This is a genomic window from Limosilactobacillus secaliphilus (assembly GCF_001437055.1).
GTDB lineage: Bacteria > Bacillota > Bacilli > Lactobacillales > Lactobacillaceae > Limosilactobacillus > Limosilactobacillus secaliphilus.
In genome coordinates this window covers 1-115,343 of sequence record NZ_JQBW01000005.1, presented here as the reverse complement: position 1 = coordinate 115,343, position 115,343 = coordinate 1, and the positions used below count along the sequence as shown (strand labels likewise).

Sequence of the window (115,343 nt, the reverse complement as noted above, 5' to 3'; positions counted from 1 at the left end):
TAAACCAGCAAAAGAAGAACCACATCACCGCAAGAACAAAAGTGGGATAGTTGAACATACGATTATCAAGCACCCGTTTGTCACTGCGATTGCCAGTGTGCTGGTTCTTATAGCATTTGCCATTCCGTCTGGTCATATGAGATTGGGAATGCCTTATAATGGCGCATTACCAACCAATCAGACTGAGCGAAAGGCTTATGATATTCTGTCCGATAAGTTTGGCGAGGGAATCAATGGTCAATTAATTGTTGTTGCCAAGTTAGACAAGAATGCCAGTCCGCAGGAAAAACAACAGACAGTCATGAAGATCACCGATCATCTGTCCAATATGAAGTACGTCAAGATGGCGACACCGGGGATGATCAGTGGCGGAGGTAAAGTTGGCTCTGGTCAATCCGGAATGCAACAAGGCCAGCAACCTCAACCTGGTCAAATGAATAATTCTCAGAAACCTGGTAGTACCACAAGCGCTGCTCAACAATCCGCTAAACAGCAGGAAATGGCTGGTCAAGGACAGCCCGGTCAGCAAGCAAGTGCCGCTCAGCAACAAATGATGCTTCAGCAGTCAGGTGGTAAGCTGCCCGACGGAAACTACGCTGTCTTCATGGTGATCCCTACCTATGGACCTGAATCAGTTAAGACTGATAAGTTAGCTCACAATATAAAGAAATATTCCAACACAACTGAAGATAAGATGAATACCAAACTTATTCTCACGGGATCCAACGCTATCAATATCGATATCGTTCAAAAGCTAAACCATGCCATTCCAATATTTGCTGGAATTGTTATGGCACTGGCCTTTGTCTTAATGATGTTAGTTTTCCGTTCCTTCATTATCCCGCTAGTTGCTATGGCTGGCTTTGGAATGTCACTCTTGGCATCATTTGGTGCCTTGACCGCTGTTATGCAAGATGCCGTTATGCATACTGTTTTCGGTATTAGTAAGGGAGCACCGATTATTGCTTTCTTACCAGTGATTGCCATTGGAATCTTATTTGGTCTGGCAATGGACTATGAAGTTTTCCTAGTATCACGGATTCGGGAGATTTACCTGTTAACTGGGGATACTACTGAGGCAGTTCGCGTCGGTATGCGCGAAAACGCTAAGGTTATCATTACCGCTGGGTTAATTATGATTTCCGTATTCGGTAGTTTTGCCGTTACTACTAACCCAACTAGCAAGTCAATCGGGTTAGCACTAGCCTTTGGGGTCTTCTTTGATGCCTTTATTGTCCGATTGATCTTTGTGCCAGCAATGATCAAGCTTTGTGGTAAGTGGAACTGGATCTTCCCGGGGATGCGGACAAGCAAGATTGAACAACAAAAACGTGAAAAATAGAAAGGATAAGTTAATATGACTGAAGCATTTATGAAATTTAATAATCATTGGTCGTCACAGAAATTCAGTAAGAATATGTTACAAGACGCCCTCGTCAAACATGTTTTAGGGTTAGTTAATTACCGGATGGCCGATGTCGGTGAAGTCTTAGAGGTAAACGCTAATTTGAAGAACGGTGACGAACAGACCTGGATCAGCGCCTGGGCTACGATGGCAAATCGTTTACAGGAGCGGGCGGTACAATATGAACAAGCTAACAAGCTGGTCAGTGCAGGTAGCGCATACCTTCGTGCATCAACCTATTGGCGAGTTGCTTTGATGTACTTCGGAGATATTGCGGATCCGCGAATCAGACAGTATTGTAGACTTAGCCAGAGTTGCTATGATAAGTCAATGAAACTTTCCGGGTATCCCGGTAAAGCAATTGAAATTCCTTATGAAAATACGACTCTGCCAGGGCACTATTTTCAGTCACCACATGCTAACGGAAAGTCACCACTGCTGATTGTCGTTCCTGGTCGTGATACTTGGGCCGATGATACACGTTGGGTAACAGACGCTGCAATTAAGCGTGGCATTAATGCTTTGACCTTTGATGGCCCAGGTCAGGGAATGACCCTTCGACTTCAGGGTTTACCATTCCGACCTGATTTTGAAAACGTCATGAAACCTGTCTTAGACTTTGCTGAGGGACTATCTGACGTGGATTCATCACGAATTGGCGTGATGGGAATGAGCTTTGGTGGCTTCCAGGTTCCCCGAGCAGCAGCTTTTGATAAACGAATCAAGATATGTATTGCTGATCCTGGTAATATTGCTTGGGGTAAAATGATTGGACAGCGTTTGAATAAGATCCTAGCCTTACCAAAGAGATTACGACCAGCGATGTTGGAATACATGCTTAAAGATTATACTTGGAAGCATGGTTGCTCTGAAAAAGAATTATTACCAGAGTTAGCTAAATATGACAATAGTGATATCATTAATCAAATTCAGTCCAAAGTATTGGTACTGAATGGGGCAGCTGAAATTAATCCAGCAGCTGCCAAGGAATTCTATAATCAGCTAACCTGTCCGAAGGATTACTTGTTTTTTGATGAGGATTCAACAGCTCAACAGCACACACAGATGGGTGGTTATGCTCCGGCGAGTGAAATGATTTTCAACTGGATTGAAGACAACTTATAAGTGGGGCGTGTTAAATGAAACTTTGCATTTTTGGTGCAACCGGACGGACCGGGGAAGAACTGATTCTCCAGTCTTTAGAAAAGAAATATTCAGTTATTGCCTATGTTCGTCATCCAGATAAGTTAACCCATCGTGACCAAATAACGGTGGTAACTGGTGAATTAAACGACATTGACAAAATTGCGTCGGCTATGAAAGGTTGTGATGCGGTTTTAGTGGCGCTTGGTAATCCGGTTTCTAATAGCAGTGGAAAATTGTTTGCTCTTGCTATTCCAAATATTATTGAAGCAATGGATAAAGCAGGAGTTAAACGCCTAATTAGCCTGTCAGCATTAGGTGTTGGTGCTACTTATGAAAATACCCGTTATCCATATCGGATGGGCGCTAAAGGATTCCTAAAGGGAAATTTTGCTGATCATGAGGCTGGTGAAAAGCAGTTACCGTCTTCTGATCTCGATTGGACGACTATTCATCCCGGCCCACTATTTAACGGCGAAAGAAGTGAGAATCCGTTAGTTAGGGATGCAGCGTCTGGTTATAAAATGCCTGGAGCACCGCGTACTAACCGAGCAGACGTGGCTAAGGTGATGTTGCAGATTATTGATGACCCACAGACCTACATGAAGCAACTTATCATGTGTTCTAAGCAAGATGATTAAGATAAGTATTACGTTTAATTATGCTCAACTCGTAAATAAGAGTGGTTAAATTATAAAATAAATAGAGAGCAAAATAGCTTGCTACAACGACTAAACACCGTTGTGGCAGGCTATTTTAATATGTACTGTCGTGGATACTAAAAAGTGATGAAGGTGCAAACTTGACAACAGTCAATTTAATTCCCTGCCGCCAACCCTATACTGGAAAAGTAAAGGAGGATGCAAGCTATGGTTAAGACCCAGCAGTTTTTTACAACCCATCGAAAGGCAATCGTCATTGTGACCACGCTCCTACTAGTGCTGGCCGAAGTGGCCCGGTTTGGTGGTCAGTTTACGTTGACGTACCAAGTCATCATGGCCATCGTCGGGATTATCGGACTCTTGCCGATCCTGTTGACGGCGATCTCGTCGCTTCAGGTTCGCCTCGTCTCGATTGACGTCCTGGTCAGTATCGCAGTGATCGGCGCCTTTATCATTGGCGAATACAATGAGGCAGCGATCGTCACCTGGTTGTTCATGGTTGGGGAGGTCCTGGAAGACGTGACCCTGCATAAGACCCGGTCGGCAGTCCAGCAGCTGGTGGACCTGGCGCCCCAGACAGCCCTGGTGGTACACCAGGACGGGACCACCAGTCAGGAGGACGTTGACTTCCTTGATCCGGGAACCCCCGTCCTGGTCAAGACCGGGGATCGGATGCCGGTCGACGGGAAGATCCGCACCGGAACGGCCCTACTGAACGAGGCCAGCATTACCGGTGAGGCTCGGTTAGTTAGCAAGCAGGTGGGAGATGAAGTGTTTGCCGGGACGATTCTGGAGAACGGGACGGTCACCGTCACTACCACCGCGGCGGGCGACGACACGACCTTTGGCAAGATTATTGAGCTGGTAGAGGAAGCCCAGGATTCCCAAACGCGGACGCAGCGCTTCATTGATCGCTTTGCCCAATACTACACGCCGCTAGTGCTCTTGGTAGCAGTCGTGGTCGGCATCATTGCACGCAACTTCCGGCTAGCGATTACCGTCATGGTCCTGGGCTGTCCGGGCGCCCTGGTCATCGGCGTTCCCGCCTCCACGGTTGCGGGGATTGGCAATGGGGCCCGGCGTGGGATCCTGTTTAAGGGATCGGACGTGATGGACCGGCTCCGCCACGTTGATACGATTGCCTTTGATAAAACTGGGACCCTAACCCTGGGGAAGCCAACGGTGAAGTCATTACTGGTGCTGAAAGGCGACCGGCAGGCGATCATCGACCGGGCCGTGGCCATTGAGAAGCAATCCACCCACCCCCTGGCCCAGGCCATTGTTGGACTCGAGATGAGTCAGTCCCTGACACCGACAAAGGTAACGACCATCAAGGGTCAGGGGATGCGTGCCCAGCTCGGCGGTCAGGAGTACCTGCTGGGAAACCAGCAACTGGTCCATGAGGTGGTAGGGACCGATCAGGCGCTGGCGGCTGAGGTCGACCGGCTGGTTGCGGCGGGCAATTCGATCGTGATTTTTGCCAGTACCGACCGGACCGCCCTGGCGATTTTTGCCATCAAGGACCAGCCACGTCCCCAGGCGGCCCAGGCCCTCGCGCAGCTGAGGGAGCTGGGTGTCAAGCACCTGGTGATGCTAACCGGAGATAATGCAGGGACGGCCCGGGAGATCGCGGCGGCCCTGCCACTCGACGAGGTGCATGCCGCCATGTTGCCTCAGGATAAGGCTCACTTCATTAAAAACGTCCAGAAGACAGGACACCGGGTGGCCTTTGTCGGCGATGGGATCAATGATAGTCCTGCCCTGGCGGCAGCCGACGTGGCGGTCGCGATGGGGTCGGGGACGGACGTGGCGATGGACGTTGCCGACCTGGTCCTGGTGAAGTCGGACCTGACAAGACTGGTGGTCGCCCGGCAGCTAGCCCACCGGACGCTCCAGAACATGAATGAAAATATCGTGATCGCTCTCTTAACGGTCCTGCTGCTGTTCGTCGGTCTCTTTGTCGGCTATATCGAAATGGCGTCGGGGATGCTGATCCATGAGTTGAGCATTCTGGTCGTGATCCTCAATAGCATGCGGCTCATTAAATATTCACCGAAACTTGATCATCGTCAATTTTCTTCCAGGGAAACCCCGGTAGAATAATCACGTAAGGAAGTGGTAAGAATGGAAAAAGTAATGATGAAACTCGGTGGACTGACCTGTCCATCATGCTTAACGAAGATTCAAAAGAGTGTGGAACGGGTTGATGGGACGGCCGACGTAAAGGTTCTTTTCAACGCGGGCAAGGTCAAGTTTACTTTAGATCCGGCCCAAACCTCACCAGCAGTGGTTCAGGAAGGAATCGAGAAGATGGGTTACACGGTTCAGGGAGTCAAGACAAAGGAGCTTGCAGATGACGAGTAAAGAAAAGTATGCACAGGAACTAAAGCAGAGTGACGTTGACCATCACACCCCGACAGCCGGGGCGATGACCGGCCACATCATCGCCAACCTATTGATTCACACACTCAAGATCAGCCAGGCTAAGCTGTTTGCCCAGGGGCCGGTCGCCCTCTTCCTGGCCCAGTACGGGGATGCGTGGATCACTCATGAGCAGGCGACGTTTGCGAAGCTCAATCAGCTGTTGGTCAATAACGGGGAGAGTATCCCAACGACGACTGACCAGTTCAAGCAGTTTACGATGTTGGAAGAGGACGGTGCCGTCAAGTATGATCCCGGCACCGAGCAGCTCTTTAGCCTCGTCAAGGACTTTGATACTCAGACGCTCTTCATCACCAAGGCAATCACCCTGGGGAGAAATGAGGAGTGGCCCGAATTGGTCGCCAGTCTGACCAGTCTTTTGGCGTGGATCAAGGCCCAGATTGCCCTTACCCAGCGCTTCCTAGGTCACGATCTGCGGACCGGGTTGTATACTGAAGAGGACGATGACGACTTTTAGAAAATAGGTGCTGGAGGGACGCAAATGGCAGAGGAACTTTGTGTACGGCTCGTACCGCTCTTCAATCAATTAGATCTAGAAAAGCAGCGGCAAATTGAGCGGCTGGTCCATCACCAACACGCTGCACGGGGAACGATCGTGGTGAGTCCCAGCGATAGCGATCGGCTGGTGATCATTAAGAGCGGGCAGGCCCGGCTATACCAATTGAGTGCGACCGGGGAAGAACAGGTTCAACGTTCCCTGACCACCGGGGACTATGTCGGTGAAACCTGGTTGTTGGGAATTACCAACCAAAATAGCTATGTTGAAATGATGACGGCTGGTGATATCTGTGTCCTAATTCGCACCGATTTTACCAGTCTGATTCAGCAGCACGGCGACTTGGCTATTAGACTGCTGGCCGGACAAGCAGCAACGATTGCAGCCCTTCGGAAACAGACGCAGCTGATGGGGTTACCAAGTATTGAGGAACGGCTAGCTAGTTACTTGAATCAATTGGTTGCTCAGCAGGGAAACTCTTTGATTACGCTGCCGCTGAGGATGAAGGATTTGTCTTCGTACCTAGGAACGACACCCGAAACGTTATCCCGGAAATTGGCTCAGCTACAAAAGCGCGGTCAGATCGAACGTTATCAGCGTCGAGTACGGGTGCTGAAGCCCTTGAGTTAATCAAGAAGGTTACAAAATGTTTCCGCATGAATTAAGTTTATCCGTGCGGAAGCATTTTTTATTCTGGTATCGCGTAGCCGTTCACTTAACTTTATTTATTCGCTATAATTAGGTTCGTTCGCCGATAGCTTAGCGACGTGCGCAATCAAATGGGTGGGGTGTTAATAACCATGATTAAACAAAACTACTATCGTCAAGGGATCATGGTTGAGGTTTTCTCACTTGGCTGGATGATCCTTGAATTTGTGGTTGGTTGCTGGTCAGGCTGGCGGGCCCACTCATTGTTGTTGGTAGCTTTTGGCCTGAATAGTCTCTTTGAGATCATTTCCAGTGGTGCATTGCTTTGGCGATTAAACGTTACAAGTCGAAAATCACCTAATGAGGTGGCCCGCGTAGAACGTCGTGCAGGACGGATTATTGGCTGGTGTCTGTTAGCACTGGCGGTATATATTGGGGTGACGTCCGGCTATAACCTGGTCAACCATCAGGGCGCCGAAAGCAGTTTGGTGGGGATGCTAATGGCTTTGGCATCCCTGATCTGTATGCCACTCTTGATGATGGTTAAACTAAGGGTGGCAAGAAAAATTAACTCTAGTGCCCTACGGGAGGATGCCATGTGTAACCTGACCTGTGCCTATACTGCTGCGGCTGTCTTGGTCGGTAACGTGCTGACGGCTTGGCAAGGCTGGTGGTGGTCCGATAGTGTCTTTTCCTTACTATTGATTATCTTTATTGTCAAAGAAGGCCTTGAGGGAGTACGGGATTAATTATAGATGGGCAATTTTTTATACGACTGAGTTAAACAAATTTATCTTTGCATTTTTACTGATTTCTGTTGTACTAATATTTGTTGGTTAAATGCTGACTTAGCTCAGTTGGCAGAGCACGTCATTAGTAATGATGAGGTCGGAGGTTCGAACCCTCTAGTCAGCACTAGATATGGTTCATAACCATTTAGAAGCCTACAGATTGGGTCATAAAGGCTTGGTGTGTAGGCTTTTTTGTATGCTTCTGAATTAAAATGAATTGTTCTAAATCTATGTGAATTACAGTTTCAAACACACTAATAAATACACTGGCTTGTGAATTATGACCAGTGTGTTTAAGGAAGCCTTCTTTAGTGCTGGACAAGCGAATAGCCGTAATTGTATAGAGTTTTGAGCTTTAATAATATATTGAGCCTGAATTGATCTTGTGTGTTAATTTTCGTATATATGAGAGGTGATGAATATGTGTGCAAGAGTAGGTAGTAGGGTGCCGATTGATGTTAAAGAAAGACCCAGTAAGGAATTAGCTGCTCACGGCTTATCCATTTCTAGTTTTATTCGCATGGCTTTATCATCAGTAGCCAATGATGGACTTCCAAAATATTGGGGAATTCCTAATACTGAAACCATGCAATCAATTAGTGAAGCAATTTGTGATATGAGGAACCCACATTTAAAGGGAGCATCTTCATATGATAAATTGGAGAGGTTGCTAGATGTAAAATAAAACAGCGATGGCCAAAACCACCGCTGAAATAGTCATTGATTACTAAAATTAATTGGATTGGATGTTACTCCAAGAGCCAATTAAGAAGGTAATTAACAACCTTTTTAATTGCAGACTTAAATTCTTTTTTCAAAGAATGAAAAGCTTGCTTAACGAGCCTATTTGGCACGATCAAAATGAAGAACACAAACTTCACAGGGGTACACCCCCCTTTTGCGTGATAGTTTGGGTCGTTACTCCCGACACGCAATCAATATTGTATCATAGTAACCTTGTGCTATAATATAAGTATCAAATGAAGAACACCGGCATGCAAATTGGTTTCAGTTCGTTACTTAAACCGTACCGGTAATTGGGGCGCCTAATAAGCGCTCTTTTTTAGTATGTATGTAAATAGTAAAAAATTTATAGATTGACTTTTTGGGATTAAGAATCCAATAACAACGCTATTTGAACAAAATTTTAAGACGTTTAGAGCCAAATTTTGTCACATTAATGCTTCGGTTACCTCAAAACAGCGCCTCTAGTCAGCATAATCAAAACATACAAAGTTTATTAATCCTTGATATATCAACGTTTTGCGAAGGTGTATCAAGGATTTTTTGTTATTCATGAATCAAAAAACGGCACCGATGGAAATTCCATCAGTGCCGAATAGTGTAGAACTAATAATTTTGCTGGAAAATTTGCTTCTAGTGGAACTGCATACCACCGTCGACTTCCAGAGTCTGACCAGTAATGTAGTCAGAATCGGAGCCGGCCAGGAAGGCAACACCATTAGCAACATCTTCTGGTTCGGAAAGACGCTTCAAGGCGATGTCTTTGGCGAAGGTTTGCATACCCCATTCGTCGCTCTTGCCGGCGTTTTGACCAACCTTGTGGGCGATGTCGTACATCATTGGCGTCTTGACGATCCCTGGAGCGAAGCAGTTAACAGTCGTGCCTTCTTCAGCCAATTCGCGGGCAGTAACCTGGGTAATTCCGCGGATGGCAAACTTAGAGCTGGAGTAGACGGTCAGGTTAGGGTTACCAACAACGCCGGCTTGTGAAGTGGCGTTGATAATCTTGCCTGGGTGGCCGAGTTTCTTGAAGGCGGCGTGGGCAGCTTGGATTCCCCAAACAGTCCCGTAAACGTTGATCTTGTAAACGTAGTCCATATCGTCTTCAGTAACCGTGTCAATTGGGGTGGTTGGGGCCACACCAGCGTTGTTGACCATCACGTTGAAGTCGCCAAGCTTGTCGGCAGCTTCGTTAACGGCAGCAAATACTTCGTCACGCTTGGAAACGTCAGCGACGATCGGCAGGGCAGTACCGCCTGCTTCTTCGATTTCTTTTTGAACCTTCTGCAGCTTGTCCATGTGGCGGGCAACCAGGGCAACAGCAAAACCGTCCTTGGCTAAGCGTTTGGCAATGGCTTCACCGATACCTTGACTAGCACCAGTAACTAAGGCAACTTTTTGGGTCATAACAACTCGCTCCTTTTACTTTGTGAATTATTTATCAAACATCGCTATTATCATACGAGAATTACTGACCACCGTCAAGTGAAAAATTACACAATAACTATTCTTTTTGGAGACATCGAATACATTTTTTTAAAGCGGCAGACTTTGTCATTATGATTTAAATCCTTAAAAAACAATCCTTGATTAATCTACAGTTAACGTAGGTATATCAACACCAGCTAAAAAAGCACCATTAACTCTTGAAGAGATATTTAAGAGTTGGCAAATAGCTAAACCAAAGGGAGGGGAATTATGGTAAATTACCCGCCGAGTGGCAGTTTGTTGAATTGCATCAAAAGCAGGCTAGTCTTTCAAAATAATGTATGCTAAGATTACGTTACGTAAAACACAATAACTAATGACGTCCATTGTGGAGCTATCCGCAATAGCACGGGGAGTATGGGGGCATCTATCTATTCAGTAGGTAGGTGCTCTTTTTGTGTTTTGAGTAAAAAAGGAGCTGAATCCCTTATGGAAAAACAAAACGAAAAGATTCAACCTTGGATAGTTCTGGCAGTTATCGCAACCGGAATTATGTCCTTTGCTGGGGTGATTGTTGAGACGGCGGTTAACATCTCATTTCCAACCCTAATGCGGGAGTTCAACATTTCCACTGATCTGGTGCAATGGATGACGACGATCTGCCTGCTGACGATTTCACTGACGGTGCCGTTGTCCGCTTATTTGAAACGTCGATTTGCGACGAAGCATCTCTTTATTTTCGCCAACTTGACCTTTACCGCTGGCCTTTTGATCGATACCCTTGCGCCGAACTTCTGGTTTCTGTTAGTCGGCCGCTTGGTACAGGGAATTGGAACCGGGGTGGCATTACCGTTAATGTTTAACATCATCCTCGACTGGGTGCCGCAGAGTCGCGTTGGCACGATGATGGGTCTGGGAACGATGATCACCGGGATTGCGCCAGCCCTTGGCCCTACTTATGGTGGGATTTTGGTTAACTCCCTTGGCTGGCGGTGGATCTTCATCCTCCTACTGCCACTGTTGATCATTTCTTTCATTACGGGAACAATCACCATTCGCCAGAAGAATCGTTTGGTTAAAACGAGCTTTGACTGGCTGAGTTTAATCGAGTTGATCTTCATGTTTGCTGGTTTGACGACGGGTTTTGCGAACATGGGCAGCCAACCCTTTGTATCCATGATGGTAATGGGGAGTTTTGTCTTGGGACTGATTGGAGCAGTAACTTTCATTACCCGTTCGCTGAAAATTGCGAGCCCTATTGTCAAGCTCAAACTCTTCTTCAACCATAATTTTGCTAAGCTGGCGCTGGCCTTTCTGTTGTTTCAGTTGTCCGCGCTGGGCCTTTCGTTTCTGATACCTAACTACATTCAGCTAGTTAATCATGATAATGCGATGATGGCAGGGCTGATTGTATTGCCAGGGGCTGGTCTTGGTGCGATTACAGGTCCGTTTGGCGGGCGCCTGCTGGATCAGTTTGGTGCACGGAAACCGGTTCTGACTGGTGTCATCCTGAATTTGATTGCGGTGATTGGCTTTTCCTGTTTGGCAACTAAAGGGATGACGAATCTGGTCATCATTTTCCTCTACCTATCGTTTATGGTGGGTGCCGGTCTCTCGTTTGGCAACATTATGACGAGTGCTTTGGCCAACCTGCCGGATCAGGATAATGGTGATGGCAATGCGATTTTGAATACCCTGCAACAGTTTGCCGGTGCGGTTGTTACGTCGGTTGCTTCAGCGATTGTGGCCGCTAGCCAAATGAATCATTCTCTTTCTTTAGGCCAGACAACAGCAGTCGGTTCACAGCACGCCTTCTTGGTTTTGTTGGTCGTATTGCTAATCGAGTTGTTCATGGTCTACACCACGCTGCCAAAGAAGGATTAATCGTCACACTAACCTTTGATGGACAAGGGTTGATCAACGTTTCTGGTCTTAGTTCATGAAATTTAAAAGCCATTCAGTGTCCAAACTGAATGGCTTTTTGCATATTAATATCTCTTGGCAAACTCACTTTTGAGAATAATCCTTGCCGAAAATGTAACGGTGGAGGGTATGGGGCTAGAATGCATCTAAGTATGAAGATGAAATAGAGACACTAGTGCCTTCGCTGCAGACTCGATTTCATTAATTATTAATCATTAGCATGCACATCAAATGCGTTTAACAGGGCTGCTTCTACGCCTGGCGCGTCTGGGTCATGCATTCCCTTACCTTTATCCATTGCCCGGATTGCGTCCATCTCGTCGGAAGTCAATTCAAAGTCAAAGATTTTCTGGTTTGACTTAATCCGCGCCTCATGAACTGACTTTGGAAAGATGATAACTCCTTCTTGGTGTTCGAAGCGGAGGATGATTTGACCGACGTCCTTGCCATATTTCTTGGCGATGTCATTCAACTGTGGCTCGTTAAATAGGTCTTGGTTGCCCTGACCCAGTGGGGCCCAAGCTTCTAACGTCGTGTGAGACTTAGCCAAAATTTTTCGTAATTTCTTTTGCTGGAAGTAGGGGTTGAATTCGACTTGGTTAACAGCTGGGGTAACGTTGAAGTTTGGTACCCATTTTTCCCACAGCTTCGGCGTCATGTTGGAAACCCCGATTGACCGGATTTTACCCGCTTTTTGGGCTTCTTCAAGGGCCCGCCACGCCTCATCAACGGCCCCATATGGTTGATGAAGCAAGTAAAGATCCAGGTAATCTACCTCGAGTTTTGTTAATGAAGTGTCGATGGCCTTCTTGGCGTCCTCATATTTGTAGTCTTGCAGCCAAAGCTTAGAGGTAATCCAGACTTGATCACGTAGAAGACCACTGTCCTTAATGGCTTTACCGACTTCTTCTTCATTAAAGTATGCAACAGCAGTGTCAATATGACGATAGCCAGCAGCAAGGGCCTGTTTTACGGCCTCATAGGTGGAACCATCGGCTGGAATTTGGAATGTTCCAAAACCGAATGAAGGGATATTGTTGCCATCGTTGAGTTTAAATGTTGGTGTTGTCATGTTTAAATTACTCCTTTATTTTTCGTCGTTTTGAACAGTTTTTAAACTGGAACCAAAGATTTGCTCGATCGTAACGGGATCACGGTGGTCAAAGAATTGACTTTCACCCTTGTCAAGTGTGGCCATAGTCTTCATTTCGTCGGTATTGAGCTCAAAGTCAAAGACGTCAATGTTTTCAGCCATCCGCTGCTGGTGGACAGACTTTGGAATGACGATGATGCCCCGCTGGAGGAGCCAACGGAGAATGACCTGGCCGTTACTCTTGCCATACTTTTCGGCAATAGCAGCAATCGTTTCGTTGCTAAAGATGTTGTGCTTACCCTCGGCAAACGGTGCCCAGGCTTCGACATGGACATCTTCCTCTTGGTTAAACTTAACTTCGCGGGTTTGTTGGTACCATGGGTTGACTTCAATCTGGTTGACGGCTGGCTTGACAGGCATGGTTAACTCTAAGTCTTTCAACTGATCAGAGTAAAAATTTGAAACTCCAATTGCCCGGATTTTACCTTCGCGTTGGGCTTCTTCCAACGCCCGCCAAGAACCCATAGTGTCGCCGTATGGCTGGTGCAGTAAATAAAGATCCATATAGTCTAAACTTAGCTTTTGCAGTGAAGTGTCAATTCCTGCTTTGGCCCGCTGATAGTTAAAATCAGCAACCCAGAGTTTAGAAGTGACAAAGACATCTTCCCGCTTGACACTGCTATTTTTAATGGCGTTACCGACCGCTACTTCATTCTGGTAAGCTGCTGCAGTATCAATTAAGCGGTAGCCGGTGTTAAGGGCGTCGGTCACGGACTGCTCTGCCTGTTTTAGATTGGATATCTGGAAAACACCAAAGCCGAGTGTCGGCATCTCAACACCATTATTTAGCTTAACTGTTGGTATGTTTGTCATGCTTAAGCCCTCCTAAACTAATTTTTGACTATATCCTAGCGGCAGTTTTTCAAAAAGAAAATTACTATATTTCGATGGTAGTATACGATTACTGTATACTGGAGACGGAGGTAATGACATGATTGAAAACTACTTGCTAGCAGAACTAGTGGCCTTCAGTGAAAACAAAACGCTTGCCAAGACAGCAGCCAAACTAAAGATAACTCAGCCGACTGTGACCAGGGGGATGCAAAAGCTGGAAAGTGAACTTAATGTCAAGCTTTTTGATCGCCAACCCAATAAAATCACCTTGACTAAAACCGGTAACTTAGCTGCGCGCAAGGCAAAGCAGCTTTTGAATGCCAACCAGGAGTTTGTTACTCAGGTAAAAAACTTTGCATTGACCCAACAGACTATCATGGTGGGATCTACCGCCCCAGGGCCTTTGGTGGTTGCCAACCGGTTAGCTAAGTATTTTGACCTAAAGATTGACCGCACCTTTGTTCAGCCACGAGACATTGTAAAAGACTTGCAAACCAATCAGCATACCTTTTGCTTCACGAATCACGAGACGCAAACTGACCAAGTTGAATCACTCTATGTCGGAATAGAACACCTTTACGTTAACCTTGATCAGTTCATGTTTCTTGCTAGTAAACGAGCAATCTCTTTTAAAGAACTTCAAGGATTAAGCTTTATCGTCCTGAATGATATTGGCCCCTGGAAGCAAATCATTCAGGATCATATTCCCAACGCTAAGTTTCTTTATCAAGCTGAGCAGGACGCCCTGACCGAAATTACTCGTTACTCTAATTTTCCGTATTTCAGCACCAACATGACGGCACACAAGCCACTTAACGACCGAATCACTATCCCGATCAATGATGCGGCGGCTACGATGCCCTTCTACATTTCCTATTTAAAAACGCAACGCAAACGATTGCAGCCCGTTTTCAAAAAACTAATTACACTGTGGCCCGCTGAAAGTAAACGTTCGTAAGGCTTAGCTGACGTAGCGTCTGAAATTGATATATCAAGCCCTTATATTTTCTACGATTGGAATATAGGGGCTGTTCGTTTATGAATTGTAAAACTTATGCCTGAATTGAATATTTAATAACTATTAATAGGCATTTCACATTACTCCACGAGCAACCCATAATTAACGTGAAGGAGTGATTGGTGATGAAATATAGTCAAATTCCACAAACTGATATCAAGATTTCTAAACTCGCAATCGGCGGGATGAGCTTTGGCAAGCCAGCTCTGAAAACCTACCGTTGGATTTTGGACGAAGATGACACGGATAAGATGGTTCAGCACGCACTCAGCCTGGGCATTAATTTTTTCGATACCGCTAACGTATACGGCATGGGCACCAGCGAAGAATATATTGGCCGTTCGTTGAAGAAAAACCAGGTTCCCCGGGATAAAGTGGTCATCGCCAGCAAAGTGTATTTCAATGATGGTCGACTTTCCAAAGAAGCAATCAACCGCGAAATTGACGGCAGCCTTAAAAGATTGGGCACCGATTATCTAGACTTATACATTATTCACCGTTTTGACTATGATCACCCGATTGAAGAAACAATGGCAGCACTGGATAATTTGATCAAGGAAGGCAAAGTTCGTACGATCGGTGCTTCCGCAATGTACGGCTACCAGTTCCAGAACATGCAGCACGTGGCTGAAAAGAATGGCTGGCATCGTTTTGTGGCAATGGAAAATCATTACAACCTTTTGTACCGTGAGGACGAACGCGAACTGATTCCGATCTGCAAGCAGGATGGGGTCATGCTGATGCCATACAGTCCATTGGCCAGTGGTCACTTAACCCGGCCAACTTGGGAAGGCCATTCCAAGCGTAATGAAACCGACACTTCAGAACGGGCCAAGTATGACCATGCTAAAAAGCAGGACATGCCAATTATTAAACGGGTCGCTGAATTAGCAAGCCAACATCAGGTTAAAATGTCACAGATTGCTTTAGCTTGGCAATGGGCGAAGGGAGTTACCGCCCCGATTGTCGGTGCTACGAAAGAACAGTATTTGGATGACGCGGCCAAGGCAGTTGATGTGCAACTATCAACGGATGAAGTTAAATACTTAGACGAACCATACACGGCCCATGAAATCGTTGGCGCACTCGACCATAATCCTGATGGTATGTTGCCAAAAGATGTTAAATAAACAATTTAAAGTTGATTAAGCAAGCAGGGGATGATAATGGTGGAAACAATCAAACTGGCTAATGGAGTTGAAATGCCCCAATTGGGTTTTGGCGTTTTTCAAATGGATGATTTAGATGAATGCCGGCGTGCTGTATCTCAAGCCATTCAAGTTGGCTATCGTCTATTTGACACGGCGGCCACCTATGGGAATGAGGCGGCTGTGGGGCAGGCAATTAGAGAAAGCGGCATTCCCCGCGATCAATTTTTCATTACTTCAAAAATGTGGATTTCAGATTACCAGGGAGCCGCCCCAGAAAAGGCGATTGACCATTCGCTGTCTGCCCTCGGCCTCGATTATATTGACCTCTATCTGATTCATATGCCATATGGTGATGTTTTCAATGCCTGGCGGGCAATGGAAAAAGCCTACCAAGCTGGCAAACTGCGGGCCATCGGGATCTCCAACTTTTCACCTGACCAAACGACAAATCTAATGTTGTTTAATCAAGTTAAGCCACAAGTCAATCAGCTTGAAGTCAACCCGTGGAACCAGCAGAGGGAAAATGTTACCTTTAATCAATCACAGGGAATTCAGCCGGAAGCCTGGGCACCATTTGCGGAAGGTAAGGACCAAATCTTCACTAATCAGACTTTGCAAACAATTGCCCAAGCGCACCAAAAGACGACTGGACAAGTTATCCTCCGTTGGTTAATGCAGCGTAAGATTGTAACTATCCCTAAGAGTGTGCACCGCAAGCGGATGCAAGAGAACTTCGACATTTTTGATTTCAGCTTATCTTACGACGAAATGCAGATGATTGGCCAGCTTGACCGTCACAAAAGTCAATTCTTTGACCCGCATGATCCAGCTGCTATGAAGGCCATTGTTCAAGGCGGTCGGCCAGGTGCCAATCAATAAAACCTTGATTAACTCGGGTGAAAAAGCATAACTTCAGTTGAAGGGAGTAATGAACGATGAGTCTGGTAGTCAACTTATATTACACGGGCAAGAATGGTAGCGCGCAGGCGTTTGCTCGGGAGATGGAGAAAAGCGGAGTGGCTCAGCGGATTCGTGACGAGAAGGGTAATGAACGCTACGACTACTTCCAACCGTTAAATGATCCTGACACCATTCTGTTGATTGACAGTTGGCACGATCAGGCGGCTTTGGATGCCCACCATGCGTCACCGATGATGGATGAGCTGGCAGCCCTCCGCGAAAAGTATGATCTTCATATGAAAATGGAACGCTATGTGACCGACCAGCAGGGCATGCCCGCCAGCGATCAAAAATTTATTCGTAAATAAAGCCGATAAGATCGTATGAGTTGTTGAACTAGAAGACTAATGGGAGAGACACTCAAGGGAATTTTTCCCTTGAGTGTCTTTTGGTTTAAAATAATGAAACTACACTTTTAGTTGGTAATGTTTAATAATTGTCACTGAACTTTTGTACTGACCAAATTAAAAATTAAGAAGGAGGCCGTACTTACGGAAAAGAATGCATTGAATCAAGCTGATACCGGTGACCTTGAAAAACTATTGGCGGTAACAACGGTCATGACTCAGTCAGTCATTGCCATGTTAATGCAGACCAACTTGCCTGTCGGACAGCAGTTTTTTCTGGGTGGCATCTATGAAACGATCAAGTTCAGCGCATCGGCCTTTATATTTGGCATATTGTTCTCAGTGATGCGTACCCACCCCAACGCTAACTGGCGTGACTATCCGGGCTTTATGGTTAACCGTTGGCATGTTCTTTTCATTCCTTCGATCATTTGGACGCTGGTTTACTTATTGGTAACTCCCCAATTGCAACAACACCTGCATTATCACAATTGGCAGGGATTTTGTTGGCAATTCATTAACGGGAATGCGGCTCCACATCTTTGGTACAACGTCATGATGTTGCAGTTTATTGTGTTAGTGCCCTTTTTCTGGTGGTTAGCCCGTTTAGTCCAGCATCATCCAAAACGAGGAATCATCACATTTTTGCTGGCATTGCTATTTGAGGTTAGCTGGCATCTCGTTTACGAAACGGAAGTATTTCATGGGCCACAGAAACAGGATTGGTATTTAATGGACCGCCTGTTCCCAAGTTTTCTGATCTTTGGTGTGAGTGGGGTCTTACTATGTGTCTTTTACCAACGGTTAGTGCCGTTTTTGATGCGGCATTGGTTGAGTCAGATAGTGATCTGGCTGGGATTGTTGTATATTGTGACCATTAACTTTTTTAGTTATGGGACACCAGTGCGGTTAAGCAACGCGCCTTACTATCTCCCGTCAATGATCTTCTACAACCTCAGTACGATTTGCTTGATTGCAACGCTCATGTCTTATTTACAGCATTTTCGCAATCAATGGCTGCCATTAATTCACTGGGTGGCCATCTACGCCCATCGCTCCTACCTGGGCCATGTCTTTTGGCTTTACTGGAGTTACCGGGCCGTCAATCATTTGGCACCGCAATTGGCCCTTGCGATTAAATTGCCATTACTCGTAATTCTAACAATCGGCTTGTCCTTCGCCTTCTCCTATATTGCTCATCGTGCTTGGGATAGCTTTAAGAACAAACTTGGTTGGCGGCGTGTAAGGAATGGTTGAATCGACTGGCATTTAATTTGAATAGTTTGCTGAATAAGCTTCTTCCTGATAGTAGGAAGAAGCTTTTTGATTTTTTATCTGAAAGCAATTGACTGTCCCGCAACGTCATAGCTTATATTCAAAATGAGCTATGAAAAACGAAAAGGGGTTATCAAAAATGGCAACAATGCAAGCAATTCAATTAACTGGTCCTTGTGCGGCTCACGAAATGAAGCCAACGACAGTGGATGTTCCGGCTCTGAAGCCTGGATATGCGCTGATCAAGGTGAAGGCATTTGGTGTTAACGAATCGGAAGTCACTAGCCGTAAAGGTGAATCTTCGCCCGACTTTAAGTTCCCACGCATTCTAGGAATCGAAGGTGTGGGTGTTGTTGACCAGGTCAATCCAGGTTCAGCATTCAAACCAGGTCAGCAGGTCGCTACGATGATGGGTGGCATGGGCCGTGCCATCGATGGTTCTTACGCCCAGTACATGTTGATCAAGGAAAAGAACTTAATTCCCTTTGAAAGCAATTTGGATTGGTCAATCATCGGCGCCCTGCCTGAAATGCTGCAAACGGCTCATGGTTCAATCAGCCAAGGCCTGCACGTCCAAAAGGGTGATATCCTCTTAGTCCGGGGTGGAAGTTCGACGGTTGGCCTGATGGCATCTGTCTTGGCGCATCATATGGGAGCCGAAGTGATTGCTTCAACTCGGAATGAGGCTAAACTGCCTAAGATGAAGAGCTTGGGGATCGATCATCCGATTCTAGACGATCAAGACTTCACCAAGCGGGTTCAAGCAATTGCCCCTGACAAAGTGGATAAGTCCCTGGAACTGGTTGGCTTCTCAACTTTGTTTGAAGATATGCGGCTGGTTAAAGAAGGCGGGTTCACCTGCTTCACGGGTGCCTTGGGCGGCCAGTGGACACTTAACAACTTTAGTCCATTCATGATTCCAACGGGTGTTTACTTGACCAGTTATGCTGGCGAGGCTAAGGATCTGCCGGCAGAATACTTCAGCCACATCCTGCATTTGATTGAGGAAAAGCAGCTGACTGTGCCAATCGCCAAGGTTTATCACGGTTTGGCAGAAGTTGGCCAAGCACAAGCTAACTTGGAATCTGGCAAGTTTAGTGGCAAGCACGTGGTTGTTCTGTGATCAACATTAACAAGCAGATTGAAAAAAGACCGTGATCAAAGCATGATCGCGGCCTTATTCTTATGCAGTTTTCTTTACCCGGAAATTATGTGACAATCCGTGCCAGACATGTCGATCCGCCCAACCAATGATCGCACCGTTGAAGAGGATACAGAAGAGTGTGCCAATGTTAAATGCGTAGATGTGGTGGGTCAGAATGGCTGTCGTGATGATGATCAGAATGGGCACAACAAAACTTGCTAATTGTGCGATCTCAACGTGACCTTTAAAGTAAAGGAAACGCAAGATGTTTGTCGTGTCATCATTGGGGTGCATGACCAAGTTGGCGCGTTGATAGAAGGAAATCGCGGTACAGAAGATCACGATCCCTAACAGGCACAGGAAAATGCGGACAATAATTGGCAGCTTAGGAATGCCCAGACGGCTAAAGAGTGAAGCTGAGAAGTTAACAAAATAGCCAAAACTGCTGACAAATACCAGTTCACCGAAGAAGCGCCAGCCATCCCACTGACGAATTAAGAGTTGGTTGATCACAGCCGTAATGGCACCGATCGCAAAGATCATGAGGCCGACAGATAGGTGTAAAAAGTGTGCCAAGTTAACGGCGGATGCGGTGACGGGTGCCGATCCCATATTGGTTGCGATGGTTAAGCCGTTTCCAAAGGCGTTGATCACCAGTCCCAAAACCAAGGCAAATATACGGGTGGGCATTGAATTATTTGCATTCATAAATAGTGGTCCTTCTTTGACAATTACTTTATGGACAGATTTTCTAAAACTACCTAAGTCTGAAATGTTAATGCTTTCAGTGTAAACGATCGTGGTGTGTTAAAGTCAAGCATTAAAATTGTGAAACTGGGTTGACTGTAACGTTAGGTCATAGTGGATAATGAAATTGTTATTTTAATGAGTAGTCAAAGCCTTCCGCATGGCAGTTGAAACGATAGGTGGTAAAACAATGACAATTGATGTGAAAACTAACGAACTGGATGAACGGTTCCTAACGATTTCTAAGTTTGCGCAAGCAGTGGGGACCACCCGCCGGACCCTGTTGTTTTACGACGAAAAAGGTGTGTTCAAGCCAGCCAAAACGACGGCCAACGGTTACCGCTACTACAGCTATGGGCAGATTTATAGAATCAACTTCATCTTGGGGCTGCGCAGCCTGGGCCTATCGGTGGATGAAATCAAAAGCTACCTGGCCGATAACAATTCACAAACCTTAAACAAGGAATTGGGAAAGCTGAAGCAGCGCGTGGAAGACCAAATCGCTAAATTACGGCAGGTTTTGGAAGTGTTGGATCAAAAGGAAGCCAACAACATTCAATTGACTGATGTTGATTTTTACACCGTCAAACGTTGCTACCTGCCGCCGCGTGATTTCTGGGTTTCGGACTTTAAGGTTAATTGTTCCGAAAAGGAGATCGCTCAGGCATATAGTGATTTTTATCAACGTTTGGGAGCGGGCACGATGGTCACCAACCGCTTGTCCGGCTTCTTAACCGACTTGCCACAGGCGCAGCCAAATAAGTATGCGGATGCCGGTTTTCGAATCATCAAGGAAAAGAGTCAACTGGCTCAGGTCAAGTTGCCAGTAATGACGCAAGCAGATGGCGACTTCTTGATTACCAAGGTGCAAAACACTGGTGAAGGGATCGAAAAGGGGTTGGCCAAGATTCGTCAATTTGCTCAAACAAACAACCTGCAGATTGGTGACGACCTCTGGCAGTTTAATACCGGGGTTGATATTACACGACTGGGGCTCACTAAAAACAGTATTTTGGCTTATCGCATCAATTAATAATAAGAAAATCCGCTAGCATGAAATTTTGCTGGCGGATTTTTCATTTTAATTTTAGGCAATTCTCAATCCCAATTGAGCACGCGACAGTTCAAGGCGCCGAACTTTGCGGGGGATGAATTGGCGGATATCGACGTCGTTAAAACCGATTTGCAAAAGGCGGCCGTCGGTAATTAACGGTTGCCGCAGGAGGCTGGGATCATGGTTAACCAGCTCAAACAATTCTCGCAGTGAGAGATTGCCGTTTAGGCGACTTTTGAATTTTTTAAAAGCACAAGAGCGGGTGGCAATGATGTCAGCCGTGCCATGTTCTGTTAAGCGGAGGATTTGCTTGAATTCTTGATAGGTCAAGGGTTCGGCATAGAGATCCCGCTCCACAAATGACAAGTTTTGCTCCTTCAGCCACGCTTTTGCCTTGCGTGACGAACTGCTACGGGCGGTCATAAAAATGGTGATCATAAAAATTGATCCTCCTTCCGTAAATATCCCGGTCAATATAGGTCGGGCGTCTTTGTTAATAATTACCAGGTTAAGCTAGTACGTAACGTTACAGTCAAGGCCTTAGCCAGTATTTTTTCAGCTCATTTGATGGGCGTTTAGGAAGTTAAGTTGGATGGGTAGTTGTTGCTTGACATCAAAAAAGGAATCCAATAAACTGACAATGTAGTTGAATTAAGACCTTTCAGGGAGCCATCGGTAATTGCGAAGATGACAAAGTGTCGAAGCCGGACTACGTTTTAAAACCGATAATTTAATATAACTAAAAAGAGTAAAGCACGTCTTTAAAGAGGAATGGTACCGCCGTAACTGGTGTCCTCATAAGGCGTGCTTTTTGTTTTGATAGGAGTGATAGACATGGGGAAGAAAAAGATCAAACGCGTTGTTGTCAAAGTTGGTACGAGTACTTTGGTACAGAAGAATGGGCAAGTTAACCTGCCAGTCATTGATAATTTAGCCTTTACTCTTTCGGCTATTAATAACCTTGGTCTGGAAGTCATCCTCGTGTCATCCGGGGCCATGGGCGTTGGTCTGGAAAGCCTAGGATTGAAGCAACGGCCCGCTGCCATTGAGGAACAGCAGGCCCTGTCATCAGTTGGCCAGCTGGAGTTGATGCGAATCTACTCGCAACGCTTCATGAATTACCAGACCATGATTTCGCAAGTCCTGCTCACCCGGGATGTGCTTCACTACCCGGTCAGTCGACAGCATGTCCTTAACACAATTGAAGTCTTGATGAAGAAACGGATCATTCCAATCATCAACGAAAACGACACTGTCTCGGTTGATGAACTGGACCATCACACCACGTTTAGTGACAACGACGAACTGTCAGCGCTGGTTGCCACCAAGATCGACGCGGACCTGCTGATCATTTTGTCTGACGTGGACGCCCTGTACACGGCCGATCCACACCGTGACCCGAACGCTAAACCAATCCACAACCTGGACCACGTCACCAGCACGATTGAAGCAGGAGCCGCTGGAACCAGCACCCGCTTCGGTACTGGCGGTATGATTACGAAGCTGCGTGCCGCCAAGACCATGATGGAAGCGGACCGGCAGATGGTTTTGTGCAACGGGCGTGATCCACGAATCATTATGGATGTCTTGAAAGGCAAGCAGGTCGGCACTCACTTTGGTGCAGAAGGCATTGCCAACAGTTTGAAGGAGGAATAGCTATGAACCAACAACTTATTGAAATGGGCCAACGAGCTCAAGAAGCAGCCAACGAGTTGGCAATTGTATCAACTGAGCAGAAAAACAATGCCTTAAATCAGATGGCGGATGCTTTGCTCAAGGCTTCCGACCAGATTCTGGCGGCCAACCAAGAGGACATGGACACGGCCACAGAAATGCCTGACAAATTCCGCGATCGCCTGTTGTTGACCAAGGAACGGATCCAGCAGATGGCGGATGAATTGCGGCATGTAGCCATGTTACAAGATCCGACCACCAAGATTGACCGCGGCTGGATCAACAAGGACGGTTTGCAGATCATTCAGCAGCGGGTACCGTTAGGAGTAATCGGGATCATTTACGAAGCCCGGCCGAATGTAACTTCTGGCGCCAGCGCTTTGACCTTCAAGAGTGGGAACGCCGTGATCCTGCGGGGTGGCAAGGAATCTTTGCGGACCAACGAAGCCGTTGTGAAGGTGCTACGTCAATCACTGGCAGCTGCCGGAATGCCGGTGGATGCAATTCAACTGGTGAAAGACACTAGTCACGAAGTTGCCCAAGAATTGATGGAACTGAACCGCTACATTGACGTGATCATCCCGCGGGGCAGTCAGCGCCTGATCCAGGCCGTCGTCAAGCATGCGACCGTTCCGGTGATTGAGACCGGGGCCGGTAACTGCCACCTCTACGTTGATAAGGATGCTGACCTGCAGAAAGCCACACCGATCATCATTAATGCAAAGGTCCAGCGGCCATCTGTCTGCAACGCGGCCGAGAAACTCTTGGTTCACAAGGACGTTGCGGCTGATTACCTGCCTGTAATCATTGCCGCCTTACGTTCACATGGCGTTGAGGTGCGTGGTGATGAACGGGTACGGAAAAATGTGAGTGACGTGAAACCAGCAAGCGCAGTAGATTGGGATACCGAATACAACGACCTGATTATGGCGGTCAAGGTGGTTGATTCAATGGATGAAGCCATCAAGCACATCAACCTGCACGGGACCCACCACTCTGAATCCATCATTACCGAAAATGGTGCCCGGGGACGGGAATTCCAGCAGCGGATCAACTCCGCGGTGGTCTACGTGAATGCGTCAACCCGCTTTACCGATGGTGGTGAATTTGGTTTTGGCGCTGAAATTGGTATCAGCACGCAGAAGTTACATGCCCGTGGCCCAATGGGATTAGACCAGTTAACCACAATTAAATACGAAGTAACGGGGAACGGCCAGGTCCGTAAATAAGCGGCACGCCGTTTTCCCAATCAAAAAAGCTACTAGCGCAAGTCGAGGTGATCGAGATGGTCACCAATGCGTCAGTAGCTTTTTTATTGTTCGGTTTATAGGCCTAAATACTTTTCCTTAATCATTTCAGCTTTCTTGGCATGGTCTTCAGGGTAGATAAAGCTGTAGTCAATGCCCAGCTTAGCCAGTTCATCCAGGATGGGCCGCTTGTACTTGGCCGGAATAATGTACTTTTCCTTCTCATCAGGATTGTCCGGATTATACAAGCTGAGAATATCGATGGCTGACTGGGCCCGGCGCTCGACCTCAGCATAGTCAATGTCGACGGACTGGTCGTATTCGTCGCTGATGAACGGCACAAAGAGGAACAGTCCCTGCTGGTTTTCGATGCGTCGGCTCATCTTCTTGATAGTGACGATCTTTGGCACAATCAACTCCAACGGGTTCAGCTTGTTGGCAAAACTTGGAATGTCTCGTTTGGCTTCTTCAAAGAGGCGGAGGAAGGGTGCCGTTTGCAGGTCGTGCTTGAATTCCGCAAAATATTCGTCGTCTTGGTTGTCGAAGTAACTGAAGTATGCATCGCTCCACAGACGACCGTGCGCGGCAATGTAGTCGTTATCTAATTGGTAGAAGTTTTTGATTGACTGGAAGAAGGCACTCTTGTCCGCCATTGATTGCCGGGCCAGTGACGATTCCAGCTCCATCTCGTTGCTGAAGGCGTTCTTTTTGAAATAGTTGTGGTTGGTCTGACCAATCTTGTACTTGTATTCGGCGGCCAGATTGTGCCAGCCGCGTTGATCCAGCATTTGCGCCAACTTGTCCGGATTCGGCTGGTCCTTGTAAACGTAGACCTCACCGTTGCCTTGCCCACCTTTGACGGCAAAGAAGAGAGCAATCAAGGGGTTGGTGCTGACATCCAGCAGACGGGTCGGTAAGTGATAGTGTTCCATCAGCGCCATCCGCTCAAAGTTGGTTCGGCATTTGTCAAACAAGAGCGGGTCGGCCATCAGGAAGTCATTGAAGAGGTTGTCTTCGTTGTCCAGCAATTTCCGACTGCGGAAGACGGCGGGAAGGGTATTGGAAAACGCATCATCCTGCCCACGGAAATAGTAATTATGTTGCTTATTGTTAATTAACTGTTCGATCTCTTCAATATAGTTGGAAACGGTCTGAATAGTATGAATCACTTTAATCGCCTGCCTTTGAACACCAATAGCTATCTAAGCAGATTTTAGCTTAGGCCCGCTTAGAATACTAGTTTTTCATATAAGCATAACCCTCGAAAATGGATTTTTAAGGGTTTTAGTCGGGAATTTTATAGACAATAACCCTCGAAAATGGATTTTTAAGGGTTTTAGTCAGCAATTTTAGAGATAATAATACCCGAAAAACGATTTTCAAGGGTTTTAGTCGTCAACTTGATCAACAATAATGACGTTTTTTGCTTTTTAGGCAATATCCATTAAAAAGTCCACAAATAAAAGCCCTAATCCCCGTTATGACGGAGGTTAGGACTTATTTGGTGTGTGAACTGTTTAATCTTGAGCAGCGAAGTCAGCCCGTGCGATTAACTCTTCTTGGAGCTTGGCCAGTTTGGCGGTCAGGTAAACTGGGTAGCGATCAGGGTTAACCAGGCGCTTGGTAGCTTCCGGCAGCTGGCCGATGGCTTCCTTGGCGTGCTGTTGAATCTTGAAGACATCACTTTCGATCTTTTGCGGTCCTTCTGGTGTCAAGCAATCCTGCAGCAGCGGCTGGGCGGTAAAGTTGACCAGCACCTTGTTGGCATTGGTTGCCTGTGGATTGGAGTTGACAACCTTAAGAGGAGCCTGCAGGGTTTCGTCGGTCAATGCGATCACGTCAGCAACGGCTTGTTCTGGGTGATCATTGTCATAGATCCGGTAAACCTGCTTGTTGCCAGGGATGGTGATCTTTTCACGACTGTCGCTGACCTTGATGGTTGGAACCCATTGATTGTTGACCTTCTCTTCGGCCAGCTTGTAGACACCGCTGAGCACCGGGCTGGAGGAACTGGTGATTAGCCGTTCACCAATGCCGAAGTTATCGATCGGCGCACCTTCATCCAGCAGTGACTTAACGACGTGGGCATCTAAGGCGTTGGAAGCAGTGATCTTGGCGTCTTTAAAGCCGGCATCGTCCAGCATCTTGCGGGCGGCGATGGCCAGTTGCGAAATGTCACCGGAGTCGATACGGATGCCGACTGGTTCATGGCCTTGAGCCCGGACCTGTTTGAAGACGCGGATGGCATTTGGTACCCCGGATTTCAAAACGTCGTAGGTATCAACCAGGAGGGAAACCTTGTCGGGATAGACCTTTGCCCAGGCTTGGAAGGCACTCAGTTCATCAGGAAAACTTTCGACCCAGGCATGAGCCATCGTCCCAGCTGCGGGAATGTTGAAGCGACTGGCCGCCTGCAGGTTTGAAGTGCTGGTGCAGCCGCCAATGATTGCGGCCCGGGCACCAAACGTAGCAGCATCCGGTCCTTGCGCACGCCGGGCACCGAACTCCATGATCGGCCGACCCTGAGCGGCATGGTTGATCTGCCAAGACTTGGTCGCAATCAGGGACTGGTGATTAACGATGTTCAAGACGAAGGTTTCAAGCAACTGGGCTTCGATCAGCGGACCACAGATTGACAGGATGGGTTCACGCGGGAATACTGGTGTTCCTTCCGGCAATGCCTTAATGAAGCAGCGGTTCTTAGCCTGACTAAGATAGTCCAAAAATTCAGGGCTGAATTGCTTCAACGATTTCAAATATTCAATATTTTCGGGGCTGAAGTGCCAGTTGTTGACCTGTTCAACTACTTGCTGGAGACCGGCCGCAACGACAAAGCTGCCATTATCGGGTACGCGCCGGTAAAAGACGTCGAAGCGGGCCTGCCGTTCGTGAGGGAGGGTGGCAAAGTAGCCGTTAGCCATGGAAAACTCATAAAGATCGGTTAGCATTTGTAAATCCATAACGATGCTTCCTTTTTAAGTAAAAAATACTTTAATCACGGTAAAAATAAAAGTATCTTTGACTTTTATTTAAGGCTAGTATAGTTGCTTTATCGAAGAATGCAACCGTTTGGACTAAAAATTTAGCTGAAAAAGCTTCGGCGGCCGTCCAGAATGCTTCATCGATGCTGTACCCACTTCCCGGAAAAGCCGCTGGTGGGTCTTCTTGAAGTTTGAATTATCAATTTGATCGGCGCTGGTCTGCAAAAAAGCGGCATATACTTCCCGCGCTTGACGGAGAGTGAAAGTCGGCCCGAGGATCCGCAGAATGCTCGGCTGGTAGTCCAATTTATTTTTGATCCGCATGATCGCCGTCTGGATGATTTGCGGGTGGTCGAATGCCAAACCAGATTTATTTGCCGGCAGTGCAAGGTTGAACTCCTGATCGTGACCGTTAATGACAAAATCACCCTTGTCAGCAATCAGGGTGAACCAACGGGCATCGGTTGCGCCATAGCCTGGGTGCAATTCTGGGGTTACGGGCAAATAAGTCATGTAGGCTAAGGCCAAAGCACGTGTCCCGACAGCTCGTTTGGGATCGGTAAAGGTTGCCAGTTGTTCGGTGCAGCTCATGGGCACCTGGAGGCCGATCTTATCATCGATCAGGCGAATGCAGGCCGCATCGGCACTTTCCTCACTCCTGAGCAGTGTTTCCGGCAGGGCCCAGTGATTCTTCATGGGATCGTTGGCCCGTTTAATCAGGAGCAACTGGGGACGATGGCTTTCATTATTAAAACTCCAGATGACATTAGTAATGGTGACTAAGGGACGTGCAATAATTTCACTGGCCATTTTCAGTCCTCCTTTAAAAATGAAGTGACCCATTCAACTGGATGCGTAAATATTATCGGTTCAGTTAATTAAATTAATCGTTTTCTGTTAGACAAATAAATTCGTCAACAACTTGCTTAAGCTTCATGTTAACAGCTTTTTTATAATTAGTCATTTTGCTCCTCTGACGGTCTGACCGCTCGTTGATTAAGTTTACGAAAGCGCTTACCATTAACTTGTATGAGTATTGCGATATTGGTTGATGATTGAGATAAGGGGCAGAAAAATGATTATTAAAAAGGCAGAATCCATTGAAAAAAGCGCCAATGGTTATTTAATCAACGCAGATTGCGGCAAAATGATGCTGGTCTTCATGACACCTTCAATTGTGCGGCTGCGAGTTTCCTTCACTGGCAACTTTCCCGAGGCTTCCTATGCATTGATTAAGACGGCCTGGAAAGATGACCTGGACGAGCTGTTCAAGGATGAACGGGAACGCATCCAGCCATTAAACGTAGATTGCCAAGAAAGCGACACTGAGTATACCTTCAATGCGGGTGCAATCATTGTCCACATCAAGAAGGAACCGTTTCAAGTGATCATTACCGACCTGAACGGCAACTTGTTGATGAAGGACTTGCAGCACCGGTCCTATGAACAAGATCATTTGGGCCGCCTGTACCACTACCTGACCGCTGACAAGGCACATGAACACTATTACGGCTTCGGTGAAGAGACCGGCCCACTGGACAAGAAGGGCAAGCGGATGCGTTTATCCGGCAAGGACGCCATCGGCCACGACCCAGTCAATGGCAACCCAATGTACAAGCACATTCCGTTCTACATTACCTTCAACGACCAAACCAAGCTGGCCAGCGGACTCTTTTACAACAATTCCTATGAATCCCTGTTCGACATGGGCAAAGAAATCAGCGGTTACTGGGATCCTTACAACTACTATGAAACCGATGGCGGTGACATTGACATGTTCTTCCTGGCCGGCCCAGCTATCAAACAGGTGGTCAACGAATACACTTGGCTGACGGGGACACAGATCCTGCCACCAAAGCAGGCGCTGGGCTTCACGATGTCCACCATGTACTATGCCGAACTGCCGAAGGACAACGACAAGGAAATTTACGCCATCCTGAAGAAGTATAAAGAGGAAGATATCAACATCGATAGCTTCTGGCTGGCATCCGGTTATTCCACCAGCGAAGAGAATGGCCTGCGTTACACCTTCAACTGGAACCACGTTAAGTTTCCGCACCCGAAGGAATTCATGGACAACATGAACAAGAAGGGCATTGAAGTGATCTGCAACCTGAAGCCTGGCGTTTTGAACCAACATCCATACATGAAGGACTACGAAGATGCTGGTGCCTTCATTAAAACCGCTGATGGCAAGGAAGACTACATCGGTCGTTGGTGGGGTGGTAAGGGCCGCTTCCCTGACTTCACGAATCCGAAAGCTCGGCAGGTTTGGAAGCGCCTGTTAGAGAACAATATCCTGAAGAAGGGCACCTACACCGTTTGGAACGATAACTGTGAATACGATGGTGTTGAAGACCGGAATGCCAAGTGTGTTAAGGAAGGACTTGGCGGCCGGATGGCGGAATTGAAGCCGATCCAGGCGAACATGATGGCCAAGTTAGGCATCAATGCGGTGAAGGATGTTTATGGCAAGAAGCAGCGGCCTTACATTATTAACCGGGCTGGTTATGCCGGCATTCAGCGTTACGCTCAAACCTGGGCTGGTGACAACCTGACTGATTGGCGGACCCCGCAGTACGAAGTCAATACGATTTTGGGTATGGGCCTGTCCGGTGTGGCTAACCAGGGCTGTGACATTGGTGGTTTTACCGGTGGTGCTCCAGAAGGCGAATTGCTGCTGCGGTGGATTCAAAACGGTATTTTCCAGCCACGCTTTGTCATGAACTCGGCCAACACGGATAATTCAGTGACCCAGCCATGGATGTATGACGAATACAATCAGTATGTCCGCAACGCTTATCACCTGCGTTACCGTTTGTTGCCTTACCTGTATTCCGAAATGTATCACGCCCACGTCACTGGTGAGCCGATCATGCGGCCGTTGATTTATGAATTCCAAGACGACGAGAATTGCGTTGATAATCAATACTTTGAATTCATGTTCGGTCCGTCTTTGCTGGTTGCTAACGTCTTTGACAAGGGCGCTAAGACGCGGAAAGTCTACTTGCCACGTGGTGCTAAGTGGTTTGACGTCAACGATCACCTGAAGGAATATGCTGGTGGCCAAACGATTGAGATCCCAGTTGGCTTGAACTCCATTCCAATGTTCCTGCGGGATAACGGGATTGTGATCTCCACCAAGGATGTCAGCCACATTAGCAGTGACACGATGCACAACGTCGACTTCTTGATCGGTGACAATCCAAAGTGCCAATACACTTACTACGACGATGACGGCAAGACCTTGGATTACCAGAATGGTGAATATAAGAAGGTCCAGATCACTGTCAATGGTAACGAAGTCAAGAAGATCCACTTCCACACTGAGGGCAGCTACCAAGACCAAGTTAAGACTTTCAGCATGAAGGCCATTAACAAGCAGAAGGGTGCTTTGTACGTCGCCATTGACGGCCAGAAGATCAAGCGCTTCTTAGTCAAATCACAGTGGGCCGCTGCCGATCAAGGCTGGTACTACGACTTGTCTGACCGGACCATCCTGGTCAAGGGGCAGTTGCCAGCTAAGGATGACTTTGACGTGATTGTTTCGACCGAACAGTTCGACTTGATTGGTATGAACCAAGATTAAACATGAGCGATTAGAATAAATGAAAGCCATTGCGGGTGGTTTAGCTTGCGATGGCTTTTTGAATTGTTGAGGTTTACTGCCGGTTTTAGTTGACAAGAGATCATCAAAAAAGCCCCTCATTCATGGACTTATCCGCGAACAAGGAGCTTCATTTGGAGATTAATTAATAGAAATGGTGCTAACTAATTACCATTAACACCATGCTTATTTTTCAAAGCCAATCATTAAGCCGTCGTTTTCGGCATAGTAGGAACAGAGGGCGCCACAACGGGAAATTGAGATGATCGCGCTAGGGAAGCGGGCACTGATTGCGGCAGCCATCCGATCGGCCCGGTCACGACATTGGACATGGTCGATCAAGACGCGGCCACCTTGGTAACCCTGCTTCTCCATGATTTTGACGAGCTTGGCATACATCTTTTTACTGTCGTGCATGCGGCCGAGCATCTCAAACTTACCCTCGTCGCTGGCAGTCCCGTAAACGGTCAGGTGCAGGAGGTGGGCTAGCTTGGCAACTGCCGGGCTGATCCGACCGTTGTTCGCTAAATTGTCCAATTCCTGCAGGGCAAAGAGCAGGTCGGTGTGTTGAATCTGTTCATCCATAATGGCGACCACTTCCTTGAAGTCATAGCCGCGGTTGATGAGGACGGCCAGCTGTGAAGCCAAGAGGCGCATTTGGGGACCGGCAGACTTAGTGTCAAAGACATGCACCTTTGCTTGCGGATGATCCTGCAGGTAGATGTCGGCGGCTTGTTGGGCAACGTTGTAACTGCCGGACAGGGTGCTCGTAATCGTTAAGACGTAAATTTCATCCGCACCATCAAAAGCGGCAAGCCACTTACCTAAACTAGGGCAGGCCGAAGACGTCTTAGACTTGGTATTCTTCAATGCCGCCAAGAAGTTGTCCAAGTCCAGTTGCTGGTCATCGTCCCATGATTGGCCGTCGACGGTTAGGGTCAGCGGAACGTTAGCATGTGCAACCCCGCCAATTACATCCGTGTAGCAATTGGCGCCCGAGTCAGTAATAATTTTTGCCGTCATTTTTCATTACCTCACTTTATTTGCAATCATCATATCCGTTTTGCATATTCTTGTCAACGGTTTTACAAAAACTGGTCAATGGTTATTTGACACACGATGATGACAGCCGCTAGAATTAATGCAATTAGGAGGAATCGGCAATGAATCAACCAGCAGATCAATCATTTCGTTTGCCTGCCTATCAAGAGCTGCCGGCGATGGGACTGTATTTAAAGCAAGTGGTCACCTATTTGCAGACCTGCTTGGCTCCCTTTGATAACGTGAAGGTGACTAGCTCGATGGTCAGCAATTACGTCAAACACCACTTGGTTAAACGGCCGGACCACAAACTGTATTCGCGCGAACAGATTGCCCAGCTGTTGTTTATCGTGATTGCCAAAAACGTGCTCGATCAGGATAACCTACGCAAGGCAATTCAGATCCAGGAAGAGACTTACTCGACTGAGGTGGCCTACAACTACTTCGCGGCCGAGTTGGCGAACGTGGTGGCCTATGTGTTTGGCAATCAGAAGGGACTCAAAGAGGTCGGGCATGATCACACCAAACAGAAGACCATGTTAAGAAACGTGATCATGGCCTTTGCCTACCGGGCGTACCTGTATAACTATTTTGCCAGCCTGAATTGAGGCAACGAATAAATACGGAATTGAAATAATTAAGGATCTTGACGTTTAAACAAGCGCCAGGATCCTTTTTTATTAGGGTTGAACGATCCAAAAGCCTGACATTATCAGAAAATTCATTCTTTAAGCGAGTTATTTGAGATAAACAGATCATTCATCCCCTGTCATATTTATAATGATATTGTTGAACAAATTTTGGCTAGTTAGTGCGAAAGCTGACTAGTCCGTAACTATAACGATTGTTTGCAATCTAATGTTTTTGTGCTACTATTACACCTGTTAGTTTCAGAATGCGACACATTTTAAAACTGTCGCATTGCTGAGGAAGGGAGGATACTGATGGGGTTAACGCGAACAGAACGGGATTTTCAACGTGCATTGTTGACTTTACTCGCTGAACAATCTTTTATGTCACTTTCGGTTGAACAGATTTGTAACGAAACGATGATGCATCGCAGCAGTTTTTACCGGTATTTCAATGACAAAGACGATTTGCTGAAACATACGGTGAATACCAAGATTACGTCGTTGATCGATGCCAGTGATAATGACGAAGATGAAATTGAAAACGTCGTGGATTGGCTGGTCAACAACAAGGATATCTTGCGCAACTTGGCTACCGGGCGGACGAACAGTTCCCTGTACGCCACTTTGGTGAACATCTTATCCGACATCATGCTGAATCGTTATGACGATAACGTTGATGACCGTCTGGTACACGCTATTTCCTTATTTGATAACCATGAAACAGGCGCTTACATGCTCAGTTCAGCTGTCATTGGTGCCTTCTACTGGTGGCGTAGTCAGGATTATGTCACTAGCAAGGAAGTTATTTTGACACACGCTCACAATTTTATTGATTGGCTTGATCAGCAACCAGAGATGGGAGGTCATCATCATGAAAAATCTTAAAAACTGGTTGGCCACTCATGGCTTGGCAACGTGGCTAATGGTTGCCGTAGCTGTGGTGGCACCAGTTATGTACAGTCTATCGTTCATCCAATCGGTTTGGGATCCTTACGGTGGCGCCAAGAATTTGCCGGTGGCCGTCGTTAACAAGGACCAAGCAACGGGTTACCAGGGGCACACCCTGAAAGTCGGCGATCAGACTGTGCAACAGCTGAAACAAAATCATCAGCTGAAATGGGAATTCGTTTCCGCCAGTCAGGCAAAAGAAGGTATGCGGGACCACCGCTACTACACGGTCGTAACGATTCCCCGCAACTTCTCACGGAATGCGGCCACTGTGATGTCCAAGCATCCGCAGAAGATGACGCTTCATTATCAAACGAATGATTCCAAGAACTACTTGGCAGAAACGATGAGTGAGATCGGCATGGACAAGCTGAACACCCAGATTCGGGCAGCAGTTACCAAGGCTTACGCTCAGGCAATGTTCAGCCAGTTGAAGGTCTTGGGCAAGGGCATGAACAAAGCCGCTAATGGTGCTCAACAGCTGTCTAACGGTATGGTTACCCTGCAAGATGGGACCAACCGTTACTTCGCCGGTGTTTCCCAGGTAAATCAGGGTACACAAACCTTGAAGATGGGTGTGGCGCCACTAGCTGCTGGTGCCCAGCAATTAGCAGCCGGCAGTCAGACTTTGGCTAACGGCATTGGTGCCTACACTGGCGCCGTGGGTCAGTTAAGCGCAGGCTTGTACCAGCTGATGGCTAACTCAGGTCAGTTGAACGGCGGGGCACAAACCTTGACGAACGGCCTGAGCACGCTCAGCAGTAATTCAGGCCAGCTGCGTGCCGGTGCACAAGCGCTGGATAACGGCACTAAGCAACTAAACGCCGCAGTTAGTCAATCCATGGGTCATTTGAACACCCAAGGAATTATGGCAACGATGGATCAAGCTCAGCAGCTGCAGAACAGTCTGGGTACTTTGCAACAAGGCTTGCAGCAGGCGCAAAGTGCTCTGAGTGGCCTTAACCAGTCTGCTCAGAAGCTGGGCGCTGCCGGCAATGCCTTAAATGGTGCTGCTAGTCAGCTTGGTCAGCTCAGCGGCGTTGCTGAAAAGGATGCCGATATTGCCAGACAAGCCGCACAATTGGCCCAAACCACCAGTGACAACAATGCTAAGGGTGCTTTGCAGTCGATTGCCAGAGAAGCTCAAGGCAATGCCCAAACCATTAGTGGGATGTCCGGCACGTTGCGGCAATTAGGCGCCTTGAAGGACAGTCTGGGCCAGATGCAGTCACAGTTGGGTCAGTTGAGCAGTATGCAAGGCGTATTGAATAACGCTGGAACGACTTTGCACCAGGCTAATCAACTGCTGAACCAGCTGAACGGCTTCCGGGGAACAATCACCGGCCTGACCGGCACTGCTAGTCAACTGCAGGCAGCCACTGGTAAACTGGCTGCTGGTGCGGGCCAATTGAACAACGGCCTGAATGCATACAGCCATGGCGTTGATTCCGCTGCAGCCGGTTCAAAGACCTTAAGCAACGGTGTGGGTGCCTTTACTGCCGGCGTCAACCAAGCCGGTAACGGTGCCGCCCAATTGAACAGTAATTCAGGCAAACTGAACGCCGGTGCCAGTCAACTGGCTGGGGCACTGGGCCAATTAAACGGCAAAGTGCCAGCCTTAGTCGGCGGGGTAAACCAATTAGCCGCTGGGACCCAGCAGCTGGTCGACAATTCACCAGCAATTGAACAAGGAATCGTTAAATTAAACAACGGTGCTGGCCAATTAGCCACTGCCTTGGGTAACGGTGCCACGATGGTGAAGAAGCAGCAACCAGGCAAGCGGACTGCCGGAATGTTCGCCGCCCCAGCTCAACTGAGTCATAGCCATTACAGCCGGGTACCAAACTATGGTCATGCTTTGGCACCATTCATCATGGCAACCGGCCTCTTCATTGGGGTCCTGATCTTCACGCTGGAATTCCCATCCAGCCGGATCTTAGCCGCTGGCCGCAACCGTCTGGACATGACTTTGCATGAACTGAGAACAGCCATCATCACCAGCGTCTTGATGGTCTTGGTTCAGAACCTGGTATTGATGGCAACTGGTCTGCAGGTTGAACATGCTGGAGAACTCTTCGTCATCGGGATTTCATACACCTTAGCGCAGATGGCCATCATGCAGTGCTTCACGATCGCATTTGGCCGGTTTGGCACGATCTTTGGTTTGATCCTCTTCGTAGCACAGCTTGGTGGCGCTGGCGGGATGTTCCCACTCGAAGTTACCAACCGTTTCTTCAACGTCATCAATCCGTTCCTACCGATGACTTATGCCGTTAATGGCTTCCGTGAAGCAGTAACGGGTGGTTTCTCAACCGGCTTTGCCAACAGCAACGTGATGATCTTGTGGCTGTATGTTCTGGTCTTCTACTTGATCATGTTTATGATTGCTAACCCGCTGAAGTTGCGTTGGCAGTCACTGCGCGGTCAACAAAAGACAGCGGCAGTCAAGTAATAACGAAACAATTAATTGAAGGCTTCCAATTACGTGTATCGTAGTTGGAAGCCTTTTTGAATACCAAATTAGTGAGGGAGTTGGGCAAACAAAAGTTAACGTTTAGCAAAGCTGTTGCCATAATTGATCGGATTGGCAAAGCTATAACGGCCAATTCAATCTAAAACGAGCAAATGCGATCATACTATCCGAATATTTTTATTTAAATATTATAATTGCTAGACCTGATTGATCAATTCGACTCAACTGTTCATTAACGTGGCTTTATTCCTATCAATAACGTAATTAAGAAAACGGTTTCATGCCATATTCTGTATTATAAAGAATTTATAAAAAGACGTTTGATCATTGACAATAAAGTGTTTAAACCTTAACGTACGTTATAAATGAACGCCGGACCAGGTGAGCAATTTCCATTGACTGTGTGTTGGTTAGTTGTCCACTATGATTAAGTGTTCATTGATCTCGGCTCAACATCAATCGATTGCCCGTTAAACTGTTGATGAATATTGAACGGTGCTTGACAGGCGTTGAAGATGACAACTGGGATAACTCAATAAATTGAGGTGGAGCAAATTGAAGATTTGGCGTAAATTATCAATTATGGCTGCTGCCTTGCTGCTGAGCTTTGCAACAGTCGTGCCAGCATTGAATGCCCATGCGGCATCGTCAGAGGTCAACTCTGAATTGATCCACAAGGGCGAACTGACTATCGGGACCGAGGGAACCTTTAAACCCTACTCCTATCGTAAAAACGGCAAACTGACCGGCTTTGAGGTTGAATTAGGTAAAGCCGTTGCGAAAAAGATGGGCCTGAAAGCCAAATTTGTTCCTGCCAAATGGGACTCGCTGCTGGCCGGCGTTAACTCTGGCAAGTTTGACGTCATTATGAATGGTGTTTGCATTACCAAAGATCGGCAGAAGCACTATGCCTTTTCAAAGGTTTACGACAATTCACCATTTGTTCTGATTCAAAAGAAGAATGGCAAGTTAACCAGCCTGAAGCAGATCAAGGGTAAGAAGATTGTTGCCGGGGTTGGTACTACTAACGCCGCTGTCATCCACAAGTGGGGCGGCGAGTTAGTTCAAGACGACGGTAACTTTGCCACTCACTTGAGTTTGGTTAGACAGGGACGCGGTGAAGCCACACTGACCGATGAACAAGGTTGGCAAGCATACACCGCCAACCACCAGACGAAGGGGCTCAAGGCCGTGAACGTTTCTAAGGATGAAGATTCTGACCGGATTGCCGCTGCCTTCAACAAGAAGAACCCTGCACTACGCAAGTCCTTCAACAAGGCATTGGATGAATTACGCAAGGATGGAACTTTAGCAAAGATTTCTAAGAAGTACTTCGGACGCGATATGACTAAGTAAGTGTTGTCGAAGCCATGCTAGTTGGTGGGCACCAGTTGGCAGCTATGTTATAGTTTTAGCATGCTGCGATGCTAGGACGGCCCCGACGATGCGTTTAACGTTTAAATTAGGGACTCCTGGAGAGCAGGGGTCCCTTTTTGCTGGAGGTCAACATGTTTAACCACTTAATCAACCTGTGGCGTTACTGGCAGAACCGCTGCCTGTTGCGTCACGCAGATGAGACTCTTTGGCATCAATATCGACAACTGATCACAGAAGGTTGGGATCAGTCTGCTTGTCATGCCTATTTGCTGACGGCGCAAGTGACTGCCGACTTGACTGAACTTTTTCAATCCGTGCATGTGGTGGGCAGTGATCCATACATAAACCTGTTGAAGGTCAGCCGGCAGACTCCTGCAGCCAAGCTCAATCTGATGTTGAACCGTCATTTACAAACAACAATTGACGAGTACGGCTTCCTGCAGTTAAACGAAAGCAATTACCAGTTGGCTGAGATGTTGAGCCCACAGAGCGCGTTTTTTCCGTATCTCAGGGATTTGGTGGTGGCTGCCTATCCGACGCCGATGGGGCTCAAAATCGATGCTCTAGGCCGCCAAATGCACCTATTTCGTTGTTACTTGGACCGGCAGGTGATCAATTTCATCCGCCACTATCGTCATGACGCAATGCCCGCCAATGCCAGCGACTATGATCGGCTGTTGCAATATTGCCAAGACCACGAGATTGACTTGGACTACCAAACCGGCGCCAACTTTCATAACAGGTATCACGATGACTTTGATTATCCGCACAACATGAAGGTCCAGCTCATGCGGGATTCGATGGCTAGTCAACTAAACGATGCGCGGATGATTGAGTTCATCGTTGACATTGATTCAGGCCGTTTTGTCAGCGAATGGAATGTTTATCGTCAGCTGGCGGATGGCAGAATTGATGCCAACCCGGCACATTATTCACTGGCTGAACTCAAAGAGGTGGCCAATACCGAGTCCTTCAACTATGGAATTCCCTATGGGGTTTACCACGTTCCGGCGGGTTACCGTGGCAGCCACCGTCGTTTAGATGTGGAGCAACCGCGTGACAGTGACATTCGACGCCAAAGCAAACAGTACTGGGTTTATCCATATGACTACGATCAGGGCGGCCCGTTCGCCGAAATCGTTGCGGCTGGTGATGACGCGGATGTTACGGCCTGGCGGGGTGTGCCTGCCAAAGAAAGACCACAAGTGTACGGTGACTTTGTCAACTTCTTGAAGGCACACCCGGGAAATAATCCAGGTATGCGCTTGTTCTTAATAAAGCAAGTCAGATCGTTTTAAATGAGTTAGTATAATAGAGTCACTGAAATTGGCTGATCAATGATCAACGAGTTCATAAAGGGGATTAAATCGTGAAATTGAATCGCAAAAACGTTATTTGTTGCCTATCAACCGCGGCAATGGTGGCTGGTTTGGGATTGGCCCCAGTAATCAACCATGGTGTCACTAATAGTATGGTGACGGTCGCTCAGGCCAGCTCCGCCATGCGGAAACCGATTAACTACAAAAAACCTTCCGAAACGAAACCTTACCCGGACTTAAAGCAGGTCAAGAATTTCTGGATGAAGGTCAACATCAGCAAGAACCGAGTTTACTTATATGACGGCAATCATGTGATCTACACCATGTATTGTTCTGCTGGCCAGTATCGGACTGACAAAAAGACCGGTAAAAAGAAGAGCATGACGCCAACGGGGACGTTCCACGTGCAGAGTCAACGTGGGAAACACTTCTTTAGTTCTGATGTAAAGGAGGGTGGTAATTACTACACCTCTTGGAATGGCAATGGGGCTTACCTGTTTCACTCAGTGCCGGTTGACGCACACAACCACTACATCAAGAAGGAAGCCGCTAAGCTGGGCAAGTCTACCGCTTCGCACGGCTGCATTCGTTTGACCATTCCTGATGCTAAGTGGATTTACGAAAATGTTAAGCCTGGGACCAAAGTGGTCGTCGTTGACAAATAAATCATTACTAAACGAAAACAAGCGTCCGCCAGATATGTTGGCGGGCGCTTTTGGGTATAAAAAACCGCAGCCAGTGAAGAAACTAGCTGCGGTTTATTCGTATTAGTTAATCGTGATTACTTAACTGAAACATCCTTGCCGAAGTACTTTTTGGAGAGCTTGGTAATGGTCCCGTCCTGACGTAATTCGTCCAGTGCCTTGTTGAAGGCCTTGCGAGTAGCCTTGTCCTTCTTGGAGAAGGCGGCCCCGACTTCATCAGCCGCCTGGTCAGTTGGGATGGTCGTAGCCTTTAAGCCCTTGGTCTGGTGGTCAGCCGTGTAGGCCTTCCAAGCACCTTCGTCATCGATAGTGGCTTCACCACGACCTTGCTTCAACAGACTCAGGGTCGTCCCAAAGTTACCATCGTCTTGAACCAGCTTGCCGCCGAACTTCTTAATGATCATAGCGTAGTTAGAACCAACTGGGCCGATGATCTTGTGGCCCTTGATGTCATCCAGGCTGTTCAGCTTACCATTCTTCTTTTGAATCAGGACGAATGGCACCTTCAGGTAAATGCTGGAGAAGGCGTAGTGCTTGCGCCGCTTAGCTGTAACGGTAATCCCATCCATGATGACGTCGAACTTATCGGAGTTGACCCCGGCTAACAGTGAGTCCCACTTGGTCGGCACGATCTTGGCCTTTAAGCCCATCTTCTTGGCCACGGCCTTGCCTAAGTCGACTTCAAAACCAGTCAGCTTGCTGTTCTTACGGAATGAATAAGGGCTAAAAGTACCTTCCGTCCCGATGGTTAACTGACCCTTGTGCACCAGTTCAGAGTTGACTGATGAGGAGGCCGCATGGGCGGTGGCAGCAGGAACAACAGTGGCGCCAGCCATCAGCAGGGCGGCAGCCGCAATCGATAACTTCTTCAAAAACTTCATATTCGACACCTCGTAATTATAAGTTCTTCATTGTCATTGATGCGATAAACTTGCGAATCCGTTCATTCGGGTTATCCGGGGAGAAGAACTCTTTAGGATCACCGTCATAAAGGATCTGACCATGCTCAACGAAGATAATCTTGTTGGCTACTCGTTGCGCAAAGATCATGTTGTGAGTTACGACAACCATTGACTGTTTTTCATGAGCTAACTGGAGCAGAACCCGCAATACTTCCTGTTCCAGTTCCGGGTCCAAAGCGGACGTCGGTTCATCGAGCAGGATGTATTTCGGATGCATGGCCAGTGCCCGGGCGATGGCCACCCGTTGCGCCTGTCCACCAGACAACTGGTTCGGATAGTGTTTCTCGTAACCACTCAGGCCCACCTTGTTGAGAAGGTCCTTGGCCGTTGCAATGGCCTGTTCACGCGGCTGTTTCAGCACTTGGGTTGGGCCCTCAATGACGTTGCCCAACACGGTGTGGTTAGGGAAAAGGTTATAGTCTTGGAAGACCATCCCCGTTGACCGGCGAACGGCCAGCTTCTGTTTATTAGTAATTTTTTGTGAAAAGTCCAGATGAAAATCGTCGAAGTCATAATGTCCACTGTCAGGCATTCCCAGCAGGTTCAATGACCGCAAGATGGTTGACTTCCCGGAACCCGATGGACCAACCATGACCGTTGTCTTGTGTTCCGGAAAGTCCAGGCTGATATCCTGCAAGACATGGTTATCGCCGAAACTCTTATTGATATTGGTTAACTTCATGAGTTCACCTTCTTTGCGTTTACTTCGTGGTTAAAGTAGTGTTCCAGCCAACCTTGCAGGTAAGACAGGACACTCGTGAACAACGCGTAGATGACAGCGACCAGCGAGTACATCAGCAGTGGCTGGTAGTTTTCGGCCGCAATTTGCTGGCTGACTTCGAACATTTCCATGATGGTAATGGAAGCGGCCAACGAGGTGTCCTTCACCAGACTGATGAAGGAGTTTGACAGCGGTGGCAGGGCGATCCGAAATGCTTGTGGCAAGATCACCCGCCAGATTGTCTGCAGGCGTGTCATCCCAATCGCACTGGCAGCTTCCCATTGACCAACCGGGACCGCCGAAATGGACGCCCGGATGGTTTCGGAAGCATAGGCACCGGTGTTCAAGGAGAAGGTGATGATCCCGGCGGTAAAGGGATGCATCCGCACACCATGTGGCAAGATTCCTTTAATTTTCAGGTATGGCAGTCCGAAGAAGACGATGAATAACTGAACCAGTAATGGCGTTGACCGGAACAGCCAAACATAGAAACGGACGATTGCTTTAAGGATCAAGAAGGCGCCACTTTTTTGTGACAGCCGCGTTAAAGCACTTAGCAATGCTAATACCAACCCGATCGCAAACGAAATGATTGCTAACGGAATTGTGTACTTAAAACCCGCAGATAGTAACTGCGGTATTGATTCGCGTACAATTTCCCACATTGATTAACAACCCCCATCACAAAGATACGTCACACATTAATAGGAACCTCCTACCACAATGGAGTGATTTGAATTAGGAGTTTTCCCTTCCAGACCCGTTCTCATCATTTAGGGCTCGCTGTACTGAAACAGAAATTAAAAGATTCTCATCAATTTTTAACGAAAAAGATTATAACATACGTTAAACGCCGTCTTACTAAAAGTCAATAACCAAATTGTTTCTTGGGGGTGAATCCATAACGGACAATATTAAAAAATTGAGAGAGAAAATTAAGGAATTGATTATTAGTTCGTTTTAATGGCGGGCGAAAACGACCGTAATCGATGGTAAGGTAAAAAGATTAGTTCCTTTGGACAATCAGCCGGCAAATTTCCGCTAAAATGTGTAATATTTTGTACGCTAATAAACAATAGGGTGGTCATTTGCTGATGACATTCACAAATTATCAACAGAACACGTGAACATTTTATAAAAATTCCTAAAGTTAATCTGCAATTGTGCCCAAAACGGGCAGGAAAAAGGAGGCGGAAAGCGTAAAACGGTATAATAAAAAGTATCAGTATGTGTAAGTAAAGGAAGTGAAAATCATGCTTAAAACCTACCGATTAAGGGACCGTCAACTGATCGAAACCAATGGCGGCACCCGGGGAGCCAACCTGATCTTAATGAGCAACCCGACCACCCAAGAGCGGGAACATGTTTGTGCTCAGCTGAACTTGGAGCCCATTACGTTTGACTATGCCAACTCGGCGGAGGAGGTTTCACGTTTTCACCGCCTTTACAGCGATCGGATGCCGGACGCCTACTTGCTGGTTGTCTATGACTTCATCGCCACCCGTAAGACCATTGAGGACCAGTTGTCGCCGGCAATTATGATTTTTAACCAACACCAGCTGCTGGTCTGCACCGCCGATTGGTCTTCGGCGCGGGAGGTCATCTCCCATCACTTAGATGAAAGCGACCAGCCGTTGCAGTTGGTCAACCATTTAGTCAACTACTGGCAAGACCACTTGATGGACGGGCTGCGGGCCTACAAGCCGGAGATTGACCGTCTGGATCAAGCGGCCAACGCCACGATCGAAAATCAGGAACTGCGTGAGCTTACCGATTTAACCCGCCAACTGGTTTTCTTTGAGCACACGATGGATGATCAGTCCAGTGCGTTGATGGCCTTTACCAATTCTTTGCAGGCCAACCGCTTGGACAGTACGGAAGTCCAAACCATGCAGACCAAACAGCGCCGGTTGAATAAGATGATCCATATCTGCCGGGACCTCTTGGAATCCATCAGCGGCCTGTTCCTTGGGATGATGGACAACAACCTGAACCACTTGATGAAGTTCCTGGATTCAGCCGGGTTGATTATTGCCATTGGCGCATTGGTCACCGGTCTCATGGGAATGAACGTGGGCGGTATTCCTTGGAAGAATGACGTTTATGGTTTTTGGATCATATTTGCGGTCATCATTTTGGCCCTCCTGGTGGCCATCCACTACTTGAAGAACAAGGACTACAGTAAGTAAGGGCCAGCTAATTGGACATGGATCCCGGTTGGCACTGGATTAGGACAGTTAATTCTAGACAGTCCTTGCTGAAACCGTTTGATTAAACTACAATGAAAGCAATTACAGGATTGAATATTTACCCAAGGAGGGTGATTACATGCCATGTACGACTGTATTAGCTGGTAAGAAAGCAACTGCTGATGGGACCACGTTGGTAGCGCGGAACGAAGACTTCTTCCACGCCTTCAACCCAAAGCGTTTCATCGTGGTTAAACCAGAAGACCAGCCAAGTCAATATAAATCAATTAATTCAAAGTGCGAAGTTGAGCTGCCAGGCAATCCGCTGCGTTACACCGCGGTTCCTGAAATCCCGGCTAAGGCCAAGGAAATGGGGATCTGGGGTGAAGCCGGCATCAACGCTGACAACGTAACGATGTCTGCTACCGAAACCAGCACGACCAACTCACGGATCTTAGGCATCGACCCACTGGTTAAGTCCGGGATCGGTGAAGAAGACTTTGTCACCATTGTTCTGCCATACATCCACTCCGCTCGCGAAGGGGTTCAGCTGTTAGGCAGCTACCTGGAAAAGTACGGGACCTATGAATCCAATGGTGTGGCCTTCTCCGACAAGGACGAGGTTTGGTACATGGAAACCATTGGTGGTCACCACTGGGCCGCACAACGGGTTCCTGACGACTGCTATGTGGTTGCCCCGAACTGGTTCAGCATCACCGACTTCGACTTTGCCAGCGACGACACGATGGCCTCAGCCGATCTGGAACAAATGATCACTGAACACCACCTGCAGATCGATGGCGAAGGCGGCTATAACCTGCGTCACATCTTCGGCAGCCACAACGATTCTGACTACTGCTACAACATTCCGCGGCAATGGTACATTCAGAGACTCTTCAACCCAAGCGATGAAGAATCACCGGACAACCCGAACCTGCCATTTGCACGTAAGCCAGAGCACCTGTTGACTATCGAGGACGTTAAGTATGCTTTGAGTTCTCGTTATCAACACACGCCATACGACCCTTATAACCCACAAGGCACGGACGCTCAACGTCACGCCTTCCGGCCAATTGGTCTGCAGCGGAACTCTGAAGTCCACATTCTGCAGATTCGCAACGATGTGCCAAAGGAAATGGCCGGTATCTGCTGGTTGGCATTTGGTCCAAACGCCTTTAACGGCATTGCACCGTTCTACACAAACGTTCTGGACACCCCAGCCGTTTACAGGGACACGACCTTGCACTTCAACATCAAGTACATTTACTGGGTAACCCATGCAATTGCAACGATTGCCGATGAACACCCACAACGTTATCAGTCCACTCTGGAGACGTTGAAGCGGGAAACGATTGCTAAGGGTCGCCACGTTCTGTTGACCACTGACCCAGCCGCTGCCAAGCTGACTGGCGAAGGCTTGCAGAAGAAGCTGCAGGAAGCCAACGAAGAGACGGCGCAAGCAGCTTACCAAGAAGCCATGAAGTGCTTAGGCAGCTTAGTTGAAACTGGTTCACTGCAGATTCGGCTGAACTTCTAATCACTAAATGTAAGCAAAAAGCGGATGTGATCATTCATCACATCCGCTTTTTAGTGTCTAAAAGTTAATTTTCCGGGTGTTTACGGTGCCATTCTTTGATCTGGGCCAGCCGGTTGGCAAAACGAGTTTCCATGCCCTGGTCGGTCGGCTGATAGAACTGTTTACCGACGAGTTCTGGTGGCATCGTCTGCATGGTGGTCAACTTATCCTTGGTGTCATGGGCGTACTGATAATGTTGACCATAGTGCAGGTCCTTCATCAGCTTGGTTGGTGCGTTCCTGATTTGCAGAGGTACCGGTAAATTGCCGGTCTTCTTGATTGCCCGATGAGCCTCCTGCCGGGCAACATACGCAGCGTTGGACTTGGGCGCCAGTGCCAGGTAGATGACACATTCTGTCAGGTGCACGTCACACTCCGGCATGCCCAAAAACTGGCAGGCCTGGAAGGTGCTGGTGGCGATCAGTAAGGCGTTTGGGTCGGCCAAACCGATATCTTCACTAGCGAAGCGGACGAGCCGCCGCGCAATATAGAGCGGGTCTTCGCCGCCATCCAGCATGCGCGAGCACCAGTAGACGGCCGCATCCACGTCACTGTTACGCATCGACTTGTGGAGGGCCGAGATGACATTGTAGTGCTCTTCGCCGTGGGAATCGTAACGCAGAGACTTGGTATTGATGAGCTGACTTAAGTCGTCGGCGGTAATGGTTACTTCACGATCATGGCGCTGCCCATTGAGGACGGCCATTTCCAATGTATTCAACGCAACCCGGGCGTCACCGTTGGCAAATTCGGCCATCAACTTGATACTAGCGTCATCGCAATGGATGGTCAGCCCAGGAAAACCATTGGGGTGGTGTAAGGCTCGCTGCAGCACCTGTTCAAGATCCTTAACCGTTAAGGATTTCATGACGAAGACTTTGCAGCGGCTGAGGAGGGCGGAATTGATCTCAAACGAGGGATTTTCCGTCGTTGCCCCAATCAGGGTGATGCTGCCGCGTTCAACGAAGGGAAGGAAGGCATCCTGCTGCGCCTTGTTGAAGCGGTGGATTTCGTCGATGAAGCAGATGGTCTTTTCACCATACTGCCGGTTCTTCTCGGCCGTTTCCATGATCTTCTTAATGTCCTTGATGCTGCTGGTCACCGCGGAGAACGTAACGAAGTGGGCCTTTGTATGCTGGGCGATGATTTCGGCCAGAGTGGTCTTGCCCACACCCGGTGGTCCCCACAAAATCAAAGAAGAGATCTGATCGTGCTCAATGAATTCGCGCAGGACCTTGCCTTTGCCCAGCAGCTGATCTTGTCCCACAAACTCATCGATTGTGGTGGGCCGGACCCGGTTGGCTAAGGGACTGGTCTGGGAATTCTCTTGGGCGAAAATGGATTCTTGATGCATAGTCGTCATCCCTTTTTAAACATCCTTATTTTTTCGCCGATTCTTCTTCGGGCCAGTGCCGGTGTTCGTTGATCGCCATCTTCTTTTGAATCTCTTTGTAAGGATCCATCTTGAGCTTGTCGCACATGTAGAAGAGGTAAATCAACGTATCGGCAATCTCTTCCTTCAAGTGGGCCGTTTCTTCAGGAGTCAGCTGCTGCTTTTCGTCCTTCCACTGAAAAATCTCCAAAACTTCGCTGGCTTCCAGGTTGACCGACAATGCCAGGTCTTTTAAGTTGTGGTACTTTTCCCAACCGCGCTCATCGGTGAATTTGCGCAGGATTTGTAAAACGTCTTGGTATTCCATGAATGTCACCTTTCATTAATTTGGGTAAAACAAAGGAGCATGGCTTTAGTATAGTCGTGCTCCTATTTCTATATCAATTAATTAGAGTAACGTGCCTAAGTTGAACCAGTAGTCGGTGTAGTTCTCGTTGGCATCGCTTGTCAATGAATAACGGCTGACCAATGAGTACTGGTGACCCTTAACTGGGGTGAAACCAACAAAGGTCGTGGCAAACCCGGCTTGTCCGGCTGTTCGCGTGTCGTTGAAGGCCCGAGCCACATCGGGACGACTGACGGCACTGACATGTTGACGAGCCACTTCACGATTGGTCGTCTTGTCAAACAAAATCAACGTCCGTTGCGGTTCGTAGATGCTGGCATCGTTGGCGTGCCAACCCGTAACCGTCAAGTCGCCATCGCTGTATTGGCAAAGGTCCAGGTGACCACGGTTGATCTTGTTAACTGGGTTGAACCAGTAGTCGGCGGCATTGCCGTTGCCCGCCGGATCGTCTGTCCACCGGCTGAGGTAGGTGATGTCATCGTTGGCCATTGCTGTACTCAAATTAAAGCTGACCTTAAAGCCACTGTCGTCAGCGTTGAAGACCTGCTGGTAGGCGCGTTGCACGTCATCACGCTGCTGAGGTTGATCAACGAGGACCCGACCTAATTCACGGTTGCGGGTCTTATCGAATGCGATGATGTAGTGATATGGCCGGCCGAGTGCTTGGTTAGTTGCATTCCAGCCGCTTACGTAGACTTTGCCATTCTTGGAACTGACGCTGTCCAAGTAGGCGTAGTTGCCCATGTCATTGACCACTTTGCGCGGACTGAACCAGTAATCGACGTAATCGCTGTTGGCATCCGGATTGCTACTCCACCGGCTGACGATCTGCAGGTTATCGTTGGCCATTGCCGGCGTTAAGGAGAAGTCCAAGTTGAAGCCGGAATTCAAAGCGTTAGCCACTGTTGGGTAAGCATTGGCAACGTCTGGGCGTTGGTTTGCGGATGAGTCGACCGTCTGCCGGGCGATTTCGCGGCCCTGACTGGCATCAAATAAGATGATGACGTGGTATGGCCGACCGGCTGCTTGGTTGCTAGCGTGCCAACCAGCAACGTGCAGGTGGCCTCCCTGAATGCCCATGTAATCGAGGTTGGCAAAATTGCCTTGGTCAAAGTGGATTGGTTGGAACCAGTAGTCGGTAGTGGCCCCTTCACCCGTTGCACTGTCGTTGGAATAACGGGCAACCACGGAAAGAGAGTGACCTAATGACGTTACCGGAATGGCAATGCCTTGGTTGAAGCCCGCGTTCTGGCTGTTGTAGATGTAAGGATAAGCCTTGAAAACATCTGGCCGGGCAACTGGGCTAGCCACTCTTTGCCGCCCAACTTCACGGCCCAAAGTGTTGTCGTAAACAATCAGGTAAGGTGTGCTTTGGTAACGGCTCAGATCGGCGGCGTGCCAACCGCTGACCTTCAAGATGGCGTAATTACTGTTTGTTGATGGTAAGAGACGGTAACTGTCCAAATTGGCCTTGTTTTCCAATGCGATCGGCGTATTTGGATTCAGGTAGTTGTCGTTGACGTCGTAAGTATAGTTGTATTCCTGGTTGAACTTGGTGGTGGAGTCCGTTACCAGGTTATATGCGTTTTGATTGGCGTCAGTCAGAACATATTTCCAAATGCCATCCGTTTCGGGTTCACCGTTGTAGTGGAGGTTACCCAGTCCATCTGGAGCCACACCCAGATAGGAAGAGGTGACATCGGACTGCCGGGCACCAACCAGGTCAGTGGTGTGACCCCAAGCTGAATCGGCATCATAGAAGAGCATGTCGACGATGGAGTCATAGGCGGCGTTCTTCAAGTGGTCCATCGTGTTGCCAGACGGTGCGGCGTTGGTGTAACCGCCACTGATGGATTCACTCACCATGACGCCGTAATCATTACCAATGGCCTGCAGGCGATCCATGTCGTGGGCCCGCCGAATCAACAGGCTCCAGTTGTCCTTCACATAGCCCTTGGCGACTTCATTGGCAATGTCGATGGAACCTTGGTTGATCTTGTAAACTGGGTTGCCTAAGGCTTCACGGATCGGGTTCAAAAGACGGCAGACATACTGAGTCAAAATCAGGATTTGCCGCTTGTCGATGCTGCCATCGGCGTTGTAGTAAACCATGTAATTGTCGTTGGGGTTGTGGATGTACTTGCCCGCGTTTAATGCTTCCCCTTCTTGACCGAGTTGGGTTAAACGAGCACTCAGATCGGCATCGTAAATGTCGCCCCAGCCGTGAACGGGTCTTAAGGCGTCCACCCAGCCGGCCGGCAGCTGGATCACATTTTGATAAGGATCCTGTGCATCAGCGAGGGTAGCTGCATACACGTGTGCAGAGGTCGCAACGGCAGGAGTGCTTACAGAATGACGAGCACTTGCGCTTGCTGAGGAAACATTACTAGTAGCGGATTGACTAGCTGTGCTTGCTGACGATGCTTCTGGGGCCGCATGGGTTGGCGTCGTGACAATGGTACGTTCCTGAGAGTTGGCCGGGCTGGCAGCCGCACTGGCTGGGCTTACCGCCGCTGATTGGGGTGCCACGCTATTGGCTGCTTCATTTACTGCCGCATGTGTGACAGGGTTAGCCATCATAATGGTGGTTGCAAAGGCAAAGAGGGTCATTGCTAACCATAATTTACCTGCTTTATAAAGCTTTTTATGTTCCTTCATCAATAAAACTCCTTCAAAAGTTAACTAGCACTATTCTATCACGTTCCAGTAAACAAAAAGGTTCCCGATTTAATCGCTAAGCGACATTTATCGAGAACCCTTTTTTCATGATTGACTTTTATTGCGGAACGCGGGTTAAAAAGGCTGCCTTTTGCAGGTAATGATGGCCGGCAGTCAAGTCGTATTGAACCAGTTGGTAATCATGGAGCAGGTGTTTTTGGGCCTTCGTTAACTTGGTCTGCTTGCCTTCCGCGTTGACAAAGGCAATCCCACCGCGGTGGGCGGCATTGTTGCGCGCCGTTCCATTGATGGGGGTCGACATCGCCGGCATTTCTTGGGCTTCCTGGGTCAACAGGGCCAGGTAAGGGGAAACCTTGACGTTCATGATATTGAATGCCAGGGCAGGAAATTCGTTCGGACTGACGACCTTGTGGGGCATCTGCTCAGCACCACTGTCGGCCTTTTTCGCCGCTGGGTTCTGGTAGATGAAGTAGTTGGTCTCATGCATTTTGACGCCATTTTGGCCCATGGATAGGCCGCTGTAGATGCCGGGCAGGTGGTCGCCGTACCAGACGACGGTGACGGGTTCCTTCATTTGATCCAACTTGGCAATCCAACTCTTCAACGCCGTATCAGTGTAGTGCAGACCTTCCGCGTAGGCCGCGATGGTGTTGGCTTCTTCGGGGCTCTTGATCCAAGGAGCATTCACATGATACTTGACCTGCTTGTAATAGGCGGGTTGGTAGGGCATGTGGTTCTGCATGGTTGAGAGCTGGATAAAGCGACCATGGCAGCCCTTTAAGTGGAGGGTCGTCTCTTTGTAGGCCGAGTCATCGCTGATACGGGGGCTCTGGTCGATGTGCCGCTTATAGGTCAGCCGGCTGCCGCCATCCAGATGGTAGAAGCGCTGGAAGCCGAACTTGCGGAAAACCGTTTTGCGGTCGTAAAGGTTGGCCGAGAACGGATGCACCGCCACCGAAGAGTTGAAGAGCTGGTTGATGGCAAACGGATGCTGCTGGTAAGGGACCAGCTGTGAATACGGTGTGGGCATGGTGGGCGAGAAGTTGGCCATGGAAAAGCCAGTCAATGATTGGTATTCCATATTGGCGGTCCCACCACCGTAACCTGACGAGAGCATTAGGCCGCTCTGTTCGTGTTGCGCCAGCTGGTCATAGAACTCCATGGGGTTGCCACCAGTCATCTTCAGGTTAGGCAACAGACGCGGGTCGGCATAGCTTTCGCTGAGCACGAAGACCAGGTTCTGGGATGACACATCATTGAAACGCCGGTGCTGGTTGATTTGCTGGGCCACTTGCTGATAGTGGCGCTGAATTCTATGCATGGCGGCAGCAGAATAACCGCTTGGCCTCTTCATCGCCACCACGTCGACATTGTTTGCAAACTGCAGGACGGTTCCGTTCATGCGGGCACCCCGGAGCTGGGAGTAGAAGTAGGGGGTATCGCTGATTGATTGCAGGTAACGGAAGGTGAGTGACTGACTGTGGTTGGCCCAGGCAAAGCCACCTAGATAGATGCAGGCACAGGCCGCCAAGACCACCCGGTACAGTGGCCGTAGCCGGGGCGAGTGGACACGACAGTCAATGAAGATGAAGACCAGCAAGATGGCAACGATCACGGCGAGGGCCAGCCCCATTACCCAGGGGTTGACCATGCCCAGCATTTCCTTCGGGGCCGCCATCGCCGAGAGATCGGACGGCAGGATTGGTTCGTTGCGCGCCTGAATCTTCAAAACAGAAGCCACCAGCCAGGCCAGGTAAAGCACGATGACTATGCCAGAGCTGAGCCACCAGCGGTTCAAAATGGCCATCAAAATCACGACCAGCGCGAAAACGATCCAGACGTTGACGAGGATGATCGGGTCCCGCTTGCTGACCATCCACTGCACCATCGTCCAGCGCTTGTTTCCCCACAACAGGGCAAACGAAAAGGCCGTGATGAGCCATAGGATGAGCCAGGTGGTCAGTACTGGCCAATAGGCAACCACTTGTTTAAAGCGTCTTTGCCAGGCAGTCTTATTAAATGACCACGACCAGTCACGGGCATAACGCTGTATTAATACCGGTAAGAGGGCAACGACGGCGAGGGTGACGATTGCAATCACAATGGCAGCGAGCCAGGACCAGGTCGGCAGGAGGAACTTGTTGATCAAACCGGGTAAAGCCAGCAGGTTGAGCAAGAGAATTAACCGAACCAGGTGCTGCTGGTCAACCTTTGAATGATGGATTTGCTTGAACAACAATGCCGTTGCCAGAACTGTCAGCAGCATGATTGGCTGATAGGGCGGAATGGCATACAAGTAATGCAGGTTTTTGGTGAAATCGTTGTGCGGATCGTACTGAATCACGTTCATCTTGAGCCAGGCAGCCAGCGCGGTCGCCAGCCACAGGATTAGACAAATGAAGGCCCAAGCTTTGGTGGACAGTTGCCACCGGCTGAGATCAAGGTTGGCAATCAGGTCACCAAGCATGAAGAGCAACAAAAACCAAGTTCCACTCGTAGCAGCGTTGAAACCGAACAGGTCGTAATGAAAGATCCAGGTACACAGGCAGTGGAGGGCGACAACGGCAGCCAGCACGCGTCCTCGTTGCTTGGATGACCATCGATGCAGGATCTTTTGCAACTGATCATGGCCGAGCAATAGGAGGGTGCTCATGAACCACGCGATGAAGACGTTTTGAATCACGTACTGTTCGGGTGACTTGAGGATGCCAACCATTTTGACGGTCAAAGGCGGGGTGGCAAAACGCGAACACAGCAGGGACAGTCCACCAATCAGCCAGAGACAGATAACGGTCCACTGACTGTGTCGGAAGGGCTTTTGCCGACTTCCAATCATCAATGGAACCGCTAAGGCCAAGCTGGCAACAACCACTTTGATGAACCACAGGGCCAAGAAGGCGGGACTGCCGATTCTTTGGGTCGTCATTAACTGGCCGGCGCTGGCGATGAAAATAAAGATGGTCAGGCCGACCAAGAGCCAGTGGAATATATTTACGTGCTTACTGATAGTAGACATCATTAACCTGCTTTCTAGAATATCTGTGTCTCATTATAGGAAGGTTGTCGATCAACTGGCAATGACCAAAGCCAGAAGAAGTGTCCCAGTGCGGATGAGATCGACGAAAAAGTCTGAGCAAAGACTTGCGTTTATTTTGGGTTGGTTATATAGTTAGTTACACAAGTAATTAACTAACTAGGCTAAAAGGAGGGGGGTCACCTGATGAATTTTCACTTTGATCAGTCGGGCCCGCTGTATCAACAAATAGCCGATCAACTGGAAGAGATGATCTTTACGGGTATCTACCGGGAAGGCGAGCAGGTACCATCGACGACTCAGCTGTCGCAGGAACTGCACATCAACCCGGCAACGGTATTGAAGGGCATGAACCAGTTGGTGAACCGCCAGCTGTTGGAGAAAAGACGCGGGCTGGGCATGTTTGTTGCTGCAGGTGCTCAGGAGAAAATCATGGAAACACGCAAGGAAGACTTCTATCACGATTACGTGCAAAGCCTGGTGGCCGAAGCACGCAAGCTCAATATCAATGAAGCGCATTTGATGAATCTGATTAAACGGGGGTACCAAAATGGAAGCACTGAAGATTAACGGCGTCAGCAAACGTTTTGGCAGGACGCAGATCCTAGATGATATTTCACTGACCATCCAGCCGCAGACGATTTATGCATTGCTGGGCGAGAATGGGGCCGGTAAATCAACCTTGTTGAACATCATCAACGACCGGAATTTCCCCAGCAAGGGCGAAGTGGTCTTAGGCGATCATGAGGTTCACAACCACTACCCATCACTGCAACGGCTGTACTTGATGAGCGATTCAAATATGTATGGCAAACGCACCAGTGTGAGCGGAATGTTCCAGTTGGCAGATGAGGGCTATGGTCACTTTGATTACGAACTTGCCCACCGGCTGACCAAGGCCTTTGGTGTCAACGAACACGCTCGGTTGTCGAACCTATCCACCGGTTTGACGACGGCCGCCAAAATCACCTGTGCCTTATGTGTCAACGCCGACTTCATTTTTCTGGATGAACCAATGCTGGGGCTGGACGCCAACCACCGCAACCGTTTTTACCGGGAATTGATGAAGACCTACGAACAGCGGCCACGGACCTTCGTCATTTCGTCCCACATCATCAACGAAATTCAAAGCTTGGTTGAACACGTCTTTGTGCTCCATGACCACCATTTGATTGCCGACGAGGATGTTGAAAACTTGCTTAATCGGGCATACACGATTAGCGGGCCTGCAGATGCAGTCGATCAGTACACACAAGCAATGAAAGTCCTGGACCAGCAGACAGTGGGGAAGATCAAGACGGCCTACGTGATCGAGAAGCTGGATGACCAGCAGCCCATTCCCGATGACGTGACTGTTACCCACATGAACCTGCAACAGGCCTACTTAGCACTGACCAACGGGGAGGATGAGATCAATGAATAAGCTCACAGTTATTTACCGGCAATCACTCCGGCGTTTCTTCGTCAGCGTCGGGATCGTTGCTTTAACCTTTGCCATTTTGCAGCTGTTGTCCGTTTTGATGACCGGATTTACGGATGGCTGGCGCTTTGTTCGACTAAACGATATCGTTTCCGGCTGGTTTGCCGGTACCTGGTCAGTTGCCGTTTTGATTTACGGCTTCCTTTACTTGGCCTTTTCCTACAGTGATTTCAAGTTAGGCATGCAGAGCGGCCAAACGCGGCAGCGGATCTGGTTGAGCGAAATCGCCTCATTAGCCACCACGACTCTCTTGATGTGGCTAGTATGGGAGTTGACGGCACATGGTAGTTTCAGCTGGGAATCAGCCTTCTCTGCGTTACTGATGATTGTCTGCATGATGACGATGGTTTTTGCGATCGGAAGCGGCTTTGCCCTGTTGCCGCGGAAGTGGAAAATTGTGGTTGCCATCGCTTTGCCAACCATCTTCGTTTTCCTAATGATTCAACTGGCCCAATTAATGATCAAGTACTTCCAGCCAGGCCACAACACATTGGTCACGTTGGTCAACATTGCCAGCTGGCAGGGTACCTGGATTATCTTTGGCCTCTTGTGGTCCGCAGTGATGATCGGCCTCAGCTATGTCTTCACCATGCACATGCAGCTGCGGCGTGATTAATTCATTAACTTTTAATAAGTAGTTGCTTTTTGCCTAAATTGACCTCATAATGACGGTGGTTTACAAAAAGTAAGTGGAGGGCATAATAATGATTCACAATTCAACAATTGACGCGCAGTTAAATCACCGTTCCATCCGGGCGTTCAAGGACCAGACGTTGACCAAAGAGCAGCTGACAACTTTGTATGACGCCGCTCGGCATACGTCCAGTTCTCGTTTCCTGCAGCAGTTCTCAATTCTGCATTTGACTGATGAAAAGAAGCGGGCGGCCGTTCGTGAAATCAGCGGCCAACCATACGTTGGGGCCAATGGTGACCTCTTCATCTTCATTGCCGACTTGTTCAGAAACCAGCAGCTGCGTCATGATCTGGGTCAAGATGATGGTACTTTGCACACCACCGATGAATTTGCTCAAGCGGTTGAAGACACCGTGCTGGCAGTCCAGAACACGGTCGTTGCTGCCGAAAGCATGGGCCTGGGTGCCGTTATCTTGGGCTCCGTTAAGAACGACCCAGCTAAGTTGATCCAGGCATTAGGGCTGCCCAAGATGACCTTCCCAGTTCTTGGCGTTCAGTTTGGGGTGCCTGACCAAAAGCCGCAGCTGAAGCCACGCCTGCCAATTGCTGACATGGCGTTTGAGAATGATTATCCAAAGGGCTTCAAGGCTGCCGATTTGAAGGACTATGACGACGTGGTTACGACTTACTACGATTTGCGTGATGCCAACCGCCGCATTGACTCCTTCACCAAGCAGGTGTCCGGGGCAAAGCTAGCGGCAACTGATCATCGCCGCGATCAGATGGGCCAGGCCATTCATGACCAAGGACTTGCCCTCGATATGAAGTAAAATTACATAGATATTAGAAAGGACCCCTGCAAGAATCTGCTTGCAGGGGTCCTTATTAATTTGGGAATTTTATGCTGTGAGGTGTTGGTGGAAGAAGTCGCTCAGCTTATCGAACGGAATCTTGTCCACCCGGTCATAGAGATCGATGTGTTCACAATCTTTGACGACATACTTTTCCTTAGGTTCGTTAGCCAATTCGTAGGCGTGTTCGGAAAAACTACGGGAGAGAGCCCGGTCGCCAAAGACGAAGAGGATTGGTCGTGGACTGATTTCGTTGATAAATTGAAGAGCCGAGAACTGCATCATCGATAGGTTAGAAGTTGTTGTGAAGTTTCCTCGGGCGTTGTAGTGGAAGCCCCGCTTGAGTGCGTAGAAGCGGTTCCACTCATTGGTCACTGGATCGGTCTTGGGCAGCGCTTCTTCATTGGGATAAGGCTTGGTCTTGAAACTTGGCTGGTAGTCCGGAATGCCATTGGCAAAGTCTTCCCAACGTTGACGAGACAGCTGATCCTTCATTTTGCGAATTTCATCCGGCCCTAATTTCATGAAGTCACGCGTGACACCGGTAATGTCATACATTGAAGTCGTGGCAATGGCTTTGATCCGGGTGTCAACGGAGGCAGCCGAAAGTGCGAAGCCGCCAGAACCACAGATGCCGATCACGCCAATTTCTTCTCGATTGACGAATGGGACCGCAATGCCAAGGTAATCAACGGCCGCACTAAATGATTCGGCAAAGAGGTCTGGTGACGAAGTGTGGCGTGGCTGGCCAGCGGATTCACCCATGAATACCTGGTCGAACGTCAATACGACAAAGCCACGGCTGACGAGTTCGTTAGCATAAACGCACGGTCCTTGCTCTTTGGTTCCCCCATATGGAGCACCAACAATCAATGCCGGTAGTTCATCACCACGCTTCAGTGACTCCGGATAGTATAAATCGGCCGCAATCTGCATGTTAAAGCGATTATTGAAGTGGACGTGGTCACGGTGCACGCCCTTTTTTAAGTCAACGATGTATCCATAGGCCATTTTAATCATCCTTTCCAATTTTCTTGATCATTCGTGCAGGGCAGCCGGCAACGACAGTGTTGTCCGGCACATCATGAATATCGATCCCACCCATATCGGTAAATGTGGCCCCATTGTTGATAAACACACCCTTGCCAAGGCGGATGTTGCGGCCATAGTCGGTATAAAACGGTAGCCGAATCTCTGTCGTTGGATCAATGGCTTGGCCGGTAATGGCAGCAAGCTGTTGCCGAATTTGGTCGGGAAGGGCTGGTTGCGAGTTTAATTTTTGGACTAGCAACTGATTTTTGGCGATCAGATTCGTAACTTTGGATCAGCTGCAGAATTAACGATTTTTCCCATAATCAGACCCCCAAGTAAATGATTGATTATATTTTATGGACTGGGAGTAATGATGTAAAATACTTATGCGTAATCATTAACTATGCAATTAGGTTATGTGGAGGCTAACATGGAAATTCGGGTACTTCGCTACTTTATTACAATTATGCAGGTCGGCAATATTACGCAGGCGGCGCGGCAATTACACATTTCGCAGCCAGCCTTGTCACGGCAGATTATGGATTTAGAAGAGGAAATCGGCAATCCTCTCTTTATTCGTGGCCATCGTCAGCTGCATCCAACGCAGGCAGCGTATTATTTATATCAACAGGCCGAAGAAATCATTGGGTTAACTGACAAGACCCTGGGCCGTCTAAAGTCGCACGATGTGGTTAGTGGTCGCCTGGACATTGGCTCTGGTGAAAGCGAGGCCGTTGCCCCAGTGATGGCGGCGGTCGGTGAGATTGTCCAAGAATATCCCGCCGTTCAGGTCAAACTGCATAGTGGTGACGCTGACAGTATGTTTACCCGACTCGATACGGGGCTCTTAGAATTTGGGATCATCATGGGCCACTACAATTTGCGTAAGTACAATACTTTGTCCCTGCCCGGCAAGAATCGTTGGGGCGTGATCATGAGGGCCACTGATCCATTAGCGCAGAAGAAGGCCATCCAACCCCAAGACCTGGTTGACCGTTTATTATTAACCTCGGTGCAGACCCGCGAGCAAGATGCCTTCCGCTCTTGGGCCGGAGAAATGCTGAACCAGTTTCGCTTTGTGGGCAGCTACAATCTGATTTATAACGCCTATTTGTTGGTTAAGAACAGTTCCTGCGTGGCCTTTACCTATGACCACTTGCTCAATACGACGGCGGTTGACGGTTTGACGTATCGACCCTTAGCGGGAATGCAGCCGGACGAAAACACGCTGATTTGGCGGAAAAACCAACCCCTCCCCAACGTTGGCAACCTGTTCTTGGACAAATTGCAAAAGCAGCTACAGAAGGAGAACAAGCAATGAAACGATGGCTACTGATTAATCAAGAGGCACTCAATTTTGGCTACCTGGCTCTGCCAACTATGCTACTGGTCCTCTTTTTTTCTGACCAGGGACGGACAGTGGCTGGAGCATTACCGGTGATTTTCTTTTATGTTTTTGCTAAAACAATCCCTTTTGTTTGGCGTTCAATTGGACCAATTCAACAAGCTTGGAAACTGCTGCGTCTGGACTCTATGTTAATCATCATTGGCACGTTGCTGATACTTATACCATCCTTTGTTGAGGCCGGAGCTACTATTTTAGGTTGTGGAATTGGTACGCTTCCGGCTGCTTATCAAACGGTGCGTGATCAACTCAAGCTGGAAGGACGCTGGCCAGTTAAAGGAACAGCATTTTCAGCAATTGGTGAGTTACTATTATTGATCATTGGCGGCTTTGCTTTGTCTAAGTGGCATTGGGAAGCCTTTGTATTAGAATTGCTTTTAGTGGAATTAGGAAGCATGGATGTTGTGTGGAAATTGCCGAATCCGTGGCCAAAACAAACGCAAATTGGTTCCGGTAGAATCAGTTGGCGGCAAATGCTGTCAGCTATCTTGGTGTTTTTGATGGCCTTTGCCGCGCGCGGACTCAAGCAGACCGGGTTGATGATGCTAGTCTGGTTATTGTTAGCGATGTGGTTGATCATGTTAGCTGGTTTTAGTCAGTTACAGAAAAAGACACCGACATATCGGATGTGGACGTTCATCGTTGGTGCAATTAACAGTGGTTTTATGATCTATAATGTGTTCGCTCTTGATGCTAGCGGTAAACAGAACCTGTTAATCGCGGCTTTTCTATCGTTCATTCTGGGATTAGTTGGTGGGTTGATTGGGGTCGCAAAGCTTAAATGGCTACGTGATCGGCGTCACCTGAGCAGTTTATTAATTATTAGCGGTATTTGCTTGCTCATCCCGAATGATCTGGTTTATTTGAGTGGCTTTTTTCTGCTGGTAGCAAGTGGCAGTGCGATCAATACTATCGTTTGGCACTTCTATCAGGCCGATCAGCGCATTGCGATTAATAATCAGCGCTTTATCCGTCTGTATTACAACGTGCTGGGAAGCATTAGTGCGCAAGTTTGCTTGTTGGCGATAATTGTGTTTGTCAACTTTACTTATAATCGGCGACCACGGCAAATTTTGCAGATCTATTATCAGCATTTGCACCAAGCTGGCGGTAACTTGGCAACGCCCTTGTGGTGGGTGCGTGTGATCGGTGTAATCATCTTAGCGATCGTAATGATTATTTGTTGGCCACGCCTGGAAAAATTTGTTACTAATGATACACAGTCAAAGGATATTAAACGATGAAGAAGATTACTATGGGGATCGTTGCTCCAGTTGACGCTGGCAAGACGACCCTGTCTGAAGAGATGTTATATCAAACCGGGACCATTCGGCATGCCGGTCGGGTTGACCATGGCGACACCTTTCTGGATCCGGCGGCAATTGAAAAACAGCGAGGCATTACCGTCTTCGCCCACCAAGCTGAATTAACAATGGATGATGTCTCCATGACCTTGCTAGATACACCAGGCCACGTCGACTTTGCGGCGACCACGGAACAGGTTCTGCCGGTGTTGGATTATGCCATCCTGATCGTTGCCGGCAGCGATGGGGTCACTGGATACACCCGGCTCTTATGGCGCTTGTTGACCCGCTATCAGGTACCGACCTTTATCTTCGTGAATAAGGTGGATGCGCCGGGCTTTGATCGTCAACGGGTAATGAAGGAGTTGCAGGCACTCGATGACGGCTGCCTGCCATTTGGTCAGCAACTATCCGAACAGACGCTGGAGGACGTTGCCAGCCAAGACGAAACGGCCCTGGAAGAGTACTTAAAGCAAGGCAGCTTGACTGATGCGCAGGTCCAGCAATTGATCGCCCAACGCAAAGTGTTCCCGGTTTACTTCGGCAGTGCCCTGAAGCAGACAGGGGTAAGTGAGCTGCTGGACGGCCTGGCAAAATGGACATTGGGCCGGCAGTGGCCGAGCGAGTTTGGCGCCCGGGTCTTTAAGATCAGCCACGACAAGGATGGTTCTCAGTTGACCTGGCTACGGGTGACGGGCGGAGCTTTGCAGGCCAAGCAGACTTTGGTGGACGACGAAAAAGCGGATGCTCTGCGTGTCTACAACGGTGAAAAATATGACGTGGTCCAGCAGGTGCCTGCCGGTGGCGTATGTGCGGTGGTGGGCCCGGAAAAGCTCGTTGCCGGTCAAGGTCTCGGTGAAGATTCTGGCAGTCAGACGGCACTGTTGAAACCGGTCCTGGCCTACACAGTGGTGATCGACCATGACCAACACGATTGTTTGCAAAAGCTGCAGGAATTGTCACTGGATGATCCGCAACTGAAGGTGGTGTGGAACAGTGAATTAAAGGCCATCACGGTGCAGGTGATGGGACCGATGCAACTGGAAGTCTTGGCCCAGCTGCTCAAGGACCGCTATCAAATTGACGTCCATTTTGAAAAGGGAACGGTGCTCTACCAAGAGACGGTCACTGAAGCGATTGAAGGAGTCGGCCATTTTGAACCGTTGCGGCACTATTCCGAATGTCACCTCCTGATCGAGCCAGGCAAGCAGGGAAGCGGGCTGCAGTTTGCCATCAACTGTTCGGTTGACGTGTTGGGTCACAACTACCAGCAGCAGATCATGACGGCCCTGAAAAGCAAGTTGCAGCGGGGTGTGTTGATTGGTGCACCCCTCACCGATGCAAAGATTACATTAGTTGGCGGTCGGGCCAGCGTTGTTCATTCGGTTGGCGGCGACTTCCGTGAGGCTGCTAACCGTGCATTGCGGCAAGGCCTGATGGAGTTAAAGCAAAAGGCGGCCTGTCAACTGCTAGAGCCTTGGTACCGGTTCACGCTCCTGGTGCCCAATGACCAAGTTGGCCGGGCATTGAATGACATTCAGCGCGCCAGTGGCGACTTTGATGCACCGGCCCCATTGGCAAACAATCAGACCCAGATCACTGGTCATGCTCCTGTCAGCGAGATTCGCGACTATGCGGCAACAGTCCGTGGCTATACGCATGGCGAAGGACAGCTGGCCTGCGTCCCCGCGGGCAACCGGCCCTGTCACAATGCAGAAGCGGTCATTGCTGACGCCGGCTATGATCCCGTCGCCGATCTGGCCAACACGCCTGATTCGGTCTTCTGTGCGCACGGTGCCGGCTACCCGGTTCACTGGGACCAGGTGCCTAATAAGATGCACTGCGATTACTACACGGACTTTCATTAAAAAGGAGCGTGACAGAAGCTATTAATGGCTTCGTAGTCACGCCCCCGCGAGCAACAATAGGCCCCCAGCGTTCGAAAGCTCAGAACGTTGGGGGCCATTGTTGTACCGCCTGTTAAATTTCGATGTATGCAAAAGGGATTATGTCACAAGGCCTTTGTTGACTAAATTACAAAATACAGAAACCAACGGCGGCTCCTGCCAAAACGGCTGGCAGCATCTGCATTGACCACACTTTTCTGCTGACCGTAAAGCCACCATAGAGGGCGACTACGACAACAAAAATCATTAACAATTGGGTGACGACCAGGTGATAAGTCCGGGGCAAGAGCCAGTAGCTAACCAAGATCAAGAATCCCAGCATACCGTTGTAAATGCCTTGGTTGGCCATGGCAATTCTAGCAGGACGTTGTTTGGTGTAGTCAACACTCAAGTCGAAATACTCAGCTTGTTTCTGGGGACTGGCAAACATCTCAATCAGCATAATTGCCAGGTGTTCACAGCCAACAAATGTGACAAGGAAAGCAGCAATAATTTCCATAATAGCCTCCATATTTAACGCGTAGTGATGGAAAAGGCGGTCGGGATCATTCCGGCCGCCTTTATACGAGACTGGGCAATTAATTCGCCCCACCGATAGAATCGGTACTCGCTCCATGCCAAGGGTGTAAGTTGAGTATAGCATAACCGCCACTTCACTGGGGCTTTTCGCTTCAAAGACTGCAGTGCACAGCAAAAAAAGCCTATAATAATAGTTGAGGTGAGAGTCATGGATAAAAATTTGCAGCCAAGCATCACTCTGAACAATGGGGTCAAGATCCCACAGCTCGGGATGGGTGTTTGGAAGACACCAATTAAAGAGACTGCCACAATGGTCCAAAATGCATTGGCCAACGGTTACGTCCTGATCGACACTGCCAAGCAATATGGCAATGAAGAAGGCGTGGGCCAAGGAATGCAGGCGGCTATTAAGAGTGGCAAAGTAACACGTGATGACATCTTCTTGACAACGAAAATTTTCAATGGCGACCAAGGCGACTACGATCGGGTTCGCAAGGGCGTTGAAGGTCAACTGAAGGCTCTTCAAACCGACCACGTTGACCTGCTTTTGGAACACTGGCCAGTGAATGGTCGCTACGTTGAAACCTGGAAGGCAATGGAGGCCATCTTAGCAGACGGTCAAGCTCGGGCCATTGGGGTTTGCAACTTCGATAACGGCCGGATGATCAACCTAATTGACCATGCCAAGACATTACCAACAGTCAACCAGATTGAATTCAATCCGGGAATCCTACAGCCACACATCGTGAAGTTCGACAAGGCAGCCGGCATTCAATTGGAAGCTTGGTCACCACTGGGCCATGGCAGCCTGCTCAACGAACCAGTCATCAATGAGATCGCTCAGGCACACCACAAGACCGCAGCCCAGGTTATCCTGCGTTGGGGCCTGCAGCACGGCGTAATCGAACTGTGCAAGACTGCCCACGTTGCGCGGATGAAGGAGAACGCGGATATCTTTGACTTTACACTGACGCCGTTTGACATGATGCGCATCGACGCATTGGATAAGGGCCAGCATGCCATTTGGTACGATAAGTTCAAGTGGTCAGGCAATCCTGACGGTGTCGATGACTACATCGGGGCACCTGGCAGATGGTAATCTGTATCGGTAGTTAAGAATCAACAATTAAATGCGCTGGGGCGTTTCACCGAAGCCATGGATAATTCGGTTGCGCTCCAGCTTTTTTGTTGTCAAAGCGGTGGTTTATCCGTATATAATAATAAACAGCTTTTTTCTTTTTAGTTTTATTGGAGGAACATTCATGGAATTCGTTGGCGCTTTAGCGTTAATCCTATTAGGTACTCAGATTGTAGGACAGCTATGCATCCGGGCTGGGATCCCCGACGTGATTGGCCAAATCGTTTTTGGCATCGTGGTGGGACCGGCCGTTTTGGGGTGGATTCAGCCCAACGCCATGATTAACGAGTTCCAGGAGATCGGGGTGATCATTTTGATGTTTATCGCCGGTCTTGAAAGTGATCTAACCCTCCTGAAGAAATACTTGAAGCCCGCCATTGTCGTTGCCTTGCTGGGGATGCTTTTGCCAGTCATTGTGATGGGTGTGGCCGCTGACATCTATGGGATGCAGTGGTTCGAATCCCTCTTCATCGGGGTTATCTTTTCCGCAACGTCAGTCAGCATTTCGGTCGCCGTCCTGCGCGAATACAACCAATTGAGCAGCAAGGAAGGGGCTACCATCCTAGGTGCGGCCGTTGCTGACGACATTGGTGGTGTGATCGCCTTAAGTCTGTTGATCGGGATGATGAACAGCCAGGGTGGTCATTCAACCCAGCAAAACCTCCCCTTAACTCTGATCATGCAGGTCGTCTTCTTTGGTGGCACCTACCTGTTGATCCGCTGGCTGGCCCCTTACATGATGCATACGAGTGAACGCTTGGAGACGGTCGCGGCACCATCAGTCATGGCTATGGTGATCTGCCTGGGTATGGCTGCCTTAGCCGACGGTGTCCACCTAAGCGGGGCAGTTGGCTCCTTCTTTGCTGGGATTGCGGTTGCTAATACCAAGAAGAAAGCCACCGTTAACCGCAGCTTTGAACCCATCGGCTATGCAATCTTCATCCCGATCTTCTTCGTCAACGTGGGCCTGAGCATGCGCTTTGACCACTTTATGAGTTCCTTGGTTTTCATCATCATGATGACGATTTTGGCCTGCCTGACCAAGCTTTGCGGCTGTGGTGGGGGAGCCAAGCTCATGGGCTTCAACCTTGACAGTTCTTACATCATCGGGAGCGGGATGATTGCGCGCGGCGAAATGGCTTTGATCACCGCGCAAGTTGGCTTCCAAGCACATTTATTATCGGAAAAGTACTACTCTGATATCATTACGGTAATCGTTCTAGCCACCTTGCTGGCACCGTTTATCTTGAAACATTCACTGCGGCGGGTCCACGAACGTTAATCCGTTAAGGAGGCAAAGCTGATGAAGAAAAAATGGTTATGGGGCTTGTTAATTGTTATTTTGCTGGTCGTAGGCGGGGTGGCTTACTATAATGGCTCCTTGTTGCGAGCTTCAGTGCGGCAACACCAGGATAAAAATGCCCCAACGGTTGGGACCCCGACCTTCTTCTTCCACGGCTATGGCAGCAGCTACCATGCCGAAGAATACATGGTGAACGGGGCCATCAAAGAAGGAATTTTGAAGAAGAGTGATGTTTTAGTCGCGCATGTACGGCCCAGCGGTCAAGTATCGCTGAGCGGTAAATGGAAGAAGGGCACCACCCATCCGGTAGTCGAGGTTAACTATGACAATCCGCGGGTAACCAACCGTAGAACGGATGCACGCTGGGCCCGGAACGTGATTGTGAGTGTTCAGAACCGTTACCGCTTCAAGAAGGTCAACCTGGTCGGTCATTCGATGGGCAACCAGGATATCAGCTTTTACCTGCTCTACTACTACCGGCATGACCAGAAGCTGCCGCGCTTGAATAAGCAGGTCGCTTTGGCTGGTCCGTTCAACGGCCTGGTGATGGATGATTACAACAAGAACAACGATTCAGTCGACAAGAACGGCAAACCGAATCATATGAGCAAGCAGTACAAGGCGCTGCTGCCTTTGCGCGACTCTTATCCGCGGTCGGCTGAGGTGCTGAATGTCTATGGCAACAAGGGCCATGGTACGGATGGCGATCTGACGGTGCAATCCGCTCAGTCATTACGCTACTTGCTGAACAACCGGCCCAAGTCATACACCGAGAAAGAAATGCATGGTAAATATGCGTCCCACAGTCGCCTCCACCACAACGATGATGTGAACGCCTTGCTGTACAACTTCTTGTGGAACCACGCCGTTTAAACAGTTCATTTTACAGAAAAACCGCCAACGCATGAAAAACGTTGGCGGTTTGTTTTGTTAGGCTTTGTTGAGCTGGTGGGTGATCTGTAATTGCCGACTTGCTTTATCTGTAAAGGCGTCCGCAACCGGTCCCAGACTCAAAATTGTCAGCTGGTGCATCGCCCGGCTGGCCATGGTGTAGAGCAGGCCGGTAGCGTCCGGGCCCAATGCCTGTGCGCTGCTGTTGGCGATGATGACGGAATCAAATTCTAGTCCCTTGGCTAAGTAGGCTGGCAGGACCAGGACACCGGCTGGCATCTGCTTGTCATCGGCACTGAGACAGGTAATGTTGTGGAAGTGCTGGTGGAGCAAGGAGTAGATGGCCTGAGCCTGTCCTTCAGTCCGGGTCAGGATGGCAACGGTCGGGTAAGACTTCAAGCCGCGTCGAACCGCTGCGGTCAGGTCGGCTTGCCATTGATCACGGTGGTAGGACATGGTCAATTGCGGCTTCTCACCATGCCGGCTGAAGGCCCGAATGAGGTGACCGTCTGGCAGTAGTGATTTAGCAAACGACGTAATCTCGTACGTGGAACGGTAACTCTGGCGCAGGGTGATCAAGCGCGGATGCTTGGCATGCAGTTCAACGGAGAGGCGCTGCAGGAGTTGCTCGGGCAGCGCCAATGGATAAAAGAGGGCTTGCTCGCTGTCACCCAGGATCGTGAACTTGGCGTTGGCAAAAACGTGGCGGAAATAGATCAGCATGGCTGGCGAGTAATCCTGCATTTCGTCAATGAAGACGTATTGGAAGTCGTGGTTCTGACCTTCGCCGGTGATGAGATCGCGCAGCATCATGAATGGCGCTGCATGAACCAGCTTCAACCGGTGGTATTCCCAATCATGCTGGAAATCTTTGATCAACGCCTGCACGGTTTCAGGCTCAACTTGGCCGCCCCAGACGTTATTTCCCAGGAAATTTTGGTACTGAGCATTGAAGTTTAAGAAGTAGTTGTTGTAGATGGCGTCGGCAACCACGCGCAGACGTTCGTGAGCCAGGCGCCGGGCCAAATAGCGGTTGGCTGCCTGTTCATCTTTGAAGTCGTCTAAGTGGTGCTTGCCCATCAAGTGGAGGATCTGCAACTTAGTCAGGTCGTTGAGCTCCTTTTGCAGCCAGTCTTGTTGGGCAACTTTGCGAGTTTTGGCCTGCAACTCGCGGATCAGCCGGTTCTTGGTGCGGATGATCCGGTCAGGAATGCTCATGGCACTTGGCTGTTCTGCAAAGATTGCCTTCACGTGGTCAGCGGAGAAGAAGGGGTGCTCACGAAAACTGACGTCGGCAAAGAAGAGCTCGTGCTGCCCGTGTCGTAGTTGGTTGCAGTAATTGGCCACCGCCTGCATGAATTGGGCGGATTCCATCACTTGCTGCACGGGGCTGCCCTGGATACCGACCTTTTCGTAGCGGTCAAAAATCGATTCAACGTCTAAGCCTTCAAAGCGGCGTTTCAAGAAACCATCGAGCGTGACCTGGCGCATGTTCCGTTCACCTAAGCTAGGCAGGACTTGCGAAATGTATTGGCTGAATAGCCGGTTCGGCGAGAAGAGGACAATCTGGTCCGCGTTGAGCGAAGCCTTGGCATGGTAAAGCAGGTAGGCGATCCGCTGCAGGATGGTGGAAGTCTTCCCACTACCAGCAACCCCTTGGACGATCATCAGGTCACTATCGGTGTTGCGGATGATGTCGTTTTGTTCGTGTTGGATCGTGGCGACAATGTTTTGCATGTAGGCGTCGTCCGTGTGTCCCAGTGCGTTTTGCAGCATTTCGTCACCGACCGTTTCGTTGGTGTCAAACATGTTGGTGATCTTGCCGTCCACAATCGTGAATTGACGCTTCTTCAACAACTTGGCTTGACGCAGGCCACTCGGTGTCTGGTAGCTGACATTGCCTAAGGTACCGTTGTAGTAAATACCGGAGATGGGCGCCCGCCAGTCATAAACCAAGAAATCCGTCTTGTCGTCGTTCATTAACGAAGCCACACCGATGTACAGGCTTTCCGGTTCTTTTTCATCAGGATCCTGGATGTCAATCCGTCCAAAGTATGGCGACTTGCGCAGGGTTTGCAAGGTTTGCAGCTGCCGGCGCAGGATGTCTTCGTTCTCGGCAGCCCGGGAAACCAGCTGACGTTGCTGTTCGATGGCCGAACGAGATTCCGCAATGTCATCGACTTCATAACGGTTGATTGAGGCGTTTTCACCGTAATTCTGTTCAACGGCGCGCGTTTCCTTATGGGCGGCGGCTAAAGCGGATTTAGCCCGTTCAATTTGCACGTCAATTTGGTGAATGACCATGTCTACTCGTTTTTGTTCTCGTTTCAGATCAGCCTGGTCTGCCAAGACAATCGCTCCTTTCAAGTGAATATATTTTATCATGCTTGCGTTATGCACCAAAATTTATGAACCAGGGTAGTTTAGTAATGTTTCACCGAACATAAAATGGTAACATTAAAGGGATTGAAAAACGACTAATCCAAAAAACAAAAGAGGTGATGAGCCGTGGAAAACCTTGCGATTGTTGATCTGGGTTCCAATTCAGCACGGATGGCAATTACCAGAATCAACAATAATGGCAGCTTCCATGAGATCAAACGGGTGAAGGAAGACACACGTTTGTCTGAAGGGATGGGGGCCGAAAAGGTATTACAAGAACCAGCGATTGAGCACACGATTCAGGCTTTAAAACGGTTCAAGGAGGTATACCGGACCTATCCCAACTTAAAAGTTGCCGGAATTACGACGGCGGCTGTACGGCAAGCAAAGAACCAGCAAGAATTCTTGCAGCGGGTGAAGCAGGAAGTGGGAATTGACTTGCGCGTATTGTCGGGCCGTCAAGAGGCTTACTACGACTATTTAGGGGTGATTCGCACCCTGAAGATGGATCACTGCCTGATTTTGGATGTTGGCGGGGCCAGCTGTGAACTGGTGCTTGTGCAACACCGTCAGGCACGCGATTTGATTTCAATTCCGTTTGGTGCCGTTAACTTGTCTGAGCAGTTCCGCTTGGGCGGTTATGTGCGGTCGGCAGATTTATTCCGGGCCCAAACACTGGTGACCGGCCGCTTCAATAAGATTCCGTGGCTGCGCTATGCCAACCGGGTGCCAATTGTGTTGCTCGGTGGGGCCAACCGTACCCTGGCTCGGATGACGAAGGCTTATCGTCACCAGCATTCTCGCAGCATTCACGGTTACCGTTTAACGTCCCGCGTGGTTTATGCCACTTACCGTGAGCTCTTGAACCGCAACCTGGCCCAACGCAAGCACATGCCGGGCCTGGAGCCAGACCGGGCGGACATCATTGTCGGCGGGATGCTGCCATTAATCTGCTTATTGCAGCGAAACAGTGATGGCCGGGTGATCTTTTCCGAAAGCGGTGTTCGTGAAGGAATCATTACCGAATACATTCAGCAGCGTGATCGGCAACTGGTGAAGCAATCATGAGCGAGCAGCCCTTATACCGTCTGACACCCGCAGCACGCCGCCAGCGCTTGGCTCAGACTGCCAATCTGAATCAGGAGCAACTGGACTTCTTAAAGCGCCAGGCGAGCCCCATGAATAACGAGCTGGTGGAAAACTATATCAGTGATTACCGCCTGCCTATGGGTGTGGTGACCGATCTGTTGGTTAATGGCCGAACTTATCTGGTGCCCATGGTGACCGAAGAGCCGTCCGTCATTGCCGCAGCCAACAATGGTGCTAAACGGGTACGCTTATCAGGGGGCTTCACTGCTCCCAAGCAGACCCACCAGGTGATTGGCCAGGTAGTCCTCGTCGACCAGCCAGATCATCATGAGCGCACAAAGCAATGGCTGCTGGACCATGCTGACCAACTGCTTCAGGTGGCCAATGCTGCACGGCCGTCGATGAAAGCGCGTGGCGGTGGTGCTCGTCAAGTAAAAGTCCGGGAACTACCGGGTTATCTGAGCGTGGACGTCTATGTCGATGTGCAAGAAGCTATGGGAGCCAATAGCGTCAACACCATGGCCGAAGCGGTCGGCCACTTTCTGAGCGACCAGGGCTTCCACGTCTTGACGGCTATCTTAAGCAACCTTTTTGTGGGCAGTTTGCAAACAGTGACCTGCCATGTGACGAATGAACAACTGGCCACCAAGACTATGGCCGGTTCCCAAGTGGCACAACGGATTGCTCAGCTGAGTGAGTTGGCGCAGGTCGACGAGTTTCGGGCTGCCACCCATAACAAGGGCATCATGAACGGCATTGATGCTGCAGTGATCGCTAGCGGCAATGACTGGCGGTCGGTTGAAGCAGGTGCTCATGCTTATGCAGCCGATGGTCACCCATATCGTGGCCTGGCAACCTGGCAAACAGACAAGCAGGGATTGCGGGGCCAGCTGACTATTCCGTTATCCCTAGGCATCGTTGGCGGTTCAATCAAGCTGAGTCAGCAATCCAAGATCAATTACCAACTGAGTCAGATTCACAGCAGTGCCGAATTGGCTGCAGTCGTGGCTAGTATCGGTTTGGCCCAGAATTTGGCTGCCTTACGCGCACTCGCCACAACGGGCATTCAGGCCGGCCACATGCAGCTGCAATACCGGTCGCTGGCCCTTAGTGTGGGTGCTAAAGATGACGAGGTTGATGCGGTAGTGGCAGCCTTGCAGAAGCTGGACCATGTTGACCGGCAAACTGCTAAGCAAGCATTGGAAAAAATAAGGAGAGAGTAGGAAATGCCAAAAGAGATTCAATTGAATGAGGCCTCTCAGAGTCTGCTGGACCAAGTTAACGACCTGTTTCCACGGGGCAACGTTTTTGTCCAGTTCGATGACAAGAAGAGCGGTTATGTCCGCCACGACCAGGCCAAAACGGATACGTTGCCTGGTGGCCTCTGCATTACGGTAACCGATGCGACCGCGCCCAACTATACGGCATCGCACGAATTGCTGCATTTGTTGATGTTATTGCGCGGTTTTCCGCAGATCTTCTTTAACCTGTCATTAGGGAAGGAAGAGATGGACGAGCAAATGATGATGATTTCCACCGACCTTTATGACACGGCAATGCACCGGGTGGTAGTCAGCGAACAGCGCAAACATGGCCTGATTGATGAACAGGTGGAAAAAGAGTACTTGAAGGGAATCCAGGCCACCATTGATCCCGAAAAGGATGGCAATGATGAAGAGAGTACCCTGCGCTTGTTGACCCTGCTCGATGCGATGGTCTTCTATGGTGACCACCTGGATCAGTACGCTGGAACCTTAAAGCAGGATTACCCAGTTGCTTATGCGGCAGCGGAGAAGATTTATGCGCAGATGATGAAGCACGAAATCAAGTCGCCGTTTGATATGCGCCGGCAGATTGTGCTCCTGTACCGGCTGTTTGACCAGCAGATGCTCGAGTGGGGCTTCCCAGCCTTGCACAACAATGAATTTACGACGCTGAACCCGATTTTGTCCGAACGGCAATTGCACTTGCAGGTTCGCCAGGTGTTCGAGATCTTCCACTCAGATATGAAGGATCGTCACGGCCATGGCGAAATTTACGTTGGCCTGATGCGCAATGACCACCAAAACTCATTTGTGATGAAGGCACCAAAGGGCAAGGACGATGCACGGGCCCAAGCCTTTGTTAAAATTTATGATGAACCGGTAGCTAAACTACTGGCGGATTTGGACATGCCATATGGTGTAAGGAAGTGATTGCATGGTTGAAGAACAAACTTTATTTGATGATGCACAGCACATTGTTTTCTTGACGGGTGCAGGTGTTTCAACCCATTCCGGTATTCCGGATTTCCGGTCGGACAAAGGACTATATACTAAGAACAAGAATGCGGAATACTATCTGAGCCACCGCTATTTTGCGGCCGACCCGGAAGGCTTTTACCAATTCTGTAAGCAAAATCTCTACATCCCTGACGCTAAACCAAATGTAATTCACAAAAAGCAGGCGGCATTTACTAAGTTAGGCAAGGCCACGGTCATTACCCAAAACATCGATAACCTATATGAAGAAGCGGGCACGAAGAACCTGATCGATTTTCATGGCAACCTGTACAACGTTTACTGTACGAAGTGCCATGAAAAAGTGGATGTGAAAGACTATCTGCACAGCCGCTTCCATGAGAAGGACCACGGTGAGTTACGCCCCGACATTGTTCTGTACGATGAGGGAATTAAGCAGTCCAACATCACCCGTTCTTTAAATGCAATGGCCAACGCCGATTTGGTCGTCATTGTGGGGACGAGCATGAAAGTTTACCCATTTGCCGGACTTCTGCAGTATGCCAACCCGAGCGCTAAAGTTCTGGCGATCAATGAGGAGCAGTTGCATCTACCGGTTAAGTTCACCATGATTAAGGACGATGCACTCAAATTCTTTGATGAACTGGAAGTTAGATGATAGACTAGTCTGAGTTAGAAAAAAACGGTGCAGTGAAAGGCTGCACCGCCTTTTTTGTATAATTTTAAAGCGCAGGAGGAGACTATGACCAAACAAGTTAAGCATACAATTCTAATTGTGCTCTTTTGTCAGTTCTTAATTTGTCTGGGGATGAGCCTGATCTTCCCCGTTATGCCCTTTATCCGTAATGAATATCATTTCTCGGCTTTTGACATGGGAATGATGTCGTCCTTGTTTGCTTTGGCCCAGTTCATTGCCTCACCGATTGTTGGCCGGGTATCAGACAAAACCGGCCGGAAACCGATGCTGGTGTGGGGCCTGGTGGTGTTTGCCCTGGCTGAATTTGTGTTTGCGGCAACCAGTAAGCTGTGGCTCTTTGACCTGTCCCGGGTGGTTGACGGCTTATCGGCGGCAATGTTTGTCCCGACTGCGATGGCACTGGCAGCCGACATTACGACCAAAGAACAGCGGGCTAAGGTGATCGGCTGGCTGTCCGCGTCTTTCAGCGGCGGTTTGATGCTCGGCCCTGGTTTAGGCGGGCTGCTTGCTGGAATCTCTTATAAGATGCCATTCTGGGTGGCAGGTGTCTTAGGCTTAATTAGTGCGGTCGTGGCCGTAATTAAGCTGCCAAAGGACGCGGATGAAAAGATCTATGATGATGTACACCCGCAAAGAGAATCGGGCAGCGTGATCGCCGACTTGAAGAAGATGGCCAGCCCGGCGATGACGATTCTGTTCATCATGATTCTGGTATCGGCGTTTGGCCTGGCCGGTTTCGAAAGTATTTACAGCCTGTATGTCAACCAGGTGCACCATTTCAGTTTAGCGGCCATTGCTGGTGTCTTGACCATCAACGGCCTGTTGTCCTTGCTATTGCAGGCCTTTCTCTTTGATCAACTGGTCATTTGGGTCGGCGAAATGCGGATCATCCGCTGGGGATTTTTGCTGAGCGTGATCGGGACCATCTTCGTGATTTACGATCATTCCCACTGGCAGATCTTCGTGGCCACCTTGGTGGTATACGAGGCCTTTGACATGCTGCGCCCCGCAATCACCACTCTGTTGACCAAGATGAGTGAGGAGAACCAGGGCCTTTTGAACGGGATCAACATGTCCCTAACTTCGGTCGGCAACATTGTCGGGCCACTGTTGTCAGGGGCACTGTTGGACATGAACTACCAGTATCCTTACTGGGTGGTTTCGGTCTTCTTAATGGCGGCGTTCTTCATCACCTTGAAGATGCACGACCAGCCCGCTGATTAATCATCATAGCGACAAAAAACGCTCGCCAATGTAAAACACTGGCGAGCATTTTTTCACTCATAATGTAGTCAATTAATGTAGTCAATTAGTCGTTAGGCACCAAAGTTGATAGCCTTGCCCCCAACTTTCCAGATGCGGGGGAAACTATTCTTCTGTTCACGCTGAACTTGGTGACGACTACGACGGTTCAATAAATGCTTAAACATAATCATGTCTCCCTTCCTTTTTCCACTATCCAATCTAACACGCTAAAATAACCAAGAAAAGAGAAATATGGTACTATTAGAAACTAGTAATGACGCGGTTTTGACGGCTTTCCCCCTGCCTGCAAGTTTACCCAGGGAAGGGCGGCTGAGATGAGATTATATGCACCTATGTGGTTAATATTATTTTAAATATTCACTAACACATTTTCTTAGAATTGTCGCAATTATGAGCAAAATCGCGAATTTTTTAATTTTTAAAGAGGCAAGTACGGATGAAAGTAACGCTGGCATTGACAACTTGGACTGAACACCCCGCATTGATCGGTGGGGCCAAGCGGACGGTCACCTTAAACGAATACGCGCAACGGATGCCGGCGGTGGAAATCGACACCTTCTTTTATGCCCTGCCGAATATCAACACCGTACAGAAATGGATTGGTCAGGTGTCACCGGGTTTTCAATTCATTGTGAAGGCCCATCAATCGATGACCAGGCACCCACAGGCAGAACTCCCGGCAGGCCTTAACTTGGCACAGGTCTTTCAACACTTTAAGACGGCGGTGAGTCCGTTGATTGCGACCGGCCAGCTCAAGACCATCTTGTTTCAGTTTCCACCGACCTTTACGCCCACGGTTACCAACATCGATTATTTGATGAAGGTTCGCCAGCTGATGGGCAATTTACCGATTGCGGTCGAATTGCGCAATCAGGCCTGGTATAAGACCGGGGTATTACGGGCCCTGGTTGCCTATTGCCAAGAATTGCATTACACACTCGTGGCGGCGGACGAGGCGCAGTCAACCCAAGCTTCGGTGCCTTTTTATCTGGTCAACACCAACCCACGACTGGCCTTGCTGCGTTTGCATGGCCGCAACCAGGCTGGCTGGCGAAATCCTGGCAAATCCTGGCGCAAGCAGCGGACACTTTACCGTTATTCGGATGAAGAGTTGGCCCAGTTTCAAAAGCAGATTGAAGCATTGAAGCCGGCGCCCCAAGAAGTCTGTGTAATTTTTAATAATAATTCGGGTGGCGATGCGGCGCCCAATGCCTTGCGTCTGCAGGAAATGATGGGGCTGCACTTCGACAATCTGGTGCCACGCGACCCCGAACAATTAAATCTGTTTTAATCGTTACATCGAATTTATCTTATTTCTTTGCTATACTAACTGTAATTATGACTACGAGAGAAGGATCCAGAATGGCAGCAAACAAACCTACTTATTACATCACCACCCCGATTTATTATCCATCGGGCAAATTGCACATTGGTAATTCCTACACCACGATTGCTTGTGATGCCGAATCCCGGTTTAAACGCCTGAATGGTTATGACGTTTTCTTCCTGACTGGGACCGATGAACACGGCTTGAAGATTGAACAAAAAGCCGAAAAATTAGGCATGGAACCACAGGCCTATGTTGACAAGATGGCCGCTGGCATTAAGAAACTCTGGAAGACGTTGGACATCACCAACACCAAGTTTATCCGGACGACTGATGACTATCATGAAAAGGCCGTCCAGAAGATTTTCAAGAAGTTCATGGACCAGGGCGATATTTACAAGGGCAAGTATCGTGGCTGGTACTCCGTTGACGACGAAGAGTACTTCACCGAAAGCCAGTTGGCCGAAGTTTACAGAGACGATCAAGGCAACGTGATCGGTGGTAAAGCCCCATCCGGCCATGAAGTCCAACTGGTTGAGGAAGAGTCTTACTTCTTCAAGATGAGCAAGTACGCCGATTGGTTGCTCCAGTACTACCGTGATCACCCTGACTTCATTGAGCCGTCATCACGGATGAATGAAATGATCAACAATTTCTTGAAGCCGGGCCTGGAAGACCTTGCCGTAACGCGGACCTCCTTCAACTGGGGTGTCAAAGTCCCAGGTGACCCGAAGCACGTCATCTACGTTTGGATTGACGCTTTATCCAACTATATTACGGCTTTGGGTTACGGCTCTGACGATGACAGCCTGTTTAAGAAGTTCTGGCCGGCCGACGTCCACATGGTAGGGAAGGAAATTGTCCGTTTCCACACCATTTACTGGCCAATCATGCTGCACGCCCTGGGTCTGCCATTGCCGAAGCACGTTATCGGCCACGGCTGGTTGACAATGAAAGACGGCAAGATGTCCAAGTCCAAGGGGAACGTTATCTATCCTGAAACCTTGGTTAACCGTTACGGCTTAGACGCCACCCGTTACTACCTGCTGCGGGCAATGCCATTTGGCAACGACGGGGTCTTCAGTCCGGAAGACTTTGTCGACAAGGTGAACTTTGACCTGGCCAACGATCTGGGGAACCTGTTGAACCGGACGATTGCCATGATCAACAAGTACCAAGACGGGGTATTGGAAGCATCAGATGCAAGCACGCCGTATGATGAGGACCTGGAAAACACTGCCCAGGCGGTCTGGGCTGAGTACCAAGGCCTGATGGACAAGACCCACTTTGCGGATGCATTGCGGGCAGTTTGGAAGCTCATTGGTCGGGCCAACAAGTACATCGATGAAACCGAACCATGGACATTAGCAAAGGACGAGAGCAAGAAGGCCGAACTGGCGGATGTGATGATGCACCTGGCCAAGAGCCTGCGCTTCACGGCCGCTCTGTTGCAGCCAGTAATGCCGAACGCCCCAAAGGAAATGCTGACTCAATTGGGTCTGCCGGTTCATGCCATCAGCTTAAACGACCTGAAGTTTGATGACCTGCCGGCTGGCACCAAGGTCGTTGCCAAGGGGACCCCAATCTTCCCTCGTCGTGATGTTGACAAGGAAGTTGCTTTCCTGAAGTCACAGATGACCGCCAACACAAAGGCAAAGGGCCGCAAAGTAATGGAAGAGGCCAAGAAGAAGGTTCAGGAAGCCGATGCGGCCAAGAACGCCAAGAAGGAAATTCGGATTGAAGCCTTCGACAAGGTTGCACTCAAGGTCGGTCAGATTACCGCTGCCGATCACGTAGCCGGGGCCGACAAGCTGCTGAAGTTCCACATTGATGATGGGACCAAGGACGGCCGCCAGATCCTGTCCGGCATTGCTCAATGGTACCCAGAACCTGAAAAATTGGTTGGCCGGAAGGTACTGTTTGTGGCCAACCTGAAGCCACGCAAGATGCGCGGTGAAGTCAGCCAAGGGATGCTTTTGACGGCTGAACACGATGGCAATGTCAGCTTACTGGCCCTGCCAGCTGAACTGGTCAATGGTTCTGAAGTTAAGTAGGAGCATAATAAATGAATAAGTTATTGCAGGTGCAGCTTTATGACTCTCATACCCACCTGAATGACGATGCCTTTTACGATGACGTGCCGGCCTATATCGCCCGGGCACGTCATTTTGGGGTTAATCAGATGAATATGATCGGGTCGAACGCAGTCTTGAATGAACGGGCAATCAAGTTGGCTCACCAATATCCGGACCTGCACGCCGTTGTTGGTTGGCACCCTGAGGATAGCAAGGATTACGATGCTAGCGCTGAAAAAACTCTCTTAGACCAGCTGCAAGATCCTGAAGTGGTAGGCATTGGTGAGATTGGCCTGGATTATCACTGGGACACTTCGCCCAAAGACGTGCAGAAGAAGGTCTTACAAGCCCAATTGGAAATGGCCAAGACCTACCATTTGCCGATTTCTGTCCATTGTCGTGAAGCCTTAGCCGACATCTATCCAATCTTGAAAGAATATCATGTGGGCGACTTTGGCGGGGTCATGCACAGCTTTGCCGGTGATCCAGCCTGGGCGCAGAAGTTCTTGGATTTGGGTATGTACCTGTCATACAGCGGGGTGGTAACCTTTGGCAGTGCCACCAGTGTTCGCGAATCGGCCAAGATGACCCCGGATGACCGGATCATGGTTGAAACGGACGCCCCTTATCTCACGCCCAAACCATACCGGGGCAAGATGAACGAACCCGCCTTCACTTACTTCACCACTTTGGGCCTGGCAGAGTTGCGGCAGCAGGATCCAACCGAGCTGGCCCAATTGACCTTTGCCAATGCCCAGCGTCTATTCGGAAAGAAGTCATCATGAAGAAAATCAAAGAAGTCATTGTCGTCGAAGGCAAGGACGATACCAAACAAATCGCCAAGGCCGTCAATGCCGACACCTATGAGACGAACGGTTCGGCCCTGTCAATGGCGGATATTGAACAACTGAAGAAACTGCAGGCCAGCCGTGGCTTGATCGTTTTCACCGACCCGGACTTCAATGGTGAGCGGGTCCGCAAACTGATCAGCCAGCACATCCCAGGAGTTAAGCATGCCTTTATCCGGCGCGACCAAGGAGTGCCAGATGAGGCGCATGGCTCGCTGGGTGTTGAACATGCGGCGCCGGCAGTGATTAAAGCGGCACTGGCCCACGTTTATACCGAAGAGGAGCAGGCAAGCGACCGGTTCTCTCGTCATGACCTGGCCCAGGCTGGCTTGCTTTCCGGTGCCGGTGCCCGTGCGCGTCGTGAACAGCTGGGACAGATCCTGGGCATTGGTTATGGCAACGGCAAGCAATTGCTGCGGCGTTTGAACCTCTTCCGGATCGACCCGCAGGATTTCCAAGCGGCAGTCAAACAAATCAAGGTGGGAAAAACAGATGAAAAGTTCAGCAATCGGTAGTATCACACGAACCCGCGAGATCATGCATAAGTATGGCCTGCATGCCAAAAAGGGCTTTGGCCAGAACTTCCTGACCGACCAGTCCATTTTGCGGAACATCGTGAAAGCGGCCGAGATTGACCAAAACGACAATGTCATCGAGATCGGCCCCGGCCTGGGTGCTTTGACCGAACAACTGGCCCAAGCCGCTGGTCAAGTGATGGGGCTAGAAATCGATGATGACTTATTGCCCGTCTTAAAGGACGTACTGTCGCCATATGACAACGTTAAGATCCTGCACCAGGATGTCCTGAAAGCCGACCTGGCTGCCTTGATCCAGCAGGAGTTTGACCGGCCACAGGCACCAATCAAGGTCGTCGCCAACCTGCCTTATTACATCACCAGTCCGATATTGATGGGCTTATTGAAGAGCCCGGTGCAATGGGATTGCATCTGCGTCATGATGCAGCGTGAAGTGGCGGACCGGTTAACGGCAAAAGTTGGCACTAAACAGTATGGGGCCCTGACACTGGCCATTGAGATGACGATGGACGCCCACCTGGCCTTTGGTGTTTCACGGCATTCCTTTGTGCCGGAACCCCAGGTTGATTCAGCTATTGTGACCCTGCACCGGCGTAAGCAGCCCTTAGCCGTCCAACCATTCGATAAGGACCGTATTTTGTCGTTGATCAAGATCTGCTTTGCCCACCGGCGGAAGAACCTGGCCAATAATCTGAAGGCTTTGTCGGGTAAGGATGCGGACAAGAAGGCGGCCATCTTGGCGGTTCTTGACAAGCTCAAGATTGATAGCCGTGAGCGGCCCGAACAGCTGACTTTGGAGCAGTTCATCCGCATGGGCAACCTCCTGCATGACGAAAACCTATTCTGATATTTGGAAGCAAACGAGCGCGACATTAGCCAAGTCAAATGTTGCCGCTCGTTTTTTGTAATGCTTGCGCGAGTTTTTTAGACAGGTTACTATTATAGAAAAGTTAATGAACAAGGGAGGGATCGGCGTGATCGTTACGGAAAAGGCACCCGCGAAAATCAATCTGTCATTGGACACCCCAATGCGTTACCTCGATGGTTCACCTCGTTGGGACATGGTCATGACTTCCATCGACCTCGCTGATTACCTGACGATTGAAATTCACCGCCGCCCGCAGACCATCAAGATTTATACGGACAGCGGCTTTCTGCCCAATGACCAACGGAACCTGGCCTACCAGGCGGTCCACATCTTGAAGACCCGTTTTCACCGCGAAGAAGGGGTCACCGTCCGGATTAAGAAAAAGGTTCCCGTAGCGGCCGGCTTGGGCGGTGGTTCGTCCGATGCCGCCGCCGTTTTGCGGGGGTTGAACCGTGGCTGGCAACTGGGCCTGTCGTTGGATGAACTGGCCAAGCTATCGTTAACCATCGATTCGGATGTCCCTTATTGCATCTATAACCATACCGCCCACGTGACCGGTCATGGTGAGCAGGTGACCTTGATCAACGCCATCCCGCACTACTGGGCCGTTGTGGCCAAGCCGAGCGTCAGCGTGTCGACGCCGATCATCCTGCGCCAGATCAATTATGAACAGATCCAGCACCTGGATAATGTGGGGATCATGACCGCGATTGAAGAGGGCGACTGGCGGTCTGCCTTTGACAAGATGGGCAACGTCTTAGAGCCGGTCACAATGCCGCATTACCCGGCCATCAAGTTTTTGAAAGAGCGAATGCAGAAATTGGGTGCTGATTTTGCCCAGATGAGCGGTACCGGGCCGACTGTCTTTGCCTTGTGCCACAACGAGTCGCGGGCCAAGCGCATTTACAACGGTTTGCGGGGCTTTTGCAGCGAGGTATATCAAGTCGTTTTGTTGTAGTCGAGCGATAAGTGCTCGGCTTTTTTGTTCGGAAAAGGTGCGCCGATTTTGGCTGGCTCCTTAAATCGGCGTTGCAATTGAAGACACTCTTTAGTATCATGTTTCTAGTTTAATAGTAATAATTACTATTAAGGACCAATTAATTGATGGGAGGGATTGCATGATTAAGAAAAAATGGGGTTGGTTAGCGCTACTGGCCAGCCTGGTGATCGTTTTGCTATTGATGGTGTGCACTCCCGTTGACCAGTCAAGTTCCAAGAAACCCATCAAAGTGGTGGCCAGCCTCAACTTCTATGGGGAGGCCGCTAAGGAAGTGGCCGGCAAGTATGGCCAGGTGGATTCACTGATTAACAATTCGGCGGTCGACCCACATGACTATTCCCCGTCGATTCAGCAATCCAAGCGGGTCAGTGAGGCCGACTTTGTAATTGAGAACGGCTTGGGTTACGACCACTGGATGGACAAGATGGTCGGGGCAACTGACCACCAACCTCAAGTCATCAAGGTGGGACCCTCCATTGCCCACGCCAAGAATGGGGATAACGAACACGTTTGGTACAAGCCGCAAGTGATGATCAAGCTGACCGAGCAGTTAGCCAACGACTTTGCCCGGCGTGACCCGCAGCACGCGCATTATTACCGTGCCCGGGCGCAGGCCTATGTCCACAAGCTGAGCCAGCAAGAGGAATTAATTAACGCGGCACGGAAAAAAGTCCAGCCGGGAGCACAGGTGGCCGTCAGTGAGCCGGTCTTTGACTATTCGTTGAAGGCCATGGGCTACCACATCAGCGACCCGCACTTCGCCAAGGCGATTGAGGATGGTGACGACCCTTCGCCGCACGATATCAGTGCCATTCAAAACGATATCCGGCAGCGGCGTTTGGCCTTCTTCGTCGAGAATCCCCAATCAAGTTCCAAGACCGTCGATAACCTGACCCGGTTGGCCAAAAAGCACCACATACCGGTGATCAAGATTACCGAAACCAAGCCTAATCATGAGACTTACCCGCAATGGATGCGCCGGCAGTATCGGCAGGTGTTGCAGGTGCAAAAAAGGAGTGAATAATTATCGCATTACTGACAGTAAACGACCTCACCGTTGCTTATGGCGACCATGAGATCATCAGCGACCTGAGCTTTGTCCTGAACGAAGGCGATTTTTTGATTATCGTCGGCGAAAACGGGGTTGGTAAGACGACGTTGGTGAATACCTTATTGGGCAAACTGAAGCCCCGCTCCGGCGACATTTCAATGGCCGACCGTTTGCGGATTGGCTACGTTCCCCAATTCCGGAACCTGGACATCGACTACCCACTGTCCGTGCGGAACTTTGTGAGCTTGAACCTGCTCCACAGTTGGCAGCCATGGTTAAGCAAGAAGGAACGGGCCCGGGTCAACCGGGTACTGAAGCAGGTGGACCTCGAGTCGATTGCCGACCGTCCCCTGGGCTTGGCCTCGGGTGGTGAGAAGCAACGGGCTTACCTGGCACAGGCGCTGCTCAACCGGCCGCAACTGTTGATCCTTGATGAGTCAACGGCCAGTCTGGACAACGAAATGAAATTTGAACTGTTGGACCTGGTCAGCCGCTTGCAGCAAAACGGGTTGACCGTCATCTTCATCACCCATGACCTGGAACTCGCCCAACATTATGGAACCCGCTATCTGATGATGAAGTCCGATGGTTACGAAAGCGGGCCGATTAACGAACTGTCAGTGAAAGAAGGGAGTGGCGATAATGTTTAGTCTGGCCTTTATGCGGCATGCCTTTGTCGCCAGTACCTTCATTGCCATCATCAGCGGCGTCATCGGCGTCTTTGTGGTGGCCCGCAACATGTCATTCTTGACCCACACCTTGTCGGAAATCGGATTTGCCGGGGCCTCCTTTGCTGTGTTTATGGGCTGGTCGCCACTGAACGGGATGCTATTGTTCACCATCCTGAGCTCAGTAATGGTTGGTCAGTTAAGCAACCAGGGTTCCCGGCGCGAGGCCGTCATTTCCGCAACCTCGGCTTTGTTCATCGGTCTAGGGATCCTCTTCCTGTCCCTGTCCAGCCAGATGGCGTCATCGGCCACGAGCATTCTGTTTGGTAGTGTCGTCGGCATCTCTATGCATGAGGAACGGCAGCTGATTATCTTGTCGCTGATCGTCCTCTTGGTCACCGTGGCGATCTACCGGCGACTGAAGTTCTCATCGTTTGACCCGGTTGGTGCCAGTGCGGTGGGGGTCAGCGAAATGACGATTTCCATTATTTTTCTCTTATTGCTCGCCATGAGTGTCAGTGTGGCGGCCCAGATTGTGGGTTCACTCTTGATTTTCATCCTGTTGACCCTGCCAGCGGCCAGCGCCAAGTACTTCACCCACAGTGTTTTCAGCATGATCCTCTTATCCACCATGTTTGCCCTGCTGGGGACCTGGCTTGGCCTCTATCTGGGCTACCTGACCAACTGCCCGGTGAGCTTCTTCACGGCCGTGTTGGAAGCGGCAATTTACGTTGGCTCGTTGGTCTATCATCATTACCAAAACGACTAATCCAATGACGCAAAGCGGTTGTCCAAAACTGGGCGGCCGCTCTTTTTGACCGTCAATTGGGCTATACCCGAAGAACAACGGAATGAATTAGAATAATTTACGGATATACCGGGTAAAAGGCGAACAATTATGCTATTATTTATTCGTATGCATGTGTTCGTTGAATAATTTGGTGCTATTGGGGTTTGTAAAGGAGAATTAAAATGAAAGTCAGACGTAGTAATCGTTTAGTTGACATGACCCGTTACCTGATGGAACACCCACGGGATCTGGTTTCCTTAAAATTTTTCGGCCAGCGTTACGGTTCGGCCAAGTCATCCATCAGTGAAGACTTGAGTATCATCCGCCACACCGTTGCCACCTGGGGAGTGGGTCGGTTGGAAACACTGCCTGGTGCTAGTGGTGGTGCCCGTTTGACGCCGCTCTACTCAAAGGAGAACGCCGAAAAAGTCATCAAGCAGTTGACTGCCGCTGTCAATGACGACAGTCGGCTCCTGCCTGGTGGCTATGTTTACCTGTCTGACCTGTTGGGGCGGCCAGATATCTTGCGTGAAGTGGGTCGGCTGATTGCCACCCAATACGTTGACCAGGACGTTGACGTCATCATGACGGTTGAAACCAAGGGGATCCCGATCGCCCAGAGTGTGGCCATGTACCTCAACCGGCCATTCGTCATCGTGCGCAACTCATCGCACATCACGGAAGGCTCGACGGTCAGTGTCAACTATGTATCTGGTTCCTCACGGCGGATCAAGAAGATGGAGCTGTCACGGCGGACGATGCGTGAAGGTGCCAACGTTGTCATTGTGGATGACTTTTTGAAGGGCGGCGGCACCATGAACGGGATGCAGTCGCTGATCCACGAATTTGGTGCTCACGTTGTGGGAATGAACGTCTTCGCTGAGGGCCAGTTCAAGGGCAACCGTTTAGTCGACGATTGCACCTCATTGATTGCCGTTCAGGCCGAGGATGGGCGTAACAAGCACATTTCAGCCGAAGCCGGCAATTACCTAGATAAAGTATTTGGAGAAAAGAAGGAGAAGTAGTATGCAAAAGAGCGCGATCATTTTAGCGGCCGGAAAAGGGACGCGGATGAAGTCAAAACTGTACAAGGTTTTACACCAGGTCTGTGGGAAGACTATGGTGGAACATGTCTTAGGCCAACTGGAGGCTGCCAAGATTGATAACATCGTGACGGTCGTTGGTTACGGGGCCGAAAGCGTGGAAAATACCATCGGCAAACGGTCTGCCTTCGCCCTGCAAAAGCAGCAATTGGGAACCGGCCACGCGGTAATGCAGACTGAAAAGCTCTTAGGCAACATCGACGGTGAAACCCTGGTCGTTAGCGGGGACACGCCATTGTTCAAAGCCGAAACTTTCAACAAACTGTTTGAATACCACCACCAGCGGCATGCGGCCGTTACGATTTTGACTTCCAATGCCCCAGACCCAACTGGCTACGGCCGGATTGTGCGTAACGATGTCGGCATTGTGGAACGGATCGTCGAAGAAAAGGACGCCACTGCCAAGGAAAAGGAAATCCACGAAGTCAACACCGGTGTTTACTGCTTTGATAACAAGAAGCTCTTTGCCGCTTTGAAGAAGATCAATAACCACAACGCCCAGGGTGAATACTACCTGACCGATGTGATCGGCATTCTGAAGCAGGCCGGCGAAATCGTTACGGCTTACCGGATGCCCGACTTCAACGAATCCATGGGTGTTAACAACCGGGTCGCATTGGCCCAGGCTAACCGTATCATGCGGCAGCGGATCAACGAAGAATTGATGATGAACGGGGTCACGATGGTTGATCCGGCCACGACCTATATCGATGCCGGCGTCCAGGTTGGCCGCGACACCGTCATTGAGGGCAACGTGGTCATCAAGGGCGACACCAAGATTGGCAGCGACTGCCTGATTGGTGCAGGTTCCCGGATCATCGATTCCACCATTCACGACGGGGTTAAGGTCATTTCATCCACGCTGGAAAGCGCCGAGATGCATGACGGCTCCGATATTGGCCCTAACAGCCACCTGCGGCCGTTAGCCGAGATTGGTAAGAACGTCCACATCGGTAACTTCTGTGAAGTCAAGAAGGCTTACGTTGGCGAAGGAACCAAGGTGGGCCACCTGACCTACATCGGCGACGCAACGCTGGGCAAGAACATCAACGTTGGCTGTGGCGTGGTCTTTGTCAACTACGATGGCGCCAAGAAGCACCACACCAACGTTGGCGACCATGCCTTCATTGGCAGCAACTCCAACCTGGTCGCCCCAGTTAACATTGCCGCCGACTCATTTATTGCTGCTGGATCAACGATTACGGACGACACAGAACGGTTTGACATGGCCATTGCCCGGCAGCGGCAGACCAACAAACCTGGCTATGCTAAAAAACTCCCCTGGTAGTCATTGCATTTTGGCACAGATATCAATATGATGGTTATGATTACGAGCAATGAGGGGAATGGAGGAGCACATGAAACAAAAATACTTTGACCCGAAACTCAAGCTGTTTTCACTGAGTTCAAACCGGCCATTAGCGCAGAAAATTGCAGATGAAGTTGGCGTTCCGCTTGGTAAGTTAGCGGTTGACCGCTTTAGCGATGGTGAAATCCAAATCAACATCGAGGAAAGCATTCGTGGTGACAATGTTTACATCATTCAATCCACTTCGGCCCCGGTTAACGACAACCTGATGGAATTACTGATCTTAGTCGACGCGCTGCGGCGGGCATCGGCCAACACGATTAACGTTGTCATGCCTTACTACGGTTATGCACGGCAGGACCGGAAAGCACGGTCACGTGAACCAATCACCGCTAAGTTGGTTGCCAACATGCTGCAAAACGCCGGTGTGGACCGGGTGGTTGCACTCGACCTTCATGCTGCTCAGATTCAAGGCTTCTTTGATATTCCGGTGGACCACCTGATGGGCGCACCACTCCTGGCCGACTACTTCATCCAGGAAGGGGTTGCTAAGGACGCCGTTGTCATTTCACCAGACCATGGTGGGGTGACGCGTGCCCGGGCATTAGCCGAATTCCTGAAGGCACCGATTGCCATCATCGACAAGCGGCGGCCACGGGCCAACGTCGCCAAGATCATGCACATCATCGGTAACGTTAAGGGCAAGAAATGTATCATGATCGATGACATGATCGACACGGCCGGCACGATTACCTTGGGTGCTAAGGCATTGATAGATGCCGGTGCCACCGAAGTTTACGCTTCATGTACGCACGCCGTCTTGTCTGGTCCAGCTATCCAGCGTTTGGAAGACTCGCCACTGAAGCAGGTCGTAGTGACCGACTCCATCCTCTTACCAAAGGAAAAGCAGATTGACAAGATCGTTCAGGTTTCCGTTGCCCCACTGATTGGTGACGCCATCAAGCGGATCAACGAAAATCGTCCAGTTAGCCCATTGTTTAACAAGTTGTTCAAGCAAGCTGGCGAAGATGAATAATTGAAAAAGTGGGCTGGTTCAGCTGCCAGCCCGCTTTTTGTGTCCGCTCCCAGTCCACACGACAATCTTTGTCCGTGGGTGACGTGATCATTGAAATGAATTGTTCGGATAAATGATGTTATAATGTGGGCATAGTTGCAAAGGAGGATATTTCGATGAAGAAAGGCTTTTGGTCTAAAGCGACCGTTTCGTTTGCAGCGCTGGCAATGATCTTTGGCTTAGCTGGCTGTGGACAAAAGAGCAGTTCCAATCATTCTTCCAGTAGTCAGCGCACCACTCAGAGTGCCTCTGCCAAGGCTTACACCCGTGCAAATGAACTGATTGCTGATGGTAAGTATGGACAGGCACTTGACCGCCTGGATGAAGTCGACGAACCAAGCAAGAATGTTGAAAACTTAAGTATGGACCTGGAGAACTTTATCAGTGCCCAGCGTCAATACCGTCAGCACCACTACGAGCAGGCGTCGACCAAGCTGTCAACGATGCACTCGCACAGCAAACCAATGCGCAAGGCCTTCAAGGCACTGCGGGTTAAGCTGACTAAGGCAATGGAGAACAGTGAAAACAGTCAATCCAGTCAAAGCACTGCTTCTAGTTCGGCTAAGAAGCAGGCCAACAACCAGGGTCAGACTGCTGCTAACGCAAAGGCTGCTAGCCAAACGAGCGAAAGCGTCATTGGCGACTTTGCCAACAAGGCTGGTTACAACAAGCAAGGTTACGGGATCATGCCAATTTCCAAGAATGGTAACGTCTACCGCTTCGAAGTTCGGCAGAGTAACCCTGATAACACCGTTGCTAACCTGATTGGGATCTTTGATTACAATGCCAGCACTGGTACTTACACCAAAGTTGGTTAATTACTGTACACTTTAATAAATAAAACTCCTGCTAATCAATCTGATTAGCAGGAGTTTTTGATTATGGGTCAATTTGTTTTTTGTTAATTAGCGCGGGTCAACCACGTGGCCGTTTTGTAGGTAGGACTGGAATTCGTCATAGACCGGCTGGAAGATGTCGATATCGTTTTCTTGCCGCAGCATTTCTTTCGGGAAGAAGAAGCGCTGGTCCCCGGCCTCTTTGCCGGACACGGCCGCAACTAGTGTGCTGACGGCTGACAGTTCCACAAGTTCGCCATCTGGCTGGATCAACTCAATCTGGGTCTGCGGTTTGGAATCCTGGGGGTTGTAAGTGTCATAAGGCAATTTATAGCTGGAATTAGTGGCGGTGTAGTAATGATCGTCGAAACCGGCGCGGGTGATCAGTTCCCGCAGTTTGTCCAGGTATTTGGCGGTTGAATCATCATACTGCACGGATTTTAAGGGCCGGCGATTCAGGAAACGGCTGCTTAAATCGGCCAAAATATCGTCGCTGTCGTGCTGCCAGTGTTGGAAGTAGGTGGTCAACACACCATCGTCCAAAGCCAGGTAGTCCTGTAAGGTGAAGTGATTGTTGAAAAACGGCATGAGCATCTTCGGGGTGAATTGGGGCCGATATTCATTAGGATGCTGGTAAAGGTACTTGGCCCGCATGAGCAGGTGGTCTAAGATGACCTCCATCGCCCGGGAGACCGGGTGAAAGTAGATCTGCAGGTACATTTGCAGCCGGCTGATGATGTAATCTTCAACCGCATGCATGCCCGAAATCTCAAAGGCAATCCCGTTTTTAACCGGCCGCATGACCCGCAAAACCCGGTCCAGGTCGTACTTACCGTAATTGGTGCCGGTGTAGTAGGCGTCACGCTGCAGGTAGTCCATCCGGTCGGCGTCGACCTGGCTGGAAATCATCTGGACCACTTGTTGGTTGTGGTAGGAATGGTCGATGACGCTGGCAACCTCGCGCGGAAATTCTGGACTGACCCGCTTCAAAATCCGGTTGATGTTGGTCGACGGACTCGTGATGATCTGGCGGGTAATGGCCTCGTGATCGGTATGGAAGATATGTTCGAAGGTGTGGGAGTAAGGTCCATGCCCCAAGTCGTGCAAGAGGGCGGCACACAAGGCGACGGGGCGCTCATGATCGTCCCAGAGGCCATCGCCCTTCTTTTGACTTGGGTAGTTGCGCTGGAAATGGTTGCAGATCCGGCGGGCAACTTCGTAAACCCCCAGGCAATGACCGAAACGCGAATGCTCGGCGCCATGGAAGATTAAGGATGAGGTGCCCAACTGCTTGACCCGGCGCAAGCGCTGAAATTCTGGCGTGTTGATCAGGTCCAGGATGATTTGGTTATCAACGATGATTTGTCCGTGGATGGGATCGCGAAAAACCTTTTCCCGGGGCAAACGTTCTTGATCGAAATTCATTTGATCCTTCCTCACTGGTTAAAACCGCAATATATCCCCATTATACATGGAATGAAGCGGGATGGTTGGGCTTTGTCGCTAACCCGTTTATAATAGGAGGGATGAATATACGCGTGAAAAAGGAGGTGGCGGATATCAAGCAAGGAATACCCGTAAAAGTACATTTAGCAACCTCGATGACGATCGACGGCAATTCGGACCACTTTGAATTTGATGAGGAAGGCGAATTGCTGCACATGGCGGCCGATCACCATTTCCTGCGCTACACCGAACACCAGCAGGGTCAAGCAACGCCCGTTCAAATTGCCATGAATGGCGACCAGGTGCGGTTGATTCGCAAGGGACCGCGGCAAACAAAATTGTTGTTTATCGAAAATGGTGAGACCATCAGCAAGTATCAGACTGAGTACGGGATGATCCCGCTCCATGTGATCTGCGACCGGCTCATCCAAGAATTAGACGCAGAAAATAATCAGGGCCAGTTGGAAGTTCACTACCGCTTAAAAAATAACGGTCAGACGCTAGGAACTTACCGGATTAAATTGCAATTTGAGTCTTGATATTGTAGTATGTAGGATAGACTTTTTTGAAGGGATGTGCACCAGTTTGGAATTAAAAGTTTTCGATGGTCAAGATAAGTCCGAGCTTTCAATGATTGAAGTTGCGCACGCGATCTTAGCCTACCATGGTGAAGCAATGGCATTTGCTGATTTGACGAATGAAGTTCAGCAATATCTTGGCAAGAGCGATGAGGAGATTCGGCAGCGTTTATCGCAGTTCTACACGGATCTGAACATCGACGGCAGCTTTATTTCCTTGGGTGACAACACCTGGGGCCTGCGTGCATGGTACCCATACGACTCCATCGATGAAGCCACGGTTGGTGAAAACGAAGAAGACGATGAACAGCCAACTAAGCGTCGGCGCAAGGTCAACGCCTTCCTGTCAGGCAACGATTCTGACGATGACGTCATTGATTACGACAATGATGATCCGGAAGACGACGACTTAGATGACAGCGATGACAACGAGTCGGACGATTACGACGATGATTACGATGACGACAACCCCGTTGATGACGATGATGATGACTCCGGCATCGAAGATCAATTGTCTGAATTAAATAAAGATGACGATGATTACGACGACGATGACGACGAATAATATTTAAGCCTTGACTATCGGTCGTGGCCTCTGTATTATTTTTGTTGGGCTCCCAAGATTTCTTGGGAATAATCTCGATAAAGAAAAGCTCCCTGTTTCCGTGGAAATGGGGAGCTTTTTACTTGTTGCTGAGTAGTTTTGCAAAGGAGAGAAAAAATGACGAAATACATTTTTGTAACTGGTGGGGTTGTTTCATCGTTAGGCAAAGGGATCATTGCCGCATCCTTAGGCCGTTTGTTGAAGAACCGCGGCTTGAAGATTGCGATCCAAAAGTTTGACCCATATATCAACGTTGACCCTGGAACCATGAGTCCTTACCAACACGGTGAAGTCTTCGTCACCAACGACGGGATTGAAACCGACCTGGACCTGGGTCACTACGAACGTTTCATCAATAATGACCTGAACAAGTACTCCAACGTCACGACTGGCAAAATCTACTCAGAAGTTTTACGCAAGGAACGGCGGGGCGATTACTTAGGTCGGACCGTGCAAGTCATTCCCGACATCACCAACGCCATCAAGGACAAGATCAAGCGGGCCGGTGAAAGTACCGACGCCCAAGTAGTCATCACCGAAATTGGTGGGACGGTTGGTGATATCGAATCCCAGCCATTCATGGAAGCCATTCGGCAGATGAAGAAGGACGCTGGCGCTGAGAATGTTTTGTACATCCACGCTACGTTGATTCCATACCTGCGGGCAGCGGGCGAAATGAAGACCAAGCCAACGCAACACTCCGTTCGTGAGCTGCGTGGCTTAGGAATCCAGCCAAACATTCTGGTTGTGCGGACGGAGAAGCCGATCACGGATGCAATGCGGTCCAAGATCTCCTTATTCTGTGACGTTGAACCAAAGGCCGTTATCCAATCAGTCGATGTGCCTAACTTATACGAAGTTCCGTTGATGCTGGAAAAGCAGGGGATGGACCAATTAGTCGTTGATCACTTCAATCTGGATGTACCAAAGCCAGACATGCGCAAGTGGACGGCAATGGTTGACCATATCGAACACGATCTGAACAAGAACGTGAAGATCGCCATGGTCGGCAAGTACACTGACCTCCAGGATGCCTACATTTCGGTTAACGAAGCCCTGCGCCATGCCGGGTACCCAGTGGATGCCGATGTCCATGTTGACCACTTCAACGCTGAACACATCACTCCGGACAACGTTGCCGACAAGCTGAAGGACTACGATGGTATTCTGGTTCCTGGTGGCTTCGGTAGTCGTGGTATCGAAGGCATGATCACGGCCATCAAGTATGCGCGTGAAAACGATGTACCTTACTTCGGTATTTGTCTGGGGATGCAAACGGCCTGCATTGAATACGCACGTGACGTCCTGGGTTACACTGACGCCAACTCGACGGAATTTAACCCGAACACGAAGCACAACATCATTGACCTGATGGCGGACCAAGAAGACATCGAAAACATGGGTGGTACCCAACGGCTGGGGGCCTACGACTGCAAGCTGATCCCTGGCACCGTTGCAGCGGCTGCTTATGGCAACAAGCCAATGATCAAGGAACGTCACCGTCACCGTTACGAATTCAACAACAAGTACCGTGACGAATTAGAGAAGGCGGGCCTGGTTGTTTCCGGTATCAACCCTGAACGTAACCTGGTCGAAGTTGTGGAACTGCCAAAGAAGCGCTTCTTCGTTGGCTGCCAGTACCACCCTGAATTCTTATCACGGCCAAACCACCCTGAAGGACTGTTTGCGGCCTTTGTCAAAGCAGCCTTGAAGAACCACGAAGACCACGCGGATAATTAATCATCTGCTTCAAGATAAAACAACTGTCTCGTTTGGTTAATTCTTAATAATTCCTTCAAACGCTTGTAATTTGGCTGAGCTTTCTTTATGATATCTACTGACTGTATATTTATCACTTTGATAACGAATACCGTGAAATCAGCGATTGAAACGAGGAAAGACAATCATGAAAAAGTTGATCATTCAAGGAGGAAACCGGCTTGCTGGTGAAGTAACGATCGGTGGTGCTAAGAATAGTACCGTTGCTTTAATCCCGGCAGCGATCCTTGCTGATACGCCCGTACAGTTTGATACCGTACCGGACATTCTGGATGTTCACAATTTAATGATTATTTTGCGGTCAATGAATGTGAAGTCTTCCTTCATTCACGGAGTTTTGGACATTGACCCGACACAAATCATTGAAGCAGAGCTGCCAAGCAAAGCGATTAAATCACTGCGGGCTTCCTACTACTTTATGGGCGCGTTACTGGGCCGTTTCCACCGTGCCACCGTTACTTTCCCTGGTGGTGACAACATCGGTCCGCGGCCGATCGACCAGCACTTGAAGGCCTTCCGTGCACTGGGTGCCAATGTTTCGGAGAGTAAGGGCACTGTTCACCTGGACGCTCCACACGGCCTGCATGGTGCACGAATCTTCATGGATATGGTTTCCGTCGGTGCCACCATCAATGCCATTCTGGCTTCGGTGCGTGCCCAGGGAACCACGATCATCGAAAATGCGGCCAAGGAGCCGGAAATCATTGACCTGGCAACGTTCTTGAACAACATGGGCGCCCAAATCCGCGGTGCCGGTACCGACGTCATCCGGATCAACGGGGTCGATACTCTGCAATCCATGAACACGCACACCGTCATTGCCGACCGGATCGAGACGGGAACCTACCTCTCGATGGCGGCCGCATTGGGTGACGGGGTCATGCTGAAAAACGTGATTCCGGAGCACTTGGAGGCCTATACCAGCAAGTTGATCGAAATGGGTGTGGACCTGCAGATCGACAGCGATAAGATCTACGTCCCACCGGTTAAGCACCTGCATGGGGTTCACGTGAAGACCATGCCGTATCCTGGCTTTGCCACTGATCTGCAGCAGCCACTGACCCCATTGATGTCAATGGCAAGCGGCCAGAGTGTGATTGTGGACACGATTTACCCAAAGCGGGTTGGCCACGTGCCGGAACTGCAGAAGATGGGCATGAACATCCATGCCGAAGATGGCCGAATCACGATTGACCACACCGACTCCCTGCATGGGGCCGACGTCTCTGCCGGTGAAATCCGTGCTGGGGCCGCCTTGGTGATTGCGGGCTTGATGGCCCACGGCACGACCGTGATTCACAACGCCGACAACATTCTGCGCGGCTACGACCGGATCGTGTGGAAGCTGAACCGCTTGGACGGCGACGTTTCGATTGAGGATGACGATCAATAGAAGTTGCGTTTAAGCAACATTTATGTTATTCTTTCATGGTTATGATTAATCTATGTTTCAGGCAATGATTCATGGCAAAGGAGCGTATTAAATTATGAAACAAGGAATTCATCCAGATTATCACTACGTAGTATTTCAAGATGCTTCTACCGGTTACAAGTTCTTGACCGGCTCAACTGCAACTTCCAAGGAAACCATCAAGTGGGAAGACGGCAACGAATACCCACTGATCCGGGTTGAAGTTACTTCTGATTCTCACCCATTCTACACTGGTAAGCAGAAGTTCACTCAGGCTGATGGTGCCGTTGACAAGTTCAACAAGAAGTACGGCTTGAACAAGTAATTCTGATAATCAAACTAAAAGAAGCGTCGGTGCATGCACCGGCGCTTTATTTTTTAGCCAAAGTGTGAAGATTTTTTGACGAATCGGCAAAATAATCGTACTTACAAAGAGTTAGCGGTATACTTAAAATTACGATCAAGGTTACGAAGGGAGAATTACCATGAAGCGGAAAAACTGGCTTCGTTGGACTGCTGTCGTCATCTTGCTGGTGGCAAGTGTCATCATGATTTTCAACAACCAAATCAAATCCTATTTGGTGAACACCTACCATCCGCAAGTGTCACGACAGTCGATTAAGAAGAATGAGAGTAAAAAAGGAAACTACGACTTCTCGAATGTCAAGGACCTGAACCTGCAAACGGTCGCCAAAAACCGGGCCAATAAGCAGAACGTCCACATCATCGGGACAATCGCCATTCCGGACATCGACATGTCGATTCCGATTGCCAAGGGGGTCGATAACAACACCCTGGCACTGGCTGCCGGTACGATGCGCGAAGATCAGAAGATGGGCAAGGGTAACTATGCGTTAGCTGGTCACAACATGGCCCATGGTTCCAAGATTCTGTTCTCGCCGCTCTACTACCACGCTAAGGTGGGTCAAAAGGTTTATCTGACCGACTTGGATAAGGTCTACACCTACAAGATCACCCAGCGGAAGTTCATTGACGCCGACCGGGTGGACGTGGTTAACGACACCAAAAAGCCGATCATCACTTTGATTACCTGTGATGCGACCGGTGCTCGGCGGCTGATGATCCGCGGCAAGCTGGTCAAAACTCAGAAGTTCAAGAACGCGCCCGCTAAGGTTCAGAAGGCGCTGAGTTCCAAGTACACCAACCAATAAGTTAGCTTAGGAAACGCGCTTCTCAACGTAGTCCAGCCAGGACGGCAGGGCATGTTTTAGGGCGTCATAGGTTGCTTGAAAACGGTGCGTGTACCAAGGATCCGGGATCGATTGGCCGCGCAGTTCAGGGAGCAGGTCGTAGATGCCGTGGATCTTGTCCAGATATTGGCTGGGAGCCATCGCCCGGATGTTGGCCAGGTTCATGTCGTCCATGCCGATGATCAGGTCGGCATCTTTAAAGTCCTGCCGGTTGAGGGGCCGCGATACGTGACCGTGGTTGTCCAGGTGGTATTTGCGCATGATTTGGCGGATGCCCGGATAAGGCGGGTTGCCTTCCTCTTCAGTGCTGGTGGCTGCCGAGTCCACGCTCACTGCTTGCGCCAGGCCCTTTTCTTCCAGCATCTCGCGAAACATTGCCTCTGCTAGTGGTGAGCGGCAGATGTTGCCGAGACAGACAAATAAGACTTTCATCGAATTAACACCTCGTTGAGTATTTTTCTTAATGATAACCAATGGCGACGCTGTGAATCAATGGACGCCGCCTTTTTCTTTCTGTAGAATGGATGGTAAACAAAGGAGGACATAACATGACTTGGATTATTGTTTTAGTGATCGTTATCTTGCTGGTCATCTGGTACGTGGCGATCTACAACGGCCTGATCAACCTGCGGACCCATGCCCAGGAATCATGGAGTCAAATCGACGTGCAGCTGCAACGGCGTAACGACTTGATTCCTAACCTGGTCAGCACGGTAAAGGGCTACAGCAATTACGAAGCCCAGACGCTGGAGAAAGTGGTCCAATTGCGGACGAAGATCAACAGTCTGCCGGACAGTGCTCACCAAGAAAAGATGGCCGCTTCTGACCAGTTGACAGGGGCGTTGAACCACCTGTTTGCCGTGTCCGAAAGATACCCAGATCTGAAGGCCAGTCAAGAATTCAGCCAGCTGATGGAAGAGTTGACCAACACCGAAAATAAGATTGCCTACTCACGGCAGCTCTACAACTCGACCGTTGCTAGCTTCGACGCCAAGATCCAAACCTTCCCGGCCAACATTGTCGCTGGTATTCACCACTTTACTCAGCTTGAATACCTGAAAGTGCCGGAAAGTGCTAAGGAAACGCCTAAGGTTGACTTCTCTGATTTGCAGCAAAAATAGGCAGGTGAACCACAATGCTCTACCAACAGATTGCGCGCAACAAGCGTAAGACCATCGTCGTCTTGGCAGGCTTCTTCCTGCTGATCTCACTGGTTGGCGCGGCATTCGGACGGCTCTTTGCCGGAACGGCGGTTGGCGGGGTCATCTTTGCTTTGATTCTGACCCTGATTTACGTGGTCGTTATCTGGGGCCAGTCAACGGATGTGGTCATGAACATGAACCACGCCAAGGAGATTCATTCGGCCCAGGAAGCCCCACAGCTCTGGCACGTCGTTGAGGACATGGCGATGGTTGCCCAAGTGCCCATGCCGCGGGTCTTTATCATCGACGACCCCAGTCCCAACGCCTTTGCGACCGGCAACGATCCGCAGCATGCGGCAGTGGCGGCCACGGCCGGTTTGCTGCAGATGATGGATCGTGAGGAACTCGAAGGTGTCATGGGTCACGAAATGAGTCACGTCCGCAACTATGATATCCGCCTGCAGACGATTGCCCTGGCGTTGGCCTCAGCCATCAGCTTGCTGGTCAACTTCGCCGGTAATTTCTGGTGGTGGGGTGACGGCAGCCGGGACGACGATGACGATTCGGCAGGCGGTGTCATTGCCCTTGTCGGTTCGATCCTGTTGATTATCTTGGCTCCGCTGGCGGCAACGATTGCCCAGATGGCCCTGTCGCGGAATCGTGAATACCTGGCGGATGCGGGTTCGGTTGAATTGACCCGGAATCCGCAGGGCCTGATCTCAGCTTTGGAAAAGTTGAAGAATGCCCAACCGATGAAGGCGGCCGACCAAAGCAGCTCGGCCCTGTACATCAGTGACCCGCTCCGCAATGCCCGTCATCGCCCGTTTTGGGACAACCTGTTTGACACCCACCCACCATTAGACGATCGGATTGAGCGCCTGCGCCACATGTAAAAAGTGCGGCACTCTGTGACAATAAGAACAATTTGTATCCAACCACCAGCATTCGTTGACTTTGGACGCTGGTGGCTTTGTTTTGCACTGGCGCGGCCGCTGCCTTGGTTAGTCCGTGCATAGCGGCTTTATTGTCACGGATGACACAGTGTATTTGTGTCGTTATGAATAAGAGTGATATAATCCTCCTTGAACTACTAGGATAAAGAAAAAGAGGACTTTTCATGAAAATGCAAATTGCCGAAATTGCCAAGGCGGTTCATGCTGAAAACGACATTTCGCGCTGGGCCGATGTTGAAGTGTCCAGTGTTGCTTTTGACAGCCGCCACCTGAGCCAGGGCGCATTATTTGTACCGCTGAAGGGTGAACGCGATGGGCACGAATTTGTTAACTCTGCTTTTGAAAATGGTGCCAGTGCAACCTTGTGGGGCGATGACCATGAATATCCGGACGACGATCGTCCACGGATTGTGGTTGCGGACCCGTTAAAGGCATTGCAGGCGCTGGGCAAGTATTACTTGCATAAGATTAACCCGATTGTGGTCGCCATCAGCGGCAGCAACGGTAAGACCACCACGAAGGACATGGTGGCTTCAATTTTGAGTACGCAGTTCAACGTCACCAAGACGCACGCCAACTTCAACAACGAGATCGGTGTGCCGGTGACCCTGTTGAACATGAGCTCCAACACCGAGGCCGTAGTGGTCGAGATGGGGATGTCCAACTTCGGGCAACTGGACGCCTTAAGTAAGCTGGTAACCCCAGACATCGCCGTTTTGACCATGATTGGTGAAGCCCACATCGAATTTTTCGGGACCCGTGACCGGATTGCGGATGCCAAGATGGAAATCACGCATGGTCTGTCCGAGGATGGCACCTTCATCTACAATGGTGACGAACCATTGCTGCGTGAGCGGGCAGCCAAAGTGCAGCAGGTTAAGGAAACCTTTGGCCGTGAATTGAACAACGACCTCTACGCCACCAGTGTGAGCCAGGGTGAGGACCACATTGACTTCTCAGTTAACCAGTGGCCAGACTTGAAGTTCACGATCCCGATGATTGGGGAATACAATGTGAACAACGCGATGGCTGCTATGCTGGTTGGTCAAAAGCTGCACATCACGCCAGAACACATGCAGCAGGGCTTGGCCCACGTTCAGCTGACCGAAAACCGGTCCGAATGGCTGAAGGGGTCCCAAGGCGAAAAGATCCTGAGTGATGTTTACAACTCCAACCCGACCGCGGTGCGTGAAGTGTTGACGACTTTGAACGAATTGCCTGACAAGGGGCGGCGCCTGATCGTTCTGGGTGACATGCTGGAATTAGGCAAGGCATCACCTGAACTGCATGCCAGCCTGGCCAACTCCATTGACGACGACCACTTCCAGGAAGTCTACTTAGTGGGCCCACAAATGCAGGTCTTGTATGACCAATTAAAGGATGACGGCTACCCGGTTGACCACCTGCATTACTACGAAACCGATCAGAAAGACCAGTTGGTGGCCGATCTGAAGGCTGCAATTCAGCCGGGCGACATTGTGATGTTGAAAGGCAGTCACGGCATCCACTTGGAAAACGTAAGGGCACAATTAACAGCGAAATAATTGATTTAATCACCACTACCATTGGTTATCAATTTATACCAACGACTAGTGGTGCTTTGTTTAAAAATATATGAGGTGAATTTATTTGAAATTTGGAGAACTCGGCTTGTCAAAGAGCTTGCTGAAGGCGGTTCAACAGAGCGGCTATGAAGAAGCCACCCCCATCCAGGCCGAAACCATTCCGATGGTCTTGGCGGGGAAGGATGTCATCGGTCAAGCGCAGACAGGGACCGGGAAGACGGCCGCTTTTGGCCTGCCGATCATCGAACACGTTGATTTAGACGACCATAACATCCAGGCTTTGGTGATCTCGCCAACCCGTGAACTGGCGATCCAGACCCAAGAGGAACTCTACCGGCTGGGCCGCAACAAACATGTCAAGGTGCAGGTCGTTTATGGTGGTGCGGATATCCGCCGGCAGATCAAGTCGCTGGGCAAGGGACCACAGATTTTAGTGGGGACTCCTGGCCGCCTGCGTGACCACCTGCACCGGGGCACCGTCAACCTTGACCACGTTAAAACATTGGTTCTGGACGAAGCCGACGAAATGCTGAACATGGGCTTTTTGGAAGACATTGAGGCCATCATCAAGCAGACGCCGGACGACCGGCAGACCCTGCTCTTCTCGGCCACGATGCCGCCTGAAATCAAGAAGATTGGGGTTCAGTTCATGCATGACCCCCACACGGTGAAGATCAAGGCCAAGGAACTAACCACCGACCTGGTTGATCAATACTACGTACGGGCCAAGGACTACGAGAAGTTTGACATCATGACCCGGCTGATCGACGTGCAGGACCCTGATTTGACGATTGTCTTCACCCGGACGAAACGGCGGGTCGACGAACTGTCACATGGTCTGATTGCCCGGGGCTACAACGCCGCTGGCATTCATGGCGACCTGACGCAAGAACGCCGGACCAAGATCATGAAGCGCTTCAAGGCCGGCAAACTTGATATCCTGGTGGCAACCGATGTGGCGGCCCGGGGATTGGACATTTCCGGGGTTACCCACGTTTACAACTACGACATTCCGTCAGATCCGGACAGCTATGTGCACCGGATTGGACGGACGGGCCGTGCCGGTCACCATGGGGTCTCGTTAACCTTTGTCACCCCGAATGAAATGGACTACCTCCACGAAATCGAGAAGCTGACGCGGGTGCGGATGCTGCCATTGAAGCCGCCGACTGAGGAAGAAGCCTTCCGTGGCCAGGTTGCTTCGGCAGTTAACGATATCGATCACCTGATTCAGGACGACGCGACCGACAAGTACCATGAAGCCGCTGAAAAACTGCTGGAGACGCACGAAGCAGTGGACTTGGTTGCCGCCTTGCTGAATGACCTGACCAAGGATGACGCCAATTCAGTTCCGGTCAAGATCACTCCTGAACGGCCATTGCCAGCCCGCCGTCACCGTCACTACGACCATCGTGGCCGCGGCGGTCGCAATCACCGTGACTTCCACCGTCACAACGACCGTCATAACAACAAGCGGCGTTTTAACCGGCGTGGTCAGAAGGATCATCGTCACGGTCAAGGACACAAGCACTATTAAGGAGCAGGAAAATGATTGCTGGAGTTGGCATTGACCTCTTGGAAATACAGCGGGTTAAAGCGGTGGTACATGCAGAACCCCGTTTCGTAACTAAAGTTTTGACCCCGGCTGAACAGGCGCAGTTGCACACTCTGCACAAACAGCGCTATTGGGAATACCTTGCCGGCCGCTTTTCGCTAAAGGAATCCTTCAGCAAGGCGATGGGCACGGGCATCGGCAGTCACGTTGGCTTTCAAGACGTCGAAATCATCGACAATGCCCAAGGCAAGCCAGAAGTGGTGCGCTCGCCTTATCCAGGTCAAGCGCTGGCATCGGTCAGCCATACCAAGGACTTGGTGATGACCGAGGTTCTGCTGCAGACGACCACTGAAAAATGATCACAATATTCAATTAATAAACAAAGGTCCTAACGGTAATTACGTTAGGACCTTTGTTTTCTCTTGTGGAATGAAATGACTATTTTTGAGAATCGTTGTAGATGTTTTTCAACATGCTGGGGCCAATTCCCTGGGCACCCTTATCACGGGCACTCTTATTCTTGACGACCTCGCTGACCTTGCCACCAATGCTGGCTGACGAATCGGTGTTGCCGCCAGCGATTGCTAGTAAGAGGCGGTTGATCTTGTTGACCACGGACGGATCGCCGTCGTGGTATTGCTGGGCCAGTTGATCAACATCATCTTTGCCCTTGATTTCAAAGGGAATTTTCTGGTCCTGTTGCACCCGCTTGAGGTAGATCTTAATGCCAGTTGTCAGGTCTAAGCCCATGTCGTTGAAGATGCGGGTGGCGTCTTTCTTCAGTTGGTCATCAACCTTGATATTGATTTGTGCCATGTTGATTACTCCTTTGTTTGCTTTGACTGTGTGGAGACATTGATTAAGCAGTGGGAACTGATGATGGCGATTAGAGCGAACAGCGCACCAATATAGCCAATCTGCCCAATCGTCAGAAAGTTGACGCTGATGGAAGCCGTCAATGAACCCAATGACACACCGATGTTAGTACAGATCGGGTTCAGCGACGAGGACAGGTTGATCGCCTGCGGGTAGTCACGGTCAGCCACATTCAAGAACATGACTTGCAGGATGGAACCAGGCATGCCCAACAGGAAACAGATTAAGCAGAGCAAGGCGATACCCATCCAGGCAACCTTGAAGACGCTGTCCATTAGCAGCAAGAGGACGAAGACGCCGGCACTGATCCAGGTCAGCTTGGTGATACCGAAGTGGTTGACGATGATTCCGGCGCAGGTGTTGCCGAGGATGAAGGTGATACCGACCAGCCCCAGCAGGAAACTTAATTGCGTGTTGGAGAAGCCCAGCACGGTGGTGATGATTGGGCGGATGTAGGTGTAGAAAGTATATTCAGCGGTCATCAACGCAATCATGACCACGATGCCAAGGTAAATCCGCCGGTCAGTCAAGAGGTTCAACTGGTTGCCCAGGTTACTGCTGGCCTGTTGAGTGTGCTTGGGCGTCAACCAGAAGAGCAGCCCCCCAACGACGATCGTTAAAAATGAGATCAACAAAAAGCTAAGCCGCCAGGAAGCGACGTTGCTGATGGCTGTGCCGATGGGGACCCCGACAATCGTTGCGATGGAAAAACCGGCGAAGGTCGCTGCCACCAGCATTGCCCGCTTTTCCATCGGCGCAACAATGCTGACAAAGACCAGAATCAGAGAAATGATGGATCCGGCCACCGCTGCCGTCAGAATCCGGGAGACAAACAGCCAGAACAAGTTAGGGGCCAAAGCGGTCAGCGTGTTGCCCAGCAAGAAGACCAATAACAGGGTCATCAAGACTTTGAAGCGGTTGAAGCGGCTGGTCAGCATGGTGATCAATGGCGTACAGATGGCATAGATGATGGCAAAACTGGTGACTAAGAAGCCCACCGCCGATAACGATGCCGAGTAGCTTTTGGCGATGTCTGACAAGACCCCGACCACCATGAATTCATTACAGCCGAGCAGGAAGGCCACGAGGACAAACACCGTCGACTGCAAACGATATTTAGACAAATAATCTCCTCCTTTAGATTAGGTACATTGTTAATATAAGCCATCCAAACAGAAGGATGCAAGCTTATGTATAGAAAATCCTATACATCTCTATATGACTGCTGCAAATTTGGGGATAAAAAGAGCGTGACCAAAACCATCAATGACTTCGGCCACGCTTGAGCAACAAGCGGCGCAGATTAATTGTTAGCAGATATGTAACGACCGCATTAGTTGACCTGCGAATGGATCAACGGTGCAGGTCTTCAATTTCGGGAACTTCATAGCCCTTACGGTTGAGGCGCTTGATGATTCGGTCAACCAAGCCGCGGTCAACGTCGGACGGGAGGGTAAACAGGATCTGCTTGCCCGGCTTGTCGTCTGAGTTCAACGAGATGACGTTGGCAATCTGGCAAAAACGGCTGATTTCCTTAGCAACCCGGACTAAGTCACCACGTTCGTCGCTGACGGAGACGTTCAAAACGTAGCTGCCGTTGTGGACGTTCCAGGCTTCGGCCAGCAGGCGCAACAGGCTGTTGTGGGTGATGATGCCGAAGAAGTGATTGTCATCATCCAGGACCGCAATGTAAGGCAGGTCACGGATGGTGAAGAAGACGTTGTAGAAGGCGGCGTTCTTGTTGATGAACTTCGTGGAGTTCTTGAGCAGGGCGGTTACCGGCAGGTTCATGTCGCCGCCACGGGACTTGTGCCGGTAAATGTGCATCTTGTAGATGTTGCCCCGGAAAATCTGACCGGTCGAATCGAGGACGGGGACACAGCGGTAGCCCGAATCTTCCAAGGTGGCGAGAGCCTGTGCTAAGGTGGCGTCTTCGTTTAAGGTTGTCAGCTGACTCTTGGGTTTAATTAATGAATCAAAGATCATGATGATAGCTCCATTCCTGCCAATTTACTATGATTTATCTTAACATAATTATTAAAAAGTGATGAGAAATCTTGACGCTTTTGATTTTGCTTTCAACTCCTGATTTCGTATAATGAAGAGCGGAATAAATATTGAGCTGGACAGGCCTAGATTGGCTTGGTCGGCCTTTTTGCATTTTATTAAAGGATCTGATGAATGATGAAAATGATCGTCGGCTTAGGAAATATTGGGACCCGCTACGATGAAACGCGGCACAATACCGGCTTTATGGTGGTGGACCAAATGGCATTGGACTACCATCTGGGCGCATTTAAGCACGCCAAGGTGGAGGCTGTCATTGCCAGCGGGATGATCGGTACAGAGCGCGTGTTACTGGTCAAGCCAACGACCTTTATGAACGATTCCGGCCGGGCGGTGAAACCCTTGGTTGATTACTACAAGATTGACTTGGACGACTTGATGGTGATCCAAGACGATTTGGACATGAAGGTCGGCGCGCTGCGGATTAAGGACCACGGCAAGTCCGGCGGCCACAACGGGATCAAGAGCCTGATTCAATACCTGGGGACGGACAAGTTTAACCGGATCAAACTGGGCATTGACCATCCAAAAGTGGGAACGGTTGTCGGCCATGTTTTGGGTAAGTTCAACCCCGACGAACGGCCGAAGTTTGACGATGCGGTGGCAAAGGCTGAGAATGCCCTTGCTGACTGGGTCCATGGAGCGACCGTCAACGAACTGATGAATAAGTATAACTAATTAAGAACGGAGGAATTGTATGCGCCTGACAGCACTGCTCAATAAAACACCATTATTTGAAAAAATTATGAGCGCAGTGGCTCCGGGGAAGAAAGAATTGGTCACTGGACTTTCCGGATCGGCGCAGACCCTCTTTCTGGCAACTTCCTTGGAGCACCTCGAACGGCCCCTGCTGGTAGTCGTTGATAGTCTGGAACACATGCAGGAGTTAGCCAGCGACCTGGAAAACCTGTTGACCGACACGCAGGTTTACCAGTTCCCGGTTGAGGAGTCCGTGGCAATGGAACTGGCAACCAGCTCGCCAAACTTTCGCTTGCAGCGGGTGCAGGCTCTGAACGCCTTGCAGGGCGACCAGCCAGCTATTATCGTTACGGCCACGGCTGGCTTGCGGCGGAAACTGATTGCACCGGCGGACTTCAAGAAGGCCCAGTTGTCCTTGAAAGTTGGGGGTCAACTGGATCCGGAGAAGGCGGCCGTCCAGCTCAGCGCGATGGGTTACCGGCGGGCCAAGTTGGTGGCGGCACCAGGTGACTTTGCCATCCGGGGTTCGATTGTCGACATCTATGCTCTGAATACCGCTCACCCCGTCCGTGTCGACCTCTTTGATACCGACATCGATTCACTCCGTTTCTTCGATGCTAGCAGTCAACGCAGTCTGAAGAACATCAAGGAAGTTGAGATCCTACCGGCCACCGACCTGATCCTGGCCAAGGGTGAGGAAAGCCGGGTACATAAGACATTGCAGGCCGACTTTAAGCAGCTGACCAAGTTGGCCAAAGATGACACGGATGCCCGCCAGATTGAAAACCACTTTCGGCCCCTCTTGTCCGGCCTGGATCAAGGCTGGGTTGACGCGGGGCTGCTGACTTACAGCGACGTGTTATACCCGCAACCATCCTCATTGTTGGACTACCTAGGCAAGGACGGGGTGGTTGTGGTTAACGACCGCACCCGGATCGACGACAGTAACCAACAACTGGCGGCCGACGAACAGTCTTGGATCAACGAACGGGTTAAGTATCATCACCGCTTGCATGATGGTGAACTGGGCCAAGATGCACTTGACTTATTGAGCCACGACCGGCACGCCCAAATTCTGCTGGCCCTCTTCAAGAAGGGACTGGGCGCTCAACGGCTCAACGCATTGAACGAGTTGACGAGCCGGTCCATGCAGCACTTCTTCGGTCAAATGGAACTGCTGAAGGGTGAGTTAACCCGCTGGCAAGAACAGGGCGCAACGGTGGTCATCCTGACGGCGAGTGACGAACGCCGGGAACAGGTTGGCAAGACGCTGGATGAATTTGGCGTCCGGGCCTTAGAGAGCCGGATGGACGACCTGCAGGAACACCAGGTCCAACTGGTCGCTGCCAGCCTGCATAACGGTTTTGAGTTGCCGGCCGCCAACCTGGTCGTGATCACGGAAGCGGAAATGTTCCGCCAAGTAAAGAAGCGTCGTCTGCGGCCACAGAAACTGGCGAACGCCGAGCGGATCAAGAACTACACTGACTTGAAGCCGGGTGACTACGTGGTCCACGTTAATCACGGGATCGGTCTCTTTGCCGGGATCAAAACGATGACCGTCGATGGCATCCACCAAGACTACATGGTCATCAATTATCGTGATCACGCCCAAATCTTCGTGCCCGTCACGCAGCTAAACCTGGTCCAGAAGTATGTTTCTTCAGAGGACCGCAAGCCGCACATCAACAAGCTGGGCGGTAACGAATGGGCCAAGACCAAGCGCCGGGTTGCCCAAAAGGTGGAAGACATCGCGGGCGACCTGGTGGACCTGTACGCTAAACGGCAGACGGAGAAGGGCTTTGCTTTTCCGAAGGACGATTACCTGCAGGAAAAGTTTGACCATGAATTCCCATACACGGAGACGAAGGACCAGCTGCGCAGCATCAAAGAAGTCAAGCAGGATATGGAATCGGACAAGCCGATGGACCGCCTGCTGGTTGGTGACGTTGGCTACGGGAAAACTGAAGTGGCCTTGCGGGCGATCTTCAAAGCCGTGACCGGGGGCAAACAGGTGGCCTTCCTAGTGCCGACCACCATCCTGGCCCAGCAGCACTTCGATACGATGCAGGAACGCTTCGAGGGTTTCCCGATCAAGATCGAAATGATGTCGCGTTTCCGGACGCCTAAGCAGCTCAAGGAGATTGACAAGGGCCTGGCTGATGGCTCGATCGATGTGGTCGTGGGCACCCACCGGATTCTGTCCAAGGATGTCCACTTCAAGAACCTGGGCCTCCTGATTGTCGACGAAGAGCAGCGTTTCGGGGTTAAGCACAAGGAACGCTTGAAGAAGATGCAGTCCAACGTGGACGTTTTAACCCTGACGGCGACACCGATTCCGCGGACTTTGCATATGTCCATGCTGGGTGTGCGGGACCTGTCGATTCTGGAAACCCCACCATCGGGCCGTTTTCCAATTCAAACTTACGTGCTGGAGCAGAATGCCATGGCCATCCGTGACGGTATCCGCCGGGAATTGAAGCGGGGCGGCCAAGTCTACTACCTCCACAACCGGGTCAACGACATCGAACGGGTGGTTCAAAACATCCAGCAGCTGGTCCCCGAAGCACGTGTTGCTTACGTTCACGGGCAGATGAGTGAAGAGCAGTTGGAAAGCGTGATGTATGACTTTATCCGGGGCGACTATGATGTCTTGGTAACGACCTCCATCATTGAAACCGGGGTCGACATTCCTAACGTCAACACTCTGTTCGTGGAGAACGCCGACCGGATGGGGCTGGCCCAGTTGTACCAGATCCGGGGACGGATTGGCCGGAGCAGCCGCGTTGCCTATGCCTACTTCATGTATCAGCCAAACAAGGTTCTGACAGAGCCTGGTGAGAAACGGTTGGCGGCAATTAGGGACTTCACGGAGTTGGGTAGCGGCTTCAAGATTGCGATGCGCGACCTGTCCATCCGTGGGGCCGGCAACCTGCTGGGCAAGCAACAGCACGGCTTCATCGATTCCGTCGGCTACGACCTCTATTCCGACATGCTGGCGGATGCCGTAGCCAAGAAGCAGGGCAAGAAACAGGCCACCCACTCCAATTCTGAGGTGGACCTGTCCGTGGAAGCTTACCTGCCGAGCGACTATATTAGCGACCAGCGCCAGAAGATTGAGTTGTACAAGACAATCCGCAAGGCGGAAGATGACGACGAGATGCTGGAGATCCAGGGTGATCTGATGGACCGCTTTGGTGACTACCCGCAGCCGGTTGCCAATCTCTTGACGGTCGGCCAGATCAAGCTGCACGCTGACGAGGCGCTGCTGGAAAAGATTCAACAAAAAGACGACAACCTGTACCTGACCTTCAACCAACAGGCGAGCGCCATCATCAAGGGGGTCGACCTGCTGAAGACGATTGCCAAGACGGACTTCAAGGCCAGCCTGGGCGAAGACGACGGCAAGTTAACGGTGCGCTTGATTATTCAGCCTAAGACGAAGCAAACAACCTGGCTCCATGATTTGCTCGACCTGGTTACTAAGTGGGGCGACATGGTTCAGGACCAGTTGACAGCAAAAGCAGAATGAAATGAGGAAAAATACATGCGATTAGATAAATTTTTAAAAGTATCACGAATTATTAAACGACGCTCAGTGGCCAAAAAGATCGCTGACCAGGGGCGGATTTTTATTAACGACAAGGTGGCTAAATCCTCGTCAAACGTGGCAGTCGGCGACCTCTTGACCATTAAGTTCGGTAACAAGACGGAGAAGGTCAAGATCAACCGGATTGTTGAAACGACAAAGAAGGATGAGGCTGAATCAATGTATGAAATCGTTGACGAAAGCTACGAACACGACTACGATGACGGGGTTTATTAAGCTGATATAATGATCAATTGTGGCCTAAATTTGATGACCAGCTGATTTTTCAAGACCACAGAATGTTTACAAATTGTCACCTAGTTTTGCTTGTCAACTAGACAATCAACGGGTGAGCTTGCTATACTTTTTTTAACGATTAATTAATTGGGGACGGCAGTTATGAAGCAGCATAAAAGTAACGTTACGCGGATCGATACGCCTTTCGTTAGGGCCAAAAATGCACAACAAAAAGTGGATCATAGCTATCGCTACCGTGTTCATATGCGGCGGGCGAAAATCATTTGCAGCGTCTTTTTCGTTCTAGTGTTGTTCTTCGGTGTTCAGATTTGGACCAGCAAGCGGCAACTAGCTTCGGTTAACCGCGAGATTCACAGCGCCCATGTTGAGTTGAACAAGAAGAAGGCCACAAACCGGTCCCTGAAGAAGCAAGTCAAGAAGCTGCACAATCCTGAGTATCTGCAAGCAATGCTTAGGCAGAAATATCACTATTCCAAAGATGGCGAGACCATCTATTCATTTGTTAAGTAATCAAGTTAAAAACAAGCTCCAGTTTTCAAAATTTTTGAGTGCTGGAGCTTCTTTTGTCCTTGCGCCGCCTTTAAATTGGGGGCGCGTCTATGCTATACTATTAGCCAATTGATTTAATCTAAATAGGAGGATTTCCTAGTTCATGGCTGTTGAAGTTGGGTCCAAAATTAAGGGTAAAGTTTCTGGAATTACTAATTTTGGTGCCTTTGTTGATTTTGGCGATCACGAGACCGGTTTAGTACACATTAGCCAGGTTTCCGACCGCTTTATTAAGGATATTCATGATGTGCTGTCGGTAGGTGATGAAGTCGAAGCCAAAGTGATCAAAGTTGGCGACGACGGCAAGATTGCCTTATCGATGAAGCAGCTGCATGATGACGAACATGAAAATCGTCACGAACATTCGCATCGTGATTTTCATGATCATCGTGAACACGATCATCAGAATTTTGAACACCGTCGCCCGCATTATCACCACGAACGCCGCGGCTACAGTGCTCTTAATGGTGATCGGGGCAACGAGCATTTTAATGATATGCTTGCCAATTATATGAAAGAAAGCGAATCACGGCTTTCCACCTTGAAGCGTCAAACTGACGGTAAGCGGGGTGGCCGTGGTGGCCGGCGGAGCTAATGGCACCGCTAGTTATGCATTTGAAGCGGTGCCTGTCCGGGTGCCGCTTTTTTGCTCCCGAGGCGACGGTGGTCGTGGCAGTGTCGACGGGGGTAGATTCGATGACCCTGTTGACGGCCTTGCAAGACCTACTGCCGGCGTCCCAGATTGTGGTGGCCCACGTCAACCATCACTTGCGCGCACAAAGCCTTCAGGAAGAACAATACCTCCGCGCTTATTGTCAAGAACATGGCTTGCGATTGGCAGTCGATGAGTGGCAAAAACACCCCGAACACGGCCTGGAAGCGGCTGGCCGGGCGGAACGTTACCGCTTCTTTAAAAAGGTTTTGCAAAAGTCTCAGTCGCACATCCTCTTGTTGGCCCACCAACGAGATGAATTGTTCGAGACAATTATGATGCAGCTGTTGCGGGGTGGCCGGATTGAACAACTGACGGGCATCCAACCGGCACGTAATTTTGACCACGGCCGAGCAATGATCTTACGGCCATGGCTGGACATCAGTAAGGCCGACTTGATCGCGTTTGCTCATGAACGGTCAGTGAAGTGGTTTGAAGATGTGACCAACCATCAGGAAGGCACCCTGCGGAATCGTTTCCGAAACCGCTACATCCCGGAACTGCTGCAGGAAAATCCGGGTCTGGTCGACCATGTACTGGATTACCGATCGCAACTGGCCGACTTGCTGGCGATCAAAAACGCCTACCTGGATGATCTCTGGCCACGGTTGATTGTGGATGAACAACTGCAGCTCAAATTCTGGGAAACATTGAGTCAGCCGGTGCAGCGAGCGGTGCTTAATCGCTGGCTGGATCGGGCTGGAGTCTATCGCTTGGGCACAGAAGAGTTGGCCACCATCCACACCTGGCTGGTCAATCCGGAAAAGCCGAGTGGTCATTTGAAAATTAACGCCCAAAACGAGTTAATAAAGAACTATTCCACGGCTAAAATACAAAATGTTCCGGAATTAGTGATGAATCACGAGCCATTTGTCGAAACTGTGGTAAAATTTGGGCATTGGAAAAGGCTGAGGACAGCAGGCAAATGTTTGGTTAGCCAAACGCCCTTGGAAAAGCAGGCGCCGGTAGCCGAAATATGGCTGCGTGATGATCAACTGCCACTCAAATGGCGGCTGGCACGCAGTAAAGATCAGTTGCGACTGAAAAACGGTGGTCACCAATCCGTACGCCGCTTGCTGATCAATGCCAAAATCGCCCGGGCACAGCGCGCCGAGGTCGTTGTACTCGCGGATGCCCACGATGAGGTCTTGTGGGTGCCGGGTGTGAAAAGTGCTTGGCTTGACCGTAAATCATTTGCCACTCAGCCAGCGGTCGTTGCTTACCTATACCGAAGAAAGAGGATACAAAAATGATGTTGGATAACGATATTGAACGGGTCATCTACAGTCGTGATCAGATTCAGCAGCGGGTTAAGGAACTGGGAAAACAATTGACCCATGATTACGCCGGTAACAAGAATCTGGTCGTGGTCGACGTCTTGACGGGGGCCAGTCTGTTCACCATTGACCTGCTGGAACACATGGATGTTTATTGCCGAATGGACTTTGTGGACGTATCTAGTTATAAAGGAGGTACGTCTTCGACCGGGACGGTGACCTTGCTGCATGACTTGAAGAACGACATTAAGGGCAAGGACGTGCTGATCTGTGAGGACATTGTCGACACCGGCCGGACCCTGAAGTTCTTGATGGACCTTTTGGATGGCCGTGGTGCCAACAGTATCAAGGTTTGCACCATGCTCGACAAGCCATCCGGTCGCTTGGTCGATGCCAAGGCGGATTACGTGGGCTTCAACGTTCCGAATGAATTTCTGGTTGGTTACGGGCTGGATTATGATGGCTACTACCGTAACTTGCCGTATGTCGGTGTTTTGAAGCCAGAAGTTTACGAGCACCACAACGACTAATTAATAGTCAAAGATGGTCAAGTATGCTAAGATAAGGCCATTGTAATTTAATCTTCAAACTGTGAGGTGGGAAGTTGTTATGAACAATAATCGCAGGAATAACGGATTTACTCATAACGTTCTCTTCTATGCAGTAATCTTCTTGTGTATCATGGGGATCGTTTACTACTTCTTTGGTGGTAGCTCGGGCTCCGGACAAAGCAAGAATGTGTCGCAAAGCGAATTTGTATCCGAACTGAAGAGCAATAAGGTGAAGAGCTTCCAGCTCCAGCCAAACGGCGGTGTTTACAAGATCACCGGTACTTACCGCAAGCCACAGTCTGTGGGCAGCGATAACCAAAACGGATTCTCACTGTTGAATCAAAAGGGTTCAACCACCACCAGCTTCCAAAGTTCAGTCTTGCAAAGCGACGTTACCATTTCGCAGCTGCACCGTTATGCTGAAAAGGACAACGTTAAGGTTTCCACGAAGCCGGAAGAGTCCAACAGCATTTGGGTGAACTTGCTGGTAACGGTTGTGCCAATCCTGATCATGGTGTTCTTCTTCTACATGATGATGGGCCAAGCTGGTCAGGGTGGCGGCCGTGGCGTGATGAACTTCGGTAAGAGTCACGTCAAACCGTCAAATGCAAAGGAAAACAAGGTTCGCTTCAGTGACGTTGCTGGGGAAGAGGAAGAAAAGCAGGAATTGGTCGAAGTTGTCGAATTCCTGAAGAACCCGAAGAAATTCATGCGTTTAGGCGCCAAGATTCCATCAGGGGTTCTTTTGGAGGGTCCCCCGGGTACTGGTAAGACCCTGTTAGCACGGGCCGTTGCCGGTGAAGCCGGTGTACCATTCTACTCAATTTCTGGTTCTGACTTTGTTGAAATGTTCGTTGGTGTCGGTGCCAGCCGTGTGCGGGATCTGTTTGAAACCGCCAAGAAGAACGCCCCATCAATCATCTTCATTGATGAAATTGATGCCGTTGGGCGGCGGCGTGGCAGCGGCATTGGCGGCGGCCACGATGAACGTGAACAGACGCTGAACCAATTGCTGGTTGAAATGGACGGTTTCCAAGGCGATGAAGGTGTAATCGTCATCGCCGCTACCAACCGTTCAGACGTCTTGGACCCTGCTTTGCTGCGGCCAGGTCGTTTTGACCGGAAGATTCTGGTTGGTCGGCCAGATGTTAAGGGTCGTGAAGCTATTCTGCGGGTTCACGCCAAGAATAAGCCGTTGGCACCTGATGTCGACTTGAAGGAAATCGCTAAGCAGACGCCTGGTTTTGTGGGTGCCGACTTGGCCAACCTGTTGAACGAAGCCGCATTGCTGGCGGCCCGGCGCAACAAGAATCAGATTGACGCCTCGGATATGGATGAAGCGGAAGACCGGGTTATCGCTGGTCCAGCCAAACGGGACCGGGTCGTTTCACCACAAGAACGGCGGACCGTTGCCTACCACGAAGCTGGTCACACGATTGTTGGTCTGGTCTTGAACGATGCGCGGGTTGTTCACAAAGTTACGATTGTGCCGCGTGGACGTGCCGGTGGTTATGCAATCATGCTGCCAAAGGAAGACCAGATGCTGATGAGCAAGAAGAACGCCGAGGAGCAGATCGCCGGATTGATGGGTGGTCGTGCGGCCGAAGAGCTGATCTTCAAGTCCCAGTCGTCTGGTGCTTCTAACGACTTTGAGCAGGCCACTCAGATTGCACGGGCTATGGTTACCCAGTACGGGATGAGCGACAAGATCGGGCCAGTTGAACTGCAGAGTTCCGGCCAGGTCTTCACTGGTCAGGGCTATGATCAGTCGACCTACTCTCAGGAAACGGCTGCCTTGGTTGACAAGGAAGTTCGCCGGATCCTGGTTCAGGGTCACGAACAGGCTCTGCACATCATTGAAACGCACCGTGAACAGCACAAGATCATTGCCGAAGCATTGCTGAAGTACGAGACGCTGGATGAAAAGCAGATCCTGAGTCTGTACAAGACGGGCAAGATGCCAGAACACGATGTGGAAGCGGCAAGTGCTGAACAGCGCGCAACGACTTTCGAAGAAGCTAAGCGGGAATTGGAGCGTCGTGAAAACGAAAAGGATCGGCGCAATAAGGAGAATGAACAGAAGCGGTTGACTGAAAAAGCGGATGCTAGCCATGAGCAGGAGATCAAGGACCTGCAGCCAGCCCAAAGCGATCAGCCAGCAGCCGAGAATTCGGCAGCTGACAGTGGTGCTTCAGCAGCCAGTCAAAGTGCTGACAGTGCCGATGACAGTGACCACAATGATCATTCTGATGACCCAGAAGCTTAAAATGAATTGGAGGATCAGGACTACTTGCCCCATCCTCCTTTTTATTTTGGCAAAATTGTTTACAATAACAGTTGATAACAAGCAAAGGAGACTAACATGGCTGACGATTATTTAGTAAAGAGTGTTGCTGAACATGGCATGTTTCGGGCATATGCCGTCCGGGCAACCAACCTGGTAGAAGAGGCGCATAAGATTCACGACACCTGGTCCACTGCTTCGGCGGCGTTTGGCCGGGCCCTCATTGGCACCCTGCTTTTGTCGACTTCAGGCTTGCAGGGCCAAGAAGGCATGACGGTGAAGATCCAAGGCAACGGCCCGATTGGTTACATGGTGATTGACGGGACTGCACAGGGGACGGTCAAAGGTTACCTGCATAACCCGCACGTTAACCTGCCGCTGAACGCCAAAGGCAAGATCGATGTGTCCGGTGGTGTTGGTAAACAAGGCATTCTGTCCGTGACCAAGATGGCTCCTGGTGACAAGACCCCTTACACCGGGCAGGTTAATCTCGTTTCCGGCGAGTTAGGCGATGATTTCACCTATTACTTGGCTCAATCCGAACAGATTCCTTCATCCGTTGGTCTGTCGGTTTATGTTGATGACCACGACAATGTGACGATGGCCGGGGGCTTCCTCGTCCAGGTTCTGCCTGGTGCCAGTGACCAGCAGATAGCCGATCTGGAAAAGTCCATCAAATCCTTGCCACTGGTTTCTAAGCTCTTGCGGGATGGCAAGACACCGGAAGACATTTTGAAGATGATATTTAAGGGGAAAGACCTGAAGATCCTGGACAAGATGCCGGTTGCCTACCGTTGTGATTGCAGCAAGGAACGGTTTGCCCACGCCCTTGCCAGTGTCAGCAAGAAGGACTTGGAGGCCATGATCAATCAGGATCACGGTGCAGAGGCCGTTTGTCAGTTCTGCCACAAGAAATACCATTTTGACGAAGACGAACTGAAAAAATTGCTCAAAGAGGACCAGAGTAAGTAAAGGCGACTTGCCAGTTTAGTTTTTACTGAGCTACAATACGTTTATTAGACATATAGAGGGGGAACAAGATGGAATGGCACATCGGGGATGTCACAATCCCGAACCAGGTGGTTGTTGCGCCAATGGCTGGTGTGACCAACAAAGCCTTTCGCGTGATCTGTAAAAAGTTCGGCGCGGGCTACGTCGTCTGCGAAATGATTTCCGACCGTGGGATCATGTACCGGAACAAGAAGACCCTGTCGATGATGGATGTTGACCCGCATGAACATCCAATGGGCATCCAGATCTTCGGTGGTACCAAGGAAACGTTGGTGCAGGCGGCCAAATTTGTTGACGAACACACGAGTGCGGACGTGATTGACATCAATATGGGCTGCCCGGTTAACAAGGTGGTCAATACCGATGCCGGTGCACGTTGGCTGTTGGATCCAGATAAAGTCTATGAGATGGTTTCATACGTTGTGGACGCCGTGAAAAAACCGGTGACTGTCAAAATGCGGACGGGCTGGGACGACCAGCACATCTACGCGGTGAAAAATGCTTTGGCCGCAGAACGTGCGGGAGCTTCTGCGATCGCAATGCATGGTCGGACGCGGAAACAGATGTATCGCGGCCATGCTAATTGGCAGATCCTGCATGACGTTGCCGCTGAATTGCACATTCCATTTATGGGCAACGGTGACGTCAAGACGCCTGAAGATGCCAAACGGATGCTCGATGAAGTTGGCTGTGACGCTGTGATGATCGGCCGGGCCGCCATGGGGAATCCGTGGATGCTGACGCGGACCGTTCACTATCTGGAAACCGGTGAGTTGCTGCCGGAAGCGACGCCGGAACAGAAGATCAAGACGGCTAAGGAACACTTGGCGGCATTGTGCGACTTGAAAGGCGAGTACGTAGGCATTCGTGAGTTCCGTGGCCAAGCTGGTTTCTACTTGAAGGGGATTCCGCGTTCGGCACGGACCAAGGTCGCATTGATGTCGGCAACCACTCAGGCGCAAGCGGACGATTTGTTCGACCGCTTCTTAGATAAGTATGAAGAGCACCAGGCTTAGAAAGCTGCTAGAACACATTAGGAGGAATTTTCAATGGGAGAAGAGAAGTTAAATGATCAAATGATCGTGCGTCGGCAGAAGATGCAGGCTTTGCGCGATAAGGGTATTGATCCTTTTGGCCATCGTTTTGATCCGGATCACGACATTTCTTCAGATATTCACACTAAGTATGATAACTATGATGGCGATCTGTTAGCCAAGGAAGGCAATGTCGTTACGGTTGCCGGCCGGATGGTTGCCAAGCGGGGCAGCGGTAAGACGAGTTTTGCCGACTTGCTTGACCGTGGTGGCAAGATCCAATTCTATGTACGTCAGGATATTGTCGGCGATGACGATTACCAAATCTTCAAGGATTCTGACATTGGTGACTTCTGGGGCATTACTGGTGACCTCTTCAAGACCCGTGCCGGTGAATTGACGATTCGGGCCCACAAGATTACTTTCCTGACCAAGGCATTGCGGCCACTGCCAGATAAGTACCATGGTTTGGCTGATCCTGAACTGGTTTACCGTCAGCGTTATCTTGATTTGATCACTAACCGGGACAGCTTTGACCGCTTCATTACCCGGACCAAGATCATCAAGGCCATTCGTCGTTACATGGACAACAACCACTTTACGGAAGTTGAAACGCCAATTCTGGAAAACGTTGCTTCCGGGGCCGAAGCGCGTCCATTTGTTACCCACCACAACGCTTTGAACATTGACATGTACCTGCGGATTGCTACGGAACTGCGCTTGAAGCGTCTGATCGTTGGTGGCATGGAACGGGTTTACGAACTCGGCCGAGTCTTCCGTAACGAAGGGATGGACCCATACCACAACCCTGAATTTGATACCATGGAAACCTATGCCGCCTACTTTGACTTCAATGATGTCATGGATGAAACGGAAGGGATCTTCAAGGCTGCTGCCAAGGTGGTTGCTAACGATTTGAAGATCAATTACCACGGTACTGAATTGGACTTCGGCAAGCCATTTGCCCGGATGCACATGGTTGATGCCATCAAGAAGTACACTGGTGTCGACTTCTGGCAGAAGATGAGCCTGGAAGATGCTCGTAAGCTGGCTGACGAACACGGAGTTGAATACGAAAGTTGGTGGAAGGTTGGTCACATCATCAACGCCTTCTTCGAAACTCTGGTTCAGGACAAGTTGCAGCAGCCAATCTTCATTTACGGTCACCCAAAGGAAATTTCACCATTGGCTCACATCAATCGTGAAGATCACCGCTTCACTGACCGGTTCGAACTGTACATTGTCGGTAAGGAATACGCTAACGCCTTTACTGAATTGAACGACCCAATCGACCAACGGCAGCGGTTCGAGGCCGAAGCCAAGGAACACGCCGAAGGTAACGACGAATACCAGCCAATCGACGAAGACTTTGTAGAAGCTCTGGAATACGGTATGCCGCCGACGGGAGGTCTTGGTGTTGGTATCGACCGGCTGGTTATGCTGATGACCGATGCTAAGTCCATTCGTGACGTTCTCTTCTTCCCAACCATGCGGCCAAAGAAGGACAACTAATCGAATCGTTACGATATAAACAGAAGACGAGGGAAACATCCCTCGTCTTTTTTTTATTTGCTAGCAGGTAACTAGGAAGGGGAGTATTTTGTAGCTGATGGCTGAGTGGCAGTTGTCTGCTCGGCGGGTTTCATAATCGTGACTTGTCAGTGATAAGGGTGGTTCATCAGTAGTGGTAAGGCATGCCGTCTGTTAGCGTTATGCTCCTGCAGTAGGCTCGATTGTCAGGAAGTGTTTTGCATGCATACACGCGATATTCTGCTAGTTCGCATCGTTAAATCACTTGATTGGGCCCGGCAAAACTTTTTCAAAAAACTTTTTGGCTGGTAAAGTTCATAAATAGAAGACCACAGAACGTGATAACGAGAATCGGCAGAGATTAAGTTCGGCTTTCACCATTAGATGACTAATCAATCAAGTATAAAGTTCGAAAAACACGAATTAATGATGGAAAAATCGGCGTAATTTATTGTTGACACCTAATGGGAATGCCTGTATATTAGTAAACGTTGTTAAGGAGATCGGTTCTTTGATTTCTTCAACAACTTAATCAAATAAATTAACTATTGACAGATGTTAATTTACTGATTATAATAATTATTGCTGGTTGATCTATTCTTCCAGCATGGTAGACCTTTGAAAACTGAACAAAGTTTCGACGAATCAAATGTGTAGGGTCCTTGATCATTTTGATCGAGGCAATAACATTTGCGAAGTCAATTCGCTTAACTAATATTTTTTGAGAGCTATCTCAAATTCTTATTTTTACATGAGAGTTTGATCCTGGCTCAG

The 115,343-nt window shown here is 49.8% G+C and carries 103 protein-coding genes and 1 tRNA gene (1 of these 104 running past the window's edge); 79 read left to right on the top strand and 25 right to left on the bottom strand.

The window, feature by feature from the left end; genetic code table 11:
• From IV45_RS01915 to IV45_RS01870, 10 genes are all read left to right on the top strand, one after another.
• Positions 1-1,342 carry the 3' portion of an MMPL family transporter gene (locus IV45_RS01915; RefSeq protein ID WP_057740134.1) on the top strand. 1,001 nt of this gene lie to the left of the window's left edge, so only the last 1,342 of its 2,343 coding nucleotides appear in the window; its start codon lies off the left edge, out of view; its stop codon occupies positions 1,340-1,342.
• 15 nt (positions 1,343-1,357) lie between these two features.
• On the top strand, positions 1,358-2,530 hold the full coding sequence (locus tag IV45_RS01910) for an alpha/beta hydrolase family protein (protein ID WP_057740132.1): 1,173 nt from the start codon (positions 1,358-1,360) through the stop codon (positions 2,528-2,530).
• A 14-nt stretch (positions 2,531-2,544) separates the two neighbouring features.
• Positions 2,545-3,189, top strand: a complete 645-nt coding sequence (locus IV45_RS01905) for an NAD(P)-dependent oxidoreductase (protein WP_057740129.1) — start codon at positions 2,545-2,547, stop codon at positions 3,187-3,189.
• 228 nt (positions 3,190-3,417) lie between these two features.
• Positions 3,418-5,313 carry a heavy metal translocating P-type ATPase gene (locus IV45_RS01900; protein ID WP_057740127.1) on the top strand — a complete coding sequence of 632 codons (1,896 nt, stop codon included), beginning with the start codon at positions 3,418-3,420 and terminating at the stop codon, positions 5,311-5,313.
• Positions 5,314-5,334: 21 nt separating this feature from the next.
• Positions 5,335-5,574 (top strand): heavy-metal-associated domain-containing protein, encoded by a 240-nt coding sequence (locus IV45_RS01895; protein WP_057740125.1) that lies wholly within the window; start codon positions 5,335-5,337, stop codon positions 5,572-5,574.
• Entirely contained in the window at positions 5,564-6,109 is a 546-nt protein-coding gene (locus IV45_RS01890; protein WP_057740123.1) for a hypothetical protein, read from the top strand. Before IV45_RS01895 ends, IV45_RS01890 begins: the two co-directional genes overlap by 11 nt.
• A 24-nt stretch (positions 6,110-6,133) precedes the next feature.
• Positions 6,134-6,778, top strand: coding sequence for a Crp/Fnr family transcriptional regulator (locus IV45_RS01885; protein ID WP_057740121.1), 645 nt, complete (start codon positions 6,134-6,136; stop codon positions 6,776-6,778).
• 170 nt (positions 6,779-6,948) lie between these two features.
• The gene (locus IV45_RS01880) at positions 6,949-7,545 is read left to right on the top strand and encodes a cation diffusion facilitator family transporter (protein ID WP_083487236.1); all 597 of its coding nucleotides are present in this window, start codon (positions 6,949-6,951) and stop codon (positions 7,543-7,545) included.
• A 93-nt stretch (positions 7,546-7,638) separates the two neighbouring features.
• Positions 7,639-7,711, top strand: a tRNA-Thr gene (locus tag IV45_RS01875).
• A gap of 321 nt (positions 7,712-8,032) precedes the next feature.
• Positions 8,033-8,272 carry a type II toxin-antitoxin system RelB/DinJ family antitoxin gene (locus IV45_RS01870; RefSeq protein WP_235807650.1) on the top strand — a complete coding sequence of 80 codons (240 nt, stop codon included), beginning with the start codon at positions 8,033-8,035 and terminating at the stop codon, positions 8,270-8,272.
• A 692-nt stretch (positions 8,273-8,964) separates the two neighbouring features.
• Here the strand turns inward: IV45_RS01870 and IV45_RS01865 are convergent.
• Complete coding sequence (locus IV45_RS01865; RefSeq protein WP_057740117.1) at positions 8,965-9,738, bottom strand: (S)-acetoin forming diacetyl reductase; 774 nt, start codon at positions 9,736-9,738, stop codon at positions 8,965-8,967.
• Between the two features lie 510 nt (positions 9,739-10,248).
• Between IV45_RS01865 and IV45_RS01860 the strand changes: the two genes are divergently transcribed.
• Positions 10,249-11,643, top strand: a complete 1,395-nt coding sequence (locus IV45_RS01860) for an MFS transporter (protein WP_057740115.1) — start codon at positions 10,249-10,251, stop codon at positions 11,641-11,643.
• Positions 11,644-11,890: 247 nt separating this feature from the next.
• Here IV45_RS01860 and IV45_RS01855 read toward each other — a convergent pair whose 3' ends face one another.
• Both IV45_RS01855 and IV45_RS01850 read right to left on the bottom strand, forming a co-directional pair.
• The gene (locus tag IV45_RS01855) at positions 11,891-12,754 is read right to left on the bottom strand and encodes an aldo/keto reductase (protein ID WP_057740113.1); all 864 of its coding nucleotides are present in this window, start codon (positions 12,752-12,754) and stop codon (positions 11,891-11,893) included.
• A gap of 15 nt (positions 12,755-12,769) precedes the next feature.
• Positions 12,770-13,648, bottom strand: a complete 879-nt coding sequence (locus tag IV45_RS01850; RefSeq protein WP_057740111.1) for an aldo/keto reductase — start codon at positions 13,646-13,648, stop codon at positions 12,770-12,772.
• A 118-nt stretch (positions 13,649-13,766) separates the two neighbouring features.
• Here IV45_RS01850 and IV45_RS01845 point away from each other — a divergent pair, with 118 nt between their 5' ends.
• From IV45_RS01845 to IV45_RS01820, 6 genes are all read left to right on the top strand, one after another.
• The gene (locus tag IV45_RS01845; protein WP_057740109.1) at positions 13,767-14,627 is read left to right on the top strand and encodes a LysR family transcriptional regulator; all 861 of its coding nucleotides are present in this window, start codon (positions 13,767-13,769) and stop codon (positions 14,625-14,627) included.
• 185 nt (positions 14,628-14,812) lie between these two features.
• Positions 14,813-15,817 carry an aldo/keto reductase gene (locus IV45_RS01840; RefSeq protein WP_057740108.1) on the top strand — a complete coding sequence of 335 codons (1,005 nt, stop codon included), beginning with the start codon at positions 14,813-14,815 and terminating at the stop codon, positions 15,815-15,817.
• Between the two features lie 39 nt (positions 15,818-15,856).
• Positions 15,857-16,717 carry an aldo/keto reductase gene (locus IV45_RS01835; protein ID WP_057740175.1) on the top strand — a complete coding sequence of 287 codons (861 nt, stop codon included), beginning with the start codon at positions 15,857-15,859 and terminating at the stop codon, positions 16,715-16,717.
• A gap of 56 nt (positions 16,718-16,773) precedes the next feature.
• Positions 16,774-17,106: a putative quinol monooxygenase gene (locus tag IV45_RS01830; protein WP_057740106.1), complete on the top strand. Its 333-nt coding sequence runs from the start codon at positions 16,774-16,776 to the stop codon at positions 17,104-17,106.
• A gap of 198 nt (positions 17,107-17,304) precedes the next feature.
• Complete coding sequence (locus tag IV45_RS01825; protein ID WP_235807649.1) at positions 17,305-18,402, top strand: acyltransferase family protein; 1,098 nt, start codon at positions 17,305-17,307, stop codon at positions 18,400-18,402.
• Between the two features lie 157 nt (positions 18,403-18,559).
• The gene (locus IV45_RS01820) at positions 18,560-19,543 is read left to right on the top strand and encodes a zinc-binding dehydrogenase (RefSeq protein WP_235807648.1); all 984 of its coding nucleotides are present in this window, start codon (positions 18,560-18,562) and stop codon (positions 19,541-19,543) included.
• A gap of 60 nt (positions 19,544-19,603) precedes the next feature.
• On the opposite strand, the gene IV45_RS01815 is transcribed toward IV45_RS01820, so the two are convergent.
• Entirely contained in the window at positions 19,604-20,272 is a 669-nt protein-coding gene (locus tag IV45_RS01815) for a YczE/YyaS/YitT family protein (protein ID WP_057740101.1), read from the bottom strand.
• Positions 20,273-20,501: 229 nt separating this feature from the next.
• Here IV45_RS01815 and IV45_RS01810 point away from each other — a divergent pair, with 229 nt between their 5' ends.
• Entirely contained in the window at positions 20,502-21,344 is an 843-nt protein-coding gene (locus IV45_RS01810; protein WP_057740099.1) for a MerR family transcriptional regulator, read from the top strand.
• Between the two features lie 54 nt (positions 21,345-21,398).
• On the opposite strand, the gene spx is transcribed toward IV45_RS01810, so the two are convergent.
• On the bottom strand, positions 21,399-21,803 hold the full coding sequence (spx, locus tag IV45_RS01805; RefSeq protein ID WP_057740097.1) for a transcriptional regulator Spx: 405 nt from the start codon (positions 21,801-21,803) through the stop codon (positions 21,399-21,401).
• 396 nt (positions 21,804-22,199) lie between these two features.
• Between spx and proB the strand changes: the two genes are divergently transcribed.
• Together proB and IV45_RS01795 are read left to right on the top strand one after the other, a co-directional pair.
• On the top strand, positions 22,200-23,021 hold the full coding sequence (proB, locus tag IV45_RS01800; protein WP_057740095.1) for a glutamate 5-kinase: 822 nt from the start codon (positions 22,200-22,202) through the stop codon (positions 23,019-23,021).
• A 2-nt stretch (positions 23,022-23,023) separates the two neighbouring features.
• Complete coding sequence (locus tag IV45_RS01795; RefSeq protein WP_057740093.1) at positions 23,024-24,268, top strand: glutamate-5-semialdehyde dehydrogenase; 1,245 nt, start codon at positions 23,024-23,026, stop codon at positions 24,266-24,268.
• A 95-nt stretch (positions 24,269-24,363) separates the two neighbouring features.
• On the opposite strand, the gene IV45_RS01790 is transcribed toward IV45_RS01795, so the two are convergent.
• The 3 genes from IV45_RS01790 to IV45_RS01780 form a co-directional block, all read right to left on the bottom strand.
• Positions 24,364-25,455: an FRG domain-containing protein gene (locus IV45_RS01790; RefSeq protein WP_057740091.1), complete on the bottom strand. Its 1,092-nt coding sequence runs from the start codon at positions 25,453-25,455 to the stop codon at positions 24,364-24,366.
• A gap of 348 nt (positions 25,456-25,803) precedes the next feature.
• Positions 25,804-27,246, bottom strand: coding sequence for a nicotinate phosphoribosyltransferase (locus tag IV45_RS01785; RefSeq protein ID WP_057740089.1), 1,443 nt, complete (start codon positions 27,244-27,246; stop codon positions 25,804-25,806).
• A 114-nt stretch (positions 27,247-27,360) separates the two neighbouring features.
• Positions 27,361-28,077, bottom strand: coding sequence for an NUDIX hydrolase (locus IV45_RS01780; RefSeq protein WP_057740087.1), 717 nt, complete (start codon positions 28,075-28,077; stop codon positions 27,361-27,363).
• Positions 28,078-28,342: 265 nt separating this feature from the next.
• Between IV45_RS01780 and IV45_RS01775 the strand changes: the two genes are divergently transcribed.
• Positions 28,343-30,856 carry a glycoside hydrolase family 31 protein gene (locus tag IV45_RS01775; RefSeq protein ID WP_057740085.1) on the top strand — a complete coding sequence of 838 codons (2,514 nt, stop codon included), beginning with the start codon at positions 28,343-28,345 and terminating at the stop codon, positions 30,854-30,856.
• 204 nt (positions 30,857-31,060) lie between these two features.
• Here the strand turns inward: IV45_RS01775 and IV45_RS01770 are convergent, their stop codons facing one another.
• Positions 31,061-31,897, bottom strand: a complete 837-nt coding sequence (locus IV45_RS01770) for a DegV family protein (RefSeq protein WP_057740083.1) — start codon at positions 31,895-31,897, stop codon at positions 31,061-31,063.
• Between the two features lie 140 nt (positions 31,898-32,037).
• Here IV45_RS01770 and IV45_RS01765 point away from each other — a divergent pair, with 140 nt between their 5' ends.
• The 6 genes from IV45_RS01765 to IV45_RS01740 all read left to right on the top strand — a co-directional run bounded on the left by IV45_RS01765 (position 32,038) and on the right by IV45_RS01740 (position 39,329).
• Positions 32,038-32,523: a DUF1836 domain-containing protein gene (locus IV45_RS01765; protein ID WP_057740081.1), complete on the top strand. Its 486-nt coding sequence runs from the start codon at positions 32,038-32,040 to the stop codon at positions 32,521-32,523.
• A gap of 336 nt (positions 32,524-32,859) precedes the next feature.
• A complete protein-coding gene (locus IV45_RS01760) occupies positions 32,860-33,432 on the top strand; it encodes a TetR/AcrR family transcriptional regulator (protein WP_057740079.1) in 573 nt (190 codons plus the stop codon).
• Positions 33,419-35,947: a YhgE/Pip domain-containing protein gene (locus tag IV45_RS01755; protein ID WP_057740077.1), complete on the top strand. Its 2,529-nt coding sequence runs from the start codon at positions 33,419-33,421 to the stop codon at positions 35,945-35,947. The genes IV45_RS01760 and IV45_RS01755 overlap by 14 nt, the downstream gene beginning before the upstream one ends.
• A 576-nt stretch (positions 35,948-36,523) precedes the next feature.
• The gene (locus IV45_RS01750; protein WP_191980005.1) at positions 36,524-37,324 is read left to right on the top strand and encodes a transporter substrate-binding domain-containing protein; all 801 of its coding nucleotides are present in this window, start codon (positions 36,524-36,526) and stop codon (positions 37,322-37,324) included.
• Between the two features lie 152 nt (positions 37,325-37,476).
• Complete coding sequence (locus tag IV45_RS01745; RefSeq protein ID WP_083487234.1) at positions 37,477-38,643, top strand: DUF3114 domain-containing protein; 1,167 nt, start codon at positions 37,477-37,479, stop codon at positions 38,641-38,643.
• A 71-nt stretch (positions 38,644-38,714) separates the two neighbouring features.
• Positions 38,715-39,329, top strand: coding sequence for a L,D-transpeptidase (locus IV45_RS01740; protein ID WP_057740076.1), 615 nt, complete (start codon positions 38,715-38,717; stop codon positions 39,327-39,329).
• A 116-nt stretch (positions 39,330-39,445) separates the two neighbouring features.
• Here the strand turns inward: IV45_RS01740 and IV45_RS01735 are convergent, their stop codons facing one another.
• The 3 genes from IV45_RS01735 to IV45_RS01725 are packed head-to-tail and all read right to left on the bottom strand — an operon-like array spanning position 39,446 to position 41,716.
• On the bottom strand, positions 39,446-40,249 hold the full coding sequence (locus IV45_RS01735) for a transporter substrate-binding domain-containing protein (protein ID WP_057740074.1): 804 nt from the start codon (positions 40,247-40,249) through the stop codon (positions 39,446-39,448).
• Between the two features lie 16 nt (positions 40,250-40,265).
• A complete protein-coding gene (locus tag IV45_RS01730) occupies positions 40,266-41,012 on the bottom strand; it encodes an amino acid ABC transporter ATP-binding protein (protein ID WP_057740072.1) in 747 nt (248 codons plus the stop codon).
• Positions 41,009-41,716, bottom strand: a complete 708-nt coding sequence (locus IV45_RS01725; RefSeq protein ID WP_057740070.1) for an amino acid ABC transporter permease — start codon at positions 41,714-41,716, stop codon at positions 41,009-41,011. Before IV45_RS01725 ends, IV45_RS01730 begins: the two co-directional genes overlap by 4 nt.
• 588 nt (positions 41,717-42,304) lie before the next feature.
• Here IV45_RS01725 and IV45_RS01720 point away from each other — a divergent pair.
• Both IV45_RS01720 and IV45_RS01715 read left to right on the top strand, forming a co-directional pair.
• A complete protein-coding gene (locus IV45_RS01720) occupies positions 42,305-43,240 on the top strand; it encodes a magnesium transporter CorA family protein (protein ID WP_057740067.1) in 936 nt (311 codons plus the stop codon).
• A gap of 139 nt (positions 43,241-43,379) precedes the next feature.
• Positions 43,380-44,777, top strand: coding sequence for a C69 family dipeptidase (locus IV45_RS01715; protein WP_057740065.1), 1,398 nt, complete (start codon positions 43,380-43,382; stop codon positions 44,775-44,777).
• 64 nt (positions 44,778-44,841) lie between these two features.
• On the opposite strand, the gene IV45_RS01710 is transcribed toward IV45_RS01715, so the two are convergent.
• From IV45_RS01710 to IV45_RS01695, 4 genes are all read right to left on the bottom strand, one after another.
• Positions 44,842-46,170 (bottom strand): replication-associated recombination protein A, encoded by a 1,329-nt coding sequence (locus IV45_RS01710; protein WP_057740064.1) that lies wholly within the window; start codon positions 46,168-46,170, stop codon positions 44,842-44,844.
• Positions 46,171-46,195: 25 nt separating this feature from the next.
• On the bottom strand, positions 46,196-46,516 hold the full coding sequence (locus IV45_RS01705) for a nucleotide pyrophosphohydrolase (RefSeq protein WP_057740062.1): 321 nt from the start codon (positions 46,514-46,516) through the stop codon (positions 46,196-46,198).
• An 81-nt stretch (positions 46,517-46,597) separates the two neighbouring features.
• A complete protein-coding gene (locus tag IV45_RS01700) occupies positions 46,598-49,213 on the bottom strand; it encodes an SEC10/PgrA surface exclusion domain-containing protein (RefSeq protein ID WP_057740060.1) in 2,616 nt (871 codons plus the stop codon).
• A 118-nt stretch (positions 49,214-49,331) separates the two neighbouring features.
• On the bottom strand, positions 49,332-52,250 hold the full coding sequence (locus tag IV45_RS01695; RefSeq protein WP_162257106.1) for an LTA synthase family protein: 2,919 nt from the start codon (positions 52,248-52,250) through the stop codon (positions 49,332-49,334).
• Positions 52,251-52,454: 204 nt separating this feature from the next.
• Between IV45_RS01695 and IV45_RS01690 the strand changes: the two genes are divergently transcribed.
• The 4 genes from IV45_RS01690 (at position 52,455) to IV45_RS01675 (ending at position 55,211) form a co-directional block, all read left to right on the top strand.
• On the top strand, positions 52,455-52,838 hold the full coding sequence (locus IV45_RS01690) for a GntR family transcriptional regulator (RefSeq protein WP_057740056.1): 384 nt from the start codon (positions 52,455-52,457) through the stop codon (positions 52,836-52,838).
• Positions 52,819-53,691: an ATP-binding cassette domain-containing protein gene (locus IV45_RS01685; protein WP_057740054.1), complete on the top strand. Its 873-nt coding sequence runs from the start codon at positions 52,819-52,821 to the stop codon at positions 53,689-53,691. Before IV45_RS01690 ends, IV45_RS01685 begins: the two co-directional genes overlap by 20 nt.
• Entirely contained in the window at positions 53,684-54,364 is a 681-nt protein-coding gene (locus IV45_RS01680; protein WP_057740052.1) for a hypothetical protein, read from the top strand. Before IV45_RS01685 ends, IV45_RS01680 begins: the two co-directional genes overlap by 8 nt.
• Before the next feature lie 88 nt (positions 54,365-54,452).
• Positions 54,453-55,211, top strand: a complete 759-nt coding sequence (locus IV45_RS01675; protein ID WP_057740050.1) for an NADPH-dependent oxidoreductase — start codon at positions 54,453-54,455, stop codon at positions 55,209-55,211.
• Positions 55,212-55,280: 69 nt separating this feature from the next.
• Here the strand turns inward: IV45_RS01675 and IV45_RS01670 are convergent, their stop codons facing one another.
• Both IV45_RS01670 and IV45_RS01665 read right to left on the bottom strand, forming a co-directional pair.
• Positions 55,281-56,243: an alpha/beta hydrolase gene (locus IV45_RS01670; RefSeq protein WP_057740048.1), complete on the bottom strand. Its 963-nt coding sequence runs from the start codon at positions 56,241-56,243 to the stop codon at positions 55,281-55,283.
• A gap of 1 nt (position 56,244) precedes the next feature.
• Positions 56,245-56,523 (bottom strand): LbetaH domain-containing protein, encoded by a 279-nt coding sequence (locus IV45_RS01665; protein ID WP_057740046.1) that lies wholly within the window; start codon positions 56,521-56,523, stop codon positions 56,245-56,247.
• A gap of 171 nt (positions 56,524-56,694) precedes the next feature.
• On the opposite strand from IV45_RS01665, the gene IV45_RS01660 reads away from it, so the two are divergent.
• The 3 genes from IV45_RS01660 to IV45_RS01650 are packed head-to-tail and all read left to right on the top strand — an operon-like array spanning position 56,695 to position 60,841.
• Positions 56,695-57,585, top strand: a complete 891-nt coding sequence (locus tag IV45_RS01660) for a LysR family transcriptional regulator (RefSeq protein ID WP_057740044.1) — start codon at positions 56,695-56,697, stop codon at positions 57,583-57,585.
• On the top strand, positions 57,582-58,913 hold the full coding sequence (locus IV45_RS01655) for a hypothetical protein (RefSeq protein WP_057740042.1): 1,332 nt from the start codon (positions 57,582-57,584) through the stop codon (positions 58,911-58,913). The genes IV45_RS01660 and IV45_RS01655 overlap by 4 nt, the downstream gene beginning before the upstream one ends.
• Positions 58,910-60,841 (top strand): elongation factor G, encoded by a 1,932-nt coding sequence (locus IV45_RS01650; RefSeq protein WP_057740040.1) that lies wholly within the window; start codon positions 58,910-58,912, stop codon positions 60,839-60,841. Before IV45_RS01655 ends, IV45_RS01650 begins: the two co-directional genes overlap by 4 nt.
• 166 nt (positions 60,842-61,007) lie before the next feature.
• Here IV45_RS01650 and IV45_RS01645 read toward each other — a convergent pair whose 3' ends face one another.
• Positions 61,008-61,379: a DUF1304 domain-containing protein gene (locus IV45_RS01645; RefSeq protein ID WP_057740038.1), complete on the bottom strand. Its 372-nt coding sequence runs from the start codon at positions 61,377-61,379 to the stop codon at positions 61,008-61,010.
• 228 nt (positions 61,380-61,607) lie between these two features.
• Between IV45_RS01645 and IV45_RS01640 the strand changes: the two genes are divergently transcribed.
• From IV45_RS01640 to IV45_RS01630, 3 genes are all read left to right on the top strand, one after another.
• Positions 61,608-62,498, top strand: coding sequence for an aldo/keto reductase (locus tag IV45_RS01640; protein ID WP_057740036.1), 891 nt, complete (start codon positions 61,608-61,610; stop codon positions 62,496-62,498).
• 163 nt (positions 62,499-62,661) lie between these two features.
• Complete coding sequence (locus IV45_RS01635; protein ID WP_057740033.1) at positions 62,662-63,819, top strand: cation:proton antiporter; 1,158 nt, start codon at positions 62,662-62,664, stop codon at positions 63,817-63,819.
• Between the two features lie 21 nt (positions 63,820-63,840).
• Positions 63,841-64,713 carry an alpha/beta hydrolase gene (locus IV45_RS01630; RefSeq protein WP_235807647.1) on the top strand — a complete coding sequence of 291 codons (873 nt, stop codon included), beginning with the start codon at positions 63,841-63,843 and terminating at the stop codon, positions 64,711-64,713.
• 57 nt (positions 64,714-64,770) lie between these two features.
• Here the strand turns inward: IV45_RS01630 and helD are convergent, their stop codons facing one another.
• Complete coding sequence (helD, locus tag IV45_RS01625) at positions 64,771-67,116, bottom strand: RNA polymerase recycling motor HelD (protein ID WP_057740031.1); 2,346 nt, start codon at positions 67,114-67,116, stop codon at positions 64,771-64,773.
• A gap of 123 nt (positions 67,117-67,239) precedes the next feature.
• Between helD and IV45_RS01620 the strand changes: the two genes are divergently transcribed.
• The 18 genes from IV45_RS01620 to IV45_RS01535 all read left to right on the top strand — a co-directional run bounded on the left by IV45_RS01620 (position 67,240) and on the right by IV45_RS01535 (position 85,873).
• Positions 67,240-68,181 (top strand): Ppx/GppA family phosphatase, encoded by a 942-nt coding sequence (locus IV45_RS01620; protein WP_057740029.1) that lies wholly within the window; start codon positions 67,240-67,242, stop codon positions 68,179-68,181.
• Entirely contained in the window at positions 68,178-69,425 is a 1,248-nt protein-coding gene (locus IV45_RS01615; protein ID WP_057740027.1) for a hydroxymethylglutaryl-CoA reductase, degradative, read from the top strand. Before IV45_RS01620 ends, IV45_RS01615 begins: the two co-directional genes overlap by 4 nt.
• A gap of 3 nt (positions 69,426-69,428) precedes the next feature.
• Positions 69,429-70,397, top strand: a complete 969-nt coding sequence (locus IV45_RS01610) for a hypothetical protein (protein WP_057740025.1) — start codon at positions 69,429-69,431, stop codon at positions 70,395-70,397.
• 4 nt (positions 70,398-70,401) lie between these two features.
• Complete coding sequence (locus IV45_RS01605) at positions 70,402-71,100, top strand: NAD-dependent protein deacylase (protein ID WP_057740023.1); 699 nt, start codon at positions 70,402-70,404, stop codon at positions 71,098-71,100.
• Between the two features lie 84 nt (positions 71,101-71,184).
• A complete protein-coding gene (locus IV45_RS01600; protein WP_057740021.1) occupies positions 71,185-72,363 on the top strand; it encodes an MFS transporter in 1,179 nt (392 codons plus the stop codon).
• 478 nt (positions 72,364-72,841) lie between these two features.
• Positions 72,842-73,696 carry a DUF72 domain-containing protein gene (locus IV45_RS01595; protein ID WP_057740020.1) on the top strand — a complete coding sequence of 285 codons (855 nt, stop codon included), beginning with the start codon at positions 72,842-72,844 and terminating at the stop codon, positions 73,694-73,696.
• Between the two features lie 71 nt (positions 73,697-73,767).
• Positions 73,768-75,786 (top strand): methionine--tRNA ligase, encoded by a 2,019-nt coding sequence (gene metG / locus IV45_RS01590; protein WP_057740017.1) that lies wholly within the window; start codon positions 73,768-73,770, stop codon positions 75,784-75,786.
• Between the two features lie 11 nt (positions 75,787-75,797).
• A complete protein-coding gene (locus IV45_RS01585) occupies positions 75,798-76,592 on the top strand; it encodes a TatD family hydrolase (RefSeq protein WP_057740016.1) in 795 nt (264 codons plus the stop codon).
• Complete coding sequence (gene rnmV / locus IV45_RS01580; protein ID WP_057740013.1) at positions 76,589-77,170, top strand: ribonuclease M5; 582 nt, start codon at positions 76,589-76,591, stop codon at positions 77,168-77,170. Before IV45_RS01585 ends, rnmV begins: the two co-directional genes overlap by 4 nt.
• Positions 77,148-78,038 carry a 16S rRNA (adenine(1518)-N(6)/adenine(1519)-N(6))-dimethyltransferase RsmA gene (gene rsmA, locus IV45_RS01575; protein ID WP_057740012.1) on the top strand — a complete coding sequence of 297 codons (891 nt, stop codon included), beginning with the start codon at positions 77,148-77,150 and terminating at the stop codon, positions 78,036-78,038. Before rnmV ends, rsmA begins: the two co-directional genes overlap by 23 nt.
• 127 nt (positions 78,039-78,165) lie before the next feature.
• The gene (gene ispE, locus IV45_RS01570) at positions 78,166-79,017 is read left to right on the top strand and encodes a 4-(cytidine 5'-diphospho)-2-C-methyl-D-erythritol kinase (RefSeq protein ID WP_057740010.1); all 852 of its coding nucleotides are present in this window, start codon (positions 78,166-78,168) and stop codon (positions 79,015-79,017) included.
• 160 nt (positions 79,018-79,177) lie between these two features.
• Positions 79,178-80,083: a metal ABC transporter solute-binding protein, Zn/Mn family gene (locus tag IV45_RS01565; protein ID WP_057740008.1), complete on the top strand. Its 906-nt coding sequence runs from the start codon at positions 79,178-79,180 to the stop codon at positions 80,081-80,083.
• 2 nt (positions 80,084-80,085) lie between these two features.
• Positions 80,086-80,760, top strand: coding sequence for an ABC transporter ATP-binding protein (locus IV45_RS01560; RefSeq protein WP_057740006.1), 675 nt, complete (start codon positions 80,086-80,088; stop codon positions 80,758-80,760).
• Complete coding sequence (locus IV45_RS01555; RefSeq protein ID WP_057740004.1) at positions 80,753-81,547, top strand: metal ABC transporter permease; 795 nt, start codon at positions 80,753-80,755, stop codon at positions 81,545-81,547. The genes IV45_RS01560 and IV45_RS01555 overlap by 8 nt, the downstream gene beginning before the upstream one ends.
• Positions 81,548-81,750: 203 nt before the next feature.
• A complete protein-coding gene (gene purR, locus IV45_RS01550; RefSeq protein ID WP_057740002.1) occupies positions 81,751-82,593 on the top strand; it encodes a pur operon repressor in 843 nt (280 codons plus the stop codon).
• 1 nt (position 82,594) lies between these two features.
• Positions 82,595-83,959 carry a bifunctional UDP-N-acetylglucosamine diphosphorylase/glucosamine-1-phosphate N-acetyltransferase GlmU gene (gene glmU, locus IV45_RS01545; protein ID WP_057740000.1) on the top strand — a complete coding sequence of 455 codons (1,365 nt, stop codon included), beginning with the start codon at positions 82,595-82,597 and terminating at the stop codon, positions 83,957-83,959.
• A 70-nt stretch (positions 83,960-84,029) separates the two neighbouring features.
• Positions 84,030-85,016, top strand: a complete 987-nt coding sequence (locus tag IV45_RS01540; RefSeq protein WP_057739998.1) for a ribose-phosphate diphosphokinase — start codon at positions 84,030-84,032, stop codon at positions 85,014-85,016.
• A gap of 155 nt (positions 85,017-85,171) precedes the next feature.
• Positions 85,172-85,873 carry a hypothetical protein gene (locus tag IV45_RS01535; protein ID WP_057739996.1) on the top strand — a complete coding sequence of 234 codons (702 nt, stop codon included), beginning with the start codon at positions 85,172-85,174 and terminating at the stop codon, positions 85,871-85,873.
• A gap of 87 nt (positions 85,874-85,960) precedes the next feature.
• Here IV45_RS01535 and IV45_RS01530 read toward each other — a convergent pair whose 3' ends face one another.
• Complete coding sequence (locus IV45_RS01530; protein WP_057739995.1) at positions 85,961-87,316, bottom strand: HD domain-containing protein; 1,356 nt, start codon at positions 87,314-87,316, stop codon at positions 85,961-85,963.
• Between the two features lie 113 nt (positions 87,317-87,429).
• On the opposite strand from IV45_RS01530, the gene IV45_RS01525 reads away from it, so the two are divergent.
• The 6 genes from IV45_RS01525 (at position 87,430) to IV45_RS01500 (ending at position 92,881) form a co-directional block, all read left to right on the top strand.
• Positions 87,430-87,876, top strand: coding sequence for a YwiB family protein (locus IV45_RS01525; protein ID WP_057739993.1), 447 nt, complete (start codon positions 87,430-87,432; stop codon positions 87,874-87,876).
• Between the two features lie 46 nt (positions 87,877-87,922).
• The gene (rpoE, locus tag IV45_RS01520; RefSeq protein WP_191980004.1) at positions 87,923-88,480 is read left to right on the top strand and encodes a DNA-directed RNA polymerase subunit delta; all 558 of its coding nucleotides are present in this window, start codon (positions 87,923-87,925) and stop codon (positions 88,478-88,480) included.
• Between the two features lie 156 nt (positions 88,481-88,636).
• A complete protein-coding gene (locus tag IV45_RS01515) occupies positions 88,637-90,259 on the top strand; it encodes a CTP synthase (protein ID WP_057739990.1) in 1,623 nt (540 codons plus the stop codon).
• Positions 90,260-90,425: 166 nt separating this feature from the next.
• On the top strand, positions 90,426-91,691 hold the full coding sequence (locus IV45_RS01510) for a UDP-N-acetylglucosamine 1-carboxyvinyltransferase (protein WP_057739988.1): 1,266 nt from the start codon (positions 90,426-90,428) through the stop codon (positions 91,689-91,691).
• A 94-nt stretch (positions 91,692-91,785) separates the two neighbouring features.
• Positions 91,786-92,034 (top strand): type B 50S ribosomal protein L31, encoded by a 249-nt coding sequence (locus IV45_RS01505; protein WP_057739985.1) that lies wholly within the window; start codon positions 91,786-91,788, stop codon positions 92,032-92,034.
• A gap of 160 nt (positions 92,035-92,194) precedes the next feature.
• Positions 92,195-92,881 carry a class A sortase gene (locus IV45_RS01500; RefSeq protein ID WP_057739983.1) on the top strand — a complete coding sequence of 229 codons (687 nt, stop codon included), beginning with the start codon at positions 92,195-92,197 and terminating at the stop codon, positions 92,879-92,881.
• A 6-nt stretch (positions 92,882-92,887) separates the two neighbouring features.
• Here the strand turns inward: IV45_RS01500 and IV45_RS01495 are convergent, their stop codons facing one another.
• Positions 92,888-93,352: a low molecular weight protein-tyrosine-phosphatase gene (locus IV45_RS01495; protein ID WP_057739981.1), complete on the bottom strand. Its 465-nt coding sequence runs from the start codon at positions 93,350-93,352 to the stop codon at positions 92,888-92,890.
• A gap of 116 nt (positions 93,353-93,468) precedes the next feature.
• Here IV45_RS01495 and IV45_RS01490 point away from each other — a divergent pair, with 116 nt between their 5' ends.
• The 5 genes from IV45_RS01490 (at position 93,469) to acpS (ending at position 98,494) form a co-directional block, all read left to right on the top strand.
• Positions 93,469-94,041, top strand: coding sequence for a LemA family protein (locus IV45_RS01490; protein WP_057739979.1), 573 nt, complete (start codon positions 93,469-93,471; stop codon positions 94,039-94,041).
• A 14-nt stretch (positions 94,042-94,055) separates the two neighbouring features.
• The gene (htpX, locus tag IV45_RS01485; protein WP_057739977.1) at positions 94,056-94,955 is read left to right on the top strand and encodes a zinc metalloprotease HtpX; all 900 of its coding nucleotides are present in this window, start codon (positions 94,056-94,058) and stop codon (positions 94,953-94,955) included.
• A 224-nt stretch (positions 94,956-95,179) separates the two neighbouring features.
• Positions 95,180-96,559, top strand: a complete 1,380-nt coding sequence (locus IV45_RS01480; protein WP_057739975.1) for a UDP-N-acetylmuramoyl-tripeptide--D-alanyl-D-alanine ligase — start codon at positions 95,180-95,182, stop codon at positions 96,557-96,559.
• Between the two features lie 85 nt (positions 96,560-96,644).
• Positions 96,645-98,117 carry a degradosome RNA helicase CshA gene (gene cshA, locus IV45_RS01475; RefSeq protein WP_057739973.1) on the top strand — a complete coding sequence of 491 codons (1,473 nt, stop codon included), beginning with the start codon at positions 96,645-96,647 and terminating at the stop codon, positions 98,115-98,117.
• 11 nt (positions 98,118-98,128) lie between these two features.
• Positions 98,129-98,494 carry a holo-ACP synthase gene (gene acpS / locus IV45_RS01470; protein WP_057739971.1) on the top strand — a complete coding sequence of 122 codons (366 nt, stop codon included), beginning with the start codon at positions 98,129-98,131 and terminating at the stop codon, positions 98,492-98,494.
• A 79-nt stretch (positions 98,495-98,573) separates the two neighbouring features.
• Here acpS and IV45_RS01465 read toward each other — a convergent pair whose 3' ends face one another.
• From IV45_RS01465 to cbpA, 3 genes are all read right to left on the bottom strand, one after another.
• Positions 98,574-98,951: a type II toxin-antitoxin system RelB/DinJ family antitoxin gene (locus IV45_RS01465; RefSeq protein ID WP_057739969.1), complete on the bottom strand. Its 378-nt coding sequence runs from the start codon at positions 98,949-98,951 to the stop codon at positions 98,574-98,576.
• A 5-nt stretch (positions 98,952-98,956) separates the two neighbouring features.
• Entirely contained in the window at positions 98,957-100,135 is a 1,179-nt protein-coding gene (locus tag IV45_RS01460; protein ID WP_057739967.1) for an MFS transporter, read from the bottom strand.
• Positions 100,136-100,364: 229 nt separating this feature from the next.
• Positions 100,365-100,997 carry a cyclic di-AMP binding protein CbpA gene (cbpA, locus tag IV45_RS01455; RefSeq protein ID WP_057739965.1) on the bottom strand — a complete coding sequence of 211 codons (633 nt, stop codon included), beginning with the start codon at positions 100,995-100,997 and terminating at the stop codon, positions 100,365-100,367.
• A gap of 198 nt (positions 100,998-101,195) precedes the next feature.
• Here cbpA and pth point away from each other — a divergent pair, with 198 nt between their 5' ends.
• The 11 genes from pth to lysS all read left to right on the top strand — a co-directional run bounded on the left by pth (position 101,196) and on the right by lysS (position 114,551).
• On the top strand, positions 101,196-101,756 hold the full coding sequence (gene pth / locus IV45_RS01450; RefSeq protein ID WP_057740168.1) for an aminoacyl-tRNA hydrolase: 561 nt from the start codon (positions 101,196-101,198) through the stop codon (positions 101,754-101,756).
• Between the two features lie 19 nt (positions 101,757-101,775).
• Positions 101,776-105,306: a transcription-repair coupling factor gene (gene mfd, locus IV45_RS01445; RefSeq protein ID WP_057739963.1), complete on the top strand. Its 3,531-nt coding sequence runs from the start codon at positions 101,776-101,778 to the stop codon at positions 105,304-105,306.
• A 15-nt stretch (positions 105,307-105,321) separates the two neighbouring features.
• Complete coding sequence (locus IV45_RS01440; protein WP_057739961.1) at positions 105,322-105,600, top strand: RNA-binding S4 domain-containing protein; 279 nt, start codon at positions 105,322-105,324, stop codon at positions 105,598-105,600.
• A 162-nt stretch (positions 105,601-105,762) separates the two neighbouring features.
• Complete coding sequence (locus tag IV45_RS01435) at positions 105,763-106,131, top strand: FtsB family cell division protein (protein WP_057739959.1); 369 nt, start codon at positions 105,763-105,765, stop codon at positions 106,129-106,131.
• Positions 106,132-106,273: 142 nt separating this feature from the next.
• Positions 106,274-106,765, top strand: coding sequence for a S1 domain-containing RNA-binding protein (locus IV45_RS01430; RefSeq protein WP_057739956.1), 492 nt, complete (start codon positions 106,274-106,276; stop codon positions 106,763-106,765).
• Complete coding sequence (gene tilS / locus IV45_RS01425; protein WP_083487231.1) at positions 106,765-108,135, top strand: tRNA lysidine(34) synthetase TilS; 1,371 nt, start codon at positions 106,765-106,767, stop codon at positions 108,133-108,135. The genes IV45_RS01430 and tilS overlap by 1 nt, the downstream gene beginning before the upstream one ends.
• 2 nt (positions 108,136-108,137) lie before the next feature.
• Entirely contained in the window at positions 108,138-108,689 is a 552-nt protein-coding gene (gene hpt, locus IV45_RS01420; protein WP_057740166.1) for a hypoxanthine phosphoribosyltransferase, read from the top strand.
• Positions 108,690-108,768: 79 nt separating this feature from the next.
• Positions 108,769-110,976 (top strand): ATP-dependent zinc metalloprotease FtsH, encoded by a 2,208-nt coding sequence (ftsH, locus tag IV45_RS01415; protein WP_083487230.1) that lies wholly within the window; start codon positions 108,769-108,771, stop codon positions 110,974-110,976.
• Positions 110,977-111,072: 96 nt separating this feature from the next.
• Positions 111,073-111,966: an Hsp33 family molecular chaperone HslO gene (gene hslO, locus IV45_RS01410; RefSeq protein ID WP_057739952.1), complete on the top strand. Its 894-nt coding sequence runs from the start codon at positions 111,073-111,075 to the stop codon at positions 111,964-111,966.
• Positions 111,967-112,034: 68 nt separating this feature from the next.
• Positions 112,035-113,021 (top strand): tRNA dihydrouridine synthase DusB, encoded by a 987-nt coding sequence (dusB, locus tag IV45_RS01405; RefSeq protein WP_057739950.1) that lies wholly within the window; start codon positions 112,035-112,037, stop codon positions 113,019-113,021.
• 33 nt (positions 113,022-113,054) lie between these two features.
• Positions 113,055-114,551: a lysine--tRNA ligase gene (gene lysS / locus IV45_RS01400; RefSeq protein ID WP_057739948.1), complete on the top strand. Its 1,497-nt coding sequence runs from the start codon at positions 113,055-113,057 to the stop codon at positions 114,549-114,551.
• Positions 114,552-115,343 lie beyond the last annotated feature (792 nt).

Bases quoted from the DNA above. Each gene is read 5' to 3' on its own strand.
- IV45_RS01630 (WP_235807647.1), top strand. From the start codon at position 63,841: ATGAAGAAAAAATGGTTATGGGGCTTGTTAATTGTTATTTTGCTGGTC.
- IV45_RS01635 (WP_057740033.1), top strand. From the start codon at position 62,662: ATGGAATTCGTTGGCGCTTTAGCGTTAATCCTATTAGGTACTCAGATT.
- IV45_RS01565 (WP_057740008.1), top strand. From the start codon at position 79,178: ATGATTAAGAAAAAATGGGGTTGGTTAGCGCTACTGGCCAGCCTGGTG.
- IV45_RS01605 (WP_057740023.1), top strand. From the start codon at position 70,402: ATGGTTGAAGAACAAACTTTATTTGATGATGCACAGCACATTGTTTTC.
- IV45_RS01845 (WP_057740109.1), top strand. From the start codon at position 13,767: ATGATTGAAAACTACTTGCTAGCAGAACTAGTGGCCTTCAGTGAAAAC.
- IV45_RS01555 (WP_057740004.1), top strand. From the start codon at position 80,753: ATGTTTAGTCTGGCCTTTATGCGGCATGCCTTTGTCGCCAGTACCTTC.
- purR (WP_057740002.1), top strand. From the start codon at position 81,751: ATGAAAGTCAGACGTAGTAATCGTTTAGTTGACATGACCCGTTACCTG.
- IV45_RS01595 (WP_057740020.1), top strand. From the start codon at position 72,842: ATGAAAGTAACGCTGGCATTGACAACTTGGACTGAACACCCCGCATTG.
- helD (WP_057740031.1), bottom strand. From the start codon at position 67,116: ATGATAAAATATATTCACTTGAAAGGAGCGATTGTCTTGGCAGACCAG.
- IV45_RS01710 (WP_057740064.1), bottom strand. From the start codon at position 46,170: ATGCATCAAGAATCCATTTTCGCCCAAGAGAATTCCCAGACCAGTCCC.
- IV45_RS01615 (WP_057740027.1), top strand. From the start codon at position 68,178: ATGAGCGAGCAGCCCTTATACCGTCTGACACCCGCAGCACGCCGCCAG.
- IV45_RS01890 (WP_057740123.1), top strand. From the start codon at position 5,564: ATGACGAGTAAAGAAAAGTATGCACAGGAACTAAAGCAGAGTGACGTT.
- IV45_RS01660 (WP_057740044.1), top strand. From the start codon at position 56,695: ATGGAAATTCGGGTACTTCGCTACTTTATTACAATTATGCAGGTCGGC.
- IV45_RS01855 (WP_057740113.1), bottom strand. From the start codon at position 12,754: ATGACAACACCAACATTTAAACTCAACGATGGCAACAATATCCCTTCA.
- IV45_RS01785 (WP_057740089.1), bottom strand. From the start codon at position 27,246: ATGGATTTACAAATGCTAACCGATCTTTATGAGTTTTCCATGGCTAAC.
- IV45_RS01680 (WP_057740052.1), top strand. From the start codon at position 53,684: ATGAATAAGCTCACAGTTATTTACCGGCAATCACTCCGGCGTTTCTTC.
- IV45_RS01895 (WP_057740125.1), top strand. From the start codon at position 5,335: ATGGAAAAAGTAATGATGAAACTCGGTGGACTGACCTGTCCATCATGC.
- IV45_RS01795 (WP_057740093.1), top strand. From the start codon at position 23,024: ATGAACCAACAACTTATTGAAATGGGCCAACGAGCTCAAGAAGCAGCC.
- IV45_RS01820 (WP_235807648.1), top strand. From the start codon at position 18,560: ATGGCAACAATGCAAGCAATTCAATTAACTGGTCCTTGTGCGGCTCAC.
- IV45_RS01830 (WP_057740106.1), top strand. From the start codon at position 16,774: ATGAGTCTGGTAGTCAACTTATATTACACGGGCAAGAATGGTAGCGCG.
- ftsH (WP_083487230.1), top strand. From the start codon at position 108,769: ATGAACAATAATCGCAGGAATAACGGATTTACTCATAACGTTCTCTTC.
- IV45_RS01540 (WP_057739998.1), top strand. From the start codon at position 84,030: ATGAAACAAAAATACTTTGACCCGAAACTCAAGCTGTTTTCACTGAGT.
- IV45_RS01720 (WP_057740067.1), top strand. From the start codon at position 42,305: ATGCTTAAAACCTACCGATTAAGGGACCGTCAACTGATCGAAACCAAT.
- pth (WP_057740168.1), top strand. From the start codon at position 101,196: ATGAAAATGATCGTCGGCTTAGGAAATATTGGGACCCGCTACGATGAA.
- IV45_RS01500 (WP_057739983.1), top strand. From the start codon at position 92,195: ATGAAGCGGAAAAACTGGCTTCGTTGGACTGCTGTCGTCATCTTGCTG.
- IV45_RS01535 (WP_057739996.1), top strand. From the start codon at position 85,172: ATGAAGAAAGGCTTTTGGTCTAAAGCGACCGTTTCGTTTGCAGCGCTG.
- IV45_RS01700 (WP_057740060.1), bottom strand. From the start codon at position 49,213: ATGAAGGAACATAAAAAGCTTTATAAAGCAGGTAAATTATGGTTAGCA.
- IV45_RS01770 (WP_057740083.1), bottom strand. From the start codon at position 31,897: ATGACGGCAAAAATTATTACTGACTCGGGCGCCAATTGCTACACGGAT.
- IV45_RS01640 (WP_057740036.1), top strand. From the start codon at position 61,608: ATGGATAAAAATTTGCAGCCAAGCATCACTCTGAACAATGGGGTCAAG.
- IV45_RS01600 (WP_057740021.1), top strand. From the start codon at position 71,185: ATGACCAAACAAGTTAAGCATACAATTCTAATTGTGCTCTTTTGTCAG.
- IV45_RS01880 (WP_083487236.1), top strand. From the start codon at position 6,949: ATGATTAAACAAAACTACTATCGTCAAGGGATCATGGTTGAGGTTTTC.
- glmU (WP_057740000.1), top strand. From the start codon at position 82,595: ATGCAAAAGAGCGCGATCATTTTAGCGGCCGGAAAAGGGACGCGGATG.
- IV45_RS01465 (WP_057739969.1), bottom strand. From the start codon at position 98,951: ATGGCACAAATCAATATCAAGGTTGATGACCAACTGAAGAAAGACGCC.
- IV45_RS01850 (WP_057740111.1), bottom strand. From the start codon at position 13,648: ATGACAAACATACCAACAGTTAAGCTAAATAATGGTGTTGAGATGCCG.
- IV45_RS01430 (WP_057739956.1), top strand. From the start codon at position 106,274: ATGGCTGTTGAAGTTGGGTCCAAAATTAAGGGTAAAGTTTCTGGAATT.
- IV45_RS01735 (WP_057740074.1), bottom strand. From the start codon at position 40,249: ATGAAGTTTTTGAAGAAGTTATCGATTGCGGCTGCCGCCCTGCTGATG.
- proB (WP_057740095.1), top strand. From the start codon at position 22,200: ATGGGGAAGAAAAAGATCAAACGCGTTGTTGTCAAAGTTGGTACGAGT.
- IV45_RS01585 (WP_057740016.1), top strand. From the start codon at position 75,798: ATGAATAAGTTATTGCAGGTGCAGCTTTATGACTCTCATACCCACCTG.
- IV45_RS01515 (WP_057739990.1), top strand. From the start codon at position 88,637: ATGACGAAATACATTTTTGTAACTGGTGGGGTTGTTTCATCGTTAGGC.
- lysS (WP_057739948.1), top strand. From the start codon at position 113,055: ATGGGAGAAGAGAAGTTAAATGATCAAATGATCGTGCGTCGGCAGAAG.
- cbpA (WP_057739965.1), bottom strand. From the start codon at position 100,997: ATGATCTTTGATTCATTAATTAAACCCAAGAGTCAGCTGACAACCTTA.
- spx (WP_057740097.1), bottom strand. From the start codon at position 21,803: ATGATCACCATTTTTATGACCGCCCGTAGCAGTTCGTCACGCAAGGCA.
- IV45_RS01775 (WP_057740085.1), top strand. From the start codon at position 28,343: ATGATTATTAAAAAGGCAGAATCCATTGAAAAAAGCGCCAATGGTTAT.
- IV45_RS01480 (WP_057739975.1), top strand. From the start codon at position 95,180: ATGAAAATGCAAATTGCCGAAATTGCCAAGGCGGTTCATGCTGAAAAC.
- mfd (WP_057739963.1), top strand. From the start codon at position 101,776: ATGCGCCTGACAGCACTGCTCAATAAAACACCATTATTTGAAAAAATT.
- IV45_RS01610 (WP_057740025.1), top strand. From the start codon at position 69,429: ATGCCAAAAGAGATTCAATTGAATGAGGCCTCTCAGAGTCTGCTGGAC.
- IV45_RS01685 (WP_057740054.1), top strand. From the start codon at position 52,819: ATGGAAGCACTGAAGATTAACGGCGTCAGCAAACGTTTTGGCAGGACG.
- IV45_RS01650 (WP_057740040.1), top strand. From the start codon at position 58,910: ATGAAGAAGATTACTATGGGGATCGTTGCTCCAGTTGACGCTGGCAAG.
- htpX (WP_057739977.1), top strand. From the start codon at position 94,056: ATGCTCTACCAACAGATTGCGCGCAACAAGCGTAAGACCATCGTCGTC.
- IV45_RS01760 (WP_057740079.1), top strand. From the start codon at position 32,860: ATGGGGTTAACGCGAACAGAACGGGATTTTCAACGTGCATTGTTGACT.
- IV45_RS01715 (WP_057740065.1), top strand. From the start codon at position 43,380: ATGCCATGTACGACTGTATTAGCTGGTAAGAAAGCAACTGCTGATGGG.
- IV45_RS01860 (WP_057740115.1), top strand. From the start codon at position 10,249: ATGGAAAAACAAAACGAAAAGATTCAACCTTGGATAGTTCTGGCAGTT.
- metG (WP_057740017.1), top strand. From the start codon at position 73,768: ATGGCAGCAAACAAACCTACTTATTACATCACCACCCCGATTTATTAT.
- hslO (WP_057739952.1), top strand. From the start codon at position 111,073: ATGGCTGACGATTATTTAGTAAAGAGTGTTGCTGAACATGGCATGTTT.
- IV45_RS01670 (WP_057740048.1), bottom strand. From the start codon at position 56,243: ATGGCCTATGGATACATCGTTGACTTAAAAAAGGGCGTGCACCGTGAC.
- IV45_RS01645 (WP_057740038.1), bottom strand. From the start codon at position 61,379: ATGGAAATTATTGCTGCTTTCCTTGTCACATTTGTTGGCTGTGAACAC.
- IV45_RS01765 (WP_057740081.1), top strand. From the start codon at position 32,038: ATGAATCAACCAGCAGATCAATCATTTCGTTTGCCTGCCTATCAAGAG.
- IV45_RS01865 (WP_057740117.1), bottom strand. From the start codon at position 9,738: ATGACCCAAAAAGTTGCCTTAGTTACTGGTGCTAGTCAAGGTATCGGT.
- rnmV (WP_057740013.1), top strand. From the start codon at position 76,589: ATGAAGAAAATCAAAGAAGTCATTGTCGTCGAAGGCAAGGACGATACC.
- IV45_RS01490 (WP_057739979.1), top strand. From the start codon at position 93,469: ATGACTTGGATTATTGTTTTAGTGATCGTTATCTTGCTGGTCATCTGG.
- IV45_RS01435 (WP_057739959.1), top strand. From the start codon at position 105,763: ATGAAGCAGCATAAAAGTAACGTTACGCGGATCGATACGCCTTTCGTT.
- IV45_RS01695 (WP_162257106.1), bottom strand. From the start codon at position 52,250: ATGTCTACTATCAGTAAGCACGTAAATATATTCCACTGGCTCTTGGTC.
- acpS (WP_057739971.1), top strand. From the start codon at position 98,129: ATGATTGCTGGAGTTGGCATTGACCTCTTGGAAATACAGCGGGTTAAA.
- IV45_RS01440 (WP_057739961.1), top strand. From the start codon at position 105,322: ATGCGATTAGATAAATTTTTAAAAGTATCACGAATTATTAAACGACGC.
- IV45_RS01530 (WP_057739995.1), bottom strand. From the start codon at position 87,316: ATGAATTTCGATCAAGAACGTTTGCCCCGGGAAAAGGTTTTTCGCGAT.
- tilS (WP_083487231.1), top strand. From the start codon at position 106,765: ATGGCACCGCTAGTTATGCATTTGAAGCGGTGCCTGTCCGGGTGCCGC.
- IV45_RS01815 (WP_057740101.1), bottom strand. From the start codon at position 20,272: ATGAATGCAAATAATTCAATGCCCACCCGTATATTTGCCTTGGTTTTG.
- IV45_RS01675 (WP_057740050.1), top strand. From the start codon at position 54,453: ATGATTCACAATTCAACAATTGACGCGCAGTTAAATCACCGTTCCATC.
- IV45_RS01655 (WP_057740042.1), top strand. From the start codon at position 57,582: ATGAAACGATGGCTACTGATTAATCAAGAGGCACTCAATTTTGGCTAC.
- IV45_RS01495 (WP_057739981.1), bottom strand. From the start codon at position 93,352: ATGAAAGTCTTATTTGTCTGTCTCGGCAACATCTGCCGCTCACCACTA.
- IV45_RS01690 (WP_057740056.1), top strand. From the start codon at position 52,455: ATGAATTTTCACTTTGATCAGTCGGGCCCGCTGTATCAACAAATAGCC.
- IV45_RS01510 (WP_057739988.1), top strand. From the start codon at position 90,426: ATGAAAAAGTTGATCATTCAAGGAGGAAACCGGCTTGCTGGTGAAGTA.
- IV45_RS01840 (WP_057740108.1), top strand. From the start codon at position 14,813: ATGAAATATAGTCAAATTCCACAAACTGATATCAAGATTTCTAAACTC.
- IV45_RS01910 (WP_057740132.1), top strand. From the start codon at position 1,358: ATGACTGAAGCATTTATGAAATTTAATAATCATTGGTCGTCACAGAAA.
- IV45_RS01900 (WP_057740127.1), top strand. From the start codon at position 3,418: ATGGTTAAGACCCAGCAGTTTTTTACAACCCATCGAAAGGCAATCGTC.
- dusB (WP_057739950.1), top strand. From the start codon at position 112,035: ATGGAATGGCACATCGGGGATGTCACAATCCCGAACCAGGTGGTTGTT.
- IV45_RS01755 (WP_057740077.1), top strand. From the start codon at position 33,419: ATGAAAAATCTTAAAAACTGGTTGGCCACTCATGGCTTGGCAACGTGG.
- IV45_RS01885 (WP_057740121.1), top strand. From the start codon at position 6,134: ATGGCAGAGGAACTTTGTGTACGGCTCGTACCGCTCTTCAATCAATTA.
- IV45_RS01725 (WP_057740070.1), bottom strand. From the start codon at position 41,716: ATGTGGGAAATTGTACGCGAATCAATACCGCAGTTACTATCTGCGGGT.
- rsmA (WP_057740012.1), top strand. From the start codon at position 77,148: ATGAAAAGTTCAGCAATCGGTAGTATCACACGAACCCGCGAGATCATG.
- IV45_RS01705 (WP_057740062.1), bottom strand. From the start codon at position 46,516: ATGGAATACCAAGACGTTTTACAAATCCTGCGCAAATTCACCGATGAG.
- IV45_RS01730 (WP_057740072.1), bottom strand. From the start codon at position 41,012: ATGAAGTTAACCAATATCAATAAGAGTTTCGGCGATAACCATGTCTTG.
- IV45_RS01745 (WP_083487234.1), top strand. From the start codon at position 37,477: ATGTTTAACCACTTAATCAACCTGTGGCGTTACTGGCAGAACCGCTGC.
- IV45_RS01810 (WP_057740099.1), top strand. From the start codon at position 20,502: ATGACAATTGATGTGAAAACTAACGAACTGGATGAACGGTTCCTAACG.
- IV45_RS01505 (WP_057739985.1), top strand. From the start codon at position 91,786: ATGAAACAAGGAATTCATCCAGATTATCACTACGTAGTATTTCAAGAT.
- IV45_RS01780 (WP_057740087.1), bottom strand. From the start codon at position 28,077: ATGGCCAGTGAAATTATTGCACGTCCCTTAGTCACCATTACTAATGTC.
- IV45_RS01905 (WP_057740129.1), top strand. From the start codon at position 2,545: ATGAAACTTTGCATTTTTGGTGCAACCGGACGGACCGGGGAAGAACTG.